The 114916-nt window shown below is 44.5% G+C and carries 110 protein-coding genes, 3 tRNA genes and 1 other RNA gene (2 of these 114 only partly in view); 38 read left to right on the top strand and 76 right to left on the bottom strand.

From position 1 onward, the window contains the following. A protein-coding gene (locus D0C36_RS02170; protein WP_117389946.1) for a hypothetical protein crosses the window boundary here: on the bottom strand, positions 1-724 show its 5' portion. It extends 1589 nt beyond the left edge of the window; 724 of the gene's 2313 nt are visible here — the first part of the coding sequence; it begins with the start codon at positions 722-724; its stop codon lies off the left edge, out of view. 208 nt (positions 725-932) lie between these two features. Between D0C36_RS02170 and D0C36_RS02175 the strand changes: the two genes are divergently transcribed. Beyond that, positions 933-2240, top strand: coding sequence for a PQQ-dependent sugar dehydrogenase (locus tag D0C36_RS02175; RefSeq protein ID WP_117389947.1), 1308 nt, complete (start codon positions 933-935; stop codon positions 2238-2240). 167 nt (positions 2241-2407) lie between these two features. Here the strand turns inward: D0C36_RS02175 and D0C36_RS02180 are convergent, their stop codons facing one another. The 4 genes from D0C36_RS02180 to D0C36_RS02195 are packed head-to-tail and all read right to left on the bottom strand — an operon-like array spanning position 2408 to position 5265. After that, positions 2408-2650 (bottom strand): hypothetical protein, encoded by a 243-nt coding sequence (locus D0C36_RS02180; RefSeq protein ID WP_117389948.1) that lies wholly within the window; start codon positions 2648-2650, stop codon positions 2408-2410. 34 nt (positions 2651-2684) lie between these two features. After that, positions 2685-3434, bottom strand: coding sequence for an ABC transporter ATP-binding protein (locus D0C36_RS02185; RefSeq protein WP_117389949.1), 750 nt, complete (start codon positions 3432-3434; stop codon positions 2685-2687). Then, on the bottom strand, positions 3431-4297 hold the full coding sequence (locus tag D0C36_RS02190; protein ID WP_117389950.1) for an ABC transporter permease: 867 nt from the start codon (positions 4295-4297) through the stop codon (positions 3431-3433). The genes D0C36_RS02185 and D0C36_RS02190 overlap by 4 nt, the downstream gene beginning before the upstream one ends. Further along, complete coding sequence (locus D0C36_RS02195; RefSeq protein ID WP_117389951.1) at positions 4297-5265, bottom strand: ABC transporter substrate-binding protein; 969 nt, start codon at positions 5263-5265, stop codon at positions 4297-4299. The genes D0C36_RS02190 and D0C36_RS02195 overlap by 1 nt, the downstream gene beginning before the upstream one ends. Positions 5266-5418: 153 nt before the next feature. Here D0C36_RS02195 and D0C36_RS02200 point away from each other — a divergent pair, with 153 nt between their 5' ends. From D0C36_RS02200 to D0C36_RS02210, 3 genes are all read left to right on the top strand, one after another. After that, complete coding sequence (locus D0C36_RS02200; RefSeq protein WP_117391331.1) at positions 5419-6090, top strand: MarC family protein; 672 nt, start codon at positions 5419-5421, stop codon at positions 6088-6090. Positions 6091-6185: 95 nt separating this feature from the next. Continuing rightward, positions 6186-6259, top strand: a tRNA-His gene (locus tag D0C36_RS02205). 94 nt (positions 6260-6353) lie between these two features. Further along, positions 6354-6605, top strand: coding sequence for a hypothetical protein (locus D0C36_RS02210; protein WP_117389952.1), 252 nt, complete (start codon positions 6354-6356; stop codon positions 6603-6605). A 70-nt stretch (positions 6606-6675) separates the two neighbouring features. Here the strand turns inward: D0C36_RS02210 and D0C36_RS02215 are convergent, their stop codons facing one another. Further along, entirely contained in the window at positions 6676-7449 is a 774-nt protein-coding gene (locus D0C36_RS02215; protein ID WP_199501952.1) for a DUF2185 domain-containing protein, read from the bottom strand. 120 nt (positions 7450-7569) lie between these two features. Here D0C36_RS02215 and rnhA point away from each other — a divergent pair, with 120 nt between their 5' ends. Further along, positions 7570-8037, top strand: coding sequence for a ribonuclease HI (gene rnhA / locus D0C36_RS02220; RefSeq protein ID WP_117389953.1), 468 nt, complete (start codon positions 7570-7572; stop codon positions 8035-8037). Positions 8038-8101: 64 nt separating this feature from the next. Here rnhA and D0C36_RS02225 read toward each other — a convergent pair whose 3' ends face one another. The 3 genes from D0C36_RS02225 to D0C36_RS02240 all read right to left on the bottom strand — a co-directional run bounded on the left by D0C36_RS02225 (position 8102) and on the right by D0C36_RS02240 (position 10310). Next, positions 8102-8596: a metallophosphoesterase family protein gene (locus D0C36_RS02225; protein WP_117389954.1), complete on the bottom strand. Its 495-nt coding sequence runs from the start codon at positions 8594-8596 to the stop codon at positions 8102-8104. 289 nt (positions 8597-8885) lie between these two features. Further along, positions 8886-9584, bottom strand: a complete 699-nt coding sequence (locus D0C36_RS02235) for a tRNA1(Val) (adenine(37)-N6)-methyltransferase (protein WP_117389956.1) — start codon at positions 9582-9584, stop codon at positions 8886-8888. Then, complete coding sequence (locus tag D0C36_RS02240; protein WP_117389957.1) at positions 9585-10310, bottom strand: glycosyltransferase family 2 protein; 726 nt, start codon at positions 10308-10310, stop codon at positions 9585-9587. Between the two features lie 27 nt (positions 10311-10337). Here D0C36_RS02240 and pbpC point away from each other — a divergent pair, with 27 nt between their 5' ends. Both pbpC and D0C36_RS02250 read left to right on the top strand, forming a co-directional pair. Next, the gene (gene pbpC, locus D0C36_RS02245) at positions 10338-12731 is read left to right on the top strand and encodes a penicillin-binding protein 1C (protein WP_117389958.1); all 2394 of its coding nucleotides are present in this window, start codon (positions 10338-10340) and stop codon (positions 12729-12731) included. Between the two features lie 9 nt (positions 12732-12740). Next, positions 12741-13454: a 3'-5' exonuclease gene (locus D0C36_RS02250; RefSeq protein WP_117389959.1), complete on the top strand. Its 714-nt coding sequence runs from the start codon at positions 12741-12743 to the stop codon at positions 13452-13454. Between the two features lie 34 nt (positions 13455-13488). On the opposite strand, the gene D0C36_RS02255 is transcribed toward D0C36_RS02250, so the two are convergent. From D0C36_RS02255 to D0C36_RS02275, 6 genes are all read right to left on the bottom strand, one after another. Next, a complete protein-coding gene (locus tag D0C36_RS02255) occupies positions 13489-13980 on the bottom strand; it encodes a nucleotidyltransferase (RefSeq protein ID WP_117389960.1) in 492 nt (163 codons plus the stop codon). Between the two features lie 5 nt (positions 13981-13985). Further along, on the bottom strand, positions 13986-14159 hold the full coding sequence (locus D0C36_RS24445; protein WP_158557057.1) for a hypothetical protein: 174 nt from the start codon (positions 14157-14159) through the stop codon (positions 13986-13988). A gap of 54 nt (positions 14160-14213) precedes the next feature. Next, positions 14214-14945, bottom strand: coding sequence for an AAA family ATPase (locus D0C36_RS02260; protein WP_117389961.1), 732 nt, complete (start codon positions 14943-14945; stop codon positions 14214-14216). 21 nt (positions 14946-14966) lie between these two features. Further along, entirely contained in the window at positions 14967-16817 is a 1851-nt protein-coding gene (locus D0C36_RS02265) for a CocE/NonD family hydrolase (RefSeq protein ID WP_117389962.1), read from the bottom strand. A 106-nt stretch (positions 16818-16923) separates the two neighbouring features. Further along, positions 16924-17005 (bottom strand) — tRNA-Leu (locus tag D0C36_RS02270). Between the two features lie 60 nt (positions 17006-17065). Then, entirely contained in the window at positions 17066-17875 is an 810-nt protein-coding gene (locus D0C36_RS02275) for an ABC transporter substrate-binding protein (protein ID WP_117389963.1), read from the bottom strand. A gap of 50 nt (positions 17876-17925) precedes the next feature. On the opposite strand from D0C36_RS02275, the gene hscB reads away from it, so the two are divergent. After that, positions 17926-18450: a Fe-S protein assembly co-chaperone HscB gene (gene hscB / locus D0C36_RS02280; protein ID WP_117389964.1), complete on the top strand. Its 525-nt coding sequence runs from the start codon at positions 17926-17928 to the stop codon at positions 18448-18450. Positions 18451-18469: 19 nt separating this feature from the next. Then, positions 18470-18549: transfer RNA gene (locus tag D0C36_RS02285), tRNA-Leu, on the top strand. Positions 18550-18590: 41 nt separating this feature from the next. Here the strand turns inward: D0C36_RS02285 and D0C36_RS02290 are convergent. The 4 genes from D0C36_RS02290 to D0C36_RS02305 form a co-directional block, all read right to left on the bottom strand. Continuing rightward, positions 18591-18893 carry a PAAR domain-containing protein gene (locus tag D0C36_RS02290; RefSeq protein WP_117389965.1) on the bottom strand — a complete coding sequence of 101 codons (303 nt, stop codon included), beginning with the start codon at positions 18891-18893 and terminating at the stop codon, positions 18591-18593. Positions 18894-18895: 2 nt separating this feature from the next. After that, positions 18896-19600, bottom strand: a complete 705-nt coding sequence (locus D0C36_RS02295; RefSeq protein ID WP_117389966.1) for a phage baseplate assembly protein V — start codon at positions 19598-19600, stop codon at positions 18896-18898. An 89-nt stretch (positions 19601-19689) separates the two neighbouring features. Next, positions 19690-20442 carry a hypothetical protein gene (locus D0C36_RS02300; protein ID WP_117389967.1) on the bottom strand — a complete coding sequence of 251 codons (753 nt, stop codon included), beginning with the start codon at positions 20440-20442 and terminating at the stop codon, positions 19690-19692. A 168-nt stretch (positions 20443-20610) separates the two neighbouring features. Further along, positions 20611-21363, bottom strand: a complete 753-nt coding sequence (locus D0C36_RS02305; RefSeq protein ID WP_117389968.1) for a DUF481 domain-containing protein — start codon at positions 21361-21363, stop codon at positions 20611-20613. A 155-nt stretch (positions 21364-21518) separates the two neighbouring features. Between D0C36_RS02305 and D0C36_RS02310 the strand changes: the two genes are divergently transcribed. Next, positions 21519-22103 carry a hypothetical protein gene (locus D0C36_RS02310; RefSeq protein WP_117389969.1) on the top strand — a complete coding sequence of 195 codons (585 nt, stop codon included), beginning with the start codon at positions 21519-21521 and terminating at the stop codon, positions 22101-22103. A 49-nt stretch (positions 22104-22152) separates the two neighbouring features. Here the strand turns inward: D0C36_RS02310 and dinB are convergent, their stop codons facing one another. Next, positions 22153-23337: a DNA polymerase IV gene (gene dinB / locus D0C36_RS02315; protein WP_117389970.1), complete on the bottom strand. Its 1185-nt coding sequence runs from the start codon at positions 23335-23337 to the stop codon at positions 22153-22155. Positions 23338-23406: 69 nt separating this feature from the next. Between dinB and D0C36_RS02320 the strand changes: the two genes are divergently transcribed. Both D0C36_RS02320 and D0C36_RS02325 read left to right on the top strand, forming a co-directional pair. Further along, a complete protein-coding gene (locus tag D0C36_RS02320; RefSeq protein ID WP_117389971.1) occupies positions 23407-24006 on the top strand; it encodes a 2'-5' RNA ligase family protein in 600 nt (199 codons plus the stop codon). Positions 24007-24034: 28 nt separating this feature from the next. Further along, on the top strand, positions 24035-24571 hold the full coding sequence (locus D0C36_RS02325) for a 2'-5' RNA ligase family protein (RefSeq protein ID WP_158557058.1): 537 nt from the start codon (positions 24035-24037) through the stop codon (positions 24569-24571). 115 nt (positions 24572-24686) lie between these two features. On the opposite strand, the gene D0C36_RS02330 is transcribed toward D0C36_RS02325, so the two are convergent. The 5 genes from D0C36_RS02330 to D0C36_RS02350 form a co-directional block, all read right to left on the bottom strand. Continuing rightward, positions 24687-25643 (bottom strand): YpdA family putative bacillithiol disulfide reductase, encoded by a 957-nt coding sequence (locus D0C36_RS02330; protein ID WP_117389973.1) that lies wholly within the window; start codon positions 25641-25643, stop codon positions 24687-24689. 110 nt (positions 25644-25753) lie between these two features. Next, positions 25754-25852: signal recognition particle sRNA small type (gene ffs / locus D0C36_RS02335), an RNA gene on the bottom strand. Between the two features lie 92 nt (positions 25853-25944). Then, complete coding sequence (locus D0C36_RS02340; RefSeq protein WP_117389974.1) at positions 25945-26451, bottom strand: 2'-5' RNA ligase family protein; 507 nt, start codon at positions 26449-26451, stop codon at positions 25945-25947. Continuing rightward, on the bottom strand, positions 26451-28052 hold the full coding sequence (locus tag D0C36_RS02345; RefSeq protein ID WP_117389975.1) for a beta-N-acetylhexosaminidase: 1602 nt from the start codon (positions 28050-28052) through the stop codon (positions 26451-26453). The genes D0C36_RS02340 and D0C36_RS02345 overlap by 1 nt, the downstream gene beginning before the upstream one ends. Positions 28053-28118: 66 nt before the next feature. Beyond that, positions 28119-28679, bottom strand: a complete 561-nt coding sequence (locus D0C36_RS02350; RefSeq protein ID WP_117389976.1) for a DinB family protein — start codon at positions 28677-28679, stop codon at positions 28119-28121. A gap of 520 nt (positions 28680-29199) precedes the next feature. On the opposite strand from D0C36_RS02350, the gene D0C36_RS02355 reads away from it, so the two are divergent. The 7 genes from D0C36_RS02355 to D0C36_RS02385 all read left to right on the top strand — a co-directional run bounded on the left by D0C36_RS02355 (position 29200) and on the right by D0C36_RS02385 (position 35535). Next, positions 29200-29853, top strand: a complete 654-nt coding sequence (locus D0C36_RS02355; RefSeq protein WP_117389977.1) for a GNAT family N-acetyltransferase — start codon at positions 29200-29202, stop codon at positions 29851-29853. A gap of 116 nt (positions 29854-29969) precedes the next feature. Continuing rightward, positions 29970-31166 carry an argininosuccinate synthase gene (gene argG, locus D0C36_RS02360; protein ID WP_117389978.1) on the top strand — a complete coding sequence of 399 codons (1197 nt, stop codon included), beginning with the start codon at positions 29970-29972 and terminating at the stop codon, positions 31164-31166. A gap of 2 nt (positions 31167-31168) precedes the next feature. Beyond that, the gene (locus D0C36_RS02365) at positions 31169-31519 is read left to right on the top strand and encodes a cupin domain-containing protein (protein ID WP_117389979.1); all 351 of its coding nucleotides are present in this window, start codon (positions 31169-31171) and stop codon (positions 31517-31519) included. A 39-nt stretch (positions 31520-31558) separates the two neighbouring features. Then, positions 31559-32611: an N-acetyl-gamma-glutamyl-phosphate reductase gene (argC, locus tag D0C36_RS02370; RefSeq protein WP_117389980.1), complete on the top strand. Its 1053-nt coding sequence runs from the start codon at positions 31559-31561 to the stop codon at positions 32609-32611. Between the two features lie 107 nt (positions 32612-32718). After that, positions 32719-33849, top strand: coding sequence for an aspartate aminotransferase family protein (locus tag D0C36_RS02375; RefSeq protein WP_117389981.1), 1131 nt, complete (start codon positions 32719-32721; stop codon positions 33847-33849). A 67-nt stretch (positions 33850-33916) separates the two neighbouring features. Continuing rightward, a complete protein-coding gene (locus D0C36_RS02380; RefSeq protein WP_117389982.1) occupies positions 33917-34867 on the top strand; it encodes a Rossmann-fold NAD(P)-binding domain-containing protein in 951 nt (316 codons plus the stop codon). A gap of 56 nt (positions 34868-34923) precedes the next feature. After that, on the top strand, positions 34924-35535 hold the full coding sequence (locus tag D0C36_RS02385; RefSeq protein ID WP_117389983.1) for an FMN-binding negative transcriptional regulator: 612 nt from the start codon (positions 34924-34926) through the stop codon (positions 35533-35535). Here the strand turns inward: D0C36_RS02385 and D0C36_RS02390 are convergent. Together D0C36_RS02390 and D0C36_RS02395 are read right to left on the bottom strand one after the other, a co-directional pair. After that, positions 35532-36791, bottom strand: coding sequence for a cation:proton antiporter (locus tag D0C36_RS02390; protein ID WP_117389984.1), 1260 nt, complete (start codon positions 36789-36791; stop codon positions 35532-35534). The two genes, D0C36_RS02385 and D0C36_RS02390, sit on opposite strands and share 4 nt — an antisense overlap. A gap of 37 nt (positions 36792-36828) precedes the next feature. Then, the gene (locus D0C36_RS02395; RefSeq protein WP_117389985.1) at positions 36829-38127 is read right to left on the bottom strand and encodes an NAD(P)/FAD-dependent oxidoreductase; all 1299 of its coding nucleotides are present in this window, start codon (positions 38125-38127) and stop codon (positions 36829-36831) included. 219 nt (positions 38128-38346) lie between these two features. On the opposite strand from D0C36_RS02395, the gene D0C36_RS02400 reads away from it, so the two are divergent. After that, positions 38347-38562: a hypothetical protein gene (locus D0C36_RS02400; protein WP_117389986.1), complete on the top strand. Its 216-nt coding sequence runs from the start codon at positions 38347-38349 to the stop codon at positions 38560-38562. 27 nt (positions 38563-38589) lie between these two features. Here D0C36_RS02400 and D0C36_RS02405 read toward each other — a convergent pair whose 3' ends face one another. Together D0C36_RS02405 and D0C36_RS02410 are read right to left on the bottom strand one after the other, a co-directional pair. Continuing rightward, positions 38590-40533, bottom strand: coding sequence for a M56 family metallopeptidase (locus D0C36_RS02405; protein ID WP_117389987.1), 1944 nt, complete (start codon positions 40531-40533; stop codon positions 38590-38592). Next, positions 40533-40898, bottom strand: coding sequence for a BlaI/MecI/CopY family transcriptional regulator (locus tag D0C36_RS02410; RefSeq protein ID WP_117389988.1), 366 nt, complete (start codon positions 40896-40898; stop codon positions 40533-40535). Before D0C36_RS02410 ends, D0C36_RS02405 begins: the two co-directional genes overlap by 1 nt. 211 nt (positions 40899-41109) lie before the next feature. Here D0C36_RS02410 and argB point away from each other — a divergent pair, with 211 nt between their 5' ends. Both argB and proC read left to right on the top strand, forming a co-directional pair. Beyond that, positions 41110-41901, top strand: a complete 792-nt coding sequence (argB, locus tag D0C36_RS02415) for an acetylglutamate kinase (RefSeq protein ID WP_199501953.1) — start codon at positions 41110-41112, stop codon at positions 41899-41901. A gap of 6 nt (positions 41902-41907) precedes the next feature. After that, positions 41908-42723, top strand: a complete 816-nt coding sequence (gene proC, locus D0C36_RS02420; protein WP_117389989.1) for a pyrroline-5-carboxylate reductase — start codon at positions 41908-41910, stop codon at positions 42721-42723. A gap of 3 nt (positions 42724-42726) precedes the next feature. Here the strand turns inward: proC and D0C36_RS02425 are convergent, their stop codons facing one another. Further along, the gene (locus tag D0C36_RS02425; protein ID WP_117389990.1) at positions 42727-43905 is read right to left on the bottom strand and encodes a threonine aldolase family protein; all 1179 of its coding nucleotides are present in this window, start codon (positions 43903-43905) and stop codon (positions 42727-42729) included. A gap of 71 nt (positions 43906-43976) precedes the next feature. On the opposite strand from D0C36_RS02425, the gene D0C36_RS02430 reads away from it, so the two are divergent. Beyond that, entirely contained in the window at positions 43977-44732 is a 756-nt protein-coding gene (locus D0C36_RS02430; RefSeq protein WP_199501954.1) for a GDSL-type esterase/lipase family protein, read from the top strand. Between the two features lie 2 nt (positions 44733-44734). On the opposite strand, the gene D0C36_RS02435 is transcribed toward D0C36_RS02430, so the two are convergent. Together D0C36_RS02435 and D0C36_RS02440 are read right to left on the bottom strand one after the other, a co-directional pair. Next, on the bottom strand, positions 44735-44938 hold the full coding sequence (locus tag D0C36_RS02435; protein ID WP_117389991.1) for a hypothetical protein: 204 nt from the start codon (positions 44936-44938) through the stop codon (positions 44735-44737). An 80-nt stretch (positions 44939-45018) separates the two neighbouring features. Beyond that, positions 45019-45213 carry a cold-shock protein gene (locus tag D0C36_RS02440; RefSeq protein ID WP_117389992.1) on the bottom strand — a complete coding sequence of 65 codons (195 nt, stop codon included), beginning with the start codon at positions 45211-45213 and terminating at the stop codon, positions 45019-45021. A 326-nt stretch (positions 45214-45539) separates the two neighbouring features. Here D0C36_RS02440 and D0C36_RS02445 point away from each other — a divergent pair, with 326 nt between their 5' ends. Beyond that, on the top strand, positions 45540-45863 hold the full coding sequence (locus D0C36_RS02445) for a hypothetical protein (RefSeq protein WP_117389993.1): 324 nt from the start codon (positions 45540-45542) through the stop codon (positions 45861-45863). On the opposite strand, the gene D0C36_RS02450 is transcribed toward D0C36_RS02445, so the two are convergent. From D0C36_RS02450 to D0C36_RS02460, 3 genes are all read right to left on the bottom strand, one after another. Beyond that, on the bottom strand, positions 45864-47213 hold the full coding sequence (locus D0C36_RS02450) for a PhoH family protein (RefSeq protein ID WP_117389994.1): 1350 nt from the start codon (positions 47211-47213) through the stop codon (positions 45864-45866). A 1022-nt stretch (positions 47214-48235) separates the two neighbouring features. Next, positions 48236-48994 carry a TIGR03915 family putative DNA repair protein gene (locus D0C36_RS02455; protein ID WP_117389995.1) on the bottom strand — a complete coding sequence of 253 codons (759 nt, stop codon included), beginning with the start codon at positions 48992-48994 and terminating at the stop codon, positions 48236-48238. A gap of 3 nt (positions 48995-48997) precedes the next feature. After that, positions 48998-50254, bottom strand: a complete 1257-nt coding sequence (locus tag D0C36_RS02460; RefSeq protein WP_117389996.1) for a putative DNA modification/repair radical SAM protein — start codon at positions 50252-50254, stop codon at positions 48998-49000. A 144-nt stretch (positions 50255-50398) separates the two neighbouring features. On the opposite strand from D0C36_RS02460, the gene D0C36_RS02465 reads away from it, so the two are divergent. After that, positions 50399-50677, top strand: a complete 279-nt coding sequence (locus D0C36_RS02465) for a UBP-type zinc finger domain-containing protein (RefSeq protein WP_117389997.1) — start codon at positions 50399-50401, stop codon at positions 50675-50677. Position 50678: 1 nt separating this feature from the next. Here the strand turns inward: D0C36_RS02465 and D0C36_RS02470 are convergent, their stop codons facing one another. From D0C36_RS02470 to ribD, 7 genes are all read right to left on the bottom strand, one after another. After that, on the bottom strand, positions 50679-50993 hold the full coding sequence (locus tag D0C36_RS02470; RefSeq protein ID WP_117389998.1) for a ferritin family protein: 315 nt from the start codon (positions 50991-50993) through the stop codon (positions 50679-50681). 49 nt (positions 50994-51042) lie between these two features. Then, positions 51043-51732 carry a DUF6624 domain-containing protein gene (locus D0C36_RS02475; protein WP_117389999.1) on the bottom strand — a complete coding sequence of 230 codons (690 nt, stop codon included), beginning with the start codon at positions 51730-51732 and terminating at the stop codon, positions 51043-51045. 42 nt (positions 51733-51774) lie between these two features. Further along, positions 51775-52791, bottom strand: coding sequence for a biotin synthase BioB (gene bioB, locus D0C36_RS02480; RefSeq protein WP_117390000.1), 1017 nt, complete (start codon positions 52789-52791; stop codon positions 51775-51777). 122 nt (positions 52792-52913) lie between these two features. Further along, positions 52914-54263 carry a magnesium transporter gene (mgtE, locus tag D0C36_RS02485; protein ID WP_117390001.1) on the bottom strand — a complete coding sequence of 450 codons (1350 nt, stop codon included), beginning with the start codon at positions 54261-54263 and terminating at the stop codon, positions 52914-52916. A 78-nt stretch (positions 54264-54341) separates the two neighbouring features. Further along, the gene (locus tag D0C36_RS02490) at positions 54342-54956 is read right to left on the bottom strand and encodes an IMPACT family protein (RefSeq protein WP_117390002.1); all 615 of its coding nucleotides are present in this window, start codon (positions 54954-54956) and stop codon (positions 54342-54344) included. Next, the gene (locus tag D0C36_RS02495) at positions 54957-55835 is read right to left on the bottom strand and encodes a DMT family transporter (protein WP_117390003.1); all 879 of its coding nucleotides are present in this window, start codon (positions 55833-55835) and stop codon (positions 54957-54959) included. It abuts the gene before it with no gap. Positions 55836-55846: 11 nt separating this feature from the next. Then, positions 55847-56896 carry a bifunctional diaminohydroxyphosphoribosylaminopyrimidine deaminase/5-amino-6-(5-phosphoribosylamino)uracil reductase RibD gene (ribD, locus tag D0C36_RS02500; protein WP_117390004.1) on the bottom strand — a complete coding sequence of 350 codons (1050 nt, stop codon included), beginning with the start codon at positions 56894-56896 and terminating at the stop codon, positions 55847-55849. Positions 56897-56929: 33 nt separating this feature from the next. Between ribD and prmC the strand changes: the two genes are divergently transcribed. Beyond that, a complete protein-coding gene (gene prmC, locus D0C36_RS02505) occupies positions 56930-57805 on the top strand; it encodes a peptide chain release factor N(5)-glutamine methyltransferase (protein WP_117390005.1) in 876 nt (291 codons plus the stop codon). A gap of 62 nt (positions 57806-57867) precedes the next feature. Here prmC and D0C36_RS02510 read toward each other — a convergent pair whose 3' ends face one another. Then, complete coding sequence (locus tag D0C36_RS02510) at positions 57868-58233, bottom strand: YtxH domain-containing protein (RefSeq protein WP_117390006.1); 366 nt, start codon at positions 58231-58233, stop codon at positions 57868-57870. A 147-nt stretch (positions 58234-58380) separates the two neighbouring features. On the opposite strand from D0C36_RS02510, the gene D0C36_RS02515 reads away from it, so the two are divergent. Beyond that, entirely contained in the window at positions 58381-58623 is a 243-nt protein-coding gene (locus tag D0C36_RS02515) for a hypothetical protein (protein WP_117390007.1), read from the top strand. 70 nt (positions 58624-58693) lie between these two features. Here the strand turns inward: D0C36_RS02515 and D0C36_RS02520 are convergent, their stop codons facing one another. Continuing rightward, positions 58694-58888, bottom strand: a complete 195-nt coding sequence (locus D0C36_RS02520; protein WP_117391335.1) for a cold-shock protein — start codon at positions 58886-58888, stop codon at positions 58694-58696. A gap of 93 nt (positions 58889-58981) precedes the next feature. Beyond that, on the bottom strand, positions 58982-60121 hold the full coding sequence (locus tag D0C36_RS02525; RefSeq protein ID WP_117390008.1) for a PAS domain S-box protein: 1140 nt from the start codon (positions 60119-60121) through the stop codon (positions 58982-58984). Between the two features lie 319 nt (positions 60122-60440). Here D0C36_RS02525 and D0C36_RS02530 point away from each other — a divergent pair, with 319 nt between their 5' ends. Further along, positions 60441-61091 (top strand): hypothetical protein, encoded by a 651-nt coding sequence (locus D0C36_RS02530; protein WP_117390009.1) that lies wholly within the window; start codon positions 60441-60443, stop codon positions 61089-61091. Here D0C36_RS02530 and lysA read toward each other — a convergent pair. Further along, positions 61074-62261, bottom strand: coding sequence for a diaminopimelate decarboxylase (gene lysA / locus D0C36_RS02535; protein ID WP_117390010.1), 1188 nt, complete (start codon positions 62259-62261; stop codon positions 61074-61076). The two genes, D0C36_RS02530 and lysA, sit on opposite strands and share 18 nt — an antisense overlap. Before the next feature lie 144 nt (positions 62262-62405). After that, positions 62406-63716 carry an aspartate kinase gene (locus tag D0C36_RS02540; protein ID WP_117390011.1) on the bottom strand — a complete coding sequence of 437 codons (1311 nt, stop codon included), beginning with the start codon at positions 63714-63716 and terminating at the stop codon, positions 62406-62408. 91 nt (positions 63717-63807) lie between these two features. On the opposite strand from D0C36_RS02540, the gene D0C36_RS02545 reads away from it, so the two are divergent. Next, the gene (locus tag D0C36_RS02545) at positions 63808-65220 is read left to right on the top strand and encodes a phosphohexomutase domain-containing protein (protein ID WP_117390012.1); all 1413 of its coding nucleotides are present in this window, start codon (positions 63808-63810) and stop codon (positions 65218-65220) included. Positions 65221-65432: 212 nt separating this feature from the next. Here D0C36_RS02545 and xerD read toward each other — a convergent pair whose 3' ends face one another. Beyond that, the gene (gene xerD / locus D0C36_RS02550; RefSeq protein ID WP_117390013.1) at positions 65433-66338 is read right to left on the bottom strand and encodes a site-specific tyrosine recombinase XerD; all 906 of its coding nucleotides are present in this window, start codon (positions 66336-66338) and stop codon (positions 65433-65435) included. Positions 66339-66378: 40 nt separating this feature from the next. On the opposite strand from xerD, the gene aroQ reads away from it, so the two are divergent. After that, positions 66379-66801, top strand: a complete 423-nt coding sequence (gene aroQ / locus D0C36_RS02555; protein WP_117390014.1) for a type II 3-dehydroquinate dehydratase — start codon at positions 66379-66381, stop codon at positions 66799-66801. 121 nt (positions 66802-66922) lie between these two features. Here the strand turns inward: aroQ and D0C36_RS02560 are convergent, their stop codons facing one another. Then, on the bottom strand, positions 66923-67972 hold the full coding sequence (locus D0C36_RS02560; RefSeq protein WP_117390015.1) for a glycosyltransferase family 2 protein: 1050 nt from the start codon (positions 67970-67972) through the stop codon (positions 66923-66925). Continuing rightward, positions 67969-68853 carry a lysophospholipid acyltransferase family protein gene (locus tag D0C36_RS02565; RefSeq protein WP_117391336.1) on the bottom strand — a complete coding sequence of 295 codons (885 nt, stop codon included), beginning with the start codon at positions 68851-68853 and terminating at the stop codon, positions 67969-67971. The genes D0C36_RS02560 and D0C36_RS02565 overlap by 4 nt, the downstream gene beginning before the upstream one ends. A gap of 35 nt (positions 68854-68888) precedes the next feature. On the opposite strand from D0C36_RS02565, the gene D0C36_RS02570 reads away from it, so the two are divergent. The 3 genes from D0C36_RS02570 to D0C36_RS02580 are packed head-to-tail and all read left to right on the top strand — an operon-like array spanning position 68889 to position 71089. Beyond that, positions 68889-69500, top strand: a complete 612-nt coding sequence (locus D0C36_RS02570) for a WbqC family protein (protein WP_117390016.1) — start codon at positions 68889-68891, stop codon at positions 69498-69500. A gap of 8 nt (positions 69501-69508) precedes the next feature. After that, complete coding sequence (corA, locus tag D0C36_RS02575; RefSeq protein WP_117390017.1) at positions 69509-70633, top strand: magnesium/cobalt transporter CorA; 1125 nt, start codon at positions 69509-69511, stop codon at positions 70631-70633. A 6-nt stretch (positions 70634-70639) separates the two neighbouring features. Further along, complete coding sequence (locus D0C36_RS02580; RefSeq protein WP_117390018.1) at positions 70640-71089, top strand: type II toxin-antitoxin system RatA family toxin; 450 nt, start codon at positions 70640-70642, stop codon at positions 71087-71089. A gap of 9 nt (positions 71090-71098) precedes the next feature. On the opposite strand, the gene D0C36_RS02585 is transcribed toward D0C36_RS02580, so the two are convergent. The 11 genes from D0C36_RS02585 to D0C36_RS02635 all read right to left on the bottom strand — a co-directional run bounded on the left by D0C36_RS02585 (position 71099) and on the right by D0C36_RS02635 (position 86694). Next, the gene (locus D0C36_RS02585) at positions 71099-71356 is read right to left on the bottom strand and encodes a helix-turn-helix domain-containing protein (protein WP_117390019.1); all 258 of its coding nucleotides are present in this window, start codon (positions 71354-71356) and stop codon (positions 71099-71101) included. A gap of 89 nt (positions 71357-71445) precedes the next feature. Next, the gene (locus tag D0C36_RS02590; RefSeq protein WP_117390020.1) at positions 71446-72507 is read right to left on the bottom strand and encodes an acyltransferase family protein; all 1062 of its coding nucleotides are present in this window, start codon (positions 72505-72507) and stop codon (positions 71446-71448) included. A 197-nt stretch (positions 72508-72704) separates the two neighbouring features. After that, a complete protein-coding gene (locus D0C36_RS02595; protein WP_117390021.1) occupies positions 72705-72950 on the bottom strand; it encodes a DUF3820 family protein in 246 nt (81 codons plus the stop codon). 24 nt (positions 72951-72974) lie between these two features. Next, positions 72975-73895 carry an MBL fold metallo-hydrolase gene (locus D0C36_RS02600; protein ID WP_117390022.1) on the bottom strand — a complete coding sequence of 307 codons (921 nt, stop codon included), beginning with the start codon at positions 73893-73895 and terminating at the stop codon, positions 72975-72977. Positions 73896-74055: 160 nt separating this feature from the next. Next, positions 74056-76527, bottom strand: coding sequence for a glutaminase family protein (locus tag D0C36_RS02605; protein WP_117390023.1), 2472 nt, complete (start codon positions 76525-76527; stop codon positions 74056-74058). A 58-nt stretch (positions 76528-76585) separates the two neighbouring features. After that, positions 76586-78004, bottom strand: coding sequence for a glycoside hydrolase family 125 protein (locus tag D0C36_RS02610; protein ID WP_117391337.1), 1419 nt, complete (start codon positions 78002-78004; stop codon positions 76586-76588). An 80-nt stretch (positions 78005-78084) separates the two neighbouring features. Further along, positions 78085-79245, bottom strand: coding sequence for a glycoside hydrolase family 76 protein (locus tag D0C36_RS02615; protein ID WP_158557059.1), 1161 nt, complete (start codon positions 79243-79245; stop codon positions 78085-78087). 55 nt (positions 79246-79300) lie between these two features. After that, the gene (locus D0C36_RS02620) at positions 79301-80443 is read right to left on the bottom strand and encodes a SusE domain-containing protein (protein ID WP_117390025.1); all 1143 of its coding nucleotides are present in this window, start codon (positions 80441-80443) and stop codon (positions 79301-79303) included. Positions 80444-80486: 43 nt separating this feature from the next. Further along, positions 80487-82130, bottom strand: a complete 1644-nt coding sequence (locus D0C36_RS02625; protein ID WP_117390026.1) for a RagB/SusD family nutrient uptake outer membrane protein — start codon at positions 82128-82130, stop codon at positions 80487-80489. Positions 82131-82142: 12 nt separating this feature from the next. Then, positions 82143-85478, bottom strand: coding sequence for a SusC/RagA family TonB-linked outer membrane protein (locus D0C36_RS02630; RefSeq protein WP_158557060.1), 3336 nt, complete (start codon positions 85476-85478; stop codon positions 82143-82145). A 268-nt stretch (positions 85479-85746) separates the two neighbouring features. Further along, complete coding sequence (locus tag D0C36_RS02635; RefSeq protein ID WP_117390028.1) at positions 85747-86694, bottom strand: FecR family protein; 948 nt, start codon at positions 86692-86694, stop codon at positions 85747-85749. Positions 86695-86833: 139 nt separating this feature from the next. Here D0C36_RS02635 and D0C36_RS02640 point away from each other — a divergent pair, with 139 nt between their 5' ends. Next, positions 86834-87190 (top strand): bleomycin resistance protein, encoded by a 357-nt coding sequence (locus D0C36_RS02640; RefSeq protein ID WP_147321919.1) that lies wholly within the window; start codon positions 86834-86836, stop codon positions 87188-87190. Here the strand turns inward: D0C36_RS02640 and D0C36_RS02645 are convergent. Then, complete coding sequence (locus tag D0C36_RS02645) at positions 87187-87774, bottom strand: RNA polymerase sigma-70 factor (RefSeq protein WP_117390030.1); 588 nt, start codon at positions 87772-87774, stop codon at positions 87187-87189. The genes D0C36_RS02640 and D0C36_RS02645 overlap by 4 nt on opposite strands. Before the next feature lie 149 nt (positions 87775-87923). Here D0C36_RS02645 and D0C36_RS02650 point away from each other — a divergent pair, with 149 nt between their 5' ends. Beyond that, positions 87924-89486, top strand: coding sequence for an MFS transporter (locus tag D0C36_RS02650; RefSeq protein WP_117390031.1), 1563 nt, complete (start codon positions 87924-87926; stop codon positions 89484-89486). Between the two features lie 76 nt (positions 89487-89562). Next, the gene (locus tag D0C36_RS02655; protein WP_117390032.1) at positions 89563-90507 is read left to right on the top strand and encodes a hydroxypyruvate isomerase family protein; all 945 of its coding nucleotides are present in this window, start codon (positions 89563-89565) and stop codon (positions 90505-90507) included. Here D0C36_RS02655 and D0C36_RS02660 read toward each other — a convergent pair. The 5 genes from D0C36_RS02660 to D0C36_RS02680 form a co-directional block, all read right to left on the bottom strand. Beyond that, positions 90497-92611: a T9SS type B sorting domain-containing protein gene (locus tag D0C36_RS02660; RefSeq protein ID WP_117390033.1), complete on the bottom strand. Its 2115-nt coding sequence runs from the start codon at positions 92609-92611 to the stop codon at positions 90497-90499. The genes D0C36_RS02655 and D0C36_RS02660 overlap by 11 nt on opposite strands. A gap of 66 nt (positions 92612-92677) precedes the next feature. After that, positions 92678-93868 (bottom strand): hypothetical protein, encoded by a 1191-nt coding sequence (locus tag D0C36_RS02665; protein ID WP_233524389.1) that lies wholly within the window; start codon positions 93866-93868, stop codon positions 92678-92680. 74 nt (positions 93869-93942) lie between these two features. Then, positions 93943-94740 carry a helix-turn-helix domain-containing protein gene (locus tag D0C36_RS02670; RefSeq protein ID WP_117390034.1) on the bottom strand — a complete coding sequence of 266 codons (798 nt, stop codon included), beginning with the start codon at positions 94738-94740 and terminating at the stop codon, positions 93943-93945. Positions 94741-94804: 64 nt separating this feature from the next. After that, positions 94805-95686 (bottom strand): oxidoreductase, encoded by an 882-nt coding sequence (locus D0C36_RS02675; RefSeq protein WP_117391339.1) that lies wholly within the window; start codon positions 95684-95686, stop codon positions 94805-94807. An 87-nt stretch (positions 95687-95773) separates the two neighbouring features. Continuing rightward, positions 95774-96640 carry an AraC family transcriptional regulator gene (locus D0C36_RS02680; protein WP_117390035.1) on the bottom strand — a complete coding sequence of 289 codons (867 nt, stop codon included), beginning with the start codon at positions 96638-96640 and terminating at the stop codon, positions 95774-95776. Between the two features lie 140 nt (positions 96641-96780). On the opposite strand from D0C36_RS02680, the gene D0C36_RS02685 reads away from it, so the two are divergent. Both D0C36_RS02685 and D0C36_RS02690 read left to right on the top strand, forming a co-directional pair. Beyond that, positions 96781-97992: a glycoside hydrolase family 172 protein gene (locus D0C36_RS02685; protein ID WP_117390036.1), complete on the top strand. Its 1212-nt coding sequence runs from the start codon at positions 96781-96783 to the stop codon at positions 97990-97992. A 1-nt stretch (position 97993) separates the two neighbouring features. Then, complete coding sequence (locus D0C36_RS02690) at positions 97994-100462, top strand: glycoside hydrolase family 95 protein (RefSeq protein WP_117390037.1); 2469 nt, start codon at positions 97994-97996, stop codon at positions 100460-100462. Positions 100463-100464: 2 nt separating this feature from the next. Here the strand turns inward: D0C36_RS02690 and D0C36_RS02695 are convergent, their stop codons facing one another. From D0C36_RS02695 to D0C36_RS02735, 9 genes are all read right to left on the bottom strand, one after another. Continuing rightward, complete coding sequence (locus D0C36_RS02695) at positions 100465-101499, bottom strand: polysaccharide deacetylase family protein (RefSeq protein ID WP_117390038.1); 1035 nt, start codon at positions 101497-101499, stop codon at positions 100465-100467. Further along, positions 101499-102848: a glycoside hydrolase family 140 protein gene (locus D0C36_RS02700; RefSeq protein WP_117391340.1), complete on the bottom strand. Its 1350-nt coding sequence runs from the start codon at positions 102846-102848 to the stop codon at positions 101499-101501. The genes D0C36_RS02695 and D0C36_RS02700 overlap by 1 nt, the downstream gene beginning before the upstream one ends. A gap of 15 nt (positions 102849-102863) precedes the next feature. Next, entirely contained in the window at positions 102864-105014 is a 2151-nt protein-coding gene (locus tag D0C36_RS02705; protein ID WP_117390039.1) for an outer membrane protein assembly factor BamB family protein, read from the bottom strand. Between the two features lie 20 nt (positions 105015-105034). Then, positions 105035-106210 (bottom strand): glycoside hydrolase family 27 protein, encoded by a 1176-nt coding sequence (locus D0C36_RS02710; protein WP_117390040.1) that lies wholly within the window; start codon positions 106208-106210, stop codon positions 105035-105037. A 161-nt stretch (positions 106211-106371) separates the two neighbouring features. Further along, positions 106372-107598 (bottom strand): glycoside hydrolase family 172 protein, encoded by a 1227-nt coding sequence (locus tag D0C36_RS02715; protein WP_117390041.1) that lies wholly within the window; start codon positions 107596-107598, stop codon positions 106372-106374. A 5-nt stretch (positions 107599-107603) separates the two neighbouring features. Then, the gene (locus tag D0C36_RS02720) at positions 107604-108032 is read right to left on the bottom strand and encodes a GNAT family N-acetyltransferase (protein WP_117391341.1); all 429 of its coding nucleotides are present in this window, start codon (positions 108030-108032) and stop codon (positions 107604-107606) included. 98 nt (positions 108033-108130) lie between these two features. Next, complete coding sequence (locus D0C36_RS02725; protein ID WP_117390042.1) at positions 108131-110707, bottom strand: GH116 family glycosyl-hydrolase; 2577 nt, start codon at positions 110705-110707, stop codon at positions 108131-108133. A gap of 107 nt (positions 110708-110814) precedes the next feature. Next, the gene (locus D0C36_RS02730; RefSeq protein WP_158557061.1) at positions 110815-112386 is read right to left on the bottom strand and encodes a SusD/RagB family nutrient-binding outer membrane lipoprotein; all 1572 of its coding nucleotides are present in this window, start codon (positions 112384-112386) and stop codon (positions 110815-110817) included. A 17-nt stretch (positions 112387-112403) separates the two neighbouring features. Continuing rightward, a protein-coding gene (locus tag D0C36_RS02735; protein ID WP_158557062.1) for a SusC/RagA family TonB-linked outer membrane protein crosses the window boundary here: on the bottom strand, positions 112404-114916 show its 3' portion. 847 nt of this gene lie beyond the right edge of the window; only the last 2513 of its 3360 coding nucleotides appear in the window; its start codon lies beyond the right edge, outside the window — the gene reads right to left on this strand; the stop codon is at positions 112404-112406.

Consider the following 114916-nt stretch of genomic DNA (forward strand, 5'->3'; position numbering starts at 1 on the left):
GGTAAATGTATTCCCTGTTATCATTAAAAGTAACCACAGCTTTATAACCAACGCCATTTTTAGCTTTGAACGTAAAACTCCCCATACCCAGGTGCGTAGAGTTTATTTCAGCAACTTGCTTACCGGCATCATCAACAATCCTTCCTTTTAGGTTTATGCCCTTGCCATTATATGCAAGCGCCTTAAAGGCGATCTTGGTGTCAATATCAGCAACAAGATATCCGCCCTCGGGGAAGAATTGCAGATCAGGCGCAGGTGTTTTTGATTGCGCTGAAAGCTTAACAGCCGGGGGCTGTGATAACGTTAACCTTTTATAAAAATAGTTACCCTCGTTCTTCATCCATGCTGTGTAACCCCTTATAGCATAGTCTTGCGGGTTAAGCGAATCGGGTAAGGTAAAATCGCCCCAGGCGGTTCCCTCTTTTATCCTTAACTTAACGTGATTGGTGCTTTTATTGGTGAGATTGATAAGATCAACATGCAAAACGTTACTGAGGGTTGATGGGAGGTGCTTATCGCCCAGTGTAACAAATGCCTTAAAGTAAATGGTATCACCTGTTTTATATACCGGCTTATCAAAGCTTAAGTAAACTTTTTCGGTGGCGTGGTTCTCAGCAATATCCTTAAGCTTGTTTATCAAGGCATCAACAGCCGGTGCTGATTGCTGGGCATAACCACCAATAGTTGCAAAAATAATGATGGCAAGCAAAAGAAGATTTTTCATAAAGGCTTAGCTGGTTAAAGCTAATTTAAGTAAAAGTTATTTAAACAAATAACCTTCAGTATTTTACTGAGCGATATAATCTCTCTTACGCTTGCACCCTACGCACCCGCGATGCATTTTATTCAAACAGATTTCGTAATGAACTGTATTATAAGTTAATTTGAGATAACAGGGACTACTTCCCTGATCTGCTTAAAACTCTCACAAAATGAAAAAAACATTTAAACTAACCTTACCTGCTTTGGCAGTTGCCGGTGCACTTTTTCTGAATGCCTGTAACAGCGATTCTAAAAAAGCTACCACTACCGACACACTTACCGCAGGAAGCGACACTACCCAAACCGAGGCCGGCATTGCCGTTCCTGAAGGGTTTACGGCAACAATTATTGCCAAAGACCTTGGCGGCACGCGCCACATCACGGTATCGCCTAAGGGTATTATTTACGTAAAATTGGGTAAACCAAATAAAGACGGCAAAGGCATATTGATGCTGGTTGAAAAAGATGGCAAAGCCGAGGTTAAAGCGGCCTTTGGTGGCTACGGCGGTACAGGTATCACTATTAAAAACGGCTACCTGTATGCTTCATCAAATACCGAGATCTTCCGTTATAAATTGAACGATGCTGACGAAGTGGCTGATACCGCTAAAGTTGAAAAGATTGTTACCGGTTTATTAGACCGCCATCAGCACGAATCAAAATCGATTGTTTTAGACGATGCAGGTAACCTGTACACCAATATTGGTGCATACTCAAACTCTTGCCAGATAAAAGACCGCGAGAAAGGTTCTTTGGGTAAGAAAGATTGCCCTATCCTTGACTCAGCGGGTGGTATATGGCAGTTTAAGGCCGATAAACCCAACCAAACCTATAAAGATGGCCAGCGCTATGCTACCGGTTTACGTAACGTGGTTGGCTTAGACTGGAACAAACAGGATAACCAACTTTTTGTAATGCAGCATGGCCGCGATGGCTTACATGATCTGTTCCCTGATCTATACACCGTACAACAACAAGCTGAATTGCCTGCAGAAACTATGTATGCTTTGAAAAAAGGCGACAATGCAGGCTGGCCATATATCTATTACGATCAACAACAACATAAAAAGATCGTAGCACCAGAGTATGGCGGCGACAGCAAAAAGGAAGGTGATGCTAAATTCATCGATCCGGTTGCTGCTTACCCAGGCCACCTTGCCCCTAACGCATTGTTGTTTTACACTGCAAGCCAGTTCCCTGCAGAATATAAAGACGGTGCTTTCATCGCATTCCATGGCTCATGGAACCGCGCACCAGAGCCGCAAGCAGGTTACTATGTGGTTTTCCAACCGTTTAAAGATGGCAAGCCAAACGGCGAAGGCAAAGTATTTGCCGACGGTTTCTCGGGCTCGCCGGAGAATACAGCCAAAGGTGCTGCTACCCACCGCCCATGTGGTTTAGCCCAGGGCCCGGATGGCTCGCTTTATGTAAGCGAAGACTCTAAAGGCTACATCTACAAGATATCATACAAAAAGTAAAAAGAAAGGGGCCTCAAAAAGGCCCCTTTCTTTTTTTATCCGCGTAAGCAAATAAAAAAGGCGTCATCACATCTAATGATCCTGCTTGCGGCAGATAAGGCATTGCATGCACCGTAAAGTGCAAACCGCAAAAAAAGATACTGTGTAATGACGCCGCTTGTAACTGCTTAAGCAGCCACGTTCACTTTAATTTTTTCTATCTGGTAGTTGTTCATCAACTCATTCTCTGAGATGATAACGCTGAAATCTTCAAACCTCATCCCGTTCTCGAAAGCGTATAGCGTGTAACCGCGTTTGTTGCCATCGTATGCACCAAGTTCAAATATTTCGTCCTGGTTTTTAGCTTTTATTTTTGCTCCGCTTACCAACTGGTAGGCATCAAATATATTTTCAAAAGTTGTGTTTTTCATAGTACAGATGGCAATACAATTTCTTTGCCAGTTATTAAGCAAACCACTCAAAAAGTTGATTTTGCTTAAGGGTGTCTTTTTCTGTACCCGATATGTCCTTTAAAACAGTTCCTTCGTGCATCTGGATGATGCGTGTACCATACGCGGCAGCATCGCGCAGGTTATGGGTAACTAATATGGCGGTAAGCTTAAATTTCTTGATCAGGTCATCGGCAATGCGCAAAACATTGTCTGCCGAGCGCGGGTCTAAGGCAGCTGTAGGCTCATCAAGTAGCAGAATTTGACAATCGTCCATCACGCTCATCAGCAAAGTGAGCGCCTGGCGTTGCCCGCCGGAAAGCGTACCTATAGGTTGCTCCAGTTTATTCTCCAAGCCCATATCGAGCGTAGCAATGCGTTCGCGAACCGTGTTCTTAAACTGTTCTGTTTTGCCTATGGTCAACCCTTTGCTTTTGGTGCGCAGGGCAGCCAAGCGGAAATTATCTATAATGCTCAAGTCGGCAGCAGTACCTAATAATGGGTTTTGGAATATACGTGCTATCCATTTGCTGCGGTCGTACTCGGCCAGTTTGGTCACATCGTTGCTATCGATACTGATAGTGCCTTTTGATGCCAGGATGCTACCTGCAATCAGGTTGAGTAAAGTTGATTTACCCGAGCCGTTTGAACCAACAATTACCACGTATTCCCCCGCCCCAATTTCGAGGTTGATATCGCTAAGGGCAATTACCTCGTTAGGTTTACCGGTATTAAATGTTTTTTGGAGTTGTTTTACCGATATCATGCCGCCCTCCTGCTTAAACGTGGCAAACCAACAATGATTAAAACAAACAAAGCCGTAACTCCGTACAACCAATTGGCATTAACACCAATACTCAGCGTAAACGCAAGTACTAATTGAAAAATGATTGCGCCTGTGAGCACAAATACCAGACTCAGCCAAACCGAGGTTACTTTTAGCAAGTTGATCACTGTTTCGCCAATAATGACCGAACCAAGTCCGGTTATCACAATACCAATACCCATACTGATGTCGGCAAAACCCTGCTGTTGCGCTACCAGATAACCGCTTAATGCAGTGAGTGCGTTAGCCACAGCCAATCCAATAATTTTCATTCTATCCGTGTTCACACCAAGGGCCCTTATCATAATCTCGCTGTTACCTGTGGCCCGCATTGCAATACCAAAATCGGTTTTAAGCAGATAGCCAATAATAATGGTGAGCACCAAAACAACTAACAAGGATATAATAAATGAATTCTGATTTGGATTGGCTAACAAATTGACGGATGAAAACAGACTTGATACACCTAATAAAGGCAGATTTGACCGTCCAAGTATAATCAGGTTTACTGAACGCAAAGCAGTCATCACCAGGATACCTGCGAGCAGCGCATTTATCTTTAACTTGGTATGGATGATGCCAGTTAAAGCACCGGCCACAGCACCCGAAGCTATAACCAAAACTACGATAACAAATCCCGATTGGTGATGGGTCATCAGCGAGCCTGTAACTACGCCGCCGAGGGTATAGCTACCATCGGTAGTAATATCAGGGATATTAAAGATCTTCATTGACAGGTAAATACCGAAGGCAATACCGGCAAAGCAAAGTCCTTGTATGAGTGCTGTGATGTAGAAATCCATTATTTTACAGCTTCAAAACCTGTTGGCACGGTCACATTGTATTTTTTAGCAGCTGTTGGGTTATACACATGCTTACGCACTTTAACCATCTCCAGCTTTAATCCATCAGTTTTATGCGTTTTTAAATACTGCGCGGCCTGCAAGCCCGATTGATATCCCCACTGATAAATATCGGCACCAAAGGCAGCTACAGCGCCGCGTTGTACGAGGCCAGCCTCGCTGGTAAAGATGGGTATGTTTTTATCGTTACAGCTTTTCAGGATAGTCTCGAAAGCGGCAAATACCGTATTATCCGGATTTGCGAAAAACGCATCAATGCCTTTGCTTAACAAACTTTGCGTAACCAATTGTGCATCCGCAGATGAATTAAGCGGCAGGGCCACTATCTTAATGTTCATTTTGGCAGCCAAACCCTGTATGCGCTGCAAGGCATCGGCAGATTGCGGTTCTGATTGATTATAGATCATCCCAACAGTCAATTGTCCGCTTTTGGGTTTGATGAATTTTGGGATCAGGGAGAATGATGTGTCGATATAATTCAGATCTTCCATGGTACCGAACAAATTTGCCGGGCCTTTACCCGATGCATCGGCCACTTTCATACGCTCGGGTGTTGGCGATACCATCTGGAAGATAGGAATGGTCTTGGTTTTCTGGATAGCCGAAACCGTAGATAATGTAGTTGATGTAGCCAACAGATCGACATTATTTGATACAAACTGATTTACTATCTGCGTTAAGGTTGGGATACTTCCCTGTGCATTGTTGTATTCGATTTTTACGGTGCCTTTCTCTTGGCTAAAGCCATTCTGTTTTAATGCATCAATAAAACCGTTTTTAGCCTGCGATATGGTTGCGTCTTCAAAAGCATCAATAAAACCTACTACCGGCACGTTGCTCTTTTTAGAATTACAGGCGGCAAGCGACACCATAACGGCAAACAGAAAGGTAAGACGTACAATTTTCATGTTACTAAAGTAGATAATCGGCTGCAAAGCAAAAACATTTAAAAGTAATGAAATATGATACAGATAACCATTTTACTGCGGCAAGGTTTTGCTTTTGTATAGTGCTCAAATCTGCTATATTTGGTTAGCGCGGGTAACCAACGCGGTATTTACATGCTATCTTTAGAATCGTTTATTCATTTGGTGTTCACTGCTTTTATAGCACTGTTCCCTGTGATCAATCCTATGGGGTCGGCATTTATAGTAAGCCCTTATTTTGAACACCTTTCGCGCGCAGAGAAACAAAAGGCTGTTACACGCATTACATTTTATGCATTTTGTGTTTGTACGGTAGCATTGTTTGGCGGGCATTGGATATTGGAACTGTTTGGTATATCTATCCCTGTAGTACAACTGGCTGGTGGTATCATGATCTGCAAGATTGGCTGGGAATTTTTATCATCAGACCAAGGCTCAGATACAGCTGATGATAAAGTAGAATTACATGCACCGGTATCTGCTTATGAGCACCTGGTAAAAAAGCTCTTCTACCCTATTACCTTCCCTGTAACAACGGGCGCGGGCACTATATCAGTATTATTTACGCTGAGCGCCCATGGCGAAAAGTTTGGTACACGCGATTATTACATCAACATTGCAGCTGTAATGGTGGCTATAATGGCCCTCTGTATACTCATCTATATATTTTATCTCAACACTAAAACACTTATCAATTACTTGGGCAGTAACGGCGAGAATATTGTTAACCGCATCTCGGCATTCCTGATATTTTGTGTGGGATTACAGATAGCTATATCGGGTTTGCGGGCCATATTTAAGTTTTAGGCCGATACAACATCCTCATTTTGAGCCGCGGAAGTATATTTTCAAAAATTTATTGCAAATAGTACGCAATTTTCTATTTTTGCAATCCCAACACGGTAGATGTAGCTCAGTTGGTTAGAGCATCGGTTTGTGGTACCGAGGGTCGTGGGTTCGAGCCCCATCATTTACCCTAAAGCCTCTCATGAAAATGAGAGGCTTTTTTTGTTTTAAGATGTGATGTATAGTTTGTAGCTTTAAGCAATAAACTTAAACTATTGACCACAATGAAGTACACTTACATTGCATTAGCTTTATTGCTTGCAACCACTGCATGCACATCCCACGAAAACAAGGAAAAAAACGACACCACAGCCGAAAAAGAGTTGAAGGATAGCGTAAAAGTCGCTGACTCTACAACTATAAAAAAAGACACTACCGGCGAGAAAAAGTTGAAAGATAGCGTAAAAGTCGCCGACTCTACAACCGCCGAGCCTGTTATGAGACCACTCGGACAATCGGGTAAAAGAGGTGGTTGATCTCTTTGCAAAAAAGCCAGACTTGTTTAGTCTGGCTTTTTTAATTCTTATAAAACTAAAACAGTTCGTATCATTTAGCCGGCGTTATACTTTTCCATGTTTTCAAGGCCCAGTCTTTGTCATTCTTATCATCAAAATAAAAAGCGGCCTGCACAACCTGATGATCTGTAAGAGAGAAGCCATAGATAACGCTATATTTTTTATCGCCATCCCCCTCTTCTATCAGGTAGCCAACACGTGCCGCTTCACCATCAGAAAGGTCAAATATTTCCAGCGTTTCAGACATGGACTGATCCCTGTTTTGTGCGTTTTTCAGGTGATCAGCATAAAGTTCTTCGCGTTTTCGGTTTTTATCATCCCAGATAACTATCCTTACCGTTTTATCGCCGGTGGTGTACATCAGGCTGCCGCTTTCTTCAACACTTCGCTCAAACAGGTTATTGATATCAATATTCCAGTTCTCCGTTAACCGGTGGGTAAGCATTTCATCATCCTGCATCTTAAAATCGGTAACCTTTACCCATGCACCTTTATCGCCGCTACGCTCATAAACCGAACCTACTCCTTTCAGCAAAATATCTTTTATAGACGGATCTATCTTTAAAATGGTGGACGGGTTGTAAATACCGGCATTATCAGGATTATCTGTATACTGCTGAGACTCGGCGCCAGAAAATATCCGCCAGCCGCTATCCTCAGGCCGTGTTCGCTTTTCACGATACATAAAACGCGGCTTTTTACCGCCGTTGGTGATCATCTTTGATACCATCAGACCACCAATAGGTGGAAAATCATCGAAATTATCAGTGCTTTGGTTTTGCTTTTTCTTGAATAAGTTGAACATAAGCTTTGTTTTTAATGTGATAGCGCGCAAATACACAAGTACTTAACTTTGGTATTTCAGCATGTTTAGCTACAGTTTTAACAGAGCAAGCCGGTTTTAAGTTTTTATTACCTTTACCGCATGATCGAGATCTTTACTGATGGTGCATCCAGCGGCAACCCGGGGCCGGGCGGATATGGTGTTATTTTACGTGCAGGGCAGCATTACAAAGAGCTGTCGGCAGGGTTCCGTAAAACTACCAATAACCGCATGGAGTTACTTGCCGTAATTACCGCGCTTGAGGCACTTAAATCTCCAAATCAGAATGTAACGATCTACTCCGACTCCAAATATGTTATCGATTCGATAGAAAAACGCTGGGTAAACGGCTGGGTAGCCAAAGGCTTTGCCGGTAAAAAGAACAAAGACCTGTGGATGCGTTACCTCAACATTGCCAAATTACACAAGGTAAAATTTGTATGGGTGCGCGGCCACAACGGCCACCCCGAAAACGAGCGCTGCGACCAATTGGCCGTAGCCGCAGGCAAACAGAAAGACCTGCTTATAGATTCAGTTTTTGAGATGGAATCAGCTAACGGATATCAGTAGTTAGTTCATAGTTAATAGACCATGGTTCATGGCAATAGAATTACTGCAAACTAATAACTGCAAACTACCTTCCGCCTAATTCAATCACTTCCAGATCGTGGATCTTATCGCCCGTAATGCTGAAACGCATTAGTGTGCGCACTTTATGCCAGCCGTGTTTACCGGCCGCGCCCGGGTTGAGGTGCAGGCAGCCTATTTTTTTATCATAAATGGCTTTAAGGATATGCGAGTGCCCGGTAATAAATAAAGTCGGCGGGTTGGTATAGATCTCCGGTTTAACGTTAGGGCTGTACCTATCGGGATAACCGCCGATATGCGTCATCCATACATCAACATCTTCACATTTAAAACGCAGGTGCTCGGGGTACACCCTGCGGATATCAGCACCATCAATATTGCCGTACACGCCACGGGTTGGCTTAAAGGCAGCCAGCTGGTCGGCCAGTTCAAGCATACCAAAATCGCCTGCATGCCAAATCTCATCGCATTTATCAAAATGCTTAAAAACGGCATCGTCGAGGTAACTATGGGTATCAGATATAAGGCCTATACGGGTCATGTTAGAATATATTTTATCATTATTTCCGTAACTACATATAATCCGATCATTGGAAATAAGATTCGTCCTTTAGCAAATTTTTTCCTTTTTACGGCTACAAAGAGAAAAGCGATAAAGTAAGAAAAATTCACTGCTACTGAGATTATCAACGAATGCCGAACCGATTCAACTATCGATTCAGGAATCAACGGACTTACCAATTCGTTTGGAACAGCAATGATATTGTAAACAGAGAAGCACATCAGTAAGAAAAACAGAACGGCTAAACAAACTGAGAAAATCTTCATCCTTAAAATATCGTCAAAAAATCTTTAAGTAGCGCGGCGTATTTTGCCGAGTAAACTTTTGGCGCATCATAAATAACCACTTCTGTTTCGTGTAATGGAACTTGCACTTTCCCAAAGGTAATTATTTCGCGGTGCGGGGTATCCTGTTTAAATGATTTGATGTGGATGATTGCCTGCAGGTGCAAAGCATTGGCCGTAAGCAACTGTTTAACCAGTTCGGTAGTAGCAAGCGGGAGTATCAACTGGCAATTCCCTTTATCGCTCAAATTATCTTTAGCAAAACTTACCAGTCGCTCAAAAAAGGAACCATCAGTATGCCGGGCGAGGGTTTTATTTTCTTGGGCCGATGTTAATGAATCGATAAAGAACGGCGGGTTAGAAACGATGAGATCATACTGCCCACCGTTGATATCGGCAAAATCACCTTCAATTAAATTAAGGCGGTTTGCAAACGACGAACTATTGAAATTTTTAGCCGATGTTTCGGCTGCTTGTTTATCTATCTCAACCGCATCTACAATAGCCTCAGGGAATCGCTGGGCAAGCATTAGTGCTATAACACCTGTACCGGCTCCAATGTCGAGTATGCGTTTGACGCTCTCACCCTCGGCTAACGCACCCAATAAAACACCATCGGTATTCACCTTCATGGCACAACCGGTTTGGTCTACCGCAAACTGTTTGAAACGAAAAACACTCATTTATTTACTGCTGAACAAACCATACTTCAGGATGCAATATATGGCGCGGAAGCCATCCTTCCACCCTATCTTTTTGCCATCCTCATAGGTACGCCCGTAATAAGATATGCCTACCTCGTAAATACGAATGCGTGGTATGCGGGCTACCTTAATAGTCACCTCGGGCTCAAAACCGAAACGCTTCTCCCTTAACTTTAATGATTGCAGTAATTTGGTATCAAACAGCTTGTAGCAGGTTTCCATATCGGTAAGGTTAAGGTTACTGAGCATATTGCTCAAAAAAGTTAACCAGCGGTTACCAATGGTATGCCAAAAGAACAAGATACGATGCGGGTTACTCCCCATAAAGCGCGAGCCATAAACCACATCGGCAAAACCGTTGCAGATGGGTTTCAGCAGGTCGTTATATTCGGTTGGATCGTACTCCAGGTCGGCATCTTGTATAATAGTGTAAGCACCGGTGGCCTGGGCTATGCCGGTATGTAGCGCAGCGCCTTTGCCCTTATTTTTAGCGTGCTTAAAATAGCGGATGTTAAGATCTGGGTTTGTGGCTTGATACTCTGCAACAGCCTGCTCGGTATTATCGCGCGAGCAATCATCAACAATAATGATCTCTTTTTGGATATCATCGATCAGCTCAACAGCTTTTATCTTGTTTAAAATGAGGTGAATGGTACCACCTTCGTTATAAGCAGGGATAATTATTGATAATTTATCTATTTTCATTCGTTGATATCTAAGCCAGCTTAATTAATGCAGATAAGCGCAAAAAGTTTAAAGCAATACCTAAAAAAGCCAAAAGTAATCATTATGCTGGCTATTTTGCTGGCTTTAAGCCTGTGGTTTGCTTTTTGCCTGCCAAGGCCATTGTTCAACAGCTCCACCTCTTATGTTATTGATGATGATAAAGGGCAATTGCTCGGCGCATCCATCGCATCAGACGGGCAATGGCGTTTTCCATACAACCCAAACGTTCCCGATAAATTCAGCAAATGTATCACTGCTTTTGAGGATAAAAGGTTTAACAGCCACTTTGGGTTTGATCCCTTAGCGTTTGGCCGTGCCATTAAGCAAAACCTGCGTAACAAACGCGTAACCAGCGGTGGTAGCACCATCACCATGCAGGTGATAAGATTGGCTACACACCATAACCGCACCGTCTGGAACAAAATAGGCGAAATATTTATGGCCATCCGGTTGGAATTTGGCTACAGTAAAAAGGAAATTATGGCCCTTTACGCCAGCAATGCTCCTTTTGGCAGTAACGTTATTGGCTTAGATGCCGCAGCATGGCGCTATTTTGGCCGCAGTGCCGATAAACTCTCCTGGGGCGAGATGGCTGCCTTGGCAGTATTGCCCAACTCGCCATCGCTGGTGCATCCCGGCAAAAACCGGCAGATACTGCTTAAAAAGCGAAACCTGTTACTCAAAAAGCTTTATGAGCAAGGCACTATTGACAGCACAACCGCAGCCTTAGCCCGCTTTGAGCCTGTGCCTGATAAACCTATGCCGCTCCCCCAACTGGCCCCTCACCTGCTGCAACGTTTTAAGGTTGACGCAAAAGCGGCAAAACTTACAGATACACGCATCACCACATCCATAAAAAGCAACCTGCAGCAGCAGGTTATCGACATTGTAGAGAAACATCACCAGGTATTAAAGGCCAACGACATCAATAACGTTGCCGCCGTTGTGTTAGATGTGGAAACCGGCGCTACACTTGCCTACGTTGGCAATGTATCGCACCGCGAAGACCCCGAAACAGAAAGCGATGTGGATGTGATAAGTGCGCCGCGCAGCCCCGGTAGTACACTCAAACCATTGCTGTACGCAAGTATGCTACATGATGGTTTGATATTGCCAAATAGTTTGATACCTGATGTGCCTACACAAATTGCGGGCTATCACCCTGAGAATTTCGATCTGGGATACGACGGTGCAGTACCTGCTTCTAATGCATTATCGCGATCATTGAATGTACCGGCTGTTAAAATGCTGCAGCAATATAAGTACGAGCGTTTTTACGATATGTTGAAACGTACCGGCATTACCACACTCAATCAACCTGCAGACCATTACGGATTGGCTCTTATCCTCGGCGGCGGCGAAAATACGCTATGGGAACTAACCGGAGCTTATGCCGATATGGCACGTGTATTGAACCACTATAATAAAAACGGCGGTAAGTACGACGCAAATGATTACCATCATCCGCGATATGCCTACACAGCCGCTAAAAAGCCTGAATTACAAAACAACGGCTTAATTGATGCAGGCTCTATCTACTACACCCTACAGGCTATGGAAGAAGTAATGCGCCCCGGCGAGGAAATGCTTTGGCAGCAATTCAGCTCCAGCCAGCGGGTGGCATGGAAAACAGGAACAAGCTTTGGCTTTAGGGACGGATGGGCAATTGGCGTTACGCCGAAATACGTTGTGGGCGTTTGGGTAGGCAATACCGATGGTGAAGGCCGACCAGGGTTAACCGGCATCAACACCGCAGCACCTGTGCTGTTCGAGATCTTTCGACTGCTGCCCGCCACACGCGACTGGTTTGATGTACCATCCGGCGAGTTGGTTAAGATCAACGTTTGTAAAGAAAGCGGTTACCGTGCCGGGCAATACTGCAATAATGCTGTTGAACAATATGTGCCAAAAACTTGCCTAAAAGCGGCTGTTTGCCCGTGGCATAAGCTTGTGCATTTATCTGCCGACAGGCATTACCAGGTGACAGCAAATTGTATATCGCTGGATAAAATGGTGAACCTGCCATGGTTTGTGCTACCACCATCAATGGAGTATTATTACAAGACCAAAAATTATCAGTATCATGTGCTACCGCCTTTTGCGCCTGGTTGCGAGCAGAACGATGCCAACCCGATGGAGATCATCTACCCTAAAGACGGTGCTAAGGTTTATGTACCTTTAGAAGCAGATGGCAAACGGGGCCGTATGATATGCAACGCCGCGCACCGACTGGCGGGCGCTAAGATATTCTGGCATCTTGATGACCAATACGTGGGCGAAAGCAGTGCATTTCAGCAGATGGCTTTAAACCCGACACCCGGCAAGCATAAATTAACACTGGTTGATGCCGAAGGCAATACCGTAAAAATAAACTTTGAGGTGCTGGATAAGAATAAATAATTTAGGACAATGCTTGAACAATACGACCTTAGCAACCTGATGGTGCTTGATATTGAGACCGTACCGCAATACTCGTTATACACCGATATGCCCGAAAACATGCAGGAACTTTGGGCACATAAAACACGCAACATGCGCGGCGAGGCCACGCCCGAAGAGTTTTATGAGCGTGCGGGTATCTGGGCCGAGTTTGGGAAGATCATCTGCATATCAGTAGGTATATTCATTAACAGCAGCGGCAAACGACCAGGCCTGCGTGTAAAATCATTTGCCGGGCACAATGAAAAACAACTGCTTGAAGATTTCGGCAAGATGCTGAAGGGACAACCGCTGAATATTATCCTTTGCGCGCATAATGGTAAAGAGTTTGATTTTCCGTACATCTGCCGCCGCATGCTTATTCACGGCATCCCATTTCCGCCGCATTTACAGATGCAGGGCAAAAAACCCTGGGAGATACAACACTTGGATACCATGGAGCTATGGAAATTCGGCGATTATAAAAGTTACACCTCACTTAACCTGCTCACCGCCATATTTGACATACCCACCCCAAAAGACGATATAGACGGCAGCCAGGTTGGCCACGTTTACTGGGTAGAAAATTCCTTAGAGCGCATCAGTACCTATTGCCAGAAAGATGTAGTAGCTACTGCACAACTCATCCGCCGCTATCGTGGAGAGAGTTTGATAGAGGACGAATGTGTGACGGTGGTGGAGTGAGGCTTTTTAAGAAAAAAATTGAATCCTAACTAATTTAATCGGCAGAATTATTTCCGTTTCTTAATTTTTGTATCTGCTCTAAAGCGATTACGTCATTTTGATCTTTAGGACGATTTATCACTTTTTTATTATCTATCAGTTGGTTTAGATGCAAAAATGGTACTTCTACGCCATCTATATCAGCAATTGAAGCCATTGTCAGACATTCATCAAATGAATAAGCCTCGAGTCCTTTCATTTCGGTCATTATATCCAATTCAAGGCCGTTGTTAAGATGAAACGCTGTCCATCCTACAATAAACTGCATTGTTTCTATCATAGCATAATCCGGCATTCCACAATCAATAAATGCCTGACGAAGTTTTTTTCGATTCTTAATATCGTCTTCAAGCCATATATCCATGTCGCCGGTAAAACGATGATAACCATGAAGATTAATAGCATACCCGCCAACCATAATATATTTAACTTCATGTTTTTGGAGTGCTGCCCAAAAAGCTAAAATCTCTTCATCGAAAATATCCATAACAGTTACTTAACAACAAATGGTTTGTGAGTGATCACCGCCTTTTGCATAGTTAGCTGAATTTTATAGAGACGAGTAGCCATCAAAAAACGCTCTTTATAAGTACGTTTCAAACCTTCTCTCAATTGCTCAATTTCTGCTTCAGTAAAATTCGATTCCTTATTTTCCGTCATTGCCATTAATCAAATTTAAGTAAAAGGGAACGCTAAACAAAACCTGTCATTACCTTCTGCTTATCCCATCAGATGCCTCAGGTACATATCCGGGTTATTTAAAAAAGACTTAGTTAGCGAGAAGTGTTCGGTATCCTCATAACTGGTTTCATGAACGCCGGTTTCATCAAATTGCAGAATGGTAGCTTCGGGGTAGCAGAGCAATATCGGCGAGTGCGTGGCGATAAGAAATTGGGCCCGTCCGCTTTTTTCGAGTTCACTTATTACAGACATAAATGCCAACACCCTGGCAGGCGACAACGCTGCCTCAGGCTCATCCAAAATATAGATCCCACTTTCAAACTGGTTATTGAAAAGCGACAGGAAAGATTCGCCATGCGATTGCTCATGCAGCGACCGCCCCCCATAAGCGCGGAGGATACGGCGGTCGTCTTTAGCCAGTTCATCTATGTACGATGCAAAATTAAAGAAACTCTCAGCCCGCATAAAAAAACCTTCGCTGATCCGCTTAGGCGACCAGCCAAGACTAAGGTAAGCGGCCAGGGCCGACTCATACCCTTCAAACCTGTAACCTGTATTAAAATTATGGTTACGGTTACCGCCCCTCAAGCTAAAGCCACACTGCTCGGCAATACCTTCTAACAACGTTGATTTACCGGAACCATTCTCGCCAACAAAAAAAGTAACGTTACTCTTCAGGCTCAGATCCAAACCCTTGCTCAGGCTTGGAATTTCCTGAAGGTAGCCACTACCGGCCAATGATGGAAATGATATTCTGCTTAGCGCGGGCATCACTTGTAATTTTAATCTGCATTACTTCAACACCGGCAACATCACCTTTGATTGATTTTGGTAGATATTGATGGTCTCTTTTACAAAATCGCTGTCTTTAGCCTGATAGATGTCTACAAACTGCTGCGGGTTGCGGTCGGCCAGCGGAAACCAGCTGCTTTGTATCTGCACCATTATTTTGTGGCCTTTTTTAAACGTGTGGGCAACATCGGGCATGGTGAATTTTACGTGAGCGGTTTGGCCCGGCGTAAATGCCTCGGGTTTTTCAAAGCTGTTGCGGTACCTGCCGCGCATAATATCGCCGCGTACCAGCATCTGGTAGCCGCCCATCGGGTATTTAGTTGCGGGATTAGTACCGGCATCCTCAGGGAAAACATCTATCAACTTCACCACAAAATCGGCATCTGTGCCACTTATGGCAACCAGCAGATCGGCAGTTACGGGGCCGCCAATGGTGATATCTTTATCTAACACTTCCATCTCGTAAACCAACACATCAGGGCGGCGGGCGGCAAAGCGCTGGTCGTCGGTCATGTATTCGCGGGTACGGCTAAAATGCACGTTTTCAGCATAAGGGACAGGTTTAGCCGGGTCGCTCACATAGCTGTCAAATGCCGGTGCAAAGGTTTGTACCTGTTGAAAGGATAGCTTTCCGCCTTCTCTTAAATAAACCGGTGTTTGCACGGCACTCTTAACCGGCCACTCATCAAACGTACGCCATTTGTTCTCTCCCGAGAAAAAAATGGTCGCTTGTTTTATACTGTCGATAGAGCCTTTGCCCAGCAGGTAGTAGTCAAAGAAAGGGATCTCAATATTCTGCGTGTACCAGGTTGCCGTATTGCTATCGAAATTGATATTACCTAAATGCGTGCCGTTACCACTCGCCCACTGGCCATGGTACCATGGGCCTACAACCAGTTTGCTGTTGGTTTTAGGACTCTGTTTAACCAGTGCCTGGTAGGTATTCCATGCGCCGAAGTTATCCTCGGCATCAAATAAACCGCCCACAACCAACATAGCTGGCTTTACATTTTTGATACCGCTGCGGGCATCCCGCGCTTTCCACCAGGCATCAAAGTTGGGATGCTTCATCATATTGTTCCAAAACTCCAGGCTATCACCCGCCACTCTAGTAAAGTTTGGCAAGGCGCCCATCTTCAGGTAGTAATCGTAGTTATCGCGGTTAGTGAACTCCAAGGTTTTAGCAGGCAGTTTGGTAGGCTGTGGCCTCGGCTGACTAAATCCATATCCTACATGGAAATCAAAGGCATCCATCAGAAACAGCACACCGTTATGGTGGTCGTCATCGCCAAAGAACCTGTCAGTAACCGGTGCCTGCGGACTAACAGCCACCAACGCAGGATGACCGCTTAAAGCTGCCATAGTTGCATAAAAACCCGGGAATGATATGCCCGAAACACCAACTTTACCGTTATTGCCTTTAATGTTTTTCACCAGCCAGTCTATACTGTCATAAGTATCGCTTGCTTCGTCAATATCGTTTTTGGTTTTTTTATTTGGATTAAAAGGTCTTACTACCTCAAACTTGCCCTCGCTCATCCAGCGGCCGCGGATATCCTGCGTAACCAGTATATAACCTTCTTTAAGGTATGCCATCATAAAGCTGCGCCAGTACGGGCGAAATGCCTCACCATACGGATAACATGAGTACGGTGTGCGGGTAATAAGTATCGGATGCTTCCCGTTACCATCCTTAGGCGCATAAATCGAGGTAAAAAGTTTTGCACCATCGCGCATGGGAATCATCACCTCTTTCTTCACGTAATTATTTACAAACCACGCCGAATCGGCATTTTGAGCAAAACTGATGAACGGAGATAACAGGAAGGCAAGCAGTAAAGATCTCTTCATTTTGTGAGGCATTAGTAACGGTAAAGATATTAATCAGAGAGAGTAAAACGGAAAAGTGAGTAAACAAAAAAGCCCCGATATTGCTATCAGGGCTTTAAAATTGCTGTGCGGAAGAAGGGACTCGAACCCCCACGCCTCGCGGCGCCAGATCCTAAGTCTGGTGCGGCTACCAATTACGCCACTTCCGCGTTTGGTTTTTAAGAGACCGCAAAGATAGCGTTTATACCCGAATTGTAAAATCAAAATTTTCAATTTTGTGTATCTTCCTCATTATTTGGCAGAAAGTTTTCAATTAAGCCCTTGAAGTAAGCCGGCGAGCGCAACAAACGGCTGCCATACCACGAAAACAGCTCGCCATTAACCAAAGTTATCTTAGCGTTTGGCAATAGCGCTTTAAACTCTTCTAAGTGCTTTTCAGAAAACGGATAGGGTTCTGAGGATAGCATTAACACTTCGGGGTTTAAAGCCTGCAAATCCTCGTCTGCCACAACCGGATATCGCTCGGCGGCAACAAGGTTACTGATACCGCACCTTTGCAGCATATCATTGATAAATGTGCCGGCACCGGCGGCCATGTAAGGCTTTCGCCAAATGAGGTAGGCACAGCTTAGCCTGTTTTCAGCAGCTTTCAACTCTCTAAAACCTGCTTTAATAGTCTTTACGATACTTATCGCTTTTTCCGTTGTGCCAGTTAACTCACCTATCCTGTTTATCATGTCCAGCGCGGAATCCAGATCATCAATATCGCTTATCCATACCGGATAATGCTGCATCAATTCCTCGATCTGCCCTTGTTCGTTCTCTTCTTTGTTGGCGATAATGAGATCGGGCTTTAGCGAGTAGATAACATCCATGTTCAATTGTTTGGTGCCGCCAACTTTAGTAACCTGCTGCACTTTATCTGCAGGATGGATACAGAATTTGGTTATACCAACAATGCGCTCATCAAGGCCTAAATCAAAAAGAAGCTCCGTTTGCGAGGGTACTATGGATATAATGCGCTGCGGCAAAGCAGGCAATTCAATAACACGGTTCATCTGATCGTAAAATAGCGGCATATTTTTTGGCCTGATAATTCAGCAGCAGTAAAATTAGTAGTTTTGTACCGATGAATTATTTTGAATTTTACGACATCCCCGAAAGCTTTCACCCGGATGCCGCCCATATAAAGAAACAGTTCTACGCTTTAAGCAAGCAGTACCACCCCGATTTTCATGCCAACGAAAGCGACGAAAAGCAACAGGAAATACTTGAACTTTCTACGCTAAATAACAAAGCTTACCAGACTTTAAGCGACCCAAATAAGGTGTTAGAGTACGTTTTAAAGCTTCATGACCTGGTTAGCGAGGGTGCAAAACCATCATTACCTGCAGATTTTTTAATGGAAATGATGGACATTAATGAACGCCTCATGGAAATTGAAAACGCCGAGCAATTTGGCGAGATAAGCGCAGAAGTTGCTGCTATAGAAGGCGATATGAACGAAGAATTAATCAGCCTAACCAAAGATTACCCTACTTTAAACGATACTGCAAAGCAAGACAGGCTAAACGAAATTGCAAATATTTATTACAGACAAAAATATCTGTTGCGAATTAAAGAGAGTTTAGATACATTTGCAGCCCGCTTATAAGCAAATATGCTTAGCGCATGCCCAGCTGGCGGAATTGGTAGACGCGCTGGTCTCAAACACCTGTGGGAAACCGTGCCGGTTCGACTCCGGCGCTGGGTACGTTAGAAGCCCCGATAGCAATATCGGGGCTTTTTTGTTTGCTACCCGCCTATAAGCACTGTTGGGCAACCTAATACAATTGTGCCGCCATGTGCAGTTGTATCTCCCATGCGGGCTGCGGGCATTCCACCTATCATGACCGACGATGAACCTTTTATTATTGAGTCTGGTGGCCCCACACAAACTGCCATATCTCCTTCTTTTGCTGCCGGCAAACCACCTATCAGCACCGTTGGTGCGCCGGGGCCTGTAATTGGGCCTCCTACGTGCGGAATTGGCGGTACACCCGGTGTTACCATCGGGCATGTATGCATATCTGTTAGTCTTGCTGCTGGTGCTCCCATAATTAGTTTATCATTACTATTGCGCCTTTTACTACTGTTTGCCCTGAGGCAGAAAGCTCGGCCTGAGCCTGGCCCGTGGCTTTAAAGCTTGCATTTGCCTGGTTTACAATATTCACTCCTTTTAACATGATATTGCCGGCATCAGCCTTAACCTTCACATTGGTATTGGCATTTATGTTAATACTCCCTTTGGCATCCAAATTTATATCTCCGTTACTTCGCAAACTAATTCCTGTTGAGGATAGCTGCACGCTGTTGGCATTCATATCTTCAATAACAATCCCGCCGTCGTTATCTGAGATAGTTATTTTATTGCCGTCAGGCGTTTTTATTTCTATCGATTTATTGTTGTCATCAAAATTTATCTGAAGCTGATTTTTTGTGGTAATGCTTTTTATCGCATTATTTTCTGTTGCCGCAACGAGGCATTTGTTTGTACGGCCAAATAACGAGCCCAGGATCACTGCCTGTTCTTCATCCCCGCCGATAAAGGATATCAGTACCTCATCGCCCACCTCTGGTAAAAATACCATACCGGCGTGATTAGTTGCATACAGGTTGGCTATACGCGCCCATACATCGGTAATTTCTTCAGATGCGGAAGTAAGCGTTACCAGCACGCGGAATAAATTATCAGGATCGCCGGTAAGTTGTTTAACCACGCCGGTTTGCAGGCCCTGGTTAAATGCGGGAGAATTGTTTGACATGAATTGTGATGGTTGTTGAGTGGGGTGAATATAGAGGATTTTGAAGGGTTGAGTAGAAACACCGAGGCTCCTTTTTATAGAAATATTTGCTATTTATAAAATAGTTCGATATTTAAAAAATCTGGCCTGACTACCCGAATCCATTTCTGACCATTTTCTGTTTTTACACTTATCGTCTTTTTGAAGCCCAGATAGTTGATTATCCTTCGGAGTTCTATTTGATTTGGTAAGAAGGCCTTCTCTAAGTCAGACATTGAAACCCAATCATCTCCAGCTTGTTTAATTCTATCAACAAAGTTTCGGAAATATTTTTCAGACAATATAGCAGGGTATGGATGTTCATTCAAAGAATGCCAAATGTTTTCTTCCGAGTCAATTAAGTATCCTGTTAATGACCTTCTTCCGTACCCGAAATTCCATTCATCTGTTTCAAACAAGTGCTGTTCTTCCAAATCTAATTGACTATCAAAATAGCGATGCTCCCGCTTCTCCCAAAACAAGTCAGCGTTTTCTGACGATTCAACTGATTGAATGTGAACAATAGCCTTGGCAAAATCTATATTCCGCAAAACGTGTTCCATCTTTAAGATAAACAAATCAAGATTGCCATCATCAAAAATCGCAGCACCAGTAGTACAAGCGTAGCTTATAATCATATTATTCCAGCTGTAATCGTACATTAAATTATTTTCATGGTAATACCTATTGTAATCTCCAAGGCCAAAATCCGAGGTACTTATCTCTGGAAACTTTAAATGATCTTCCAAAGATTTGATAAAGTCGATCGAGCGAATATAATCTCTATGCAAAGTTATCGCTCCATATATGACTACCATTTCCATATGATAAAATTGGGTTGAATAAAAAAAAGTTCTTAAAAACAATCAGGCATCTAAAGCAGATTGTTAAAAAAATGACTCTATTTATGAAAATAGGTAAGTTTTTTTGATTTGCAATTACTTTACTTGGTAGCAAAATTGCTTACTAAAGTAGGAAAACCTAAATCCCCCCTAAAACCACTTCTCCAAAGTCAAACCATAAGTAAACAACAAGTTTTCGCTCAGCGTGCGGTTTACGCGGTTGTAATTCAAAGATGTTGTTAGCGCCAGCCATTTTTGCACTTTAAAGGACAGGTTGGTGGTTGAGCGGATGTTGAAGTCGTTGCCGCGCTCAAAGGAGTTCTGTAGGAAGTTGGAGCCGTCTATCACGATCCTATCGTTGATATTGAACCTGAACTGCAAACGCAGCGAGTTGCGGAAGGTGGTATACTCATCGCGAATATTGTTGGCCAGCATCAGGTCGCTGCTGTCAAATAAAACGCCTTCGCTTAGGTTAAGGTAGGCGTTGGCGCTATCAAAAATACTGTAGGCAATCCCCGCCCCCGTCAGCAATTGGTTGTTGATCTTGAGCGAGTAACTGGTGTTGTAGTTGGCCAATCCCCAGTAATAAAAATGCGGGATGCTTTTGTAGAGGTTAAAATCCAGCGAGCTGGAAAAATCATTATTGGTAAGGTTTCGGTTCTGCTTGCCGTAGATCCAGCTGTTGTTAAAATTAAGCGACACATCTTTTCGCTTCACATTAAACTTAAGGCCATTATTGAGCAGGTAAGCGGTACCGTCGCGGGTTTTGTTGATAGAGCCGGTGGATTGGAACGCGGTATGATAAAAAGTAGAATCGTTAAACTGCGCACAGGCTTTGTTACCCACAGCCACGCAAACTGCACAAACCATCAGAAATATAAAACACCGTGTAAATTTTACCATAGGCTTTAAAGTCAACAAAAGTTTCAACCGGATGGTTTGCCAAAATCGGTCGCTCGGTAGATCCGGCTATTCGCTAAGTGGATAGCGGCATCCACTCATCGGCATAAAATATCAATCATAAAGCTTTCATATTGTGATAATTAAACACACAAGCTATGGAAACTATTAAAACATTTACAAAAAAACTACTGCTGCTATTTATTGCAGTGACAATGCTGGCGGCCTGCAAAAAAGGAGATGAAGGGCCGCAAGGCGAAAAGGGCGACAAAGGTGACGATGGCGCAAAGGGTGCAACTGGCGCTGCAGGTGCCAAAGGAGCTACAGGTGCAACGGGCACTGCTAATGTGCTATATTCAGATTGGGTGTACGCAAAAAATTTCAGGGATTCAATTATTGACAATTCAAATATGCACGTGGCTGATATCAACGCGCCGGCCTTAACAACCGAAGTATTGAGCAATGCATCTATCAACGTTTATTTTACCTACGGTGGTGGCGTATTTCCGTTACCGCATACCACTTATGCAGGTAATAAAACAAGTATGATCAATTTCGCGCCAAGGTTTAAACATTTTAACATTACGCGTTTTACGCTTGATAATTCAAACTCGGTAAATCTCTCAACTGTGTTGCAGTACCGTTATGTAATCATCCCCGGCGGAAAGAAATTGGCAGCTGCTAAAAAAGTAAACATGAACGATTACCAAGAAGTTAAACGCACTTACAACATTCCTAACTAAGCATGTGTTTGTGTATGGTCCGTTGCCTTTTACCGGGCAGCGGGCCTTTTTATTTGGCCATGAAAGGGTTAAACGTACGCGTACCTATCTCCATACCCGATGCCCGGCAAACTGTTTTATCCCCAAACCTGAAATTTATATTATCCATGGCCTGGTAAAGCCTTATACGTTCCTCGTTATCCTCAAAAAGGTTTATCTGGTAGCTGCCGGTACAAAGGTTGCTCAGCCTCACACCTATGAGCCTTATAGGCCTGTGACGGCTCCAGGCTTTATTGAGTAGGTTTTTTATACCTGGGATAAGAATATGTTCGGCAGCGGTAAAGGCTATTTTCTGTTGCTGCGTATGGGTTTCAAAATTGGCGTAACGTATTTTGATGGCCAGGCACGATGCCAGCTTATTCTCCCGGCGCAACTTACCCGATAGTTCCTCGGTCATGGCGATAAGAATGTTCTCCAGCGTACGAGGATCTTTAACATCACTTTCAAAAGTATGCTCCGTGGAAATGGATTTACGGTCGCCATGCGGGGCAACTTCGCTTTCATCAAAACCGTTGGCTTTGTTGTAGATATATAGCCCCATCTTCCCGAAAGTGGCTTCCAGAAATTTGAGGTTAACGCGTTGCAGGTCGCCGATTTTCTCCAGCCCGTACTGGTAAAGCTTCTGGCAGGTACTCTCGCCCAGGCCGGGTATCTTACGAATGTTTAGTGGTGCTAAAAACGTTTTCTCCTCTCCGTGCTTTATCCAAAGCTGTCCGTTAGGTTTAGCTTGATTGGTAGCCATCTTGGCAATGGTTTTGCCCGATGCCATCCCGAAGGATATGGGCAGCCCGGTTTCGCGGATCACTTTTTGCCGCAGATCAGTAGCCAGCTTATAAGGATCGTAAAAACGATCCATACCCGTAAGATCGATATAGAACTCATCTACCGACGATTTCTGGTACAACGGCACCATATCATGAATGATTTGCGTAACCTCGCGTGAGGCTTCTGAATAGCGCCCATGCGTGCCACGCACCACAATAGCATGCGGACAAAGCTTCAAAGCCTGCTTGGTTGGCATAGCCGAATGAATGCCGAAAGCCCTTGCCTCGTAACTGGCGGATGAAACCACTCCCCTGTCTTTTGAGCCACCGATAATGACCGGCTTGCCTATAAGCGTAGGATCAAACTTCCGCTCAACAGACACGAAGAATGAGTCGAGATCTATGTGTACGATATAGCGCTTTGCATCCATACACAAATATGAAAATTTATTTTTATTTGCTAAAATTATTAGCAAAATTTGTAGACCAATATTAATATTATGACCGGATACGCCGACTATCTTTTTCTGCTTTCGCCTCCTCAAACCGTTGTTAACGAGGTGGCACGATATAAAAAAGCATCGGTAAAATATATTGGCGATTTTCAGAGCATGAACTCGCCGGCGCATATTAGCCTGGCGCATATTGAGCGGCAAAAAACATTTTTCACAGAGCAAACCATCAGCCTTACGGAACAACGCGTAGCCATTATGCCGCCGGTGCTTTTGCATATTGATGGTTTTAAATATTTCAATCATCTGCACGATAAAAAGACCATCTATGCCGCCATACGTAATAGCACGGCGGTTGATGCCTGGTTTGAGTTGATGAAGAAGAACCTTGGCGTTAAAAAAGCCATCATACCGCACATAACGGTTTGCCGTAATATCACCGATGAACAGTTTAAAACGCTTTGGCCAAACTTCCGCCATAAGAAATGGACAGAGCCCTTTTGGGCCGCTGAGCTAACGGTCACCAGGCGTGAGACTTTCGAGCCCTATGCCAAATGGCAAACGGTGAAGAATATTCCGTTTAGAGGCAACAAAAGCCTGCAGTACCACACCGAAACAAACAGCGATAAACAAGTGAATTTATTCTGAGATGACTGAGAAAAGGCATATCTATTTCATGAACCGGATATCTCTGCCAAAAGAAAGTGATGCTCAAATCAAACTTTTTAAGCGAGCTTGTAAAAAGCATATTGGAGAGTTTGATAGCATGGATTCCAGAGCGCATATTTCATTCCCGTCCTACCCCTTTGATTTAGATAGTTCAAAAAAAGTATTTAATTACACCGATTATTATCAAATGGTGGAGAATCATTTAAAGATTATGCCACCGATAGAACTCACGATAACGGGCTTTGACTTCTTGAAACATGGAGACCTTCGTACAATTTGTGCAAAACTGAATTTGGATCCGATAACCATGGCGTGGTTCAATAGAATTACTCAAATTTTCAAACCAACTGAAAGAATTAATCCTCATATAACAATTGCTAAGACAATTTCATTGGAATCTTTCAATGTCCTTTGGCCACATTTCCAGAAGCTTGAATTTACAAACACATTTCATGTCCGGAACATCACCGTTTTGCATAAATGCAGTGATGAGACCGGGCCATTTAGATTTTACAGAGAAATATCGTTAAGGAAGGGTAATTAGAGTCCAAAAATTATGTCATTGCGAGAAGCCGAAGGCGACGCGGCAATCTCGTCGCGTTTATACCAACATGCGAGGAGATTGCCACGCTATCGCTCGCAATGACATATTTTATAACCTACTTCTTCGCCAGAATATCATTCACGATCATGTCCGCATGGATGCGCGAGTTCTCGATAAACCATAGGTGGGTATCCAGTCCGCCGCAAACTACGCCGGCAAGGTATAGGCCTGGCTGGTTGGTTTCCATGGTTTGCGGGTTGTATTCGGGGATAAATTTATCTTCTGTAAGGTTAATGCCCAATTTAGCCAGAAAATCAAAATTGGGTTTATAGCCTGTCATGGCCATTACAAAATCGTTAGGAATAGTAACGCGGCCTTCGGGGGTATCAATATCCACTTCATCTTCTCTTATAGCGGCAAGGTTACTGTTGAAATAGGCTTTAACGCTCCCCTCTTTAATGCGGTTAATGATATCTGGCCTCACCCAGTATTTAACACGGTTGCTCACCTCATCGCCACGGATCACTAACGTAACATTAGCACCCTTGCGGTAGGTCTCTAAAGCCACATCAATAGCCGAGTTGCTGCTGCCTACCACCACTACATTCTGCATGGCATAATAGTGCGGGTCTTTGTAATAGTGCTTTACTTTCGGCAAGTCTTCGCCGGGGATATCCAAGTTAACAGCTATATCATAGAAACCTGTTGACAGGATAACTTTTTTAGCCTGATAAGTTGCCTTAGCAGATTCGATCTCGTATCCACCATAAATAGGCTTAACGCTTGTTATCTCCTCAAATAAACGGATAGGCAACTGGTTTGATACCGCTACTCGGCGGTAATACTCCAACGCCTCGGCACGCGTTGGTTTATTGCTGATGGTAACGAACGGGATGCCGCCTATCTCCAGCTTTTCTGAAGTAGAAAAGAAGGTCATGGTTGAGGGATAGTTGTACAGCGAGTTCACCAGGCAACCTTTCTCAACAATAACAAAACTTAATCCGGCTTTTTGTGCGGCTAAGCCGCAGGCAATACCAATGGGGCCGCCGCCAATTATCAATACATCAAGCATAGCGGCTAAGATAAGCGCTTACAGCTATAATACCGAACCGATGAACACTGAATTTGGAATTATGAAGTTGAGGAGACTTTTCAGGAGAGACCGAAATTTTGGGCACAAAAAATGGGTAAGCTACTTTTATCGCGCCGCTCAACTCTCTACCCTTGCTGCGTTCCCACCCTGGGGGAGTTCAAGAGGAGCTGGCCGTAAAAGACTTACCCGCCGCAAAGATAGAAAAAGATGCGTTTTCGATTAACAAAATGTTAAAAAAGGCTTTAAATAACGTTATGAAGCTGATTGTGAGCCAATTTATTTACGCAGGGAATCGCCATTCGCCCATAAATTTCCATGGCCCGCCCTGGTATTCCCACAACATTAAGCCCTGCGCGGTGACTAAAAACGGTTGAAAGCCGGTAGAAACTTTTTTTAAAGTTTCCTGCGCAACCGCCGGTTCAACTTTATTTTGGATGGTGATGTGAGGCCAAAGCTTATGCTGGTCTTGCGGAATAAGCCATTGTTGCCATAGCTGCTGCATCTGCTTATGCATAATTCGTAATTCTGCCGATTCAATTTTATAAGCTACCCCCCTGCCTATGGTAGCAGGCCCGCTTACTTGCATATTAAAGACCTTTATGGAAGATACGATATCTGCTATATCGCTATCAATTTTTTGCTCATCAGCAGGCAATTGATGAAACAACATCAGGTGTGCATCCAGAAAATTTCGTTCCGGCGGGAAATATTGCTTACGCAGCGCGTTAAAATACTGCTGCGAAACATCATCAATCTTCAGCGTGATCAAAAGCGGATTTGCATCCATCAGTCCTTCACCTTTTCCTTTGGCGCAAAATCTACCGGCTCGGGGTGTGCTGTAGGATTAAAAGCATCGTAATAGTAGATACCTGCTTTATCATAGCGCTTCAATTCCCCCAACATTTTCTTGGCGAAAGCATCTGTATTCTTGTTAGCCTTGATAGTCCAGCCGGCCTCTGCTAATGCGGCCATGCGTGGGAAAAGCATATAATCGAGGCGTTTGTGTGAGCCTACCGTTTCTGTCCAGATGTTGGCTTGTACGCCCAGTATTGCGGTCGATTTAAGCTGCTCTTCGTTCATAAACGCATCCGGGAAATTATATACATTCTCTACCCGATTGTATTTGCTAAGCAAGTGATAGCCCTCAACTTCAGAGTCATCCCATCTGCGGCCGGATATATGCGTGCTATCCTGCACAAAATCAAGATACATGGGCATACGCGGACAAAGCACCACTTGATACTTCTTGTCCAGCGCCATCTGCAGGCTTTTTGGCTTATTTTGTCGCCACCAGAAAACGATGGTCTTGCTTGGCGGCAGATCGGCTTCTACAGCCTCATCCCAACATAAAACTTTATTGCCGAGTTTGAAGACAGTATCACCCATCCTTCTAAAAAAATAATGCTCCAACTCGGTCGGGTTTTTATAACCCTTTTTCTTCATCAACGACAGTACTAAGGGCTTCTTCCACCAGGCCTGTATCCCCAGGAAAACCTCATCACCGCCCAGGTGTATCATTTTTGCAGGAAAAAGGCTGTTTGTTTCTCTAAGGATATTGCCAAGGTAAGCGTAGGTCTTCTCCTGCGACGGGTCGAAGGTAAAGTTAGCATAACTGGCGCCATCGCTACCACCACTAAATTGCGGGTAAGCGCGATTGGCTGCCGTAGCATGGCCAGGCATATCAATCTCGGGCACCACAGTAATAAAGCGAGCTTTTGCGTAAGCAACAATTTCTTTAATATCTGCCTGTGTATAATATTTTGCCTCGGCTGTGCTATCGGTAAAGTTGCCTTTACCACCTATTGAAGCAAGCTTTGGATATTTTTTGATCTGCAAGCGCCAGCCATGGCTATCGGTTAAATGCCAGTGAAAATGGTTCAGTTTATATCGCGCCATCCAATCCAGCAGCATTTTCACTTTGGCCTTGCCAAAGAAGTGTCGCGACTCATCCAACATAAATCCTCGCCATTGGTAACGCGGCGCATCGTTTATGGTTATGCTCGGGATAGTATCACTTTGCTCTGCCAGTTGCAGCAAGGATTGGATGCCGTTAAAAACTCCCTCCTTGCCTGATGCAGCAATGTCTATCCCTCTGGGATTAACCGTTAACGAATAACTACCTGCCGCAGGATCGCCTTTAACCAATCGTAATGTGATATGTGCATTGCCTTTCTTATTAGTTACCTTCTTGCCTGTACCTTTAGACAGAGAGCTTTGCAGATAACTATACATTGGCAGCAACGTTTTGCTGTTATAAGCCACACCCGTACCATTTTTCAAGATGAAATGCCCTTCAGTAGGTGTCATAGACGCAGGCTGAGGAATAATGGACTGGCTAAAGCCAAAAAACGGAGCGGTTAAAAGGATCAGCGCAAATAGTTTTTTCATTATCGGATGCGTTTACGGCTAAACAGGCCTGTTAAAAACGTTCATTTTGCCGTAAAACCGCAATCCCTATGCCGAAACCAACAACTTAAGGTTGTTTGCTATCTGTATAAAGTGCCTTTGCTGGTGCGCTATCAGGAACCTGTAAACATCGCCAAGGCGCAGTTTTATCGCCGGTGCAATACTTACCGGAATTTTATTATCCACAAGGTCTATATTGGCCGAACGTTGCAGTAAATCTAATAATATTTTTTGGTCTAATATGTATTTGTTAACGTTAACGGTATTATTTTGAGAGATGGGTTTATGTTTGGCAGCAGCCTTATATTTCTTTGAAATATTACCATCTACCGGTTCCATCATCTTCACAAAATAATCGCCCAGCCAGCTGCTTTTATAAATAAGATCATTACTGCGCTTTCCTTTATTAATGGCAACTTTTATAGCAGGTAAATAATGATTGTTATAAGTGTTGAGATGTGTTATAATTTCAATAACATTCCAGGCACCGTATCGCGGGCGGGCAGTTAGCACATCAAGCGGTTCGGTTAATAGGTGCTGGGTGTCTGTAATGTTTTGTTCAACCCTTGCAATAAGTTGGTTTAGGAGTTGTGTTTTGTCTGTTTTCATACTGAAGAAATTAAAGCACCGTGTTATCACGATGCCATATTTACGTTGCCGGTACAGACGATATTTTACCAGCCACTGTGACACCCGCCTCTATATATTTTTGTAAAGTTTACAAGGAGCAGTAAACTCATCTAATTTGCAGCATCATTACCCTAATATTTCCCAATTGTAATGTTTTGTTTTATGGGGTAAATAATCGAAGTTTTTTCTTGCATAAATAAAATTTAATGCAATAATTTGCACAAATTTTAAAAGCAACCCATCTTTTAAGAAAAAATGAAAAAACAAAACATAAACAAGATAGATATCAGGGCAGTATTTGCACCTGTTATTGCTGGTTTAGTGTCTGTTGTTTTGACCTTTCTCCCTAACCGACGACGATTGTTTATACCAAGGGTTTGAATTGATCTTATCTGATCAAAAACCTGAACAAAGAAGTATTTAAACTTCTTTAAACAACGTTCTTCTAATTATAAGGCCTTAGTAAAGCCAATAATTTAACGGTATTTTTTCTATAATAATGACCATACAAGATTTTGATATAATTGTAGCTTCTGCCCAACATGCAGACTATGCTGCTATGATATGTGAGGAAATGGCCGAGTCTGCAAAGGCCCGTGGTACCGGTATTGCCCAACGCTCGCCGGAGTATGTGGCCAACAAGATGCTGGAAGGTAAAGCTGTGATAGCATTGCATAAAGACGGCACCTGGGCTGGTTTCTGCTACATTGAGACCTGGAGCCACGGCGATTTCGTAGCCAACTCGGGCCTTATTGTTAACCCTATTTTCCGTAAGGTAGGTTTGGCTAAAGCTATCAAAGAAGAAGTATTTAAACTTTCGCGTAAGAAATATCCTCATGCCAAAATATTTGGTTTAACCACCGGTTTGGCCGTAATGAAGATAAACTCTGACCTGGGTTACGAACCGGTTACCTACTCTGAGCTTACCCAGGACGAGGATTTCTGGAAAGGATGCAAAAGCTGCGTTAACTACGATATCCTGATGAGCAAAAATCGTAAGAATTGCATGTGCACCGCCATGCTTTTTGACCCGGAAGAAGCGCAAAAGCAATACGAGGAAAAGATGAAGAAGATTACCCATAAAGCAACGCTTTTGGAGCGTATTGAAGCTGCGATAAAAAAGAGAATGGAAAAGATCGTTGCATTGCATTAATATGTAGAGACGCGATATCTCGCGTCTCCCCCGGATAAGAATACAACACGCGGTGATCGCGTTTTAATACAAATATCAGGTGCTGAATATTGCATCTGTACCATGACAAAACAACAATGGACAAGAAAAAAGTAGTACTTGCATACAGCGGCGGATTGGATACATCTTTTTGCTGTATTTATTTAACACGCGACCTTGGTTACGAGGTGCACTCAGTTATTGTTAACACCGGCGGTTTCAGCGATGAAGAGTTGAAAAACGTGGAAGAACGCGCTTACCAGATGGGCGTAACCTCTCACCATGTAGTTGATGAGACCGAAAACTTCTACAATACCTGCGTACGCTACCTTATTTACGGTAACGTGTTAAAGAATAATACTTACCCGCTATCGGTTAGTGCCGAGCGTGTAAGCCAGGCTACTGCCATTGCAAACTATGCAAAAGAAATTGGTGCCGTGGCGGTTGCCCATGGCAGCACCGGTGCCGGTAACGACCAGGTAAGGTTTGATATGATCTTCAATATCCTTGTTCCTGAGGTGGAGATCATCACCCCTATCCGCGACCTAAAACTAAGCCGCGAGGAAGAGATAGAATACCTGAAGAAACACGGCGTTGAAATGAACTTTGAAAAAGCGAAGTACTCTATCAACAAAGGTATCTGGGGCACATCAGTGGGCGGTAAAGAAACCCTTACATCTCACTTAGGTTTGCCTGAGGATGCATGGCCTACACAAGTTACCAGCTCTGAGCCAAAAACGCTTGAGTTAGTATTTGAGCAAGGCGAACTAAAGGCTATAGACGGTACGCAATACGATCATCCTACTAAAGCTATACAAGCATTGCAAGCTATTGCTCAGCCTTATGGTATTGGCCGCGATATCCACGTGGGTGATACCATTATCGGTATTAAAGGCCGCGTTGGTTTTGAGGCAGCCGCCCCAATGGTGATCATCAAAGCACACCATACTTTAGAGAAACATGTGTTAACCAAATGGCAGTTATCATGGAAAGACCAGTTATCTTCTTTCTACGGCAACTGGCTGCACGAAGGCCAATTCCATGACCCTATCATGCGCAACATTGAAGCTTTCCTTACTGATACCCAGAAACAGGTTAGCGGCAAGGTGTTTGTTGAGTTAAACGCATACCGTTTCCAGGTGATAGGCATCGAATCGGATCACGACCTGATGAGCAACAAGTTTGGCAGCTACGGCGAAATGAACAATGCCTGGAGCGGCGAAGACGTAAAAGGCTTCAGCAAGATATTTGGTAACCAGGTGATGATCTATCACAAGGTAAACGGACAAGATTAATTATGGAGAACCCCATCTTTTCGAGAAGTGAATGCTTAAGCACCTACAAATGGGGCGATGACTGCTACGGCTGGAATTATGTTGATACCGATGCATTATCCATTAAACAGGAGTTAATGCCGCCTGATACATCAGAACAACTTCACTACCACGAAAAGGCTTCTCAGTTTTTCTTTATTCTTAAAGGCCGTGCAACTTTTACAATTGACGGCGAGATATGCGTTTTAAAACCAGAGCAGGGTATTGAGATAAAACCAGGTCAGCAGCATTTTATCAGCAATAAAGAAAGCAGCGACCTCGAGTTTATCCTTTACTCCTCACCATCTACAAAAAATGATCGGGTTAACTTATAGCCCTCTAACCCCCTAAAGGGGGAATTTAAGTTTAATGTTATGAGCGATACTAAAAATATAAAAGCAACTTCTACTCCCCCTTCAGGGGGCGGGGGGGCTGTTCGCGTCGGCATTGTTGGCGGTGCCGGTTATACCGGTGGCGAAATGCTGCGTATTTTGATTAATCACCCTAATGTTGAGATTGTGTTTGTGCACAGCAACAGCAATGCGGGTAATCACGTGTATGATGTTCATAAGGATTTATTCGGTGATACCGACCTGACCTTTTCTTCTGAGCTATCAAACAGTATTGATGTATTGTTCCTTTGTGTTGGCCATGGCGATGCGCGTAAGTTTTTAGAGGCGAACGCGATTGCAGATCATATTAAAGTGATAGACTTAAGCCAGGACTTCCGTTTAAGTCAAAATTCAAAAATCAAAAGTAAAAACTTTACGTATGGCTTGCCTGAGTTGAATAGAGAAGCTATTAAGTCTGCCAACAATATTGCTAACCCGGGTTGCTTTGCTACCTGTTTGCAATTGGGTTTGCTGCCGCTTGCTTCAAAGGGTTTGCTAAATAACGAGGTGCATATAACCGCCACCACAGGTTCAACCGGTGCGGGACAAAGCTTATCGCCTACTTCGCACTTTACCTGGAGAAATGATAACCTGTCTGTTTACAAAGCTTTTAACCATCAGCATTTAAACGAGATTAACCAGTCGCTTAACCAGGCTGCAAGTGCTTTTACTCCCCCTTCAGGGGGCTGGGGGGCGCTGAATTTTATTCCTTACCGTGGCGACTTTACCCGCGGCATCATCGCGTCGATGTACACCGAAAGTAGCCTTAGCGAAGCTGAAGCATTAAAGCTTTACCAGGAATATTATGCGGGCCATCCGTTTACGCATGTAACCAATAAAGATATAGACCTGAAGCAGATAGTGAACACTAACAAATGCTTTATACAGGTTAAGATATACGATAATAAAGTATTTATTATCAGCATTATGGACAATTTACTTAAAGGCGCATCCGGACAGGCTGTACAAAACATGAACCTCATGTTTGGGCTTGACGAGAGCGCCGGATTACGATTGAAAGGGGTGGCGTTTTAATAAGATGAAAGGATAAAGGTCAAAGGCGAAAGGTGACCTCAGTCCAATCATCAACAAGGAAGATAAAAAGCTTTATCCTTTCGCCTTTAACCTTTTACCTCTGTGTAATGAAATTATTCGACGTATATCCTATCAATCCAATCAATATAGTTAAAGGCCAGGGCAGCCTGGTATTTGACGACAAAGGCACCGAATACCTTGACCTTTACGGCGGTCATGCGGTGATATCTATCGGTCACACCCATCCGCATTATGTAAAGCGTTTGGAAGACCAGTTGCATCAGATCGGTTTTTACTCAAACTCTATCGAGATCCCGTTGCAAACAGAACTGGCAGAGAAATTAGGCCATGTATCAGGTAAAGAAGACTACCAACTATTTCTATGTAATTCTGGTGCCGAGGCAAATGAGAACGCGCTGAAACTGGCATCGTTCTACAACGGTAAAAAGAAGATCATCGCTTTTACTAAAGCATTTCATGGCCGTACCTCGCTGGCAGTTGCTGCTACAGATAACCCAAAGATAGTTGCTCCGGTTAATGAGACCGACAATGTAGTTTTCCTTCCATGGAATGATGAAGCTGCGCTTGAGCAGGCTTTTAAAGACCATGAGGTATCATCTGTCATCATCGAGAGCATCCAGGGTGTAGGCGGTATCCAGGTAGCTGAGGTAAGTTTCCTGCAAAAGATCCGTTCGCTTTGTGATGCAAACAATGCAGTATTTATTGCTGATGAGGTACAATGTGGTTATGCACGTACCGGTAAATTTTACGCGGCTGATCATGCAGGTGTAGACGCAGATATCTATACCATGGCAAAAGGTATGGGTAACGGCTTCCCTATCGGCGCAATCAGCATCGCACCAAAAATGAAGCCTGCTTATGGCATGCTGGGTACCACTTTTGGTGGTAACCATTTGGCTTGTGCCGCAGGTTTAGCGGTACTGGAAGTTATCGACCAGGACAACCTGTTACAGAATGCGGCCGAAATAGGCGCTTACCTGATTGACGAGGTGAAGAAATTTGACAAAGTAAAAGAAGTGCGCGGCAAAGGCCTGATGATAGGTATTGAATTGCCTGAGGAGCTATCAAACGTAAAGAAAGACCTGCTATTTAAGCACAACATTTTTACCGGCGAAGCCAAGCCAAACGTGATAAGGTTATTGCCAGCCCTTAACCTGACCAAATCACACGCCGACAGGTTCCTGCAGGCATTTGCAACAACATTAAACAACGCTTAACAAAATACACTTGCCGTCAAGTCCCTCTCCCTTGGAGAGGGATTTTGGGTGAGGCTAAACAAGGCCCATGAAACTATTTTCTTCCGTAAACGATGTTACCGATGTAAAGGCACTTGTTGCCCAGGCATTAGCAGAAAAGAATGATCCGTTTGCTCACCAGCATTTGGGCAAAAATAAAACCATTAGTCTGGTTTTCTTAAACCCAAGCTTGCGTACACGCATGAGCACCCAAAAAGCTGCCATGAATTTGGGTATGAACGTGATCGTTTTGAACATTGATAAGGAAGGATGGGCTTTGGAACTGCGCGATAACGTGATCATGAACGGCACCACCGTTGAGCATATCCGCGAGGCTGCTGCCGTTATGGGCGAATATTCTGATATTATCGGCGTGCGCTCGTTCCCCGGCCTTACAGACCGCGAAGAGGATTATAGCGAAAGTATCTTTAATAAGTTTGTTGAGTTTTGTAAAGTGCCTGTAATAAGCCTTGAATCGGCCACGCGCCACCCGTTGCAAAGCCTGGCCGATCTGGTGACTATTGAAGAATTAAAAACCAAAGCACGACCTAAGGTGGTATTGACCTGGGCGCCGCACATAAAAGCATTACCACAGGCTGTACCAAACTCTTTTGTGGAGTGGATGTGCCAGGCCGATGTTGACTTTGTGATTACCCATCCAGAAGGTTATGCCTTGTCAGAGCAATTCACCAACGGTGCAACCATTACACATAATCAGGATGAAGCTTTGAAAGATGCAGACTTCATCTACGTAAAGAATTGGTCGGCCTATGAGCCCTACGGCGCTGTAACCGGCGGTAATGAGGATTGGATGCTAACTAATACCAAACTGGATGTGTTGGCACCTGAAGCAAAGGTAATGCACTGCCTGCCCGTACGCCGTGATCTGGAGCTTTCATCTGAGATACTGGATGGCCCGCGTTCTATCGTAGTACACGAAGCTGGTAATCGTGTTTGGGCGGCGCAAGCGGTATTGAAACAAATGCTGGAAGCTTTGTAATAAAGTTTTACAACTGTCTTGATTCCTGACTCTTGATTTCCTGATTCTCCAACAAAATGTATACACCAAAACATTTTCAGGTAACTGAACAACAGCAAACTATCAGCTTTATGCAGAAGTATAGCTTTGCGGCCATTGTTACTATGATGAATGGTGTACCGGAGGCTACCCACCTGCCTTTTGTGGTTGAGCAGCGTGGTGATGAGGTGGTATTACTTTCGCACTTTGCCAAAGCCAATCCACAGGTTAACGTGGTTGAGAATGAGACCTCGCTGGTGGTATTTACTGAGCCCCATGCTTACGTATCTCCAAAACACTACGAGAAAGAACTGAACGTTCCTACCTGGAATTATATAGCCGTACATGCTTACGGCAAAGCCACGCTTATAAAAGATGAAACCGCTGTTGCCGGTTTATTAGCCAAAACCATCGGCACGTTTGAAGAGGAATATCTGAGCCAGTGGAATAAGCTCCCAGAAGACTACAAACGCAAGATGATGAATGGAATTGTAGCGTTTGAACTGGCGGTTACCGATCTGCAGGCCAAATACAAACTCAGTCAAAACCGCAGCGAAACCGAGCAGCAAAACATGATCAACAGTTTCAGCAACTCAACCAGCGCAAACGAAACGGATATAGCGCGTTACATGCGAGATCTGAAACATTAACTCCCTGTACTCTCCGGCTGATTCTTGTATGTTGCGTTGATCACCCGGTTCAATGTCAGCCCTTGCACAATGATGGAGAAGATGACGATGAAGTAAGTGCCCGAGAGGATAAAATGCCGGTAATCTGATGCCGGTAATGATAGTGCTAACGCAATAGAGATCCCGCCCCGCAAACCTGCCCATGTAAGGATATTAATACTCCCATAATTCACATTCAAACTTCGGCGAAGGAAAGTAAGCGGTAGCATGATGCTTGCCCAGCGGGCAGCCAGTATCAATACAATGCCTACCATGCCAGATAGCCAGTAGTGTTGCAGGAATGGAAAGTTCACCATCTGTAAACCTATCATCACGAAGAGCATGGTGTTCAACAATTCATCTATCAATGTCCAGAATTTTTCCAATGCCTGGTGAGAGTGGTCTTTATCGTCTACATTAATAGAACGGCCACCGGCAAATAACCCCGCAGTTACAACCGCTAAAGGAATGGAAAGATGAAGGTATGTCGCCACTAATGAATCGAGCATTACCAACCCGAATGAGACCAGTACAATTGTCTGGAAATCGTTGATAGATTTCATTAACCGGTGCGCTAACAAGCCTGTTACAGCGCCTAAAGCAATGCCACCAAATACTTCCTGTACAAACAGTATCACCGCTTTGCCAAAATCGATATTATTTACGCCAGATTGTGTGATTTCCAGCAGGGTAATAAAAAGCACCAGCCCTATCCCATCGTTAAATAATGATTCGCCTGAGATGATGGTAGAAAGATTGGTTGGTAGCTTGGATCGGGTGATAATAGCACCAACCGCCACCGGATCCGTAGGTGATACCAAAGCTCCGAATAGCAGGCAATAGATATAAGGGATCTTAATATCAAGCAAGCCGATCACATAATACAGCAGCGTTCCAAATATGGCCGAGGAAATAATAACGCCGATAGTGCTTAGCACAAAAACCGGCCACATCTCTTTCTTTAACCTTTTGGTGTTCAGGTTAAAAGCACTGGCAAACAGCAGGAAACCCAGCATAATATTGAGCACTGTGGTAGAGAAATTAATATTCTTAGCCAGTATGGTGAGGTATTTGGCACTATTGGGATCTACTTTGTCTATCACAATAGTGATCAGCGAGCCAATAATAGCCAGCGACATAATGCCGATAGTACCCGGCAATTTTAGCCAGCGTGCATTAACATAAGAGTACAGGGCGCTTACAATTACCAGCAGCGCTATGATCAGGAACAGGTGCATTTATAAGGTATTAGTGATACCGCCCGGGTGCCATCTGTTAATGAGGAATGGTATCCACGGTCATGGTATCAGTTTTAAAGTATCGGATAATTAAACGGTTATCACTGTTACGGGTAAGATAATTAATAGCCCAGTTTAAAAATACAATGGCTTTGTTACTAAAACCCGCTAACGATAACAAGTGCACAAACATCCACAACAACCATGCAAAAAAGCCCTGGAACTTAAATTTCTTTATATCGGCTACCGCTTTGTTGCGGCCAATAGTAGCCATAGTGCCCAGATCATGATAAACAAATGGTGTCGTGGCCTTACCCGAAATGATAGCTTGCAGATTTTTCGCCAGGTGCCTGCCCTGCTGCAAAGCCACCTGAGCCACGCCTGGAAATCCACCCGGATTGGCCTCGCTTTGCACCGCAGAAACATCGCCTATGGCAAACACGTTGTTATAGCCCTTAACGCGGTTGATCTCATCTGTTATTAGGCGACCACCTTTTGCTACGGTCTGCTCGGGCATACCAGTTGGCACCTCTCCTTTTACACCTGCTGCCCAAAGCACATTTTTGGTGTTGATGATGGTACCGTTATCTATCTTCAATATCGAGCCATTGTAACTGGATACGTGTACACCATTGTAGATAGTGACATCCATTTTCTGCAAAAACTCTTTTGCTTTAACAGACGCCGGGGTTGACATTGCTGCTAAAAGCTCGTCTTTACCCTCAACTAGATAAACTTTCATATCGGCGTTGCACAAGGCAGGATAATCTTTACACAGCACGTACTCGCGCAACTCAGAGATGGCGCCGGCAAGCTCTACCCCTGTTGGGCCACCACCTACTATCACAAATGTAAGCAGAGCATCACGTTCAGCTTTATCCGCAGTAACTAATGCTTTCTCAAGATTCTGCAATATCAGGCTACGGATATTAAGGGCCTCGGCAATATTTTTCATGGGCATGGTGTAATGCTCCAGTTCCTGGTTGCCAAAAAAGTTGGTATTGGCACCGGTTGCAATCACCAGGTAATCGTAATTATAGTTACCCGCGGTAGTTTCCACTACGCTATTAACTGTATCTATATTATCAACATTGGCCAAATGGAAAGTAAAATTCTTTTGCCTGCCAAATATCCTACGGATAGGAAAACCGATAGAATCGGCCTCAATAGCCCCCGTTGCTACCTGGTATAGCAGAGGCTGAAATGTATGGTAATTGTGTTTATCTAAAAGCAACACCTCAATCGGTGCATTCTTTAATTTTTTTGCTAACTGTACACCGCCAAATCCCCCGCCAATAATAACTACCCTTGGTTTTTTGTTTTCCTGTTTATCCATAGTAACAACGGTATTGTGCACCTAAGCTACAAACCTTAATGTAAACTGCTAACATGACAAGTTGTTATGTGTTTTAAATGAGATGATTTTTACAATAACAGGTAAATGGCTATAAGTCTGCAAAGCAAAAAGAGCAACGGATGCCGATGCTCTTTGATAAAGTTTAGGTTTTAGGTTGATATTTTGTAGATTGCAGAAACTTAGATCTTTAATCTCACAATGTTCGCTGAAATCGGTACTTTTCTCATCGCTGCACTTCTGTTATTTGGCATTTATAAGATAATGAATGCTTTGTATACTGCACTGCCAGAGTCACCTTTTCGTACGTTTATCCTTTCTCCTTACGGCAACGTGTTAAACGGCGTGCTTTCTCTTATTATCCTCTATGGCCTGTTTGTATTTGTTGCAGTAGCTATATTAGATATCCGTTGCTGACGAGACAAGATACAAACCGAAGGTCATTTACAATTTCTCGTAAAATTTGTAGAAGAAATCGGGGTTTTTAACGCCGTAGTCTTTAATTTGGTTTGATAGCGCTACCCAATCGTTAACCGTATATTCTTTTTCTCCCGTTTTAACTTCGTGTACAAAACGGAAGGTTACCTCATCTCCTGGCTGGATGTAGGCAAAAGAAGGAGCATTAGGTTTAATATTAAATTTGATGTTATAATCGTCAACCTTTACAATTGCACTTTTCCATTTACCATTGGCGTATTTTTCTATATCTGTTACCTTGCCATAAGCGTACCTAACCTTGTTTGCCTCGTACAGAAACGCGACTTTTTGCAACGGCGCACTTTTGTAAATTAAATTGCCAGCTTTCTTTACTTCTGTTGGAGTTATTGTTATCGGTATACCTTTATTCCACATTGTTCCTAAAGTTGTTATTTCCAATTCATCCCCATTACTAAATTGCCCCTTTGAAAATTTTGCATTTGCAAAATTATACGGCAATAAAAATTCATCCCTACCTTGTTGAAGTTTGTAGCCGCTTAATTTTGAAGAATGAATGGTTGTATCTATTAAACCAATCACTGTATAAGTGAGCTTTTTGCCATTAACGCGTTCAGCAGTTTCATATTTTTGCTTCCCCTCTGCAGACGATATGTACGCTGAAAACTCCGCGTTTCTCTTTTGAAAATCCTTACGCTGTTTAGGTGTTAGGTTACTTTTTTGGCGATATTTATTTTTTACAGTATCCAAAAGAGTTGATAAACGATTGGTGTTGCCTTTAAATTCAAAAAACAGATCATATTTGGCCACTTCGTCCTTTTTTGAACCTTTATAGTATTCGGTTGAGCCCGATCTCCAGCTATCAGCTTTCATTGCTTTAACAGCCGTTTCAACAGCAGCCACTTCACTTTCTTTATAAAGCTTGTCGTTCACAATAAAAACTACCGAAGCCCCTTTCCTGTCCTCTATACCCATTGCGCCTTTTGAACCGGGTATATGTACTTCGCGTTTTACCAGCTCAACGCCGTTCTTATCTTTAAATTCTGTTTTGGTGTAAAAGGCATTTCCCTGTTTGCCGTTGGTGGTTTTCAGATTGGCAAATGCCAGTGAGCTAAGTGCCACAACAGGCAGCATAAGCGTGTAGATGATCTTTTTCATATTTGGTGTAGGTTTGTTAAATAACATGGCTATGCGGTTCTTCAACGGTACTTTGCTAAAGCTGTGCATCAGGTAATCATTACCGGCTACCGATAGCTTGAACAGCAACGCGGCGTATTCGCTTTTATCAGCACCGCCGGTGGCAATACGATCAACCTCAAACTCGTGGTTCTCTTCCATCGAACGGATATAGAAATACGCGAAAGGATTAAACCAGAGCATGGCGAGGGTAATACGGGCTATAATACGGTCGGCAGAGTGCCACAGCCGGATGTGCAACAGTTCGTGGGCTACTATCTGCTTTAATTCTGCTGGTGAAAGTTCATTATCATTAACAAATACCACGTTAAAAAGCGAACTGTTAGAACCAGCTTTTACTACTCGTACATTATCGATACAAAAAAGCTGCTCGCCTTTTGAACGTTTAATGAACATTAATAAAGTAAACGCAAGCTTTATAAGGGACAGGGCAGCAATAGCGCTGTACAGGTATTTCAGCATTACGGGAATGTCTATAGTATCCCTTACGGGGATGTTTTGCACGTCAGCAGATACAGGATTAGCCGTAAAATACTGTAGCTGGTTAAAATCAACCACGGGTTGCAGAACGGCAGGATGTTGCTCTGCAGTTACCGGTAAATGCATGGTTGGAATAATAAAACTCAGCAGCAACGTGCCCAGCAGATACCAGCGGTTAATGGTAAAAAAGGTTAACCTGCGCAGCAGCAGAAAATAAAAGAGATAGAAAATGGCGCTGCAGGCTGATACCTGTAACAGGTAAATAATTAGTTTCATTACTTTTTATTTTTGTTGATCAACTCCTGTACTTTCTCAATATCATCGGCGCTCAGTTTTTGCTCCTTCACCATAAACGATAAAAGATTATCAACCGAGCCATCAAAATAACCTGTAAACATTTTTTTGAAAGAGGCCTTACGATACTCCCCTTTGCTGATAGCCGGATAATACTCATAAGTTTTGCCATAAGCTTTATAAGCTACATAGCCCTTTTTCTCCAGCAACCGCACTACCGATGATATGGTATTGTAAGGTGGCTTAGGGTCATCAGGCATAGCCTCAATAATGTCTTTTACAAAAGCCGTTTTTAGCTTCCATAATATCTGCATTACGCGCTCTTCCGTTTTTGTTAATTCTTCCATACTCAAATCTATAACTTACTTTTCAGTTTTACAACTAAAAATTAAGTTACATAACTTATATATACGTTATTGACTATAAAACACTGACTATCAGATTATTTATTTTGATACAAGATAACTAATAGGCTGCTCATGAATAGCTTATTCAATTAAACCGCAGCTGCAAGCCAAAAAATAGCTATTATTGCTACCGGACTTATATACTATACTCATGCAAGCACTGCACGTAATAAAAATTGGCGGCAACGTAATTGATAACTCTGAAAACCTGCACCGTTTTTTAAAGGATTTTACAGCACTTGAAGGACATAAGATATTGGTGCATGGCGGTGGTAAAGTAGCTACCCAAATCTCAGAAAGTATGGGTATTGAGGCCAAAATGATAGACGGCCGCCGCATTACAGATATTGATACCTTGCGTGTTGTTACCATGGTGTATGCCGGCCTCATTAACAAAAACGTAGTGGCACAACTGCAGCGTTATGGCGCCAACGCCATTGGCTTAACCGGTGCGGATGGTAACATGATACATGCCCGCAAACGCCCCGTAAAAACTATCGACTATGGTTTTGTGGGTGATATTGTAGAAAATTCTATCAACCCCGAAAATATTGCCAAACTGCTGGATGCAGGCTTCACCCCTGTTTTTTGTGCTTTAACGCATGATGGCGAGGGCCAGCTACTGAACACCAACGCCGATACCATTGCATCAGCCGTGGCAGTGGCGTTGTCTGAGCATTACGAAACCACCCTTGTGTACTGCTTTGAGAAGAAAGGCGTGTTACACGACATTAATGATGATGACTCCCTCATAAGAGAAATAAACCCCGAGCATTATCTCAAACTAAAAGAAGAACAGATTATCCACAGTGGTATGATTCCGAAACTTGACAATGCCTTCGCGGCAATATCATGCGGCGTTAAGGCGGTTATTATTGGCCACTCTGATGATCTGGGGCAATTAAAAGGTAATACAGCTTTTGGCACACGTTTAAGTAACTAAGATAATATGGAAACAAAACAGCATATAGCCATTTTAGGCAGCGGAAACATTGGTTTGGCATTGGCCAAAGGTTTAGTTAAGGCAGGCATTTTTGCACCCGCGCAGATAACACTTACCCGCCGTAATACGGCAGCTTTGGATTACATTGCTACTGAGGGTTATAACGTTACCGCCAACAACGCCGAAGCCGTTGCAAAGGCAGATATTGTTGTATTAGCCATCCTTCCGCAACAATTAAATAAGTTGTTAGATGAGATTAAACCGGCTGTGGTGCATACTAAACACCTGCTGATTTCTGTGGTATCTGGCGTTAGCTGTCAGGATATCCGTACGCAATTAGGCTTAGATGTTGAGGTGATCCGTGCTATGCCTAATACGGCCATCGCCATAGGCCACAGCATGACCTGTATTGCTACAGATAACGCATCAGCCGAAAATGTAAGCCTGGTAACATCTCTCTTTGATACTGTTGGTGTAAGCATCCAGATAAACGAAGAACTGATGACATCGGCCACGGCGCTTTGTGCTTGCGGTATCGCCTTTTTCCTACGCTCTATCCGCGCAGCAACTCAAGGTGGCACCGAGATTGGCTTCCACGCACATGATGCCTTAAAAATGGCAGCACAAACAGCTAAAGGTGCGGCAGACCTGCTGCTGCAGTTGTCATCGCATCCCGAGCAGGAAATTGACAAAGTAACTTCACCCAAAGGCTGTACCATTGCCGGCCTTAACGAGATGGAACACAACGGCTTTAGCTCGGCACTTATAAAAGGTATCAAAACATCTGCCGAGAAAGCAGGTGCCCTTTATAAAAGCGAATAATTGCTAAGCCTTAGCAGTTTTAAGAGCATCAGCAAAAGCTTTTTCTATAACGCTGTTACTTTGCCGTAACAGCGTTTCGTTTACACGTATCTGGAATACGCCATTACGTGCGTGCGTTACTATTTGATATTTATCTTGTAGTACCTTATTGAAAATTTTGGTATGTGTGCCGGTAATTTCTATGTTAAAAATATTGGAACCGCCGGGTATAGCGCTAATCTTGATACCCGGCATTTTGTTGAGATTTTTAAATAGCTCATCAGCCTTAGTATTAGCTTGCTTCAGTCGTTCCTCTAACCCATCAAGGGTATGAAGTGCCATCGCTGCGTTACTCCAATTGCTGAAGGTGGTGCCACCATGTATCTTTATCAGATGTTCCATGTGGCCAATGGTTTCTTTATCTCCGCACAATACCGCACCACCGGCTGCGCCTAAGTATTTGTATAATGAGATATAAACCGTATCAAAATAAGAAGCATACTCTTTTAATGACACCCCGTTAACTGCCATCGCCAGGAATACACGCGCACCATCCATGTGCAATTTATAACCATTCTCCCGGCACCATGCCGATATCTTTTTTATCTCCTCAAGCGGAACATATTTACCATCGCATCGCCTCACCGGGTTTTCGATAGCTACTGTGCCTATCCCACTTTTAAATACCTCGCCTTTGTTATGGTAGTCGATAGCTTCTTTTAGCTGGTCTAAAGTGAAGTACGCCTCGCCGGTTGCAACCGGTATTAGTCTTTTGTTAAAAACAGATTGTGCAGCGTCGCCTTCATCGCGATAAATGTGGCTGGTTTCCTGCACAAAAATTTTGGTATTTTCTCCGGCAAGTACCGAAATAGCCAGTTGGTTGGCCATTGTGCCGGTAGGCATATAGATACTGGCTGGTTTGCCTGTAAGATCAGCAAATTTCTCGCATAGCTTGGCTACGGCACCACCGCCACCATAAAAGTCCATCTCTATTGGTGAAGAAGCGTTTATCTCCTGCAATTTGCTTAGGTATTCGGCCGGTTCATAAAATACACCATCATCTGTAAATGAAACCGTTTGGTTTTTTATATTAGCTAATGGTTTTAAGGATGTTGCCGCCTTAGCTGCCGATAATGGCAAAACGGCAGGGAGCATGCTTAGGCCTGATAGTTTCAGGAAATTTCTTCTTTTTAGGAAACTCATCGTGATCACTGGTTTACCCAAAGCTAATAAAGCTTTTATATATTATGGTGTCTTTTAACTCAATAACCAAAATGAAACTTATTTTAAGATCATCAATTTTTACAGCAGTTTTGCTATCGTTGGCTTTTACCATTACAGCACCTTCCAAAGTTAACATCGTTTTTATCGGCGATAGCATTACTTACGGACAAAATTCACCTGATTTTCAGCCATCTGTATACGCGCTGGACGTTTTAAAGGAAAAGTTTAAGAACACGGAATTTACCCAGGCCAATCGTGGCGTTAACGGGCATACAACAAAGAGCTTTATGCCCGGCGAACCAGACTTTGCCAAGGTTGTAAAAGATGCCGATGGTTTTTACACTGATGCATCCGCACAACTGATATTCTCTGTTATGCTGGGCACTAATGACAGTGCGATAAAAGGCCCATACGGTGCACCTGCCAGTCCGGAAAAATATACCGAAAATTTAAAAACTATTGCCGATAGTTTGCTTAAGCGTTACCCTAACAGCAAAATAGTATTCAACTATCCTATCTATTACAGCCCCAACACCTACAATGGTGCTATGTACCTGCAAGAAGGTTTAAATCGTTTGCAAACTTATTTCCCGCAGATTGATGCATTAGTAAAAAGTTATAGCAACAGCCAACCAAAGCATGTTTTTTTGGGATACACCACAGGGTTTGCCGATTTTAAAAAAGATTATCTGCGCTTATTCATACCTGAGCCAGGTAATCAAGGTACATTTTACCTACACCCCAATAAAGATGGTGCTAAGTTATTAGGTAAAAACTGGGCTAAAGCTTTGGCTAAGGTGCTCTAAAGCTAATTTTCTTTACTATCGTCTGTGTATTTTTTAGGGGCAGGCGGTGTTGAGGTCAGGTTACCAAATTCATCAACGTAAGCTATCTCATCTGCATTACTGCCGTTTTCTTTACGCTCTTGTTTACGTTGAGCTTTTTCATCCTTTTTTTTCTGGCGATTCTTTTCCAATTGTTTTTTCATGAAAGTTGCCTGCGATTTAGCCATAGTTATATATCAGATTTAAGTGAAATAAAAAGCACCTGCTTGTTAAGGCAGGTGCTTACGATTAAATTTTATAGTGATAATTAAATTACTTTTACATTTACCGCTGTAAGGCCTTTTTTGCCTTCTTCTACATCAAACGTTACTTTGTCGTTTTCACGAATCTCGTCGATGAGGCCAGTTGAGTGCACAAAAACATCGCCTCTGCTATCACTCTGTGAAATAAATCCAAAACCTTTAGTGGTGTTGAAAAACTTTACTGTTCCTTCTTTTTGCATTGATTTTTTTAATTAAGCACACAATGTAGTCATTATAAACCGACTTTTACTTAAAATAAAAATTTTTAATATTATTTTAAATAAAATAAATCTCCCATATACCTCATTAAAAGGCTTTTAGATACAAGAAGAGTATTCAAAAATAAAACTTATTGATTTTCAATAATTAAACCCTATGTTTAAAGTTCGCCACATTTTAAAATATGTAACTATTCGGTGTCATTCGAGGTACCCTATTTTAACCTATAGTAAAATAGCAATTAACGGATCAGCGGAGACAAAGGTTGATATCAAAAGTATTAAAACACAAAAAATTAAGGTATAATATGGGTAAGAAGGAAGTAGATTATCAAACCAATTTGTATTTATATGAGCTGAGGAATTTAGCTAAAGAACATGGTTTTAAACCCGAAGAGCAATGGGAGTTAAGTATGGAAACAGTAGCCGGAAAAGCAGATGTACAGCATAACTTTTTCCCGACAAATATTGCCAAAATAACACCCGACATACTTCTACAGGTACTTCATTCAGTTAAGGCACAACTAAACCTATCCCTTACCGAGGACGAGCAATCAACTAACAGCAAACGTATAGCGCTCGACGAGCTGAGTTATCTTGTGGCTCACAACCCAAAACGCCCGCGTAAATAATTACAACAACTCGTTTGCCAGGTTCGCCAGTTCGCTGCGCTCGCCTTTTTGCAGGGTAATATGCGCATAAAGCGGATGGCCTTTTGCTTTATCTATCAGGTACGATAAACCATTGCTCTCTGCATCGAGGTAAGGCGTATCTATCTGGTAAATATCGCCGGTGAACACAAACTTACTGTTCTCCCCTGCCCTTGATATGATGGTTTTCACTTCATGTGGCGTAAGATTTTGGGCCTCATCAACTATAAAAAATATCTTGCTCAGCGTACGCCCGCGTATGAACGCCAGCGGTGTAATGGAAATTTTATCGTTGGTTACCAGTTCATCCAGCTTGGCCTGCATTTTGGTATCCTCGGCAAACTGGTCTTTTATAAATTTAAGGTTATCCCAAATAGGCGCCATATACGGGTCTATCTTTGAGGATACATCCCCCGGCAGGAAACCGATATCGCGGTTGCTTAACGGTATAGTTGGGCGGGTAACAAATATCTGCCTGTAATTTTTACGCTGTTCTAAAGCACTGGCCAGCGCCAGCAAGGTTTTACCAGTGCCCGCATTGCCTTGTATGGTCACCAGTTTAATATCCTCGTGCAGCAAGGCGTGGATGGCAAAAGCCTGCTCTAAATTGCGTGGCTCTATATTCAAAACCGGCTGCTCGGTAACTTTCTCCAGCGCTTTGCTTTGCGAGTTGTAGAAAGCAGCGGTTGTACTATTTTTTCCGTTGAGGATAACAAAATGGTTGCCGGCATTATCCGGTATGCTTACCGTATCGGCCGCGATAGCTTCCGACTTATTTAGCTTGCCTAAAACCTTTTCCGTTATCTTATTCAGTGTGGTTTTACCGCTGTAGAGTTCTTCGAGGTTTTTTACTTTGCCGGTCTCGTAATCTTCGGCAAACAGGTTAAGGGCTTTGGCTTTTAAGCGGAGGCAAATATCTTTTGATACCAGGATCACTTTCCTGTCGGGATGTTCAAATTGAACGCCAAGGGCAGCGTTGAGGATGCGGTGATCTGTTTTATCTGAGCCAAACACCAACTCGGCATCAGCGCTGGTATTTTTGGTATCGAGGATAACTTTAAACTGGCCGCGACTTTTGCCGTTAAGCGGCAGCCATTGATTAATAAGGCGGTTCTTTGCCAGATCATCCATGATGCGGATAAAGCTGCGCGCTTCAAAATTGCGCGTATCATTACCGCTTTTCATGTTGTCCAGCTCTTCCAACACTTGTATTGGGATGGCAACATCGTGCTCCTGGAAGTTCTCGAAGGCGTTGTGGTCGTACAGGATAACCGAGGTATCCAGCACAAATATTTTCTTTTTTCCGTCTGCTTTTCCTGTAGATTCCTTCATAATGGCAAAATAGGGAATACAAGCGATAAAACCTGAAACGTAAAGAAAACTTAATATTGTAAAGTCTCCCCTATTGGGGAAGATTTAGAGGGGCTGCTATAAAATGGAAAACGGAAGCCTCTCTTGCGAATGACTTCCGTTGTTCCTTTCCTCATTTTGGCCGTAGCCGCCACGAAGCATCAAGTTTTGTGTGATCTTTAACCGACCTGACCTCTTCTTTGTTATAATGCGAACATTGATCAATCTTTCATTCCCTGCGAATGCTGATACATCTTTGTTGGTGCGTAATAGCCTACTTTGTCTGTTACCTTGCGGAGACCGCTCCTGCAATTCCTGCCAAACCTGCGCTGTTTCCCTTGCTTTTGCAAGCCCGGGCAGCTTTATGTTTGCGGATACTGCTCTTGCATCTTCTCCCGAGGGGAAGTCGACTCAGTTTTATTCCGTGCAACGCCGACCATCTTATTCAATAGTGAATACCGATCTTCTCTTTGTTACGCTAACGCCGATTGCTTCAAGGTCATTATCTAAGCCCTGTCCTTCCGTAGAATTTTTTGGCCATGCTGATAATACCCCGCTAATTACTTTCCGGGTAAAATACCGTGGTATTTGCTCCCTTCAATTGCAATTCAGGTACTTCACTGATCTTTAGTTCTCCCTGAGGTTCACCCGATTCAGTTTCTGTAATCCTGTGAGGCTGTCAAAGTACGTCGTTCTTGATATTTACAATATCGGGAGTTTATGCTATCTGTGTCAAGTGTTTTGTTTAAACATGTTATTAACATAAAGTCGATGGTTATTAACACGCTGTTTAAGGTAAAAAAGCTGATTTTAGAGGGTTATAAACATTTACAATTATTAACATTCTTCATCAAAATTGTCATTTCGAACGAGCAATTAAATACCGCGTCATTGCGAGGAACGAAGCAATCTCCCAACTATATCCTAAAGGGAGATTGCTTCGTTCCTCGCAATTACGCGCGGGAGAGCATCTTCTTTATGCTCGCTTGTCAAACGATTCTTTATTATATCTTCTCCGTCAGATGCTTCCAATATCTTTTAGGGATATGACGCACATGTAGTTTTGTATTTTTGCGCGAGGCGATATTTACACTATTGAAATAATTTTTCCAGAGGTGCTGATACATGCCTTCATCTTCGGTATAAGCGGCAATCACATCTGCCTGCCGACCGCCGCCGGAAAAATCAAGATTGATAAATTGCGTATCGTGCAGATCGTAGTAGATGCCATACTTACGCCTAAGATCATAGATCATCCATTTCTGATCGGCATACCGGCTTTTAAAATGGCGGATCAATAAAGGCAATACATTAAAATCAGGCTCTATGCCGGCATAGAAACAGCCATCCTGTAGTTTTTGGAAACGAATAAAAGCCTCCATCCTGTGCTTCTCACGGCGCATCATTCGCACCACCTGCGATACACGCATTACGTATTTGTTGCCGTAATCTTCTTCGATATTCTGATCTGAATCAATGGCGTAGCGGATAAAACCGAGCAGATTATTATCCTCGCCAGGAATTTCGCCGAGGTGGGCTGCATACAAACGTTGCACCCCTATTGATGATATTTTTAACTTCAGCGCTTTCAGTACGCGGTTAGCACGGGCCTCGTCGGTTACAACTTGCAGCTTCTCGTCAAACAGGGCACCGTTTATCACCTCTCCCTGATGTAGTTTAACAGCACCAAGTTTATGGGCATATATCTCAAATACAGCCGTTAGCAAACCTTCAAAAGTGCCATCGTATATCAGAGTGGTCATCAGTTAAAAAAGATTAAGCTGCGTGTGTACATTCTTAATATACTTACTGTGCGATGTGGCGAGGATAAATTGCTTAATAGCATTGCCAGTCAAATCGCGGCGTTCAAACTCCATACTGTTGCAGGTTATGAAATATTTGGCGCGGTTAACGCTCACGCCTATTTTCTTCAGTTGCTCCCAATTAAGCCTACCGAATTTACGGGCGCTCACTATCTTTTGCGCAGATAGCACGCCAATGCCCGGCACCCGCAGTATCATCTTCAGATCAGCTTTATTCACATCAACCGGAAACTCCTGCATATTGCGGATGGCCCAGCTCAGCTTTGGGTCGATATCCAGATCTAAATGCGGCTGACTGGTATTTACAATTTCGCTTACATGGAAACCATAGTTACGCATCAGCCAGTCGGCCTGGTAAAGGCGGTTCTCGCGCACCATAGGCACGCTGGTATTCAACGCAGGCAATCTGCTATCTTCCAACACCGGCACATAACCTGAGTAGTAAACCCGCCTAAGCTTAAAATTTTTATAAAAGTAGTTGGCAGAGTGAAGGATCTGGTTATCATCCTCGGGTGTGGCGCCAATAATTACCTGGGTACTTTGCCCGGCAGGTGCAAACATGGGCGCTTTTTTAAACAGTTTCTTTTCTTCGGCATGTTGGATGATAGCATTTTTGAGATAGCCCATGGGCTTGATCATATCCTGATGGCTTTTATCGGGCGCTAATAACTTTAAACCAGCTTCCGTAGGCATTTCCAGATTAACGCTTAAACGATCGGCGTACAAACCCGCTTCGTTCATCAGTTCATCGCTGGCGCCTGGGATAGATTTAAGGTGGATATAGCCATGAAAATTATGCTCTAAACGAAGTTTCTTTGCCACGCGAACCAATCGCTCCATAGTAAAATCAGCATCTTTAAAAATGCCCGAGCTAAGAAACAACCCTTCTATATAATTACGGCGATAGAAATTGATGGTAAGGTCAACTACTTCCTGCACAGTAAAAGCCGCGCGCTGGATATCATTGCTCTTGCGCGACACACAATAAGCACAATCGAAAATACAATGGTTGGTAAGCAAGATCTTCAATAACGACACACATCGCCCATCCTCGGTATAGGAATGACAAATACCATTACTGGCATTACCCAAACCCTTGTTTTCGTTTTTGCGCTTACTGCCACTGCTGGCGCATGATACATCATATTTAGCTGCATCGGCCAAAATATTGAATTTCTCGGTTATCCTTTCTGCATCCATACCAAATCAAAAATACTAATAATTTTAGCATTTTTAAATTAATAAGAAAATTTATTTAGATGCTTTTGGAATGAAGGATATGCTATAAAACAAAAAAGTAAAGCCAGGCTTTACTATATTTATTTTATTAAATCCTTTACACGTATGCCAGATTTAGACCCAAGCTTTTGCCAGCACCTGCAAGCCATAACCGAAGTTAAACTTAGCGACGAGCACGTTTGCGAAGAATGCATTAAACAAGGCACAACCTGGTTCCATTTGCGTACGTGCCAAACCTGTGGTGTTACGCTTTGCTGCGACCAGTCGCCGGAGCAACACATGACCAAGCATTACCATGCCACACAGCACCCTGTTATCGCATCTGCGCAGCCGGGCGAGCGTTGGCTATGGTGCTACCCGGATGAGCAGTTTGCTGAGTATTAATTTATTCTGAAGCCTCTTCGCCTTTTTCGCCCAACTCTACTATATCTCCTTTTTTGAACAGGATGGCCTCAAGTGTTTTGCGCCAAACGGGTTTCTTGCGCAGCAAAAATTCAAGGTCCATACCGAAGTGCTTAAATTCCTCGTGCTGGGCATTTTGCATTATGGCTTTGGCTTGTTTGTCGGTTTCAACGGAGATACGTTGTTCGTACCAGTTAATGGCTTCGGCCTCTTCCCCTAATGATACGATCATGCGGGCAAAGGTGCGGGTTTCTGCAGAAAGTTCTTCTGGCGGTTCGTGGTATTGGTCAAATCCCATGGCGTTTATATTTTTATTATAAAAGCAACGCCACAGGATTTTTGTTTTGCTAATCTACCTGGCCCTTGAGTGCTTGTTGAAGGGTGTACACTTTATAGTCTACACCTAATCGTTTTGCATTTTCTTCTGCAGTTTGCTCAAAGCCGGCTTGTTTGCGACGTTTGTTCACATTTTTAGGATCGGAAATGGGCCAAACAAAGAATTTAAACTGCGGCTTTTTAGTTTCAGGATTTATAACAGTCATGCCTTTTAGTTGGGTGCCCCAGATCTGCTCTTTTTTATTGTACATCAATGAGCGGTCTTTCATCATGGCGTATAAACGAAACGGCAATTCTTTGTCTTTTGCAGCTTTTTCAATAACCGGCAAATATTTATCAATTACCGTTGAGTGTTGCAATACAAAAAAAGCGGCCTGGTTAGTTGGCGTATCAACGAGAGAAGAACCGGGATAGCCATATTGAGCGATGATCTCTTCTACCCTCTTTACATTAGATGAATCAGTTTTATTCGCTATTTTATTTATCTGAGAGAAAAAATCGCCTTCGTTAAGATTTAAAGATTTCTTGATCGAATCGATCTTAGCACTATCCAATTTAACAGACATCATGGCCCGGTATTTTTGGTCGAGGATATAAAGACTATCCAACTCGTGCTTTAACGGTATATTGATCTTACGCTGTGCTTTAACTTGTGCAAAACACAGCGTAAGAATTATGAGGGTAAGGATATTGCGGTTCATATCGGTTTACGATTTAAGTAAATCTACGAACCTTTAGCGAATTTAGAATACCTCGTTGATGCTCATTTCGCGCAATTCTTTTGGCTCGTTAGGGCGGCCGTTCTTGAATGCCTGGCGGGGTTTTAAGCCCAACAGATCAAACATGAACATATCTTCATCAAATGTCGGGTTTGGTGTGGTCAATAATTTCTCGCCCGCGAAGATAGAGTTAGCACCTGCCATGAAGCATAAAGCCTGCTCTACAGTACTCATTTCGGTACGGCCGGCTGATAACCTTACCACTGTTTTTGGCATAATGATACGTGTAGTAGCGATCATCCTTACCATATCCCAAACAGATACGCGCGGTTGGTCTGCCAATGGCGTACCTTTTACCGGTACCAATGCGTTAATTGGTACTGACTCCGGGTGTTTAGGCAGGTTTGATAATGTTTTAAGCATTGAGATCCTATCGGCAGTGGTTTCGCCTAAACCGATGATACCGCCGCTGCAAACAGAGATCTTTGCTTTACGAACGTGCTCTAATGTTGTTAAACGCTCGTCATAAGTACGGGTAGTAATGATACGTTTGTAATCATCTTCAGAAGTATCCAGATTATGGTTGTAAGCGTACAAACCTGCATCAGCCAAACGTTGTGCCTGGCTTTCGGTAAGCATACCCAGGGTACAGCAAACTTCCATATCCAGTTCGTTTACGGCTGTCACCATGTCCAACACTTTGTCAAAGTCGCGGTTATCACGAACCTCGCGCCATGCGGCGCCCATACAAAGCCTTGATGCACCACCTTCTTTTGCACGCTTTGCGGCGGCTACAACCTCTTCTTTAGGCATCAGCGCATGTACATCAACGCCTGTGCTGTAACGTGCAGCTTGCGGGCAATATGCGCAATCCTCGGGGCAACCGCCTGTTTTAATAGAGATCAGTGAGCTGATCTGTACTTCAGAATAGTCTTTATTCTCGCGGTGAATAGTTGCCGCACGATAAATAAGGTCTAATAAAGGTGAGTGGTATATTTTTGAGATTTCTTCCTGTGTCCAGTCGTATCTTACTTCAGTCATAGCGTTTGGTTTACGTTAATATGTAATAAAAGCGTAGTGTTTAAGAATGCAAATATTCAAAGATTATTTTCTATTTCAATAAATACAATACTCTTTTGAAGCCAAGCTCCTCAAAATCAAATTTATAATAATAGTTTACTTGCCAGCCATAGCGGCAATAAAAAGCCTATGCAATCTGTAAAAGTAGTAATGATGATGGATGATGCCACTGCGGGGTCTATCCCCAGTCTTTTTAATACCAGCGGGATACCCGCGCCTGTTAAGCCGGCTACTACTAAATTCCCCGTCATGGCAAGGAACAATACAAGGCCAAGCATCGGGTTTTTATCATACAGCAAAGCAAACAATAGCACAATTAGCCCGTTGGCTGCGCCGTTGATCAACCCCACCGAGATCTCTTTTAGAACGGTGCGGTACGTTTGTCTGTCAGTCAGATCACTCAGCGAGATACGCCTTACCGTTACCGCCAGCGCCTGAGTAGCAGCGTTGCCCCCCATCCCACCAATAATGGTTACGTAAGCCACGATGATAGGCAGTTCCTCTTCTACATGCGTAAACTGCCTGATAACCGATGCCGCCAAAAACGCTGTACCCAGGTTGATCACCAGCCAGGGTAAACGGCTTTTCACCGCATCTTTCCAGTTACCGCTCAGTTCCTCATCTTCAGATACACCGGAGATCTTCAAGATATCCTCGGTATTCTCTTCTTCCATTACGTCGATGATGTCATCAACCATGATGCGGCCCAGCAGTTTCATGTGGTCGTCAACCACGGGGATACTGGTGAGGTTATATTGAGAGATAAGCTTAGCAACTTCTTCCTGGTCGAGGTCAGCTTTTACAAACACGGGGTCGTGCTGATAAATGTCGCGGATCTTTACCTCGCTACGGGCTTTAATAATGTCTTTTATAGATACAATACCCTGCAATATCTTATCATCGTTAACCACGTAGATGGTGTAAAATTCTTCCATCTCTTCCGACTGGCGAATGATCTCGTCCAGGGCATCCTTCTTATCGGAGTTGATATTTACGCAGATCACCTGCGAGTTCATCAAACCACCGGCAGTATCCTCATCGTAGTTTAACAGGGCTCGGATGCTGCTGGCATCTTCCTGGTCAATGTCCTGAAGAATCTCCTGCTGATCTTCCTCATCCATCTGACTGATGATATCTGTTGCAACGTGATAATCCAGCTCTTCTACAATCTCGGTACGTTTCTCAGGGTCGAGGCTTACCAACAGGTCTTCCGGGTGACTTTCCTCAGTCATCTCGGTAATTACCTCTGATGCTTCCTCGGTTGGCAGGATGTTGATGATACGTTCGCGGGCCTCTTGCGGCAGGCGCTCAAATAAAATAGCTATTTCTGAGGCGTGATACTCCTTCAGAACCAACTCTAATTCAGCATCATCGCCTTCAAGGGCAGTTTTGATGCGAAGCAGATCGGATTTATCTATCTCAAATGATTGCATAAGCAGGCAATTTAGGCATTTTTACGCAAAAACGGTGCCTGTAGAAGTGTGCAGTTTTAAGTTTGCTATTTGCAGATCTTAGCCGCTGTAATCGTATTTGATCTTTGCTCCGGTGAGTTTGTTCAGTTTACTCATTACTCCCTCTACCTGCGTTTTACGAACCGAAAATTGAATATCGCAATTGAGCTCAGAACGTTGCTCCAATATCTGCAATTGCTCTTCCTTGATGATACGCATCACGTCATTCATTTGCGGATAATCAAATGTAATGGTGTAAATATCATTGATGGTCTTTTCGATGATCTTAGCTTCGGCCAGTGCCATTTCGGTAGCGGTTTTATAAGCATTGATAAGGCCCGGTACACCTAACAGCGTTCCGCCGAAATAGCGTACAACCACCACTAAAGTATTGGTGATATCTTTTGATAATAAAGTATTAAGGATGGGCCTGCCCGCTGTGCCGGATGGCTCGCCATCATCGTTTACGCGGAAAACGGACCGGTCTATACCCAGCCTGATGGCCCAGCAGTGATGGTTGGCTTTAGGATGCTCGGCCTTCAATTTGGCTACAATGGGTTTGATATCAGCATCGCTGTTGATAGGATAAGCATAAGCGAGAAACTTGCTGCCACGGTCGCGAAATATGGCCTCTACGGGTGCCGAAATAGTTTTGTAAGTGTCGTCGAACAGCATTTACCAGTGCAGGATATTGACCATAGTGATCATGATGATAGAAATAATAGCCAAGCCCAGGCCAATTTTGTTGAGTTTGCTCAATCGCTCGTTAAATACAATGAGACCAACAATGGCGCCCAGTGTAATAACGCCAATATTCATGGCCGAGAATACCAGCGACGGGCTTGATGACAGCGCTTTATGAGCCTTTAAATAGAACAGGATATTACCGAAGTTAGCCACCCCCAGCACCAATCCGAATGTTACATGCGGCCAGCGGATGCGCGACTGTTTTGTAAAAACTTTTACCAGCAAACTCACAAAAGCAATTGTGAAAGAAATGGCATAAATAAAGAAAAGCGACGTAGTATAAGGCACAGCGGTAAACGCTGCTACTTTTTTAAACAGGATATCTATAGCCCCAAAACCAATAAATACGCAGATTAGATAAACCCAGGCATTGCTTAATACTGTACGATTAGCAGTACGTTTTTGCCATGGGATAGAACATAGTATGGCTGCAAAACCAACCACAAAGCACCCGAGTCTTGCCAGGCTAAAATTATCACCAAACAAAAGAAATGCTGCAAATAGGGAAATAAATAACGATAAGCGCTGCGCTACATCAGTACGCACTATACCCGCTACCCTTACCGATGCCGCCATTATCCAGAATATCAGTGGCAGCAAAATACCTACACCAACATACACCCCAACAGGTGCTTGCTGTATATCAAAAGCCTTTACATCGGGTTTAAAGAAAAACCAGGTAAGTAGTATGGCCATGGCGTAATTCCATGTAATGGCCTGGAAAACATCAATACCATAGCGGCGTGCAACTTTTAGCAAAACAGATACAATTACGCTGCAGCAAACGCTAAGGAATACAAATAGCATCAGATGGGGATTTATAGGTGATTGGTAAATATCTGTAAATTATCATTGCCAATTGTTTGGCTACTTTCATTTTTGCCGCTAATGAATGGCGCCCTTATGCCCTTACCAAGGGTTGATGGCCCTGTAAATATCCTTGCCTCATCCCACAAGCCTGCATCAATAAAAGCTTGTAAAGTTTTAGCTCCGCCTTCTATTATAACAGACTGAATATCTTGAAGATACAACTGAAACATAATGTATTGCGGCACGTAATTATCAAAATCTTCCAGCTGTATATGTTTGATATTGTCATCAACATCAAACTTTTCTGCATTGAAAACAAATGTCTCTACTGTCTTATCAAATACGTGAGAATTTTTGTCCAGCTCCAGGTGCCTGTCTATCACTACACGCTTAGGCGAACTACCTTCGGCGTAACGAACATTCAGCTGCGGGTTATCTGCCAGCACGGTGTTCTTACCTACCAAAATGGCATCTTCTTCGGCGCGCCACTGGTGTACCAGTTTGCGGCTTTCGGGGCCGGTTATCCAGTGTTGCGTGCCATCGTCGGGGGCAAAAAAACCATCGGCGGTTTGAGCCCATTTTAAAATAATATACGGGCGATGTTTTTGTACCCTTGTAAAAAAGCGGCGGTTGTGATGCAGGCTTTCTGCCTCTAACACACCAACAGTAACTTCTACACCTGCTGCCTGCAATTTTTCAATCCCTTTACCATCCACTTCAGGGAATGGATCGCGGCAGCCTACTATTACACTGGGTATCTGGTGTTTGATGATCAGATCGGCACATGGTGGTGTTTTGCCATAGTGCGCACAAGGCTCAAGCGATACATAGATAGTTGAGCTTTTCAGCAACTCATCTACGTTAGTGTACCTGTCTGTCACCATTTTAACGGCATTCACCTCGGCATGGGCTTCGCCATATTTTTGATGATAGCCCTCGCCTATTATCTTGCCATCATGAACAATAACGGCACCCACCATAGGGTTCGGACTAACAGAACCGGCGCCCAAAGAGGCCAGTTGCAAACAACGCTGCATGTATATTTGAGGTGATGCCATTGTGCAAAAGTAGCTTTTATGTTACTTTGTTGCATGAAAACTATTAAGGATGTGTTTTTATCCTTTAAGGATGGCCTGCAGAACCTTTATGACCCGCGCGAAGCCGAGGCTATTGCCATGCTGGTGTTAGAAGAACTAACCGGTTTGTCGCGTGCCAGTATCAAAGCTTTTGATAACGATGACATAACTGCCGAAGCTTTAGAAAAACTCTACCCTATTCTTGAAGAATTAAAAACCGGCAAACCTGTACAGTATATTTTAGGCACGGCAGAATTTTACGGCCTTAGCTTTTTAGTGACCCCTGCAACGCTTATCCCCCGCCCGGAAACCGAAGAACTGGTATCATGGATCCTTGAGACAAGTCAAAATTCAAAATTCAAAATTCAAAAAGCTTTGCGGATATTGGATATCGGCACAGGGACGGGATGTATTCCTATTACTCTGAAAAAGAATTTGCGCGATGCTGATGTTAGCGCTATTGACATTTCTGCGGATGCTTTGAAAACAGCCAAAGAGAACGCTTTGATAAACGACGTTGATGTTAGTTTCTTTGAAGTGGATATACTGAGTCAGGATACTTATCAACCTATAAATAGCCGATATGATATTATTGTAAGCAACCCGCCCTATGTAACACCGTCTGATAAATTGCAGATGCATACCAATGTTACCGATTTTGAGCCGCACACGGCTTTATTTGTAACCCAGGAAGATCCATTAATATTCTATCGCACTATTGCCGATTTTGCTGTACAAAACCTTGTACAAAAGGGGCATTTATACTTCGAGATAAATGAAGCTTACGGGCAGCACACCATTGATATGTTGGCCTCAAAAGGCTTTACCGATATAGAACTGCGGCAAGACATGAGCAGTCGCGATCGGATGATTAAAGCGACTCTGCAATAAAAACCGTAAAACAAAAAAGCCCGGCGTTATGGCCGGGCTTTTTCTTCTCTTCAGTTATACCTTCAGGCGTTTTGCACTGAATTATTCCAATCGTTAGCTGTGCCTTTTACTTTTGATTTAGCATCATCATAACCGTTTTCGGCATAGCTTTGAGCCTTATCTTTAACGTTTTCGTAAGCGTCTTTTGCATCGCTTACAGCGCCATTAAACTTTTGCTTTACATTATCAACAACGTTGTTGCTGTAACTTTTAACGCTGTCGGCAGTGTTTTGCGCTTTGTCTTTCGCTTTGTTTACAAGGTCGTTTACGTAATCAGCAATGTCGCCGCGTAAATCTTCACCTTTTTCCGGAGCCAATAATAAACCTAATGCGGCGCCCGCTGCAGCACCAACTAATAATGCTGCTATTACTTTTGCTTGATCTTTCATAAATGTTACTTTTTAGTAGACGAATTTGTATCTAAGTAACAAATACCATACCGCTGTGTTTAAATAATTTTTAAATAGTTAAGTTCACAACCTGCATTTGTATTTAAATTTCACACAAAACAAAAGTTATAGTTGTTGGGGTATACAATGAGCTGGAATGATTTTGTTTATAAAATGCAGGATCTGCATTTAAGAAAAGTATTCTTTTTAGTAGCCTTAATTGTGGCCGTTGTACTGTTTATCTTAAAATACTGGCTATTTCCGCAGATAAACCGCCGCGAAGATATAGTACACCGCACCATACGCCGTACAATTGATATATCAATCATGATCGTTTTTGCAATAATAGCCGTTGGCGCGGCAGCCTTTTGGCTTAGTGGTAACGATTAGGCATAAAACAAGAACATCCGCCTTTAAGGGGCGGATGTTCTGTTTTGTAATCTTTTTATATGATATATAATTAAACTACTTTTACGTTTACGGCATTTAAGCCTTTACGGCCGTTTTCAACCTCGTACTCAACTTTATCGTTCTCACGAACTTCGTCTATAAGGCCTGTTGAATGAACAAAAATGTCCTGGCCACCATCTTCTGGTACAATAAAACCAAAACCTTTTGTTTCATTGAAAAATTTAACTGTTCCTTGTTTTTGCATTATAATAATTATTAAAGCGCGCAAGGTATGCATAATAGTTGGCATTATTAGCAAATGCTTAAAACGCACATACAAGGTTACATCAAATTAACATCAGGCTACTACAGACAGGTGGCGGCCGCCAAGGGTATTCTCAGAGTCTTTTACAATACCGCGTATCTTCTCATCCAGCTCATTAACGGTCACTTCCATCAGATCAAAATAGTTGAAAGTAATGTTCTCCATTTTTATCAGATCCATAATACCCAGTAACGATGCCACCGGGCGGCGCAACTCATGCGACTGGATCAGTGCTATCCTGCGAAGCGCCTCATTTTGTACATTGATATAGGCTTCCTGCTTTTTGTGGCGGGTAATATCTGCAGAGCTTAGCGCCACGCCTATAATTTCATCGGCGTTGTTCTTTACGGGGATAAAAGTGGTAATTTTCCAGCAAGCGTTAGGTGTGCCGGCCATCATCATCCACTCGCGTTTAATAGCCCGGCCTGCAAGTGCCATTTTAAAACACTTTTTAAACTGGCTCAAAATGTCAGGATCGGTATAATCCAATATATTATCGCGGTGCATCAACGAATGGTGATAATTCTGCATCACAAAGGCTTCTGCCGAACGATTAAAGGCTATCACCTCAAAGTTGTTATCAACTAACAAGTGCATATCGTTTGAGCTATCAAAAATAGCCTTCAGCTTCAGTTCAGATTCGGTTATGGCTACACTCTGCTCCTGCTCTATCCGATGTTTCTCTTCAAGCGTGCTAAGGCTCCAGTTAAGTTCCATCAGGTGTACTACCTGTTTGGCCATCACCTTTAAAGTTTTTTGCTGATGAGCATTCAACTCACGCGGCTTTGTATCAACCACGCAAAGGCTGCCTATGGCAAAACCGTCTTTAGTAACCAGAGTTGCACCAGCATAAAAACGTACATGGGGCGCACCGGTAACCAGTGGGTTGTTCTTAAAATTGATATCGTTTAAAGTATCTGGAATAATGTAGAGCCCGTTTGCGGTGATGGTAGTATTACAAAAAGCAATTTGCCTGTCGGTACAATCAATCTCGGTACCTACAGCGGCTTTAAACCACTGGGTACTTTCATCAAGCAAAGTTACCAGGGCAACAGGTGCTTCGCAAATTTCGGCGACCAGATTAACCAGTTCGTTCAGATCGGCAGTAATATTGGCGTCAAGCTCTCTAAATCTGTCAACAGCCGTAAGCCTTTGTTGCTCCGTATAATTCATGCGGTGTAGGTGATGCTGTTTACGTTTGTGCAATTACGTTTATTATACATCATATCGCTTAAAATGTTTGCTGCACATTTATCAAATACTGCAATAGCTTAGTATACGTAAATAGGTTATACTCCGGTTTGTTTTAAAGCAGAGCTTTAAGGAATAAAACACAATTTAACTTAACTTGAATTATTTACCTATCTTTCTCTCAATAAAACCAAGCCTTGTGAAATTTTGCATTCCCGTCCTGTTATTCGTTGCGTTTGCAGTCAGTTCATGCTCAACGCGATATTATGCCCCTGCTTTGTATCAGAATGATATACAATATATGGTTAAGCCACATTCAAAAGACAGTGTGCGCAACCGTTTCTATGCCTCGGGCACTTATCTTAACCAGGGCGGCGCAAACGGCCAGGGCGATTTAAAGAGTGGATTACTGAATGTTTACCGCTCAAATACCCTAAATCATTTTAACTTTAGTTATGGTGCTTTGGTATATACCGGCAGCTATAAAAGAGGTATGTACGATTCTTTGATGAACACCCCATCCAAAACCTTTGGCGGATATGGCTTCAACGGTTCTGCGTCAGTTTACACAGCTACAAGAATAACCGACTGGCGTTTCGGTGTAGACCTGTCATACATCCGCGAAAGCGGGCAATATCTGGATTTTCGCAGATCAGTTTACGGCATGCCGGGCGTTAACGCATCAAACCAAAGCCATTTAATAGGATTGGGTGTATTTACAGAGTTTGTTACACGCATATCGCCATCATTTAATATCGGTGTTAAAGCATTTGTAAATAACACCTTGAGCAGTCCATTAAAACGCGACCTCTCAGACGAGACCGGAAGTGGTCACACAGTAGGCTCCAACATTTCTTTGGGATATAAACAGTATACGGTAAGATTAAGCGGCGCTTTCAGCGGAAATTTCGTTAACAGCGCCTCTCAGTTAGGCTTAACCTATGGTTTCTGAGTAAACACTCTCCACCTTATCGCGCAGGTTGTAGTTTGATGCCATTACCTCGCCATAGGCACCTGCAGTGCGGATAGCGATCAAATCGCCACGGAATGATTGCGGCAGGTCAACATCTTTCCTGAAACAATCTGTACTCTCACAGATCGGGCCTACAACATCGTATTTGATAGCCTCACCAGAATTGGAGATTTCTTGATTCTTGATACTTGATTCTTGTGTCAGGTTCTGAATCGAATGATATGCCTGGTAAAGCATCGGGCGCATCAGTTCCGTCATGCCGGCATCCAGTATCAGGAAGTTTTTCTTCTGGCCATTCTTTACATAAAGCACCCTCGCAATCAATGATGAAGATTGAGCTACCAAAGCACGACCTAATTCAAAATGTACTTCCTGGCCTGGTTTAACATTCAGGAACTTGCTGAACACCTCGAAGTAACTTTTAAAATCAGGGATATTGGTATCGGGATTGTAGTAATCAACACCTAAGCCGCCGCCAGCGTTTAATACTTTTATGGCAAAGCCGCGATCCTCAAACCACTCGCCTATTTCGTTGATGCGGGTGCACAAGTTACGGTAAACTTCCATATCGGTTATCTGCGAACCTACGTGGAAGTGGATACCCAGGAATTTAATATTTTTAAGACTGCGTAGCGCCTCAGCAACCTCATTCAACTGCCAGGTGTTGATACCGAATTTATTTTCATCCAGTCCAGTAGTAATAAAATGGTGCGTATGCGCATCAACATTTGGGTTGATACGGATAGCCACACCGGCAACTTTGCTTTTAGCAGCGGCAAGCTCGTTGATGATCTCCAGTTCCTGCACCGATTCTACATTGAAGCAGAAGATATCTGCATCTAAAGCAGCGTTGATCTCTTTATCAGATTTGCCAACGCCGGCAAATACCACTTTACCTTTATCAAAACCATGTTCAATAGCCGCTTTCACCTCGTTACCGCTCACGCAATCGGCACCAAAACCATAAGATTGCACCATATCAACCACCTTAGGATTAAAGTTAGCCTTCATGGCGTAATGCACATGGAAATTGTATTTTGATGATGCATCGCGGCACGCATCAAGCGTGTTTTTTAATACGTTAAGATCGTAGTAGTAAAAAGGTGTTTCAATATCCTTGAAACGCTGTATGGTATTGTTATTGAACATGATTGTAAGTCAAAAATTGCCATCACGTCATTGCGAGCGTTAGCGTGGCAATCCTCAGTGTACAGAGCGGCTCTGTATATCGGGGATTGCCACGTTGCTTTCGCTCCTCGCAATGACGCTTTATATAGTTCGCTGTAAGGCTCCTTAAAACAACCTGCTGTGCAAGCTTCTTAAAACCTCTGTTTTTTCTTCTGTTTTAACCAGTAACGATAGGTTATGATCGCTGCCGCCATAAGATATCATGCGGACAGGTACGTGTTTTATAGCATCCAGCACTCTGGCCGCGTAACCGTTCTTCTCGGCAGCAAAATCGCCAACCACGCAGATGATGGTATGGTTTACATCCACCTCTACAGTACCGAAGCTGCCCAATTCTTTGGTGATCTCGCCAAGGTAAGTGGTATCATCAATAGTCACCGATACCGCCACCTCAGATGTGGTGATCATATCAATAGAGGTGCGGTAACGCTCAAATACCTCAAACACGCGGCGCAAAAAACCATGCGCCAATAGCATACGACTGCTTTGTATTTTGATAGCGGTGATGCCATCTTTAGCCGCGATAGATTTTATCTTATCCTTTTCGCTGGTGTTTGTAATTAAAGTACCTGCAGCCTGCGGATCCATGGTATTCAGCAAACGGACAGGGATCTTGTATTTCTGCGCAGGGAATACACTCTGCGGGTGCAATATCTTGGCACCGAAGTAAGCCAGTTCAGCCGCTTCATCAAATGATAACTGGGCAATTGGTTTGGTATTGTTTACGATACGTGGATCGTTGTTATGCATACCGTCGATATCCGTCCATATCTGTACCTCTTCGGCGCGGATGCCCGCTCCTATCAGCGACGCAGTATAATCGCTACCGCCACGGCGCAGGTTATCTATTTCGCCGAACGAATTACGGCAGATAAAGCCCTGGGTAATGAACAGGTTAACCTCAGGATGTTTGTCCAGCAATGGTGTTAACTGCGATGTGATATAATCTACAACCGGCTCGTTATCCTCATCAATCTTCATAAAATCGAGCGCCGGTAATAATACCGATTGCACGCCGATCTCTTTCAGATAGATATGGTATAAAGTGGTAGATAATAACTCTCCTTGCGCAAGGATGATCTTATCTTCTATAGGCGTAAACAGATCGTTAGCAAAACCGCTTAACAAACCAAAATGGTGGTCGATAACTTCTTTCGCTTGTCCTGCAAATTCGGGCTTGCTGAAAAGTTCTTTTATCACGGCCTCGTATTTATCTTTTAAAGCATTGATCAGGTAAGCAGCTTTAGCCTTGTCGCTGGTAAGGTAAGCCTGGCCTATCTCAACCAGGCTATTGGTAGTGCCAGACATAGCCGAAAGCACCACAATCTGCCTTTCGGCGGGGTTTATAATATCCAGCAGTTTTTGCATGCGGGCAGCACTCCCCACAGATGTTCCGCCAAATTTTAAAACTTTCATTATTTGTTTTCGTTTACGATAAATGATTGATATTCTTGTATCAATATTTGAGGCGCTAAAAATAGGATTTTAAACCACTTATCTACTTAAAATGATTAAAATAAAATTCGGAACGGATGGCTGGAGAGCTATCATTGCTGACGACTTTACCCTTGAAAACGTTAAACGCGTAGCTTATGCTACCGCACTGTGGCTTAAAGACAATTTTGAAAACCCGTCTGCCCTGGTTGGCTGCGATCCACGCTTTGCCGGCCCTATGTTTGCAGATGCTACAACCTGCGTACTGGCATCGCAGGGCATAAAAGTTCATCGTGCCGAAAACCTGTTTGTTTCTACCCCGATGATCTCATTGGGTACCGTGCGTACAGGCTCATCGGCTGGTATAATTATCACGGCCAGCCATAACCCGCCTGCGTACAACGGCTACAAAATCAAAGCTTTCTACGGCGGCCCGGCCACACCTGATGATATTGAAAAAGTAGAGAATCAGATACCGGACACTTTAGACCTGAAACTGAAAACTGTTGCAGACTACGTAACCGACGGCCTTGTTGAGTACATTAACCTTGAGGATATGTACGTTGAACATGCCGAGAAAAACTTCGATATACCTGCCATTCGCGATAGCGGACTGCAATGGGCTTACGATGCTATGTACGGTGCCGGCCAAAATGTAATGCGCCGTCTGTTCCCTGATATTACTTTCCTGCATGCCGATTATAACCCGGGCTTTGATGGACAGGCACCTGAGCCTATCCAGCGTAACCTGCAGGAGTTTGAGCAACTCATCAAGCTATCTGAAGGTGAAATTGCATCCGGCTTAGTTACCGATGGCGATGCAGACCGTATTGGTTTGTATGATGGCGATGGCAACTTTGTTGATTCGCACCACATTTTGCTGTTGCTGATCCACTACATGCACAAAGTTAAAGGCGAGAACGGCGAGGTTTATTCTACCTTCTCTTGTACCAGCAAGATCCAAAAACTATGTGATGCTTACGGGCTGAACAACACCGTAACCAAAATAGGTTTCAAATACATTTGCGACCTGATCGTAAACTCGGGTAAACAGTTTATGGTGGGAGGCGAAGAATCAGGCGGTATTGCTGTTAACGGTCACATCCCTGAGCGTGATGGCGTTTGGATAGGTTTGATGATATGGGAGTTTATGGCCAAAACCGGCCGCTCGTTGAAAGATCTTGTACAGGAAATTTACGACGTGGTTGGTAAATTCGCTGTTGAGCGCTATGACCTGCACGTTACCGAAGAGAAGAAACAAGAAATCATCAGCAATTCTAAAAACGGTAAATACGAAACGTTCGGCAGCCTTAAAGTTGTGCGTACCGAAGACCTGGATGGCTTTAAATTCTTCTTTGAGAATGAGACTTGGGTAATGATCCGCCCGTCGGGTACCGAGCCTGTATTGCGCGTTTACGCTGAGGCTCCTACTACTGCAGAATCGTTTAAGATTTTGGATACAGTAAAGGCTGAGCTGCTTAAATAGAACCACGATTCTTAGGATTGAGGGATTACCTTGATACCTACCAATATGAAAAGGCTTGCTTCGGCAGGCCTTTTTTTGTGACCGCTGATTGATGTGATTACGTTGATTAACTTCTTGGGTAATTGTCGCTCCCGCAAGCGTTCCGCTTGTGGATTTGAGATAGGTTATACACAACGCACCACAAGCGGGACGCTTGCGGGAGCATATGTTGATCAACTCCTTGGGTGATACTCGGTGATAACACTTTTCAAGTATTGCCTGTCTAAGTGGGCGTAGATCTCGGTAGTGGTAATACTTTCGTGGCCCAGCATTTCCTGTACGGCACGCAGGTCGGCACCGCCTTCAACCAGATGTGTGGCAAAGGAATGCCTGAAGGTATGCGGACTAATCTTTTTCTTCAGCCCTATCCTTTCGGCTAATTCTTTTATTAGCAGGAAAACATACACGCGGGTTAGCCTTTTGCCGCGGCGGTTAAGGAATACCAGGTCTTCCTCTCCTTTTTGGACATCGACATGTACTCGAATCTGTTCTATCCAGATCTGTAGGGCTTTTATGGCCTGGCGTGCTATGGGCACCAGCCGCTCTTTGCTGCCTTTGCCTTTTACTTTAATAAACTCATCGTCGGGGTCGAGCGAGAGATTAGATAAGCGGAGTTCCGTTAACTCAGATACACGCAGCCCGCAGGCATACAAAACTTCCAGCATGGCTTTGTTGCGGCCGCCTTCGGGTTTGGATAGGTCTATGGCGCCTATTAAATTCTGGATATCCTCATAACTCAGCGTATCCGGCAACTTACGGGCAATGCGGGGCATTTCCAGCAGCTCTGACGGGTCGGCTTGTATCACATCATCCATCAGCAGGAATTTATAGAAAGCTTTGATACCCGAGAGGATCCGCGCTTGTGAGGTGGCCGTCATGCCCAGTTCACTTATCCAGTTGATAAATCCGCGCAGATCAGAAAGAGCAAATTTATCGGGTTGCAGGTCGTAGCGCTCAGCTTCGGCAAACTGGTGCAGCTTTTCAATATCGCGGGTATAGGCCTCAATGGAGTTGCCGGCAAGCGATCTTTCGAGCTTCAGGTAGGTTTTAAATCCTTTTATTGCCGATGGCCAATCCAAATTATTTTAGTTTTGAAGCTTTATAGCTAAGTTTGAGCAAATGAATATACAAATTATCAACGGGCCAAATTTAAACCTGCTTGGCGTACGCGAGAAATCTATATATGGTAGTTCTGATTTTGAAAGCTACCTGGCTGAGCTGAAAACGAACTTCCCCGACGTTACCATCAGCTACTTTCAAAGCAACGTTGAGGGCGAAATTATAAATATATTGCACGAAGTTGGCTTTAGTTACGATGGTATTGTTTTGAATGCCGGTGCCTACACCCATACATCCATTGCCATTGCCGATGCCATTGCCGCCATTAACACGCCCGTGATAGAGGTGCATATCTCAAACGTTTACAAACGCGAGGAGTTCCGCCATCACTCTATGCTGGCTGCAAGCTGCAAAGGCGTAATTGCAGGTTTCGGCATGCATTCTTACCGGTTGGGGATAGAAAGCCTGCTTTTGAATTATTGAATTAGTGATTTATAGAATTATTGAGTTGGTAAATTCTAAAATACTAAGAGTGTTCACGTTCAACACCGTAAATGCTCGTGGACATCTGATGACATATTGATTGCGCTGAGCTTTTGAATTTTTAATTTTGACTTTTTACTTCCTTAATACCGAGCTCAGTAAACTTGTGTTTCTTCTTGAAAAAGAAATCCCAAACAATGCTTCTGTAGTACATCCCCGTAAGCGGCTTGTTTAATTCTATTTTTTTTGAATTTTTAATTTTGACTTTTGACTTAAATAACCGCCTTACAAAGTTTTGATGCGCACGGCTTACCGCCCAGGCGTCTTTACGCTTACCTTCCATCAGGAAACGCACCAGCGCCAGCAGGTCCATCCAAAAACGCAGGTTAATGATCCAGAAGGCACGCCATGCAGGCAGGTTATTCTTAAGCAGTAACAGGTTGTTACGGAAGTTAAGATATGTTTTAAAAGGATTTTCGGAGTTAAGCGTACCGCCGCCAACATGGTAAACGATCGATTCGGCACAGTACATTACCTTGTAACCCATGTTCTTTAAGCGCCAGCAAAGGTCAATTTCTTCCATGTGGGCAAAAAAGCTTTCGTCGAAACCACCGGCTTCGTCCCAGTATTTCTTTTTCACAAACATGGCGGCACCTGTGGCCCAGAAAACCTCGCCGGTTTTATCGTACTGGCCTTTATCCTCTTCTATCTCGTAAAAAATCCGTCCACGGCAAAACGGATAGCCAAACTTATCAATAAACCCACCGGCGGCACCGGCGTGTTCAAAATGTGTTTTTTGATTGTAGGCAAGGATCTTTGGCGCAGCAGCGGCAATTTTGTCGTCGCTTTCCATCAAAGCAATAACCGGTTCAATCCAGCCGGGTTGCACTTCTACATCAGAGTTCAGCAGGATATAGTAGTCGGCTTCTACCTGCGCTAAAACGCGGTTGTAGCCACCGGTAAAGCCATAATTCTCATTATTCTCAATAATACGGATCTGCGGATATTTACCCTGCAAAAAAGCAACCGATTCATCAGTTGAGGCATTATCTCCTACAATAATATCCAGATTGGGCCAGGTAGACGCAAGCACATAAGGCAAAAAGTCGCGAAGGTATTTGATGCCGTTCCAGTTCAATATTACTACGGCAACTTTAGGTGTGTTTGTCATAAGTTCAGATCTTCCGGCCTGTATTTCCACCGGCGATGGCTCCACAGCCAGTACTGCGGCTTTTCCTGTATCAGTTTATCTAAATATTGTACGTGTGCCTCGGTTATTTCGTGGCCCTCAGTTTTTTTTGGTTCCTCTATCAAAGGCACCAGTGTATAAGTATAATAACCACGTTTAACACGATCTATACGGTAAAACAGCACCACGGCGTCTATCATCTTCGCCAGCTTTTCAATCCCCAAAAAAACTGCCGTTGGCTGATTAAGGAAAGTGGTAAAATAGTTTATCTCGTGCATATTAGGTGTCTGATCACTCACCAAAACACTAAAGCTCAGTTCGTTTTTGATAGAGATCATGGTGCGCAGTGTTTGCTTCATGGATACCAGTATGGCACCAAAACGGGCGCGCACCTTGTTGAACAAATTATCAAACTGTTGGTTTTTTAGCGGCTTGTAAACTATCACACGCTTCTCATCCGTAAGCATCCCGAAAGCCAGCGCAGCCATCTCCCAGTTACAGTAATGACCGGCAGCCGCAATAATGCTCCTACCCTTGCTAAAGTAATGTTCAACCATTTCGGGATTGGTTGGCTTCATGCGTTTACGCAGTTGCGCTTCGCTAACCGTTATCATTTTAATGGTTTCTACCATTAAGTCGGCAAGGTAATGGTAATATTGCTTCTCAATTTTAAGGCGTTCGGCCTCGCTCCTGTTGGGGAAAGCGTTTTGCAGGTTTTGGCGTACCACCTTAACACGGTAGCCAACTAAGCGGTATAAAATAAGGTAAAGCACGTCGGCAATGCCATAAAGCAGCCAAAAAGGCAATAGCGAGATAAGGTATAAAAAAAATATACCCGCACACGAAGCCGCTTTTCTTAACATTTTTCCCAATTTTGCCACAAACATAAAAAATATATATGATTGCTAACGGTGCTGTTTTGCCTATGTTCTACCTTCCACCGGTTGAGTATTTTACCCGGCTTAATACTTTTAAGCCCGATGTTGTGTTTGATGTGGAAGAACATTTCCCAAAACAAACCTATCGTAACAGGGCAAATATCTACTCGCCCGATGGTTTGCTGAGCCTGGTGGTACCGGTGGTAAAAGGTTCAAAAAATCACACCAAAACTAAGGACGTTAAGATAAGCTACGATTTTAGATGGCAGCGCTTACATTGGATGAGCCTGCAGGCCTGTTACCGCCGCTCGGCTTATTTTGAATACTATGAGGCCGATTTTGCACCTTTCTACGAGAAACGTTACGATTACCTGTTAGATTATAACCGCGAACTGTTTGAACTGCTGCTTCGCCTTACGAAGAACAAGCTGGAGATCAGTTTTACCGATACTTACGAGGCCGGATACCCCGGCTTAACCGATCTGCGTAGTGCCTTTAATGCTAAAGCTGAGCCACCGAAAGAACAAAAGCCCTATTTTCAGGTTTTTGAAGAGCGGAACGGCTTTTTGCCCAACCTCAGCATTGTTGACCTGCTGTTTAACCAGGGGCCGCAAGCTGCAAATTATCTGTAAGCAGAAACATGAAATCATACTCAGGCAGGGTACACTATAAACACAAACGCAGAAAGTACGAGGTTGGCTCGCAGCCCGGTACTATCGATATACCAGAGGATGCACTGAAACCTAAGATAGAGGTTTTCTCTTTCAACGAGAGCGAACTGCAAACCAGCAAGGGCACGGATATGAAAACCATCACCAAACAGATGGCCAAGTGTACCGACCATACCCACTGGATAAAAATAAACGGCCTGGGCGATGTGCAACTGATGGAAGATATCGGCACATTCCTTAACATCAACCATTTGGTGTTGGAAGATATCGTAAACACCCACCAACGCCCTAAATTTGATGAGTATGAAGGCTACGTTTTTGCCACCAGTCGTATACTATATCTTGATAAAAATAACGAGCTGGCCAACTGCCAGTTTAGCGGTATTGTAAAAGATAATATCTTCATCAGCTTTGAGGAAGACTACAGCGATTATTTTGAAGCCGTTAAAACGCGCCTTAAGGCCGGCAAGGGTTTGATACGTACCGGTGGGCCGGGCTTTATCCTGTACTCGCTTACCGATACCATCCTTGATAATTATTTTGTGCTGCTTGCCCAACTGGGTGATCGTATTGATGATACCGAAGACCGCCTGTACGACCATGCCGATAAAAGTATCATGTTTGATGCCCAGCAACTGAAACGTACGCTCATCATCATCCGCCGTGCCTGCTGGCCCGAGCGCGACAAGATAAACGACATGATACGCAGCGAAAACCCTGAAATAAACAAAGAAACCAAGATATACCTGCGCGATGCATACGACCATTGCATACAGGCCATGGATATGGTAGAGAGTTACAAAGAGGTTACCAGCAGCATCATTGACCTTTACCTGAGCATGGTAAGCAACCGCATGAACGAGATCATGAAGGTGTTGACCATCATCTCGGTGATCTTTATCCCCCTTACGTTCATTGCCGGTATTTATGGGATGAATTTCAGCAGGCAGGACGAGCACGGACATACCATCCCCGATAACATGCCCGAGCTTTATGCCCACCACGGCTATGTTTTAGCGTTGGCCGGGATGCTGGCACTGGCACTGATACAATTATTTGTTTTTTGGAAAAAGGGTTGGTTTAATAAGCTGTAAGCCGGTATGGATGCCATTAAGTTTTCAGAAAAGATAATCATCAACCAGCCTGCGCAACTGATATTCGATTACACACAAGACTATGGCAACCGCCTTAAATGGGATACATTTCTGAAACAAGCCGACTTGATAAATGGCGCTACCGAAGCCGGCAAAGGTGCACGCGCCTGGTGTGTAGCCCACAATGGCCTGGGCATGGGAACCGAATACGTAACCTTTAACCCACCAAAAGTTACTGCTGTTAAAATGACCAGGGGGCCATATATGTTCAGCTCTTTTTTAGGCTCATGGAATTTTAAAGAATTAGCACCTGCACAAACCGAGGTGATGTTCATTTATTCTTTTCAATTGCGTTTTCCTTTTAACCTGTTGAAAGGTTACGTTACCCGCAACCTGCAAAAAAACGTAAGGCAACGCCTCGCCGATCTAAAAAACTGCGTTGAGGCATTGCCTTAAACGATAATTTTAATTTCTATCTATTAAACTATAAGAGGTATTCTTTTGCGGATTAACTAAATCGCCCACGCTAACTTCCAATACATCAGCAACCTGCATCAGTTTCTCTACCGTTAGTTTAGAATAGCCCAATTCCAGTTTTGAATAGGCATTTTGCGAGCATTGCATCTTCATAGCCATGTATTCCTGAGTATAATTACGCCGCTCGCGCAGCATTCTTATATTGATAATAATACTTTCAATTTTCTTCTCAAACTCCGACTTCATAGATCTTATTTGGTATACAAACAGACTTACGAGGCGATTTAATTTTTGGTTTTAGTAATTTATTTAAAAGTTAAACATGGATGGAGTAATTAATTTGCTTTATTTAACACCCGCTTCTTCAGCCAAGCCCTTACCGGCTCGTCATAAAACTTAAGCGCTATGTAAGCCAGCACAATAAAGAAAACAAACAGCCCTAAGGCAACCGGCAAGATCTGATGCATAGGATCGGGCTTTTTTGTGGCTACCCAAGCTGTGTAGATATAGATGAACGGATAGTGCGTAATATAAATAGGATAAGATATATCACCCGAGAATTTGCAGAGCTTTGCCCATCGGCCTTTGATCTGCCCGCTTGCGCCTGCTGCCACTACAACGGGGAATGCAATGATGATACAAGCTGCCTCAAACACGCCATTGAACCTGCTGAAAGTAGGCATAAAGAATAGCACTACCAGTATCAGCGAACAAACCACATAAGCGTTAGGGATACGAATGAGTTTACCGCAGCGGTACAATAACAAGCCTGCAAAGAACGGGAACATCATCCTCACAAAAGCTATCCAGAAGGTATCATATCCCCAGCCGGTGCCTACGTCGCCATGCCACTCTGCAGTAAAGATCAGAGCGATGGCAGCGATGACAACAATTGCCCAAAGACCGGTCTTTGATAATTTACGGGCGAAGGTTGCATAGAAAATGTTGGCAATATATTCCTGCAGTAAACTCCAGCAGGGTCCGTCAAGCGGGTGTGTTTCGCCCCATCCGCGCACATCCGGCGAAGGGATCAGTGTAAAACCTATCAGTGTGATACCGATAAGTTTCCAGATACCTAAGCCATGCGCCATGTTGGTGTATGGGTCAAACCAATAAGCTATTGCCCCTATCAGCACGCCCAATATCACCAGCGGATGCAAACGCACCAGGCGGATCTTGAAAAACTGTTTAATCGTCATGCCCTGTGCCCATCGGTCGTCATAGGCATAGGCCACCACAAAGCCCGAGAGCAAATAGAAAAAATCCACAGCGAGATAGCCATGGTGCATCGGGTGATTCACCGGAATGCCAAAATAGGCTTCCATAAGGTGATAGATAACTACTAAAATAGCGGCAGTGCCACGCAATCCATCCAGAATGGGGTAATGAGGTTTCATCAATAAGGGCTTATAATCAGGTTATAAGCTAAAGATATACTTTTATTGTTTTACAGTTTAATATCGAACACCGAATATTAAATTTTGAATAACGAAGTAATACATTGGATACCCTCAAATCGAAATTCAGAGTTCGATATTAAAAATCAGAAGCTACAACTTCATCATTCTACATTCGAAATTCAGTGTTTGATATTTCAGCTTACCCGACTGTATCTCGCTTTTATCTCGCGCAGTATTTTATCCACCCCGTTGGTTTTAATCTCGAAAACGGTACTCAGCATCATCCCCAGCTTACCCGGCGGAAAACCGCCACGGCTGTGCATCCACTCGAGATAATACACCGGAAGATCGCAGAGCAATTGGTTTTGATACTTACCGAAAGGCATGCGGGTGTTTACAATATCTATCAGTATCTGCGGGTTTGGTGTTAGATCTTCCACGCGGTAAAAGTAAGCTAATATTACTTACCAAAACCTGCGCACCAGCAAAAATGCTGCAACTGATGCTGCAAAAGCAACGCCTGCGGTCAATTTCGGGTCGCCGTTTGATGGTGGAATGTAGCGCACACCATTCTCATCGGCCACAGCACTATGGCCAACATAGCGGCCATCCTTAGGTACGGCCAGTTCCTCAAAACGGTTGGCAAGGAAACTTAGCGCGGTCAGTAACTCGCGCCCGCGCATTACCGGCCCATGCCCCGTAGCCACAATACGCGGCTGCAACGAAGCCAGTTTACGTACAGAACGCGCGGCGGCATACCAGTCGGTTGTTAAGTACTTTGGCGGTCCGCTGAGCTTTTTCATGTAACTGAGCGTGTACACTGCAGATTCGGTGCGGGTGGTGGTGAACGCATCACCGGCAATCAAGGTAGTATTGAGCGGGAAGAATAGTGAAATATGCCCCGGCGTATGGCCGGGTGTATGGATCACTTTCCATTCCGGCAATTCCGGTATGCCATCATAAGGGTCTATTTCGCGCAGGTTACGGCTTACGTTGATAGGGCTCGTGCGCCACATCCACGAGATAAGAGTCATCAAACCACCACCTGCAGTAGCATCAGCCGGCGGGTATGATGAGCGTCCGGTTAAATACGGCACTTCTAAAGGGTGCACATAAACCGGCACGTCCCAATACCGTAAAAGTTCTTTAAGCGAACCGGAGTGATCTGAATGGCCGTGTGTAAGTACAATTGCTGTAGGCTTGGTACCCAAGCCAAACAAGCTCTCAGCCATATCGATGATCTTGTTTGCAGAACCTTTTACACCGGTATCAACCAGTACCCAACCTTTGCCGTTGCCACGGCGGTTAGCTATCATGTATATGTTTACGAAGTACAGGCGCATGCCCCACACGCCCTGCCCTACCTGGAAATATTTAGAACCCATTACGTTAAGTTAATTTCAATTGGTTATTAATTTAACACAAGCATGCTGCCAAAGTTTGTCGCAGCACTAATATTGTTAGTAAGAAAGGCTGTGCAGGAAAAAATGGGTAACAAAAAAGGCGATAGTCTCCTATCGCCTTTCCTTTTGTATTTGGGAAGAATTACTTCTTTTTATCCCATTTCTTCTCCAGCACTTTCATCCAGTATCCGCCAACAACGCTGCGGGCCTGGAAGCCTACCTGCCTGCCGTTAGTAGTTTCGTGCCAGTCGCTAAGTGGTACGCGGGTTGGCGTTTCTATAGCGTATTTGTAGATTGGGTCTACTAAAGCCTTAAACTCATTAGTATTGCTGGTTAACGAGCCTGTCCACATGATCCAATCAGATTTTGTGTAGGTTTTACGGCTATCCAGCGGTAAACCATATTTCTCTTGTTTGGTGAGATAGTATTTGATCTCCCTATCATAAACGCTTTGCGGGAAAAGGTTCAGCTTAAGCATTTTGTCCCAAACCAGGTTATATTTCTGGCTCCAGGTATCAGGTTTCTCAAATACCAATGAATAATGATCGCCTGCATCAGCCATTTTCATCCATTTGCTTACGTATTCTTTAGCAATTGCGCGATACTTTGCTGCAGTAGCTTTATCGCCCAGCGTTTCGGCCATTTGGGCATAAGCGCCAATACCGTTGATAGCTTTAAGCGACAAGTTTGCATTACGGGCCAGGTGACCGGCAAAGTCATCGGTACATAACTGGTTGGCAGGGTCTAAACCGTCTTTCACCAGGAAGTTAACCCAGGTGGTTAAAGTTTTCCAGTGCTTTTTGGCGTACAACGCGTTGCCTTCTGCTTTTGCAACAGCTGCAGTTGCCAGTATCATGTTGCCCGATTCTTCAACCGGCATATCCTCACCGTAGGTTTGGCCGTTGGCCTGAGGGTACGTACCTAAGTCGTGCGCTGCCCATGGTTTGGCAAATTTACCACTCTCGCTGTAGTAGAAAATACCATTCATCATGCCTTTCAGCAACTCAGGGTTGTAAACCAGGAACAATGGTGCCGACGGGTAAGTAATATCTACCGTATTAATTGAACCGTTGCTAAAGTTCTCTTTTGACAGAAACAACAACTCGCCCTGCGGACTGCGTTCTAACGAATGCGCAGCAATAGCCTGGCGATATGCAATGGCACAAAGCTTAGCATATTCGGTACCACCTGCAGCGGCAGCTTCGTTGTAAATTTTGGTATCAAAAGCACGGCATTTAGCTATAGTAGTTTTGTAATCAGCAGCGGCCTGCTGTAACTGGCCAACCATGGTTTTGTTACCGCTAAGGTTCCACCAAGGGCGCAGGTTTTTACCGAAGTATTGTACAGAATACAACTCATCATAACCAAGCTCAACAAATTTCTCAACCGGCGCAGCACCCACTTTACCAAAAGGGATAATCGTATTGAGGAACACGCTTGTGCCCTGGGTAATAGGGCCCGTTTTTACATTGCCTGCAAAAGAGCCTACTGCCTGGTTATCGGTAGTAACATACTGCGTTGCTTTCTCAGCAACCGGAGCGGCTACGTAGAAGTACCCCCAATCAATACGCACATCGTCACCACGCTTTTTAAGCAGTGGTTGTTCTTTGGTGCCCGTTTTAAGGATGCTTAAACCATTGCTGATGCTTTTTGAGGCCACAACTTCCTGTGTAGGTTTGTTACGGGCCAGATCAGCAGATGCACCTAAATAAACCTGTACGTTATGGGTTTTGCCATCATTAGCTTTTACCTTATAGGTAATATAACTCACCGGCCGCGACATCAGGCTCAAATTGTCCATTAGCAGCGGCGATGTAAAGGTTAATTCCAGATCTGTTTTACCAGCCGTGAACTTGTAGATGGTACGGGTTGCCGTAACCACAACAGATGTTTGCTTAGCATCCTTCAGCCCTTCGTAATCAACCGGTTTAACCTCTTCGGCAAAGCCGGCATCAAGCCAGGCACCGCCGCCGGTGTTAACGCAATGCATGGCCAAAACGTTCTCGCCGTCTTTCAGCTTATCGATATCGCTTTTGCTTAACACAATAGGCTGCAGATCGCCGTTAGCACCGTCGCTATGGTTTATCTTTTCACCGTTCAAATAAACGTCGGCTTCATCATCATGGCGAAGGCGCAGGATCAGTTTGTTAATATTCGTTTTGGTAAACGTAAAGGTACGGCGGATCCAAAGATCATGGCCGTTCCAAACGGTTTTAGCCTGCTGAGGATCGTCACCAAATGGTGCCGTACCGGTTTTCCAGGCCTTATCATTAAAGTTGGTCTCTTCCCAGCCCTTACCCGGATCGCTCTCGGTGTATTTAACCGAATGAGGATGCTCCTCGCCCGATGGTACCAGCGTGCGGTAGCTTACCGGCTGCTGGCCCATGAAACGGTAGGTTTCGCCGTCAACTTTTATCAAACCCAGCATAGACTGGTGTTTACCCGTCCAGTGGTTGGTGGTCGATTCGTTGAGCTCATCGGTGTTTGACCATATACTGAAATACGGCGTATGCGTAATAAGCGGATAAGCCGGTGCTTTGGTTGCCTGTGCACCTGCAAGTTTACCTGCAAGCAGCCCGGCCGCCAAAAAGGCGTACTTTAATGTGCTTTTCATGAATATATGTTATTTTAACAGTTATAATTGAGACTGCTAATATAAACAAAAAAACGGTTTAGCCTAAAAGTTGTGGTTTCTGTGTGTAGGTTTCCCAAAGCAATTCGCCAAACAGCGTATTTGCCCATGCAAACCAGCTACGGGTAAACTTAGTTGGGTCGTTCTTATGGAACGATTCGTGCATAAAACCGGTGCCGCCATGCGTTTTGCGCAGCATCTCAATACACTCTTTTATCTCGTTATCATCATTGCTGGTTAGCGCGCGGATAATGATGCTGATAGGCCATATCATATCCTTACCAATGTGCGGGCCGCCTATACCCTCGCCTGCCGTACCTTTAAAGAAGAACGGATTGTTTAACGACAACAGCATTTTACGGGTGTTCTGATAAACCGGATCCGTGTTTTTAATGGCATCCAGGTATGGCAAACCTAACAGGCTTGGCACATTGGCATCGTCCATAAGGTTAAAGCTGCCAAAACCGTTTACTTCGTAGGCATAAACTTTACCATAATCAGGGTGATCTATCACCGCATGTTTTTGCAGGGCAGCTTCTACCTCTGTTGCAAGGGCAGTTAATTCGCCGGCAAGTGCGGTATCTTTTAATACAGTGCTTACTATCTCGGCAGCTTGTTTTAAGCTCACCACTGCAAAGAAGTTTGACGGGATCAAGAACGAATAAATAGTAGCATCATCACTTGGGCGGAAAGATGAGCAAATTAAACCAACAGGTTTAACCGGGTAACCGAAACCGTTCATCGGCACACCATCGGTAGCCCATGCAGTTTTACGCTGGAACGAGTACGGGCCATCATTCTCTTTGCGCTGCTGCTCTTTAAAGGTTTTCAATACGCTTTGGATGGCCGATTTCCAGCGTGCATCAAACGGTGTGTTATCACCTGTAAGTTTCCAGTATTTGTAACCTAAGCGGATAGGATAACATAATGAGTCTATCTCCCATTTACGCTCATGCAGGCCGGGTTTCATATCCGTAACATCATCTTTCCACTCGCCTACTTTGGCAGGATCATCATAAAAAGCGTTGGCGTAAGGATCGCGCAGGATATTGGTTACCTGGCGATTGATCACACCTGCTACCAGGTTCTTCAGTTCTTTATCTTTATTGATAAAAGCAAGATACGGCCAAACCTGTGCACTGCTGTCGCGCAGCCACATGGCATCAATATCACCGGTAATTACATAAGTGTCCGGTTTGCCGTCAACCAGTTTGTAAGTTACTGTGGTATCAAGGGTATTGGGGAAACAATTCTCAAAAAGCCAGCCCAGTTCAGGGTTCTTCACTTTTGATTTAAATTCGGTGATAGCTTTCTCAACCGAGGTACTTTTAAAATGGCGTTTAGCCGCAGGTACCCTTACAACAGGAAAAGCAGCCCCGGGTGCTGCCAACGAAAACTTGTTCATTAAAACGCCCGCACCCAATAAGGTGGTGCTGCCTATAAATTGCCTTCTCTTCATTTCTCTTTTTTGGTAGTGAAAATATGGTGGTAAAAGTAAAAAATCTTCCGGCTTTGCAACCGGAAGATCCATCTCAATGTTTAAAATTTGCCCGCTGCCTTCAACGTGGCAGCAGCTTCTATTGTAGTAAGGCCACTTATTTGTGTGGTTAAATCTGTGGTGCCCGATGGCTTGGTTTTCCAATCGGGGCTTACCATGAAGTCCGGTCGGCCTATGCCTTTGGCAAATAATGTCTCTGCATTGTATTTCAAGAACGCAGCATAGTTATCGCGCGTAGCAGACGGTACATCCTCTTTAAGCGTAAGCAGTGTTAAGTACCTTACCAGGATACCTTTGAACAAACCGCCATCGCCCTGGCCTTCGTTCTTCAGCAAACCACCCGGAGAAATATCCAGATCTTTGATGGTAGCGGTTGCATTGTTGGTGGCATCCGTTAAGTACGCTGCATCGCCGGTGGCGTTGTACAACTCTAATGCGGCCCCCATGTACACGCCCTGGTTATAGGTAAACTTATTTTTATCGATGGTACCATCGCCGTTTGAATTGATACCGTCGAAAATAATACCGCTGCCATCAAGCAGGGTTTTCTTTAACCATGTATATAATTCTTTAGCCAGATCAAGATCGGCCTGGTTTTTCTCTAACTGGTACAAACGCGCAGCAAATATGATAGCCGGTGCATTGGCCGGTGTATTTTTATAACCCGGTTTTGATTTGTTCCAGGCTATACCACCACCTTGCTGGTCATTCTTACCTTTTTTAATGTCTGTCCAAAGGGTTTTGGCCGCGGTAAGGTAGTCAGCATCCTTAGTTACTTCATAAGCGCGAAGGCTTGCCAACGCCAGCCATTCCATATCGTCATAAAAATCATTCTCGTACCTGTTGCCGTTGGCTTTGTAGGTACCGGTTAGTAACGATTTCATGCGTTGCTTGTACACATCATTTTTGGTACGCAGGTAAGCATCTGTAAAGGCATCAAGCGTGTGTGCTTGTGGCCAGTAGTTGTACTGGGTATTGCCCTGGTTGTTTTGTATGAAGTAGTTTCCGTTTGACGACAGGAACGTAGTGTACGTTTTTTCCTGAAGTGTATCGGCTGTTTTATCGTACGTATAATCGAATTTTGGTGAGGTAGCCTGTTTGCCGTAAAGCGGGAAAGGTTTATCCTTTAAGCAAGATGTTAGCGCCAGTGTAGCGGTGCAGAGTAACGCAAACCTCTTTATATTTTTGATATTGATAGTCATAAAACCTTGATGTTTAATGTAAGGCAGGCGCATTGCCTGCCTTACGGTTAATAACTTATTTAGGCGTTGTTACCGTGTGCGTGTAAGCAGCAACATCAGCATTGAAAAACACTTTGATATCTGCTGATTTATTATCAAAATCATGGTTGAATTTGAAAGCAAAATCATAAACAGAGTTATTCACCGGTACCATGTAGTAATACGATGGTGCAGTTGCTGCAGTGGCCGCGCTGTTATCAGAGTTTACACTGCCGAAGTATTGCTCGGTTGTAGAGCCATCAGTGTTTTTGAACGTGAACCTGAATTTGTAACGCTCATCACGGCCCCATGATTCCTGGTGGAACACGATCGACTTGTTAAGTGCCTGCCATGTACCGTTACCTGCGTAATCAAGGTCAAACCAGATCTTGCTATCGGCAGAGAACCACAGGCCAACTTTTGTTACCTCGGTTGATTTGTAAAGCGCATCGTTAAAGCTTACTTCAATTTTAACAATTTTAGTAGCGCCTGTAACGGTAGTTTCGCCGTCTTCAACCAAACGTGTACCATCAAAAGAGTATTTTTTGATGATGCCTGTTTTAGCATCAACAAACTGGTAGCTACCGGCTTTTAACGAAGTATAAACCTCAAATTTACCTTCACCTACTTTTTTCATTTTGATGGCATTAGCAACGTCAGTACCACCTTCGGTTGCCGAACCTGTTAAGTATACTGCATCAGGGCTCTCAAAGCCAACAGGGCGTTGAACAGAGATGGCACGTTTAGCAGAAACCGGTGCCAGGTTAATACCTCTTGATGAACGTACAGTCCAGATCAGTTTTGCGATCTCTTCTGGTTTTGCACCTGCAAGAGAAGCAACCTTGTTAAGGTCGCTGTATGATAAGGTTAGTTTGTTGTACAAACCGTTGCCATCTGATGGCGCCGAATAAAGGGGCTTTGAGAAATCGCCGCCCTCTTTATCGAATGCCACTTCATATAAAACCAAACCATTATCTGATGCGCGAGACTGCTCCCACTCAAATGACACTGAGCCTGACGCGCCTGAAGGGATCTTGATAGCTTTTGCTTCTTCTGGCGCAAACAAGGTGCTTACCGGCGTTACGGTAGCTTTATCTAACGTTTTATCATCTTTTTTGCAACCCGCTACAAACAGCAGCGTTGCTAAACCTGCAACTAAGCAGTAAAAAATATTTTTCATGATCTTAATTGATTATAAAGTCTTTTTTAACAATTGATTTTAATTACCAGCCAGGGTTTTGAGTTAGATTGGCGTTAATAGCCCTTTCATCTCTCGGTATTGGCCACAGGTAATTTTTGTTCTTATCAAATGTGCGCAGGTTAGCACGGATGTAACCGTTATCAACCCCGGCAGCACCAAATTTGGCACCATGTGCCCAGCCGTTCAATACGGTTTCGGCAATTTTCCAGCGGCGGATATCGAATACCCTTAAACCTTCCATGGCAAACTCAACGCGGCGCTCGTTACGGATGATCTCGCGCAGGTCTGCCTGGCCTACCCCAGGGTAGTTTATTGCACCCGATTGGGTTAAGCCCGCACGTGAGCGGATAGCGCCAACGGTTTGTGTCCATACACTGGCATTCATTTGGCCTAACTCGTTTTTAGCCTCAGCGTACATCATCAGTACATCTGCGTAACGGATAAGGATAAGGTTTAAGCCCGAGCCAAAATCTGATGCGTTTGATGTAGGATCATAGTACTTACGGGTGTAGTAACCTGTAGGCGATTTGATAGAACCCGGTGCGTACTCGTCAAAAGCGTTCACCTGATCTGGGTCTGAGCCGGGTTTGGTGTAAATAACGCGGATGGTATTGTCCGGCTTTTTCCATTGATAGCCGTGATAAACCACAGTGTAGGTTAAACGCGGGTCGCGGTTTACGTATGGGTCGTTCTCGTTATAGGTTGAACCAGTTTCGTTGATGCGTTTACCATTGGTCATCAGGTAGCTGTCAACCAGTTCCTGTGTTGGTGCAACGGCATTTAAACGGCCACCAACTGATAGCGGCGCAAGATCCCTAAACTCAGTATAATACCTTGAACCTATTGATGGTGGCAGATACTCCAGGTCAAACATCACCTCGCTGTTATACTCGTTCTGCGGAAGGAACAAACCCTCGTACGACGGGAACAAAGAATAGGTACCGTAATCGGTTTTGCCTATCAGTTTTTCACACTCGGTAACTACATCGGCCCAACGGTTCTCATATAATAATACGCGGGCTTTAAGCGCTACGGCTGTGCCTTTGGTAACACGGCCATGGTCTGCAGCTGCCTGGGCGGTATTTACCGGCAGGTCTGTAGCGGCAGCGTCAAGCTCCTGCAAAACAAAATCAACTACTTGTGCTTTTGGTGTTTTGGTTACCACTTTGGCTTCTTCTATGGTAAGGTCTTTCTCTACCAACGGAACATCGCCCCACCAGGTCTCCAGCAGGAAATAATGCCAGGCACGTATAAGCCTTGCCTCTGCCTTCATGCGGGCCTTCAGCGTAGCATCCATTGAAGTCACCTTATCAACGTTCTCCAGGAAGATGTTACAGGTTTTAATACCTGCATAGTGGTCGTACCACTCGCTTTTTAAACGGCCCAATGATGGGTCATAGGTGCCGGCAGCCAATGATGCCGCACCAAAGGCATCGCCACGGCCCATATAGGCATTATCAGACATGGCTTCTTGCGCAAAGAAATATCCGCTGCTTGATATTTGCTGGTAAGCCCTGTTCAGTACGGTATTTGCCTTTTCGGTTGTTGTCCAGTATGTGTCATTGGTGAATGCATTGGTTGGCGTAAGATCCAACTTTTTACATGCCGATACCGATAGTAACAGCAGTAATGCAAACCCCATCTTATTTATCATATTCTTTTTCATTTCTGTTGCAGATTAAAGTGTTACATCCAAACCAAAACCATAGTAAACCGGCAGCGGGTATGAACGGGCACTATTAGCACCACCGGCAGTAACGTTACCGTTTAACTCGCTCGATTCCGGATCAATAAATTTCATTGGCGAGAAGGTTAGTACGTTTTGGCCTGTAGCGTAAACCCTAACTTTTCTCATGCCGATCTTTTTGGCTATGCCCATTGGCAATGTGTAACCAACCTGCACGTTTTTAACCCTCAGGTATTTACCATCAAACAGGTACATATCAGACCCTCTGCGGAAGTTATTCTCGTTTGATTGGCTGCCGCTTGCTGCAAGTCGGGGGTAACGTGCATCAGGGTTTTGAGGAGTCCAGTAATCTAACTGATGTTGGTAAATAACCTGCGAGTAATTTACGTGGAACGGCTCAACCTGTTCGCCGCGTACAAACATGTTACGTTTGCCAACACCTTGCAAAAACAGGTTAAAGTCGAAGTTTTTAACGTTAAGGTTGTAAGTAAAACCAAAGGTTAAACGCGGAAAACCACTGCCAAAAACAAACTTATCGTTATCATCGATTACACCGTCACCGTTTACATCAACATAGCGATTATCGCCGGGGCCTACAGTTAAACCTGCAGGTTTAGGGCCGTTGTTCACCTCATCAAGATTTTGGAAATAGCCATCGCGCTTTAACGCCACGTATGAACCAATTGGTAAGCCAACTTTATTTAAAAGCTGCATCTCATCATACGTCCTTAACTGGTCGCCGCCTTCCAGTTTTAACACTTTGTTTTTGGTATCGCCTACGTTAAATGCAAAACTGTGATTAAACGCGCCGGTTTTAACGCGGTAGTTAACGTTGATCTCCCAACCCCGGTTTTGTACCTCGCCAGCGTTGTAATCTCTTGCCGGTGCGCCCCAAACACCCGGTACAACGGGTGGCAACAAAATATCGCGGGTAATTTTATTAAAGTAGTCTATACCAACCGTAAGGCTATTTTTAAAGAAGGTTAAATCGGCACCGATGTTTAATGTTGACGCGCGTTCCCATCTGATATCAGGATTGGCAAATTTTATATCGATGATGCTAACCGGTTGCCCGTTAAACGAGTAATAATCGCCTGATGTGAGGTAGTTATCAAGAAACTGATACTCGGGCACGCTTTGGTTACCCAAAATACCATAAGATGCACGCAGCTTTACATCACCAAATTTTTCACGGTAGTTTTCCATGAAGCTTTCCTCAGTTAAACGGTAACCCGCGGTTACTGATGGGAAGAATGCATCGCGGTTTTGCTTCGCGAATTTTGACGAAGCATCTACCCTGAAATCGCCCTCTACATAATACCTGTTTTTGTAATTGTATGATGCACGACCAAATACCGAGTTCAAACTATTCTCGGTAGTGTTGCTATTTGTACCGTTTGATGATGTTTCTATCACCGTACCGGTAGTTGGTGTACCTAACTCAGGATCAGTGAATTTCATTCTCAGGTAGTTAGCTTCCCTGGTGTACGATTCATTGGCAACACCCACTAACACATCAATGTTATGATCTTTTGCAATGGTTTTGGTGTATTGCGCCAGAAATTGCGAGTTGATGAAAAGTATCTTTTCGTTTTCGTCTGCCGTGTTGCGGTCTGCACCGTAAACGCCTTTAGGAAGAAAGTTTACCTGCATTACCCTATTAAACATGTGGTTATTAGTGAAGTTTCCACCAAAGACACCTTTCAGTTTAAAGTCTTTGGTAACGTTAAGTTCTGCAGTTAGGTTACCCAAAACGTTATCGTTATCGCGTTTGCGGTAACCGCCTTTTTCAAGGATACCAAGCGGGTTAAACTCAGCCAATACATCATTGGTTAAATAATTACCGTTTGCATCTTTAATTGGGTAATAAGTAGGTGTACGACCGGCATCTACGATCAACGTACCGGTTTGAGACGAATGTTCTTTAATCTCGGTACGCGCATAACTTAAAGTACTGGTCACTTTTAATTTACCAAACTCAGAGTTAAGGTTCATACGGTAGTTATATCTGCGAAGGCCATAATTTGGGCCAACCAGGTTGCTACGCTGATCCATTACACCGGCTGATACAAGGTACGATGATGTGGCATTACCGCCTGTTAAACTAAGGTTGTGGTTCTGCTGTACTGCGTTTTGCAATATCTCGTCCAAAAACCATTTGTGATCGCCTTCTTGTTGAAACTGGCGAATCTGCTCCGGACTGTAAATAGGTGTTAAGCCGGCATTTACCACAGCCTCGTTACGCAGCATGGCGTTTTCCCATGAATGTACCGGTTTGTAACCTACTTTTGGCACCTGCACACCTGCCTGTCCGTTATAGGTAAGTGTTGCTGCGCTGTTTTTGCTACCTTTTTTAGTGGTTATCAAAATAACACCATTTGAAGACCGTGATCCATAAATTGCGGCGCTACCTGCATCTTTCAGGATAGAAACCGTTTCAATATCGTTAGGGTTCAGCAGGTTAATGTCACCACCGGTTATACCGTCGATAACAACTAAGGGGTCTGTGTTACCGAAGGTGCCTACACCCCTTATGTTAAGCGTTTGGCCGGCACCCGGTTCATTGCTTTTTTGCTGAATAATTAAGTTTGGCGATGTACCCTGTAAAGCCTGCGTTAAGTTAACCGACGGCTTGCCTTCTATAGCCTTAGCTGTTATCTGATCAACCGCGCCGATAAGGTTTACCCTTTTTTGGGTGCCATAACCTACTACTACAACCTCGTTCAATGAGTTTTGAGCCCCCCTAAGTTGTATTTTAAAGTTGGTTTGGTTGCCAACAGATATCTCCTGGCTCTCGAAACCAATAAAGCTGAATACCAAAACAGCATCAGGACCAGGTGCATCAAGCGCAAACCTACCATTAACATCAGTTACGGTACCCGTACCAGTTCCTTTTATTTTAACGCTTACCCCCGGTAAAGCAAGGCCGGTATCATCAACTACTGTACCTTGCACGCGTATCGCGTTTTGAGCGCCTACGGTAGTCCCGTTATAGGTTGTAGCTTCGCTCTTGTCTGAGATAACAACTACGTCATCAATTATTTTATAACCCAGGTTAAACGGAGTTAAAACCTGATCGAGCACTTCTTTAACGCTCTTGTTATTTACGTTTACATTTACCTTGTAACTCTGCTTTAACAAGTTATCTGCGTAAGCAAATTTAACTTGGTTGTTAGATGCAATTTTATCAAGCACATCCGCAAGCTTTTGGTTTTTAACCTGTAGCGTTACGTTTTGCTCCAAAAATCTCTGTCCGTATGATGTATCGGCAATAGCAGTTAAACACATCAAACAAACTACAAAGCAGGCAAGCGAGGTATATTTCATTAATATTAATACATAACGAACTACTCCATTTGATAATAGAGATATATTCATAGATTTGAATAAATTAAAGTGTTTGAAATTCAAGTGATACGCTAAAGAATTCGACCCTCTTGGCGCGTACACTTAATAATAACCCGGCATTTTAATCACCCTGTTCAAATGCCCATTTGATCAGGGTTTTTTTATGTATTTATGTCCTCATTCAATATTTAATTTAGGTTAATGGATTTTGGTTATCTATTAATTACAATTGGTTTTTCTTCTTTAATCAGCAGCCTTTGCCTGTTAGTTTATAGCTATTTCCGTCAGTACTCTGTACTGCCTTTCCCTTCACCAGTTTGGCTACTATTTTCATCACATTTTGTAATGATACATTGGTAAAATTGGCCGTTATTGAACATTGCGCCAGGTTGCTATCAGCCTTAACCTGTACACCAAAGCGGCGCTGTATAACGCTCAGTACTTCGGCCAAAGGCATATTCTTCACAATAAAGTTGCCTTCTTTCCAACCAGCCAAAGCTGTTATATCTACATTTTCGGCAATGGTGGCTACGCGTGTTTTCTTATCAAAAAGCACTTCCTGCCTGGGTGTAAGGAAAACGGTTTTATTGGCAGGCGCTATCACACCTACCTTACCGGTAGCAACATCAACCTTTACAAAGCTTTCTTCGGGATAAGCCTTTACGTTGAAACTTGTACCCAATACCTGTGTACGTACATCGCCGGTACGTACAATAAACGGCATCTTATCATCATGAGCAACCTCTAAAAAGGCCTCTCCTGTTATTATTATCTCTCTTTTATCGCCACGGAAAGTTTCGGGATAACTCATTTTGCTATCCCCGTTAAGCCAAACTTTGGTACCGTCTGATAGCGTAAAACTGGCCACCTGCTTACCACCGGTAGTTAGCTCCTTCTGCGCAATTGGCGATACCACATCCATCACCTGGTTCTTATTCTGATATAATAAACCAGCGGTTACAATCACTGCAATAACCGAAGCGGCGGCTATCCATCTTTTCTTAACATTATTTTTGTACGCCGGCATAGCGTCAATCTGATCGGTAATGCGGCTGTATACAGCATTACGGTCAAAATCAGAAGCGTCCGCTTCCTTGCCCAGTTCCAACTCGTCAAAATATTTTTGAACAAGGTTTTCCTGCAAAGCGCGGTCTTTGGCCTCTATTTTTTTTCTCAGAAAAGTGAACTTTCTCATTCGGTTTATAGTTGTAAGATGCTGCACATTGGGCTACCCCCCAAGGCAATTGAAAATATTTTTAAGATTTTTAAAACAATTTGTTTTTTGCTTATTTAAGCAATTTATATTGCAACGTTTCTTTGCCTGTTATTACACCATGTTCAAGCGTTCCACTCCCATATTAGCTTCTTTAGATAAAGCCGCAACAATATCATTCTATACCCAAAAACTCGGCTTTAACCTCAAAGAAGAAAACAACGGCTACCTGGTATTTGAGCGCGATGATATCCATGTGCATTTATTCCCCTGCAGCAATCCTGATGAATGCCGCAACATGGGCTGTTATATTTATGTAACCGATATTGAATCGCTATACACAATGTATCAAAATGCAGAGATCATACACCCTAATGGGCCACTTCAATTAATGCCATGGGGATTACGACAATTCGCCGTGACAGATAATAATGGCAACATCATATACTTTGCTGATGATAAGCCTGTAGCTTCTTAGAACAATTGCAACAACAAAGCAGCTATAACAACAGGCAGATAATCTGTTAAACCGGTGCGCAGGTGGCGAAGGGCGATGGTCATTTGGTTCTCTACGGTTTTTACAGAAATATTTAAACGCAGGGCAATCTCCTTGTTGGTCAAATACTCTTTACGGCTTAGTGTAAATATCTCGCGGCAACGATCAGGCAGGCGCCCAACGTTTTCTTCCAGTATGGCAGCAATATCGCTTTGTAATACTTTACTATCGGTGCTGTAACGCTCTGTTAACATGGCAATGGCCGAAAGATCTAATGTGGCTTTCTTGGCACGGATATACATCAGCACCCTGTTCTTGATAGCCACTTTAAGGTACCATTCTAAAGATGAGATATTGAGCGACGAACGTTTGGCCCACAGATCAACAAACAACTCCTGTACAAGGTCTTCGCAAACATCCTTATCGCGGAACAAATTGTAGGCAACGGCGTAAACTTTTGAGGAATACTTATTGTATATCACCTCAAAGGCCATACGGTCGTCGTCCCGCAGCAAACTAAGCAAGTCTGCATCGGGCCACATCTGATATTCCTTCAGTGGGTACATAGCGAAAACGAAACGGTTTGTTGATTAAAATTGGTAAGGCATAATTACAAAGTTTATTTGAAATTTAAAATACCTTAGTGTAAATCGTTGTGAGATTTTATGGATAGCTTTACGATGCTTGTAAAACCTTACAAACAATATTGTTAACTATGGCAACGGTAGCGTTAAACAGCAAGGCCGGTAAATGGGTAATGGTGTCATGCATAATGGCATCGGCAATGGCATTTATTGATGGCACTGCCTTAAATGTTGTATTACCCGCCCTGCAGAAAAGCCTTAACGCCGGCGCCACTGATCTTTTCTGGCTTCTTAATGCTTACTTACTTATACTTGCTTCGCTTATTCTTATAGGTGGTTCGCTGGGCGATAAGTTTGGCCGTAAGAAGGTATTTATGGCAGGCATATTTGTGTTCATCTGTGGGTCGGCGGCGTGTGGCTTTGCAAAAGATATTACCTGGCTTATTGTTTTTAGGGTACTGCAGGGATTAGGCGGAGCTTTTATGATACCCGGCAGTTTATCGCTCATCTCCTCTTCTATCAACGCAAAAGAACGCGGCAAAGCCATTGGCACATGGTCGGCATTTACTACGGTGGTTACCATGGGCGGGCCAATTTTAGGTGGCGCTTTCGCAGATGCAGGTTTATGGCGATATATTTTCTTTATTAATGTACCAATAGGTGTAGCAGCACTTACCATCCTTTGGAAACAAGTTGCCGAAAGCCGCGAAACTGATGAGAACCCGTCTATAGACATTTGGGGCGCTGTGGCCATTGCGCTTGGGCTGGCAACACTTACATTCGGCTTTCTGCAGATGCCTGCACTTGGTTTGCAACATTGGCAGGTTTATGGATCAATAGCTACGGGGGTGTTATTGCTCATCATCTTCATTATCATTGAAAAGAAAAGCAACCACCCGATGATGCCCTTGCAGCTTTTCAAAAACCTCACTTTTAGCGGGGCTAATCTGCTAACGCTGTTTTTGTATGCAGGACTTGGTGCAGGCATGCTATTCATGGGTTTAAACATGGTACAAGTGCAAGGTTATAGTCAGCTACAATCGGGATTAACCTTTTTGCCTTTTACTTTGCTGATGATAGGCATTGCCCGCTTTGCCGGTGCGCTGGCCGATAAGCATGGCCCAAGGTTATTTTTAATTGGTGGGCCCGCCCTTGCGGGCGTTGGCTTACTTGTGCTGTCATTCATTAAACAAACCGCCGGGCCGTCTGATTATTGGACCACTTTCTTCCCCGGTATCATCCTATTTGGCTTGGGCATGTCGTTCACGGTATCGCCGTTAACCGCTGCGGTAATGGGTTCGGTGAGTGAGCATTTCTCAGGCGTAGCATCGGGCGTAAACAATGCCATTACACGAGTTGCCAATGTTTTTGCTAACGCGATATTGGGCGCACTGGCTGTTGTATTTTTCTTTGGCGCGCTGCAAAATCAGTTAAAGGATATACAACTTAGCAATAATACAAAGCAAGAAGTTATGCAACAAAGCAGTAACCTCGGCAATGCTAAACCGCCTAACAATATCCCGGGAAACGAAAAACAAACTATAGAAAAGGCCTACAAACAAAGCTTTATTTCGGCCTACGGCAACGTGATGCGCATATCTGCGCTGCTTGCTTTTACCGGCGCTTTAATGGGCGTTCTTTTTATCAGAAACAGTGCTGTAAAACAACAAACTAACAAAGCACCATCAGAATAAATCACAGTACGGCATAGTAATAAGCCTAAAAAATGTGATATTACGGGCGCTTATTAACCTATTTTAAACCATACCAATGAACAGAGGGAGCTTTTTAAAGAATAGCGCGCTTGCCGCGGGTGCAGTATTAACGGGCAATGCCGTTTTAGGCAGCACAGCCACAAGTTGTAATAATGATAACAACTTAGCCACAGCGGCTGCAGGCAAAACTTTTAACCTTAACTACGCCCCGCACGATGGCATGTTTAAAAACTCGGCCGGTGCTGATTTTCTTGATCAGATCAAATTTATGTACGATCAAGGGTTTCGTTCTATAGAGGATAATGGTATGGCCGGCCGTACTGCTGCCGAGCAGGAAAAAATAGGCAGCCTGCTTTCAAAGTTAGGGATGCAAATGGGCGTATTTGTTGTTGACAAAGGCGGCAATGGCGCCAACACTTTAGCCGCCGGCAAGCAAGAATATATCGACATCTTTTTAAAAGGCTGCCGCCAGGCGGTTGAGGTATCAAAACGCTGCGGCGGCAAACTTGCAACTGTAGTGCCAGGCGATTTCCAACGCAACCTGCCTCTGGATATACAGAATGCAAACGTAATTACTGCGCTACGCAAAGGTGCCGAAATATTAGAACCACATGGCATTGTGATGGTGCTGGAACCTTTAAGCGATACGCCCGACCTTTACCTGCGTACATCAGCACAAACGTATATGATATGTAAGGGCGTTAACAGCCCATCGTGCAAAATATTGTATGATATGTACCACATGGCCAAAAACGAAGGCAACCTCATCAATAACATTAAATTAACCTGGGACGAGATAGGCTATTTCCAGATAGGCGACAATCCGGGCCGTAACGAACCTACCACCGGCGAGGTAAACTATAAGAACATCTTCAAATTTTTGCATGAGAAGGGCTACAAAGGTGTGTTAGGTATGGAGCACGGCAACTCGCGCCCGGGTAAAGAAGGCGAACAACGTGTGATACAGGCCTACCGCGAAAGCGATAACTTCATCGGATAATACTCAAGCTGCCGGACTTAACTGCATTGTTCGGCAGCTTTATCATATAATAATAAACGCCCGTGGGCAGGGCTTTGCCGTTAAGGGTACCATCCCAATTGTTTTTATAGTTCCTGGCGGCATACACCACGCTGCCATTACGGTCAAATATTTCGGTATAGTTTTCTAAATATTCGATATTTTTTATCACCCAGTAATCATTAACGCCATCAGCGTTAGGGCTAAAAGCATTAGGTACCGTTATTTCCGATTTTACAATAATGTTCACCGTAGCCTCCTGCGTGCAATCATTGGTGTTAGTGGTAGTCAGTTTATAAGTTACATTACTCAATGGCGTACTTGTAACTGTTCTGGTATCTGTGTTATCAAGATAGGTTGCCGGCGACCATGAATATGCCGAAGCATTGTTTGCGGTAAGGGTTACAGATTCGCCAAGGTTAATGATGGTATTACTTGCAGTTATTTCGGCAATGGCCGGGGCATAGAGAATATCCACCTTCTGCTTTTCGCCCTCACAATTCCCATTACTTATCGAAACAAAATAAGATGTATTGGCCGATAATACCGGGGTTTCATACGCTCCGGCTGTTTGTATGATGAATGCTCCACCTTGATCGTACCAGTTATATTTTTCGGAACCGGTTGCGCCTTCTGCGCTAAGGTTTACCTTTCCTGGTTCACAAAGTATGGGTTTATCGGCAACAACATCATGCAATGCACCATCCGGCGACCTCAAAATACTTACCTGGGCAGTTTTTGTAAGCAATGTGCCGCCTACTACTGCTTTTAATGTTACGGTATACGTGCCTTCGGCAGTAAAAAGATGCGAAGGCTTTGCCACATTTGAACTATTTGCCGCGCCCGAGGCCGGGTTACCAAAATCCCAGCTTATGCCGGTTACATTGGCTGAGTTAGTTATCATTTCAAACTGAACGGGGGTGGCTGAGCAATTGCCGTTACTTGCAAAAGTTAAGCCCGAGAAATTACTGAGGTTTTGAGGTGGCAGACCCAGCCTCGCTTTCTTTGCTGCTAAGGATACTGTATTAAGCTGAAAGTCTGCAGCGGCACCGGCGTTATCCGGGAAGTTAATACTGTGTAATGAAGTTTTATCGCCCTGTGTTACATATATCTTGCCATCGGGCGCCATTTGTAAAGCACCTAAGGCTGGCATACTTACAATTACTATCCCTTTATCGGCGATATCGCCTGAGGTTAACGGCAACTTTATCTGATACAGGTTGCCCGGTTGATTAAGTATGTACTCACCAACATATAACATTTTACTGTTTGCAGAAAACTCAAGGCCGTATACGGTAGCAGTACCTGCTTTTAGCCCCGAAATAAGTTTATTATTGGTGATATAGCCGGTTGCATTGTCAAAATCAAATATATCAACAAAGCCTTCTGCAAAGCTGGTGCCGGTAGCGGCAAGTGTTGTACCATCAGGCGATACACGCATATAACCGGCCATGCTTTTGTTGTGCACCTGGCCAATATTCACTGTTTGTACCGGTGTAGCCGAAACACCGGATGAAGTAACCCTCCACTCCACAAAAGCATCACTCCCAGCCTTGTGGCCAATAACCCAAATATCTTTACCATTAGCATGCCTGGTAGCCACTATCTTCTCGGTGACCTCATTCAGCATATATTGATTCTTTTGCACAACAGCACCGCGACCGCTATCGCCCGTCATATCTACTGTTGAGTAGTACAGATCGCCACCAAAGGCTTCCATGTGAAAGATGAAGAAACGGTTATCATTATCGGGCTGCGGAACAATGATCACCTGCGTTGAGGATGGGCTTGGCCCACCTGCTAAACCGGTACCGTTAAGCATGGTGTTATGATCTTTATTCCAAACGCTAACACCATCTGTGTAAAACAACAGGTTACCGGCTGCATCGGCAATACTTGCGCATGCTTCGCCTGCATTTAATTTACCGTCTGTAAGTGCCACAACTGGCGTTTGGTTGAAGTTTAAACCCGCATTTATCCCAAAATACCAGATGTTATTTTGGCGCTGCGCAATGGCAAACGTGGAGAATAACAGTAGTGTACTTAATAAGAAAAACTTCTTAAACAGTTTACGTGCAGCCGGCATCAAGATCAGTTAAAGATGCTAAAGTAAGCATATAGCAACAGAAATAAAACCCGTTGCAAAAGCTGTTTATGGCTCATAGGCGTACACCACCTTAAACGGCACGCTCTTTAACTTTGCAGATAGTTGGCCAATGCTCAGATCTTCGGCTTGGGGGGTTGGCTCACACACGGAGTATATCTTGCCATTATACACAATTGGCTCGCCTACAGGTTTATCAAAACCAACGGCCATGGTAATGTGCGTTGGATAAAGCAATGCAATCATGGGCAAGTTATAGACCTCTTTTACAAGGTAAAAGAACAGCGCAGCACGATCATCACAATCGCTGTAGTTTGAAGCGAGAGTTTCACCCGGCGAAAGGCGTTTCTCGCGGCCATAGTTCTGCTCGTCGTCTTCGTAAAGGAAAGCGTAGCGGGTAAATCGCATCAGGTAATCTACACCTTTCTTTTCATCCATACCTTTCACATTCTTTTTTAGGATAGGGATAAGCGAACCATAAGTTTCCTTATTTAAAGGAATATTGAAATAGGTTTCAAAATCTACTCCGGGATAATTGATAAAAGCCTTCTGCTGATCGGCATTTACTTTTATTTTAAAGTGATAGGTTTTGTGCGCATATTGAAATGACAGATCTTTCTCCACATCCCTATCCGGCCTAAAATCGGGCATCATGGTAACCTTGTAAGAGAACGGTTTTACCGCCTTAGGCACAGGTAATGCTACAGGCACAGGCGGATCATCATTCAGGTTGGCATTATTATAATCGTGGATGTTTAGGCAAACGTATTGCTTACCATCAACCATAAAATATGGGATATCTCTTATCTCTTCATCGTTGTAAACATAAAAGATAACCTTGTTATGCGACAGCGCCAGCCTTGCATCATAGCCAGAGCGGTTAAGCATAAACCATTTGTAGAACGTATAGCGGGCGTAATTATCTTCTTTAGGTGCTATCTGCTGCGCTACACGGCGTACCAATTGGTAATATAACCAGTCGTTTAAGTGATGCTCAGCTTTGTAGGCTGCAAGCGAGTCTATCAGTGGTTGATATTTTGAATCTTCAATTTTCTTTTGAGCCGATTGCAAATCTTTTGCAGTAAGCGATTGGGGGATAACAATATTTGTCGACTGATCAAGGTTGGCTATGAATGGATCTTTGTAAAAATCAACGCGTATCTGTCCCTCTTGCCCATAAACAAAAGTTGCGGGTAGCACAAAGCTGATAACCAGGAAGAAGCAAAAAAGCGGTCGCATTGGCTTAACAATCAGATAACATTAAATGTACGATTAATTAACGTTTATTTAATGCAATTGATTGTAAAAATTTCTCAGATTTTTGACGGCGACAACCCAAATTTGTTTTTGAATGCAAATGAGAAATGCGACAGGTCTTCAAAACCCACATCCATGTAAACCTCTGATGCCGAGCGGCCTTTTTCTTTTATCTGGTAAAATGCCTCCTGCAGGCGGCGATGCAATAGCCATTGCCCCGGAGATGTATTAAAGATCTTCTCGAAATCGCGCTTAAACGTAGCCAGGCTACGGCCGGTTAAGTAAGCAAAGCGTTTCATCTGCACGTTGAAATGAAAATTCTTCTCCATAAAACTTTCCAGATCTATCTTACCTGGGTCACTAAAGTCGAATAGAATATCAGCTAACTGAGGCTGGGTTTGTAATAGTATCAAAATAGCCTCGTTAACCTTCAATTGTTGTAATTGGGGGTTATTCTCTGCTCCTTCTCCCTGGTACGGTGCCAGCGAATCCATAAAGCTTTTATAGAGAACGTGCGGTTTCAGCTTCACAATAGCGTCTGTTTGCCGATGCGCAGATGGCTTATACCCCTGCTGCATACTGAAATTACGCAAGGTTTCCTGATCAAGATAAACCGATACAGATTTAAACTCTCCGCCGCCGACAGGTGGTTCTTTAATATACTTGATAAGGTTATTGCGCCTGAAAAACCTGAAATCGCCCTCGTTAAAAACATTGATGCGTTCGCCATCGCTCACTGTGAACTTGCCCGATATCTGATAACTAAACACATGCTCGGGTACAAATTGTTCACCTTCCCTGCTACGGCTATAGTAGCAGGAGTATGATATCATCGGTCTTTCGTTTGAGGCCATGGTTCAAAATAACAGCATTAACAAATAAGCGGCAAGGCCACATGGCCCCGCCGTTATAAAATATTTATTTCTTTAAGCTAAGGAAACGTTTACCTGCTTCGCTCTCAAAGAAATTCTCCGCATCATCAGCATCGGTTGATAGACTGGTTTGCTCCCATTTCTCCAGCTCGCGCAGTTTGGCGGCTTCAGAATGTTTTACAATACCTACGGCCTCACTGCCCAAAAGCAAGTGCAGGGGTGGCTCTGGCATATTAACTACATCTATCATTACTTTGGCTGCTTTATCAGGGTCGCCTATTGGTTTAAAGTTACCGCTTTTGAAAGTCTCGATGCGTTTGTTCACCGTGGTGTAGGCTTCAATTTCGGGCGCATAGGTCATGGAGTCGCCGGCCCAATCAGTACGGAAACCGCCCGGTTCAATACAAGTAACCTTTATGCCCAGATCAGCAACCTCGATTGCCAAACCCTCGCTAAAACCACTCAATCCAAATTTCGCCGCCTGGTAAATAGATACGCCACCGCTGCCCACACGGCCGCCAATTGAACTGATCTGCAGTATATGCCCCGCGCGTTGTTTACGCATGTGAGGCAACACGGCACGGGTGATCTCAACAGGCGCGTATAAATTGGTCTCCAGTTGACTGCGAACCTGCTCATCACTGTAAGCCTCAACCGCACCGGTAATGCCGAAACCGGCATTGTTCACCAGTACATCAATCCGCCCCAAATGAGCAACCGTATCTGCAATTACTTTATGTACCTGTCCGTAATCGGTAACATCCAGTTGGATGGGGTAAATAGCATCGGGATATTTGTCTGCCAGATCTTTCAGACTATCAATATTACGGGCAGTTGCGGCTACTTTATCGCCGTTTGCTAAAACCGCCTCAGTAAGGCTGCGTCCCAATCCGCGGGAGCTGCCTGTTATAAACCATACTTTTGCCATAATTTTTTTGTTTTTTGTTAAAGCAAAATTAGGCAACCATCAAAAGCGGAGTTTTGTTGCATGGCTCAAATTACTTTGTTCAAAAGCTCAAGATGTTTTAAGCTTCTCTTGCTGATATTTCTTCGGCGACATATTCATTACCTCTGTAAATTGCCTATTGAAATATGAAAGGCTGTTAAAACCCGATTCAAAGCATACATCCGTAACCGAGTAGTTCTTTTTATGCAGCAGCTTGCAAGCATAGGCCACACGTACCTCGTTTAAAAAACGGGTAAAATGTTTACGGGTGCGGCTTTTAAAGTAACGGCAAAAAGCGGTTTCGGTAAGGCTGGCCACGCGGGCAACATCAGCAATAGTAATCTTTTCTCTAAAATAGCGGTAAACAAACTCGTTCACCTTGCGCATGCGTTCCTCGTCTTGGCTGTGGTCAAAAAAGTAATCCTGTGTGGTAATATATTCGTAGCCATCACCTGCTGAGAGATTGTGCAGCACCGATAACAGGTTAAGCACTTTTTCCGTATCGCCCTGCGCCGGCATTTTTGTTAAGGCCGATGCAAGGCTCGTATTCATAGCGGCGCGGATATGTACGCCCCTTTTGGCTTTATTCAAAAATTGCCCGATGGCCTGAAACTCGGGCCGCTCCATGAAGCCATCGCCCAAAAAATTAGGTGTAAACTGCAGCACAATCCCCACCGGCGACGCGGTGGGGTTATCTTTTTTAAATTCTTTATTCTCCTGCAAAACATGCGGGCAGTTTGCGCCTAATATCAGCACATCGCCCTGGTTAAACTCACGGAAGATATCACCTATAAGTGCCGTTATTTTTCCTTCGGTAAAGTATAGCAGTTCCACCTCGGGGTGATAGTGCCAGCGCATAGTAAGGTCAAGCGGCTCGTACTTAAAAATAAACGAGCGGTTAGCCTGCGGGTTAATAAGCCGGAATGAGGGTTCCATATAATTAGCGAATACTATTCTATCATAAAATTATGATATTCTTTAACATGCAGGTAGTATCCGTCAAAAAAAAGCTAACAGCACGGTACAGTATGGGTGTAATGCTTAGCTTTAATAGTTTGGCTTACCAATTATAAATTATGCGTTGCATTTACACCCTTTTGCTTGTTGCCTGCACGCTTTCAGGCTTTGCTCAGGTAAATACAAAACCCTTGTTTGAGTTTGACGGAAACAGCACTACCCGCTGGAGCAGCCCCGAGAACCTTAACGGTAAAAAAGGCGCAGGTGCCATGGAAAACTATGGCGCCAAAGGACGGCCCTATCTCAACCTGCCCGCCGGTAAAAGTGTAGATCTGCTCAACATAAAAGGCCTGGGCATTATCAACCGTATCTGGATCACGATAAACGACCGCTCGCCCGAAATGCTGCGGACTTTAGTGGTAGAAATGTTTTGGGATAACCAGACAAAACCCGCGGTATCCGTCCCGCTGGCCGATTTTTTTGGGATGGGATTAGGAAAGATGTCATCGTTTCAGAATGCATTGTTCGCCAGTCCTGAAGGGCGCTCTTTCAATTGCTATATCCCCATGCCGTTTAAAACCGGTGCACATATCCGCATCCACAACGAGGGTGCGCGCGAGCTGAGTAACCTTTTCTTTGATGTAAATTATCAGCTCACTAAAACGTGGAACCCGGCTAACCTTTATTTCCACGCTTACTGGCACCGCGATACGGCTACTACTTTGGGGCAGGATTATGAACTGCTGCCCCGTATTAAAGGCAAAGGCCGCCTGTTAGGTATTAACGCAGGCATAAACACCAACCCCCAGTATGGCAGCACCTGGTGGGGCGAAGGCGAGGTAAAAGTTTATATGGATGGCGACAGGCAATACCCTACCCTTGCCGGCACCGGTACCGAGGATTATATAGGCGATGCCTGGTCGCAGAATGCATTTATTACGCAGTACACCGGTTGTTTAGTATCCGACGAGAAGAACCGCCAATGGAGCTTTTACCGCTACCACATCCCCGACCCTATTTATTTTACTACCGATTGCCGCATGGCCATCCAAACCATGGGCTCATCATTCAGGAAAGAGGTGATGGAGCTACAAAAGAAAGGTGCAAAAATGATCCCTACGTCTGTTGATAGCGGCCGGGGGAAAACACGCAACCTATACAAAACGGGGATCGGATTTGACGACAAAAGCGTAACGGAGAACTTTGCGCTGTTTTATCGTTCTGACGATTGGTCGTCGACCGCTTATTTCTATCTGGATAAGCCGATAAACGATCTGCCCGCACTGCAACCTTTAGCCATCCGTACCTACAATCTTAAAGCCTCAAAATAACATGAAGAAGCTTTACTTCCTTATCTTATTCATATTATCAGCCGGCACCCTGCAAGCGCAAAAGGCCATCAACCACAAATACGGCACACTGATGTGGTACAAACAGCCCGCCATTAACTGGAACGAGGCTTTACCAATCGGTAACGGCCGCATGGGTGCCATGATTTACGGGCGGGTAAAGGAAGAACACATCCAACTGAACGAGCAAACACTATGGTCGGGCGCACCACGTGATTGGAACAACCCCGAGGCTAAAAAGTACTTCCCGCAGGTGCGTGAAGCCGCCCTCAACAGACAGTACAAACAAGCCGACAGCCTTGCCCGTAAAATGCAGGGGCCGTACACAGAGTCGTACCTGCCAATGGCCGATCTGTTTATCCGCTACCGCGATGTAAAAGACTCGGTTAATTACCGCCGCAGCCTCGATCTGGATAGTGCGCTGAGCAAAGTGCAATACCAAAGTAATGGCATAACCTATAACCGCACCGCTTTTGCCAGTTTCCCGGGCAGGGTTATTGTGATGAGGCATACGGCAGATAAGCGAGGCGGGATTTCTTTCGCGGCCAATCTGAGCAGCAAATTACACTTTAAGGTTACCAGCGAGGGCAGCAATCACCTTGTACTTACCGGCAAAGCCCCGAAGCACGTTGACCCGGTTTATCTGTGGAAAATAAAAGACAAAGACGCTATACAATATGATGATAACGGCGAAGGCATGACCTTCAGGCTCGATCTGCTGATCAAAAATGAAGGCGGCACGGTTAAGGCTGATAAAAATGGCATTGTTGTGAGTAAGGCTGATGCAGTCACCTTCATCTTATCCGCAGTTACCAGCTATAACGGGTTCGACAGATCGCCTGGCTTGCAGGGTAAAGACCCTGCGGTTGATGCAAAAAAGCATCTGGATGCAGCGTCAAAACTAAGCTATGCGCGATTGAAAGCAGATCACCTTAAAGATTACCAGCCGATATTTCGTCGCGTGCAATATTACCTCGGCGAAAGCCGGAATAAAACCCTGCCTACTGATGAGCGCCTTAAGCTGATGAAGACCTATACCGATCCCGAGATGGTGGCGTCCATCGTACAATTTGGGCGTTATGTACTGATAGCAGGCTCCAGGCCGGGTGGATTGCCCGTTAACCTTAAAGGATTGTGGAATGACCGTTTACGGCCAGAATACAGCTCAAACTGGTGTATTGACCACGATGCACAAATGTTTTATTACGCTGCCGAAACCACCGGCTTAAGCGAAATGCACCAACCTTTCTTAGATTTCATCCGCGATCTGAGCATAAATGGGCGCAAAACCGCGGCTGTAAATTACGGATTGCCCGGCTGGTGCGCGCACCACAATACCGATATATGGCGGCAAACCGGCCCTGTTGGCAATTACGGCGGCGGCAACCCGCACTGGGCCAACTGGAATATGGCCGGGCCGTGGCTTAGCGCACATTTATTTGACCATTACCAGTTTACCGGCGACAAACAGTTTCTTAAAAACGAAGCATGGCCGGTAATGAAAGGTGCGGCAGAGTTTTGCCTTGCATGGCTGGTAAAGGATAAAAACGGCAAACTGGTATCTGCCCCTTCGGCCTCGCCCGAGAATACTTTTATTACCGCCAAAGGCGATACAGCCGAACTGAGCGCCAACAGCACCGGCGACATTGCCCTGATGCGCGAATTGTTTATCAATTGCATTAAAACAGCAGAGTTACTGCACACAGATAACACCTTTGCCCAAAAGCTGCGCAAAGCATTGGCCCTTATGCCAGAGTACAAAATTGGCTCAAAAGGCCAGTTGCTGGAGTGGGAACAGGAATGGCAACCGGTTGATCCGTCGCACAGGCACTTAACGCATCTGTATCCCGTTTTTCCGGGTAATGAGATATCGCCCTACACCAATCCCCTGTTAAACGCAGCGGCCATAAAAGCTTTGGAACTGCGTAAAAAAACCAACTGTACCTGGGGATTTGCATTAAAGGCCGCCTGCTGGGCACGTACCGGCCAGGCAGACAGCGCTTGGGCTACCTGGCAGGAGCAATTACGGTATGTAAGTCCGCTGAGTACCTCGCCGATAAATAATTACGGGCTGTTTCCCAATTTCTTTAATTCGGATGGAAAGGATGTGATCATGAATGGCAACGGCTGCGCTACTGCGGTTTTAACCGAGATGATCCTACAATCGCGCGAAGATGAGATAGACCTGTTGCCCGCCCTGCCCGAAGTATTTGCTACCGGCAACGCGCATGGTCTGCGTGCCCGCGGCGGTTTCACGCTCAACCTGACCTGGAGCAAAGGCAAACTACAAAACAGCCGATTAATATCTGTTTTGGGTAACAAGTGCAATCTGCGTTCTGCAACAGCCATTAAGGTCACCAGCAAGGGCAAACCAGTACAGGCGAAGCGTAACGGCAACGTTTATACCTTCAATACCACCAAGGGCACGGTTTATCAGATTGTGCCTTTATAACGCTATCGTTTAAACGAAATGTTAATCGGTACAGCTGATGGAACGGCGTTAAAAGTAATACCATCAGCATTAGTTTGGTAACTGATGGTTTTACCCTTACGGCTGATTGCCTTAACCATTTTTCCTTTGGGGATACGCAAGTTTACAGTAAGCGGATGATCATAAACTTTATTATCCAGTGTGTCCTTCAATACCAATTTCCATACAGAAGCACTTTTGTTTAAAAGCTTCAGCGAAGCACTATTCCGCTCCCTGTGATATTTGATAACATCCTTAAAAGTGGCTATCCACAATTGCGGGCGCCGGCTTTCTATCTCGTCCAGATGTTTTCTAAATACCGCTTCGGGGGTAATTATCCAGCCGTCGGCAACGCCATGGTAAGTAGGGCAAAACCAGCCGCCTGCTGCAATGGTCTGGTCTATGTATTTACCAAAATCGGTCATACTGGCCGAGTCAGCTATCATGGCGCTGTTTACATTATAGTAATCGTCATTAGTTTTGGCAAAATCGTACCTGTTAAAAGCGTAAGGCCTATTCTGCGTGGCGCGTGCGCCGATAAAATACTTGGCAGCCACTTTTCGTATCGCGCTGTCTTTCGCTGTAATGCCGCCCCCGTCCCCAAATGGATAGGCTTGTGTGATTACTTTTTGCGATGGTACATAGCAATCGATAAGGTGGTTTGATGACGCATTCTCAATCGCCACGCTATCGATCGGAATTTTTAGAAAATGCGGGTGCGTAACACAATGATTAGCGATCTCGTTACCTGCCATTGCGGCCCTGTTTACCAGGTCCCAATTCTTCAGTTGCTTATTGATGGTATTCACCGTAACAAAATATGTGGCATTGATATGGTGCTGTATTAGCAAAGGCAAAGCCACGGTAAACTGCCCGGCAGGGCCATCATCCAGCGTAAGCGTAACGGCGGCTTTCTTATTATTAAACCATGGTGCAATGGTATATAGGGGCTTTTGCGCAAAGCACCAAAGGTTGCCAAAAAGCAGCCCTATTGTTAATGAATATTTTCTTTTCAGCATTATGGTGTTTTATAACCTTTGGCGGCATCATCCAATACCAGCACCCAATCCTGCCCGTAGCCGTTTGTTGGCGGTGTAAATTTATTTTTTTGTTTGTTTGATACCTGCCCGGCCTCTTTTACTTTACCATCGCGCGGATTGTACCAGTATGCCGTTAGTTTATCGCCGCTTACTTTGTTAGCCAGCACGGTGAAAGGCTTCCCCTCTGCCGAATATACAAAAGCATAGTCCTTTCCCCTCGCCGCCTGTATTCGTTCAGGCGCGGGCCTGTCGCCTTCCTGTATCAGCGTCTGATCGGGTACCCTGTCCAGCATCGGGCGGGCCTCTATCAACCGGCGAACATAACGCATTTGGTTAGCGCCTGGCAAATCAAGAGCCTCGTACCAGAACATGTGCGGGCCGTTCAACGGTTCATGTTTGGGGGAATACATCTGCCAAATATCATGGCAGCCATACGTATGCCCGAATGCTCCCGAGAGCAGATCAAGATAAGCTGATTTGCGCACATCATAAGCACTTGAGGTGCCAAGGTCTTTTACATTGAAACACACGGGGTGATCTTCATAAATAGGTTCGCCATCAATGGTGGGTTTTGTTGGCGTGGCATTGTATGATGCGTTTATCCTGTCGTAAACCGGCGTATCTCGGCAATGCCCGGTCTGGAACATGTTAAAAGCAAACCAATCCTCATTCCTGAACCACTCTGCCGAACCCAGCTGATTAGGTTGGCAGTGATAAGTGATGATGGCTTTGTTATTGGTAACCTTCATTATAGCTTTACCCATTGCACGCCAAACGGCAATATCCTGTTCCCCTCGCGGCTGACGGTCGCCGCCTAAGATCCAGATAATGTTCTTCTTGTTTTTGTAGCGTTTGGCAAGCCAGGTTGCGTAGGTTGCGCCGTCCTGCACATTTAGTATCTCGGGGCCCTTGCCCCAGGTGCCTGCATCCAGTTTATCAGCCCAGGTTGGCAAAAAGCCTATAGTAATGCCATATTCAGCCGCTTTGTTTATTATCCAGTCTACATGCTCAAAATATTTCTCGTTGGGTTTGGTGAGTTTCTCATCTATCAAAGGTTTCTCGCCGTAAGCATTCGGGGCGCGGATGCCGTCCAGTTCTGCAAGGGCAACGGCCTGCACAACCGTAAAGCCCTGTTCGGCACGTTTCTTAAGATAGCGGTCGGCGTCCTCGCGGTTAAGGCGATGGAAAAGTTCCCAGGCGGTATCACCTATCCAGGTAAACGGTTTACCATCGCGCAGCAAATAATGTTTATCGGCACTTACACTGAATTGTGCATGGGCGTTGAAAAAGCTTATCAAAAAAACAAATAGCAGTATATATTTTCTCATGATCATTTCAGTTTATCAGGGCAAAGCGAAAGCCACATAACTATCGCCCGACTTGGTATTCATTTTGCCGCCGCCACAGGCTATAACGATGTATTGTTTGCCATTAAGTTCATAAATAGAGGGCGTAGCATATCCTGGTGCGGGCAGGGTAACCTCCCACAGCAATTTACCGGTTTTCTTATTAAACGCACGAAACTTGCCATCTTTAGTGGCTGCAATAAACAGCAAACCGCCTTTGCTGATAACAGATGCGCCATAATTCTCGGTACCCGAATCTTCCTTACCATGAGGAAATTCCGGGTCGTTACCTAAAGCTTTATGCCAAACAAATTTGCCGGTATTGAGGTCGATAGCACTCAAAGTGCCCCAAGGCGGGCGTATGCCCGGATAGCCCTCTTTGCTAAGGAATTTATTATACCCGGCCATGGCATAGGGCAGGCGGTAATACTCGTCATCGGCCTTTACTTCATCTACAAATGGTTTAGGTTGTTCTTGCTTGATATCGAGCACAAATGATGCGATAGCTTTGCGTTCATTTGGCTTCAATTGGCGGAAGGCGGGCATCATGCGGCGGCCGGATTGTATCAGCGTATCAAACTGCAACGGTTTGTATTTCCTGTTGATATTGATGAGCGACGGAAACGTACCGCTGCCTTTACGATCGGCACCGTGGCAGGTCATGCAATAAGATTTGAACAAACGCTGACCAGCCAGCAAATTCGTCTCGCCTGCTGCTCCTTTAGTCTCTACCTTCATGGCGCGGATGGCCCAGGCCATTTGGTTGGCATTGATGTACAGGTAACCACTCTCCGGGTCATAAGACGGGCCGCCCCACTCTGCACCGCCATCAAGGCCCGGAAACTCGATGATACCGCCCAGCGTCGGCGCGTTAAACATGTGATCGCTACGCAGGCTTTTGTAGGCAGCCAGTACTGCTTTTTTTGAGCTATCGGGCAGATAAGGGTTCAACTCCTGCTCCGTAACCAACTGGCGCATAAACGGTGCCGGGGCAACGGGATATGGCTGCGTAGGTGACAGCTTCTCTCCTTTCAGATCAGTAAAGGTGGGTACAGGTTTCTCTACAATATCGTAAACCGGTTTGCCTGTTTCCCTGTTGAACGTGAACACAAAACCTGTTTTGGTGGTGAGCGCCAATGCATCAATGCTTTTGCCATCTTTTTTAATGGTGACGAGTGCCGGTGCCGCCGGGATATCCCTGTCCCAAACATCGTGGTGGATATCCTGAAAATGCCATTTCAGTTTGCCGGTTTTGGCGTCGAGCGCTAACAGGCAATCGGCATAAAGATGGTTACCCAGGCGCTTGCCGCCATACCAGTCGTACGAGGCCGAGCCCGTACAACCGTACACAATGCCCCGCTTAGCATCCAGGCTAAAGCCTCCCCATGCGTTAGCCCCGCCAATGTATTTCCACGCATTCTTATCTTCCCATGACTCATACCCGGGCTCACCGGGCTGCGGTATGGTGTGGAATATCCAAAGTTGCTTGCCGGTACGTACATTAAATGCGCGGATATGGCCGGGTACGGCATGCGCCCCTTCGTCCACGCGGCTGCCCATTATCATAATATCGCCGTACATTATAGGCGGCGATGTAGCGGTAACAAAAAGCTCTTTTACATCGCGGTTGAGGCCGTTATGCAGATCCAGCTTTCCATTATCAGCAAAGCTGCTTATCGTTTTACCGGTAATAGCATTGATGGCATACAGGTACGGACCAGCAGTGTAGTAGATGCGTTTATCGTTACCATTGGCCCAATAAGCCACACCGCGGCAGTTGTTAAGGATAAAGAACATCCGCTTGTCTTTAGCCAACGAATCGAAAGGATTAAACTGCCATTTCTCTTTACCTGTTGCAGCATCAATGGCAAACAGTTTCATTTTTGGCGATGTACCGTAGAGCACACCGTCGATAATGATGGGGTTGCATTGTATCTGCGAGTGGTTAGCGGTATCGGCGTCGCGGGTGTGATACTCCCAGGCCACCTGCAGTTTGGTAACGTTGGTGGTATCAACCTGCGTAAGCGATGAGTAATGGATATTCTCGTTCCCGCCTTTGTACTGCGTCCAACCAGTATAATCTTGCTTATGGCTGCAGCCCGATAATAAGGCCGCAACAATGGGTAAAGCAGCAAATATTTTTCTCATGTATTGGTTTATATTGGCGTTTATTTCTTACTCAGGCGCAGCATTTTAACATCATGGCGCGCAATGGTAGCTTTAAAATTCGCGGCGGTTGAACCGGCGCTTTTATGCGCCCACAGATCGGTAATTTTAAAGTCGTTACCTATTTTGTATTTGGCCCAATCCACATTAACTTTCAAAGGTTTTTCGGTACGATTGAAAAGACATATCGCGGTATCGCCGCCGGCTAATGGTTTCATGTAGATCTCAAAATCAAAACCATCCAATATCTTGTAACCTTGTTTACCCAGCTTATCCTGGTCTATGGCAATAACATCTTTATTGGTGAGTACCGCAGCACTTTGTTTGCTCATTTTACTGAGATCGTTACCAGCAATGAGCGGTGCGGCTATCATACACCAAAGGCTGAAATGTGCGCGCTCTTCTTCCACCGTTAAACCGCCATTGCCTACTTCCAGCATATCAGGATCATTCCAATGACCGGGGCCGGCAAACTTATCCAGGCCTGCCTGCATATCCAGTATGGCCACAACGCTACCACCCCAAACTTTACCCTCAACGGCCTTCACCTTGCCCCATTGGTTCTCAATATCGCCGGTGGTGCGCCACAGGTGGCCAACATCCTGCGCCCAGTACCAGGGCTTGCTGTTGCCCCACTCGCAAATGCTGAACACAATTGGCCTGCCCGCTTTGTACAACGCATCACGCATTAGTGTATAGGCTTCTTTGGTAGTTTGGCCGTCGCTGTTGCACCAGTCCAGCTTAAGGTAGTCTACACCCCATTTAGCATAGGTGCGCGCATCCTGAAACTCATAACCACGGCTGCCCGGCCTGCCTGCACAGGTAAGCTTACCTGCACATGAGTAGATACCGAATTTAAGCCCCTTACTGTGGATATAATCGGCAAGGGCTTTAATGCCCGATGGGAATTTCTTTTCGTCGGCAATGATGTTGCCGATACTGTCTCGGCCAACCTGCCAGCAATCGTCAATTACGATGTACTGGTAGCCGGCATCTTTCATGCCCGATGTTACCATGGCATCAGCCACATCGCGGATAGCCTTTTCACTGATACCATCACAGGCAAATTTGTTCCAGCTGTTCCAGCCCATGGGCGGCGTGAGTGCAAGATCATTAAACTTTTGTGCCGTGGCGGCACCGCAAAACAGCACAAAGATCAGGGTAAAAATTCTTCTCATGGGTTTCTTGGTAAATGCCTGCAAGCAACAAATTAGCCCCGCAACAACTGTACTGTTGTATGATGTTAAGATAAAGCTATTTATGCAACTTCATTTAAGGCAATATTTTAAAAACAGAAAAGCCGCACAGGGCGGCTTTTGAAAATATATTTTGAATGGGATTATTGCTTCACTCTTAGATTCGCCACGCGATACGCAACCGGCTGCAGTGCCGGCAGGTTATCGGTAGGTTTATCGAGGTAAAAGAAGGCCGTAGAGGCAAAATCATCGCGGCGGTAATAGTTTGTCCACCCTTTTGGCGAACCGGGCTTAGAGGGCTCAAATTTAGACGAACCGTCATAGAAGCGGTACATCTTACCATTGTAGGTGGTTACGGGAATAAGCGGCGCGCCTTGTTTTTGGAAAACGGCGATGCTGTCTGTATCATAACCGCCTATTTGCTGTATGGTAACCTTCAGGTTGTTTTTGAAGTAAACCGGGTCTTTTACGTGATAGCGATAGAAAGCCCATTGCAGCAAGGTATCATTAGCGATGGTGCAACCCGTATAACGAGTGGTATACTTGCCTTGCCCCCAGCCGGTACCGATGTAATCTTCAGTACCCGTACCGTTAAGCGTTGGGTAGTCACCATCATTATCCATATACATTTTTACCTCACCCTCGCCAAACCACGATTTGCGGTAAACCGGATTGGCATTTACACCCACGTTAACACCAAGGAAACGGCCATTACCCTCAACCTTTGGCAGCAATTCAAAGTCTTTACCGAGAGTGGTCAGTGTATCGCGGTGCCAGTAAGCATGCAAGTACAGGCTGTTCGAGGGGATCTGTTTCAACGTATAATCTACATCGAAATAGATATCATTAAGTACTTTACCTGATTCATTGGTCACTACGATCTTAGCTGCCTTTTTGAACGGCATCGGGATTAAGCAGGTAAAAGAACGCGCTTCGGGATTTACGAAAAATTCATTCTCGAAGGCGGATGTCTTACCCAAACCTGCGCCAAAGAAATCGCCGAAAGGTGCAGTAACCGCGGGCTTTTTCTCGCCGTCCCAAAATATCTCGATCTTTAAAGAGCGCAACATTTCAGGCGAACGGTCATTAACGGTGGCCCAGATACGGTTGATAACACCCTGTCCTTTGATGTCAAGCAATGCCTTTGAACCGCCTGCCGGGATAGGATCGCTGGGGTGGCCTTTGGCTGTTTTGTTTTCCTTGCCGCCTTCGGCCTTGTTACCGTTCAGGTTCTCGGGACTGCTCCACCGTGTGTCGGCATTTTCATCAAATTGATAGATATCGCCGCCGGTTGAACCTGTGTTGCAGGCGCTTGCAAACAGCAAAAACAACCCTGCATAAACAGTTGAAGTAAAATACTTTAATTTCATGTATATTAATCTTTTATCTTCATATCGTTAATGTTATCCAGTAAGAAACAATGGCTAAAACCTGTCATACCTGTTTTAGGGTAATAGTTAACCGCCTTTGGTGCAGCCAGCAGTATTAACTTTGCTTTTATCGAGTGTTTCTTGGTCTCGTAAATAAGCTTTGCACCGATGCCCTGCTTCTGGTAATCTTCATCAACCGCAAGGTCTGATAGATAGGTACAAAAGGCAAAATCTGTAAGCGCGCGTGATACGCCTACCAGCTTACCATCTACCCGCGCGGTGATAATGAGGTTGGCATTTTGCAGCATGGCTTCAATGCGCTCGGGGTCATCAACCGGCCTGCGCTCGGCAAGGGTACTGCGCTGCAATACATCAACAAATTCTTCGGAACTAAGGGTTAATTCGCGCTGATAAACTACGGGAGAAGTGGCCATTGTTTTAGGTTTTATGTTTACGATGGTCAAATATCATCAGCAGGCTCAGGCTGGTGATAGTCCAATAAATATAAATCAATTAGTCCAGAGACCGTGTATCAGTTGAACAAAATACGTTGCTGCGTACCCTCATCTAACTGTGCTTTTACTTTCTGCATTTTACCACCGGCTAAAGCAACCGTGTTTAATTTGAGGCTACCATGGTGCACACTGATGATTACTGATGGCTTTGAACCTTTATCATCAACCACCACATCGCCCCATGCATAACCGTTTGACCAGAAATAGGTGCCCGGTTTTGAAGTGATGGTAAAGCTGCCATCAACCGCCGAATAATGAAATTTACTGATAGCCACCAAAGCCGACCAACTTGCCATTGCCCTTACGTAGTGGTTGCCGCATTCTTCCTCGTTAAACGGATTACGTTTATAACCGTCATAACGGCTGCGCACGTTGGTAATGATATCCAAAGCCTCTTTATCCATCCCTTCGTAATACATACCGGTAGCGGCGGTGTATTCCAGACCTGTCCAAACCTCATCGCCATAAGACAGTGGGATAGCAGGCCGCTTTGATGGATCGGGATAGGCAGTGATCAGCAGGCCCGGCTCGTTGCCCAGCGCATACGAACGCATGTTATTGAACCTGTCTCCAAATGTTTTAACCGAGTTATATTCAACAATACTTTTAAGTGCCGATCTGATATGCGCCTCATCAGCTAAATAACCCAGTCCGCAAACAAAGGCCATGTTCTGCCCCACCAACTGGTCCACCAGGCAGCCCTCGCCTATCTGAAAATCAGGGTTCCTGATATCTTTGCCGCCCATACCCTGCCTCAGACCGGGGGCAATATCTTCAGCACTTTTAGCAGGTTGCACCTTTTGGATATAGAATTTACCGTTAAACAGATTTGCATCCGTCCATTTGCTGCCGTTTGTGTAGAGCCTGGTGCATGTCTGCTCAAATTCAGTATCTTTTAAATATTTGGCCATTGCGGCTGATGCTTTAAGTGCGCCAAGGTACCAGAACTCTATCTCGGGGTTCGGGCCATAATATTCAATATCCATGGTATTATGCTGGCAGCCTTCCATTACGCCGTCCTTATCGGCATCCCAGCCACCCTTTATCCAGGCGAAGGCTAATGCTTTTTTAACGCCGGGCCATGTTGCTTTCAGAAAAGCGTCATCGCCGCTCAGCTGCCACTCGCGGTACACGCGCATAATGCTGCCCATTTGCCCGTCGGCAGCGGCACCTTTCATACCGCTTTCTTTTTTCAGGGGCAGGCTTACCCTGAAATTCATCAGTCCGCTGTTCCAAAGCGCGTAATTGTATTCGGTATTGCGCATATTTTTGGCCAGAGCGCCAAACAGGAACGGCGACGCAAATTCATAGTTCCACACATGCGTACAGTTACCAAAGCAAGAACCTACGTTGTTGAACACACCTTCCCAGCCAAAATAGTTGCCCTGCTTATCCCTGAAAGTGGTTTGCGAGCGCAGTGTGGATGCATTGAACAGGGCCGCCTCTTTCACTTCCAAAGGATAGCTGCTGTTGATAAGCGTATTTACAAAATCAAGTGTTTTCTTTTCAAGCGATGACAGTTGGGGCGTTACCTTTTCGGCTACATCCCAGGCATCGGTGTATTTGGTTGAGTAATAATTGCCGATAGTTACGTGGTCTTCCCAGTCCTTACGGTTGGGAAAATTCCAGGTGAGCAAAAATTGAACCTCGCGGGTTTCATGCGGCTTAAGTTTCAGTTTAACTGCCAGGGCCGCACGCGGGTCATTCACCTTTTCGGGGAATGTTTTATCCTGATAGATACCATCATCCGTAAAATCATTCCACATATCGGCCATGTTTGAGCCCCATCCGCGGGTATCAAATTCGGTACGGTATGATATCTGCCTTTGTTTATCGGTATTGTTTGTAGTGAGCGCAATGGTTCCATAAGTTGAGGCATCTTTGTCTACACTATCAGAGGTCATGTAAATGCCAGATAACTTTTGGGTGCTTTTGAAAGTGTTACGGTTGTTTTTAGTACCTAACGGCACGATAGAGCGATTAAACAGACTGAATTCTGCCTTGTAACCATCCATCCCGATAAAATTATCCAGCGAACCCGCTACTGCCACATCCAGCTCGCCATCAGTAGTATTTTTCACCTCATAACGAATTACTGCCACGGGTATTCCGCTGGCATCGGCATTGCCGGGAATGAACGGGTTAAACGTTTTCAGTTTCACCGAAACAGGCATATCATCATCCTGCAGGTTTACGATAGCGAACGGGTAAGCTGCATCAAAGCTTGAGTTTTTAAACCTCGGCAAACCATGGCTTGGTGTGTTACTGCCTTCAGCGCCGGCAAACTCGTTTGGCGGGATGGGCCCCAACAAAGCCTTTGAACGCTTAACACCTTTTGCATCCTGCGTAAAAATCAAAAAACAGGGGGCCTGCTTAGGAGATACAGCGCCGAAGAAACCAACGCCGGGTTTGTTCATTATCTCCACATCACGCCACTGGCCATTGCCGCCTACCGAAATATTACCCGTACCAATACCACCAACAGGCATGGCTATTTTGTAGGTCTGTTGCCCTTCGTAGTGTTTTAAAACAGGCCAATCCTGCGCATTTACGGTGGCAGCAGCCAACAATAATAGTGAACAGATAAGACGCATAATATTGGTTTTATATAAATATACTGCTTAGTGCAAGCTGATGCGGTTGGGTGTGTGCTGTAAAAAAGCAGCCCGCACAAAGCACGGGCTGCCTAAACAAAATAACACTATTGTTTATCCCACCAAACGCGGGATGTCAGTTTATCGCCGCCGGCAATTTTACCCGCGGCTGCGCTATAATTAGCAGGGTTTACACTTGCTTCATCCAACGGGTAAACAAAACGGCGGGGTATGGTACCGTTTGTTGAGTTACCCTGATAGTTAACCGGCGTTAGTACCGGAAAACCGCTTCTGCGCCAGTTGCTCCACGTTTCCAGCCAATCTGAAAAGGTAGCCACCCAGTATTGCTCGTTTATCTGTTGCAAAGCGGTATTAGCTACCAGCGGATGCGCTGTTGCATAGGCTGAGGCTGTTCCGTCGCTTATATTGGCTCCGGTTTGGTTAAGCTGTAGTATGGCCGCCATTACACCTTGATTGTAAAAGGTAGATGCTGTGCCGGTTACCCAGCCGCGCTGAGCGGCTTCGGCCAAAAGCAATTGTGTTTCGGCATACGTAAGAATGAACGACGGCGCATTCTCACGCGCAAAAGTGTGGCGGTTAACTACCGAATACTTGTTCTGGTCGCCGGGATAGCCGGGCGCGGTTGATATATCCTTAGGACCGCCGGTTTTATCGTAGCCGTTTGGCTGGCCCATCTGCACGGCTGGGTTCTCATTACCGAAATCGGCAGTATTTGTAGGGTCTGTAATAACGGCACCAAAGTAACCCAAACGCGGGTCGTTATTGGCTTTCAGAAAATCGACAAAGGTTTTGCTGAGACGATAGCTATTCGGTTCGCGCGAGTGCAGTATCAGCCCTACAGGATTACTTGGCGGGCGGGTGTTCTGGTCTTCGTGCGGCACAAGAGCATTATCATCATTGCTTTGCATCAGCCCGCCTGCTACAGCTTTTTTGGCCCAGTTACTGCCTGTTGGGGCATCAACCTTGCTTAAGCGTAAAGCCAGGCGCAACATTTCAGAATAGGCAAATTTTTTCCATTTGGCCACATCACCCTGGTAAAACAGATCGGCGCTTTTGAGGGTGTTGGCTGCAGGATCGGCATTTAGTTTTGAGGCAGCATCTTCCAGCTCGGCCAATAGGCCGTTATAGATAGATTGCTGATCGTCATACTTAGGGTTGGTTTTGCCCTGCGTGAAACCTAAACCTGCTTCAGAATATGGCACATCGCCGTAAATATCCGTCATTTGCTGAAAGTACCAGGCCCGCAGGATACGTGCCGTGTTGTACAGGTTGTTCTTCTCCGGCTTATCCTTTGAATTTTCAACCACATCTACAACCGCCTTGATACCCGAACCATAGAACATTGTCCAGTATGAGCCATTGTAATTGGCATTGTAAATATATTTATCACCATACCATACGGGGTTGGTTGCCGAGAGGTGCTGCATCATGGTTGATGCGTACGACATACTGCTTTGAAACATACCGTTGGCATAACCATCGGGGTTACCGTTGGCGTAAAGCTGGGCAGTGGTAAACAGATACTCATACTTGAACGTACCCTGGCTTAACTGCGTTGGGTCGGTGTTTATTTGTTCAAAATCTTTACTGCAGCCTGTAAATAAGGATAGGAATAATGTGCTGCATACTATATATAAAGTGGTTGTTTGTTTTTTCATGATCAGTTTCATACCGTTTAGAATTTAGCGTTTAGGTTAAAACCAATGTTACGTACCGATGGGTAACCGAACAGCTCCAAGCCTTGCGCGTTGGTGTTGTTCAGGTTTGATTCGGGGTCGATGTTAGGTGTGTGTTTCATCAGGATAGCCAGATTGCGGCCCACTACAGAAATATTCAGTCCCTTGATGAAAGTCCCCTGTAGCATTTTTTGCGGAAAGGCAAAACCCAGCGATACCGAACGCAACTTAATAAAGCTGGCATCATACAGAAACTCTTCTGAGATCTGGTGGTCGCCGGTTGCTATCTGGTGGAAATAATCCTGCGCACGCACAGATACCGTGTTAGGCTGTCCTGCCTCATTCACACCCGGACCAACATAGCCACCTTCGCGGCCCTGTAAGGTTTTGGTTTGCTCACCGTTATCATAATAAAGCACATTGGAGCCGGAATAGATCTTGGCACCAAACTTAAAATCGAACAGGAACGACAGGCTGAGGCTTTTGTAACGGAAATCGTTATTGAAACCGCCTGTGGTTTTGTAAATGGCAGATCCCAGCGGCACAGGCGTATCGCTGCTGGTTAGCGGGTAACCATCGGCACCGTAAACAATATTGCCTTTGCCGTCGCGCTTGTAGGCTGTACCCATTATCTGGGCATAAGGCATGCCCACAATATGCTGTATGCTTACAGCATCGCCCCAGCGGGCATAATTATCATCATTAACCGCCACCGGGTTATTATCAGGCGGGGTTAAGGCCAGCACTTTGTTGTTGTTAATGGCGATGTTGAATGAGGTATTCCACGCAAAATCTTTAGTACGGATGGGCGAGCCTGTCAGCAATACCTCAAAACCGCGGTTGCGCAGTTTACCAACGTTAACCACATTGCTTAAATAACCACTCGATGAGCTTACCGCCACATCAAGGATATCATTGGTGGTTTGTTTATCATAGTAAGCCACATCAAAACCTAAGCGATTATCAAAGAACTGCATGTTCAGGCCTATCTCCTTTTCACTTATCTCTATCGGGCGAAGATCTTTATTAGGAATCTTGGTTTGGTTGATATTACCTATAGGCTGGCCATTAATGCTGTAACCTTCCAGGCGATAGGTTAACAGGTTTTGGTAAGGATCAGTTCCGTTTGATGAGTTGGCGTAGCTGGCACGCAACTTACCAAAGCTTACCCACGCCGGCATCTTAAATGCATCTGAGAACACAAAGCTGCCGCTTACCGATGGATAGAAGTAACGATTTGATTTAGGGCTTAAGGTTGAGAACCAGTCGTTACGGCCGGTGACGGTTAGATACAGCCAGCTTTTGTAGCCCAGATCTGCACTGCCAAAAAACGAGTTGACCTTGTACCTGTAATAAGCATAGTTAAACGGCTTATCAACAATATTGCTCGGGCTGTAAAAGAACGGCACCTGAAACGGACCAGCGCCATAAATTCCACCTGTGCTGTTCACGTTTTCCTGCGAGTTACCACCCACGTTGGCATGCACTTTAAAATCGCCGTAGGTTTTGTTAAAACCAAGCAAGAAGTTGTAGTTCAGCTCGTGGTAGTCGGTTTTTATCTGGGTAAGGAAACCGTTATCGCCATACATAAAGGCGGTACCGGTAGGCGTTATCTCGGTACGGTCTAACACGTAGCCGTCGCGGGTAACCTGCCCTTGCAGCGAGAGGTAATCAGTAAATTTATAACGTAAAGTTACACCGCCGGTTAAGCGGTTACGGGCGGTCTTGTTTTGGAAATAGCCTGTAACAAAGTATGGGTTATTGGTGTATGGGTTATCCTGATTCGGCACTATCTCGTTGCCGTTTGCATCAACGGCATCTTTAAGCCAGCGGATATCAAATGTTGAACCCAGCGTATTCACCGTAGCTATGGCATTGCCCGGCGAATCCGAGAACGACGGCCTGTTTTTTACGTTCTCAAAAACGTAATTGGCATTTAGGTTTACAGTCAGCTTAGGTGTGATGTTGTACTCAGCATTATAATTAATACCCTGTTGTTTCATGCTGGAGTTGGGCAGCACCTGCGTTAAATACAGGTTTGATAAGCCCAAACGGAAATGGCCTTTATCATTAGCGCCGCTCAGCGCAACTGATGTTTGATTGGTAACGCCGGTTTTAAAGAAGTTCTTGTAGTTATCGCGCTGAGCCGAATAAGTACGGGCATTCCCCGCGAAATCCACAAAGGGCGAGCCATCTATTTTAGCGCCCCAGCTGGCCAGCGAACCACTTGATGATGCGGCGGCAGTAGCTGGCTTTACGCCGTTGAAACCCTGGCCGTAGGTGTACTGAATATCATCGCGCAGATCAACAACCTGATTAAAGGTTAAGTTATTGTTCAGCTCGATACCGATTCCCGCATTCTTCTGGCCCGATTTGGTGGTGATCAAAATAGCACCATTCCCACCTCGGTAACCATAAAGTGCCGAAGCCGCCACACCTTTAAGCACCTGTATACTGGCAATATCATCAGGATTAATGGTTGATAATCCGTCACCAAAATCAGACCCGCCAT

Origin of the sequence: Mucilaginibacter conchicola (assembly GCF_003432115.1) — a bacterium.
GTDB classification, from domain to species: domain Bacteria; phylum Bacteroidota; class Bacteroidia; order Sphingobacteriales; family Sphingobacteriaceae; genus Mucilaginibacter; species Mucilaginibacter conchicola.

What these genes read in the sequence shown, in the direction of transcription:
- D0C36_RS02175 (WP_117389947.1), top strand. Translation starts at nt 933, where the DNA reads ATGAAAAAAACATTTAAACTAACCTTACCTGCTTTGGCAGTTGCCGGT.
- D0C36_RS02180 (WP_117389948.1), bottom strand. Translation starts at nt 2,650, where the DNA reads ATGAAAAACACAACTTTTGAAAATATATTTGATGCCTACCAGTTGGTA.
- D0C36_RS02185 (WP_117389949.1), bottom strand. Translation starts at nt 3,434, where the DNA reads ATGATATCGGTAAAACAACTCCAAAAAACATTTAATACCGGTAAACCT.
- D0C36_RS02190 (WP_117389950.1), bottom strand. Translation starts at nt 4,297, where the DNA reads ATGGATTTCTACATCACAGCACTCATACAAGGACTTTGCTTTGCCGGT.
- D0C36_RS02195 (WP_117389951.1), bottom strand. Translation starts at nt 5,265, where the DNA reads ATGAAAATTGTACGTCTTACCTTTCTGTTTGCCGTTATGGTGTCGCTT.
- D0C36_RS02200 (WP_117391331.1), top strand. Translation starts at nt 5,419, where the DNA reads ATGCTATCTTTAGAATCGTTTATTCATTTGGTGTTCACTGCTTTTATA.
- D0C36_RS02210 (WP_117389952.1), top strand. Translation starts at nt 6,354, where the DNA reads ATGAAGTACACTTACATTGCATTAGCTTTATTGCTTGCAACCACTGCA.
- D0C36_RS02215 (WP_199501952.1), bottom strand. Translation starts at nt 7,449, where the DNA reads ATGTTCAACTTATTCAAGAAAAAGCAAAACCAAAGCACTGATAATTTC.
- rnhA (WP_117389953.1), top strand. Translation starts at nt 7,570, where the DNA reads ATGATCGAGATCTTTACTGATGGTGCATCCAGCGGCAACCCGGGGCCG.
- D0C36_RS02225 (WP_117389954.1), bottom strand. Translation starts at nt 8,596, where the DNA reads ATGACCCGTATAGGCCTTATATCTGATACCCATAGTTACCTCGACGAT.
- D0C36_RS02235 (WP_117389956.1), bottom strand. Translation starts at nt 9,584, where the DNA reads ATGAGTGTTTTTCGTTTCAAACAGTTTGCGGTAGACCAAACCGGTTGT.
- D0C36_RS02240 (WP_117389957.1), bottom strand. Translation starts at nt 10,310, where the DNA reads ATGAAAATAGATAAATTATCAATAATTATCCCTGCTTATAACGAAGGT.
- pbpC (WP_117389958.1), top strand. Translation starts at nt 10,338, where the DNA reads ATGCAGATAAGCGCAAAAAGTTTAAAGCAATACCTAAAAAAGCCAAAA.
- D0C36_RS02250 (WP_117389959.1), top strand. Translation starts at nt 12,741, where the DNA reads ATGCTTGAACAATACGACCTTAGCAACCTGATGGTGCTTGATATTGAG.
- D0C36_RS02255 (WP_117389960.1), bottom strand. Translation starts at nt 13,980, where the DNA reads ATGGATATTTTCGATGAAGAGATTTTAGCTTTTTGGGCAGCACTCCAA.
- D0C36_RS24445 (WP_158557057.1), bottom strand. Translation starts at nt 14,159, where the DNA reads ATGGCAATGACGGAAAATAAGGAATCGAATTTTACTGAAGCAGAAATT.
- D0C36_RS02260 (WP_117389961.1), bottom strand. Translation starts at nt 14,945, where the DNA reads ATGCCCGCGCTAAGCAGAATATCATTTCCATCATTGGCCGGTAGTGGC.
- D0C36_RS02265 (WP_117389962.1), bottom strand. Translation starts at nt 16,817, where the DNA reads ATGAAGAGATCTTTACTGCTTGCCTTCCTGTTATCTCCGTTCATCAGT.
- D0C36_RS02275 (WP_117389963.1), bottom strand. Translation starts at nt 17,875, where the DNA reads ATGCCGCTATTTTACGATCAGATGAACCGTGTTATTGAATTGCCTGCT.
- hscB (WP_117389964.1), top strand. Translation starts at nt 17,926, where the DNA reads ATGAATTATTTTGAATTTTACGACATCCCCGAAAGCTTTCACCCGGAT.
- D0C36_RS02290 (WP_117389965.1), bottom strand. Translation starts at nt 18,893, where the DNA reads ATGGGAGCACCAGCAGCAAGACTAACAGATATGCATACATGCCCGATG.
- D0C36_RS02295 (WP_117389966.1), bottom strand. Translation starts at nt 19,600, where the DNA reads ATGTCAAACAATTCTCCCGCATTTAACCAGGGCCTGCAAACCGGCGTG.
- D0C36_RS02300 (WP_117389967.1), bottom strand. Translation starts at nt 20,442, where the DNA reads ATGGAAATGGTAGTCATATATGGAGCGATAACTTTGCATAGAGATTAT.
- D0C36_RS02305 (WP_117389968.1), bottom strand. Translation starts at nt 21,363, where the DNA reads ATGGTAAAATTTACACGGTGTTTTATATTTCTGATGGTTTGTGCAGTT.
- D0C36_RS02310 (WP_117389969.1), top strand. Translation starts at nt 21,519, where the DNA reads ATGGAAACTATTAAAACATTTACAAAAAAACTACTGCTGCTATTTATT.
- dinB (WP_117389970.1), bottom strand. Translation starts at nt 23,337, where the DNA reads ATGGATGCAAAGCGCTATATCGTACACATAGATCTCGACTCATTCTTC.
- D0C36_RS02320 (WP_117389971.1), top strand. Translation starts at nt 23,407, where the DNA reads ATGACCGGATACGCCGACTATCTTTTTCTGCTTTCGCCTCCTCAAACC.
- D0C36_RS02325 (WP_158557058.1), top strand. Translation starts at nt 24,035, where the DNA reads ATGAACCGGATATCTCTGCCAAAAGAAAGTGATGCTCAAATCAAACTT.
- D0C36_RS02330 (WP_117389973.1), bottom strand. Translation starts at nt 25,643, where the DNA reads ATGCTTGATGTATTGATAATTGGCGGCGGCCCCATTGGTATTGCCTGC.
- D0C36_RS02340 (WP_117389974.1), bottom strand. Translation starts at nt 26,451, where the DNA reads ATGGATGCAAATCCGCTTTTGATCACGCTGAAGATTGATGATGTTTCG.
- D0C36_RS02345 (WP_117389975.1), bottom strand. Translation starts at nt 28,052, where the DNA reads ATGAAAAAACTATTTGCGCTGATCCTTTTAACCGCTCCGTTTTTTGGC.
- D0C36_RS02350 (WP_117389976.1), bottom strand. Translation starts at nt 28,679, where the DNA reads ATGAAAACAGACAAAACACAACTCCTAAACCAACTTATTGCAAGGGTT.
- D0C36_RS02355 (WP_117389977.1), top strand. Translation starts at nt 29,200, where the DNA reads ATGACCATACAAGATTTTGATATAATTGTAGCTTCTGCCCAACATGCA.
- argG (WP_117389978.1), top strand. Translation starts at nt 29,970, where the DNA reads ATGGACAAGAAAAAAGTAGTACTTGCATACAGCGGCGGATTGGATACA.
- D0C36_RS02365 (WP_117389979.1), top strand. Translation starts at nt 31,169, where the DNA reads ATGGAGAACCCCATCTTTTCGAGAAGTGAATGCTTAAGCACCTACAAA.
- argC (WP_117389980.1), top strand. Translation starts at nt 31,559, where the DNA reads ATGAGCGATACTAAAAATATAAAAGCAACTTCTACTCCCCCTTCAGGG.
- D0C36_RS02375 (WP_117389981.1), top strand. Translation starts at nt 32,719, where the DNA reads ATGAAATTATTCGACGTATATCCTATCAATCCAATCAATATAGTTAAA.
- D0C36_RS02380 (WP_117389982.1), top strand. Translation starts at nt 33,917, where the DNA reads ATGAAACTATTTTCTTCCGTAAACGATGTTACCGATGTAAAGGCACTT.
- D0C36_RS02385 (WP_117389983.1), top strand. Translation starts at nt 34,924, where the DNA reads ATGTATACACCAAAACATTTTCAGGTAACTGAACAACAGCAAACTATC.
- D0C36_RS02390 (WP_117389984.1), bottom strand. Translation starts at nt 36,791, where the DNA reads ATGCACCTGTTCCTGATCATAGCGCTGCTGGTAATTGTAAGCGCCCTG.
- D0C36_RS02395 (WP_117389985.1), bottom strand. Translation starts at nt 38,127, where the DNA reads ATGGATAAACAGGAAAACAAAAAACCAAGGGTAGTTATTATTGGCGGG.
- D0C36_RS02400 (WP_117389986.1), top strand. Translation starts at nt 38,347, where the DNA reads ATGTTCGCTGAAATCGGTACTTTTCTCATCGCTGCACTTCTGTTATTT.
- D0C36_RS02405 (WP_117389987.1), bottom strand. Translation starts at nt 40,533, where the DNA reads ATGAAACTAATTATTTACCTGTTACAGGTATCAGCCTGCAGCGCCATT.
- D0C36_RS02410 (WP_117389988.1), bottom strand. Translation starts at nt 40,898, where the DNA reads ATGGAAGAATTAACAAAAACGGAAGAGCGCGTAATGCAGATATTATGG.
- argB (WP_199501953.1), top strand. Translation starts at nt 41,110, where the DNA reads ATGCAAGCACTGCACGTAATAAAAATTGGCGGCAACGTAATTGATAAC.
- proC (WP_117389989.1), top strand. Translation starts at nt 41,908, where the DNA reads ATGGAAACAAAACAGCATATAGCCATTTTAGGCAGCGGAAACATTGGT.
- D0C36_RS02425 (WP_117389990.1), bottom strand. Translation starts at nt 43,905, where the DNA reads ATGAGTTTCCTAAAAAGAAGAAATTTCCTGAAACTATCAGGCCTAAGC.
- D0C36_RS02430 (WP_199501954.1), top strand. Translation starts at nt 43,977, where the DNA reads ATGAAACTTATTTTAAGATCATCAATTTTTACAGCAGTTTTGCTATCG.
- D0C36_RS02435 (WP_117389991.1), bottom strand. Translation starts at nt 44,938, where the DNA reads ATGGCTAAATCGCAGGCAACTTTCATGAAAAAACAATTGGAAAAGAAT.
- D0C36_RS02440 (WP_117389992.1), bottom strand. Translation starts at nt 45,213, where the DNA reads ATGCAAAAAGAAGGAACAGTAAAGTTTTTCAACACCACTAAAGGTTTT.
- D0C36_RS02445 (WP_117389993.1), top strand. Translation starts at nt 45,540, where the DNA reads ATGGGTAAGAAGGAAGTAGATTATCAAACCAATTTGTATTTATATGAG.
- D0C36_RS02450 (WP_117389994.1), bottom strand. Translation starts at nt 47,213, where the DNA reads ATGAAGGAATCTACAGGAAAAGCAGACGGAAAAAAGAAAATATTTGTG.
- D0C36_RS02455 (WP_117389995.1), bottom strand. Translation starts at nt 48,994, where the DNA reads ATGACCACTCTGATATACGATGGCACTTTTGAAGGTTTGCTAACGGCT.
- D0C36_RS02460 (WP_117389996.1), bottom strand. Translation starts at nt 50,254, where the DNA reads ATGGATGCAGAAAGGATAACCGAGAAATTCAATATTTTGGCCGATGCA.
- D0C36_RS02465 (WP_117389997.1), top strand. Translation starts at nt 50,399, where the DNA reads ATGCCAGATTTAGACCCAAGCTTTTGCCAGCACCTGCAAGCCATAACC.
- D0C36_RS02470 (WP_117389998.1), bottom strand. Translation starts at nt 50,993, where the DNA reads ATGGGATTTGACCAATACCACGAACCGCCAGAAGAACTTTCTGCAGAA.
- D0C36_RS02475 (WP_117389999.1), bottom strand. Translation starts at nt 51,732, where the DNA reads ATGAACCGCAATATCCTTACCCTCATAATTCTTACGCTGTGTTTTGCA.
- bioB (WP_117390000.1), bottom strand. Translation starts at nt 52,791, where the DNA reads ATGACTGAAGTAAGATACGACTGGACACAGGAAGAAATCTCAAAAATA.
- mgtE (WP_117390001.1), bottom strand. Translation starts at nt 54,263, where the DNA reads ATGCAATCATTTGAGATAGATAAATCCGATCTGCTTCGCATCAAAACT.
- D0C36_RS02490 (WP_117390002.1), bottom strand. Translation starts at nt 54,956, where the DNA reads ATGCTGTTCGACGACACTTACAAAACTATTTCGGCACCCGTAGAGGCC.
- D0C36_RS02495 (WP_117390003.1), bottom strand. Translation starts at nt 55,835, where the DNA reads ATGCTATTTGTATTCCTTAGCGTTTGCTGCAGCGTAATTGTATCTGTT.
- ribD (WP_117390004.1), bottom strand. Translation starts at nt 56,896, where the DNA reads ATGGCATCACCTCAAATATACATGCAGCGTTGTTTGCAACTGGCCTCT.
- prmC (WP_117390005.1), top strand. Translation starts at nt 56,930, where the DNA reads ATGAAAACTATTAAGGATGTGTTTTTATCCTTTAAGGATGGCCTGCAG.
- D0C36_RS02510 (WP_117390006.1), bottom strand. Translation starts at nt 58,233, where the DNA reads ATGAAAGATCAAGCAAAAGTAATAGCAGCATTATTAGTTGGTGCTGCA.
- D0C36_RS02515 (WP_117390007.1), top strand. Translation starts at nt 58,381, where the DNA reads ATGAGCTGGAATGATTTTGTTTATAAAATGCAGGATCTGCATTTAAGA.
- D0C36_RS02520 (WP_117391335.1), bottom strand. Translation starts at nt 58,888, where the DNA reads ATGCAAAAACAAGGAACAGTTAAATTTTTCAATGAAACAAAAGGTTTT.
- D0C36_RS02525 (WP_117390008.1), bottom strand. Translation starts at nt 60,121, where the DNA reads ATGAATTATACGGAGCAACAAAGGCTTACGGCTGTTGACAGATTTAGA.
- D0C36_RS02530 (WP_117390009.1), top strand. Translation starts at nt 60,441, where the DNA reads ATGGTTAAGCCACATTCAAAAGACAGTGTGCGCAACCGTTTCTATGCC.
- lysA (WP_117390010.1), bottom strand. Translation starts at nt 62,261, where the DNA reads ATGTTCAATAACAATACCATACAGCGTTTCAAGGATATTGAAACACCT.
- D0C36_RS02540 (WP_117390011.1), bottom strand. Translation starts at nt 63,716, where the DNA reads ATGAAAGTTTTAAAATTTGGCGGAACATCTGTGGGGAGTGCTGCCCGC.
- D0C36_RS02545 (WP_117390012.1), top strand. Translation starts at nt 63,808, where the DNA reads ATGATTAAAATAAAATTCGGAACGGATGGCTGGAGAGCTATCATTGCT.
- aroQ (WP_117390014.1), top strand. Translation starts at nt 66,379, where the DNA reads ATGAATATACAAATTATCAACGGGCCAAATTTAAACCTGCTTGGCGTA.
- D0C36_RS02560 (WP_117390015.1), bottom strand. Translation starts at nt 67,972, where the DNA reads ATGACAAACACACCTAAAGTTGCCGTAGTAATATTGAACTGGAACGGC.
- D0C36_RS02565 (WP_117391336.1), bottom strand. Translation starts at nt 68,853, where the DNA reads ATGTTAAGAAAAGCGGCTTCGTGTGCGGGTATATTTTTTTTATACCTT.
- D0C36_RS02570 (WP_117390016.1), top strand. Translation starts at nt 68,889, where the DNA reads ATGATTGCTAACGGTGCTGTTTTGCCTATGTTCTACCTTCCACCGGTT.
- corA (WP_117390017.1), top strand. Translation starts at nt 69,509, where the DNA reads ATGAAATCATACTCAGGCAGGGTACACTATAAACACAAACGCAGAAAG.
- D0C36_RS02580 (WP_117390018.1), top strand. Translation starts at nt 70,640, where the DNA reads ATGGATGCCATTAAGTTTTCAGAAAAGATAATCATCAACCAGCCTGCG.
- D0C36_RS02585 (WP_117390019.1), bottom strand. Translation starts at nt 71,356, where the DNA reads ATGAAGTCGGAGTTTGAGAAGAAAATTGAAAGTATTATTATCAATATA.
- D0C36_RS02590 (WP_117390020.1), bottom strand. Translation starts at nt 72,507, where the DNA reads ATGAAACCTCATTACCCCATTCTGGATGGATTGCGTGGCACTGCCGCT.
- D0C36_RS02600 (WP_117390022.1), bottom strand. Translation starts at nt 73,895, where the DNA reads ATGGGTTCTAAATATTTCCAGGTAGGGCAGGGCGTGTGGGGCATGCGC.
- D0C36_RS02605 (WP_117390023.1), bottom strand. Translation starts at nt 76,527, where the DNA reads ATGAAAAGCACATTAAAGTACGCCTTTTTGGCGGCCGGGCTGCTTGCA.
- D0C36_RS02610 (WP_117391337.1), bottom strand. Translation starts at nt 78,004, where the DNA reads ATGAAGAGAAGGCAATTTATAGGCAGCACCACCTTATTGGGTGCGGGC.
- D0C36_RS02615 (WP_158557059.1), bottom strand. Translation starts at nt 79,245, where the DNA reads ATGACTATCAATATCAAAAATATAAAGAGGTTTGCGTTACTCTGCACC.
- D0C36_RS02620 (WP_117390025.1), bottom strand. Translation starts at nt 80,443, where the DNA reads ATGAAAAATATTTTTTACTGCTTAGTTGCAGGTTTAGCAACGCTGCTG.
- D0C36_RS02625 (WP_117390026.1), bottom strand. Translation starts at nt 82,130, where the DNA reads ATGAAAAAGAATATGATAAATAAGATGGGGTTTGCATTACTGCTGTTA.
- D0C36_RS02630 (WP_158557060.1), bottom strand. Translation starts at nt 85,478, where the DNA reads ATGAAATATACCTCGCTTGCCTGCTTTGTAGTTTGTTTGATGTGTTTA.
- D0C36_RS02635 (WP_117390028.1), bottom strand. Translation starts at nt 86,694, where the DNA reads ATGAGAAAGTTCACTTTTCTGAGAAAAAAAATAGAGGCCAAAGACCGC.
- D0C36_RS02640 (WP_147321919.1), top strand. Translation starts at nt 86,834, where the DNA reads ATGTTCAAGCGTTCCACTCCCATATTAGCTTCTTTAGATAAAGCCGCA.
- D0C36_RS02645 (WP_117390030.1), bottom strand. Translation starts at nt 87,774, where the DNA reads ATGTACCCACTGAAGGAATATCAGATGTGGCCCGATGCAGACTTGCTT.
- D0C36_RS02650 (WP_117390031.1), top strand. Translation starts at nt 87,924, where the DNA reads ATGGCAACGGTAGCGTTAAACAGCAAGGCCGGTAAATGGGTAATGGTG.
- D0C36_RS02655 (WP_117390032.1), top strand. Translation starts at nt 89,563, where the DNA reads ATGAACAGAGGGAGCTTTTTAAAGAATAGCGCGCTTGCCGCGGGTGCA.
- D0C36_RS02660 (WP_117390033.1), bottom strand. Translation starts at nt 92,611, where the DNA reads ATGCCGGCTGCACGTAAACTGTTTAAGAAGTTTTTCTTATTAAGTACA.
- D0C36_RS02665 (WP_233524389.1), bottom strand. Translation starts at nt 93,868, where the DNA reads ATGCGACCGCTTTTTTGCTTCTTCCTGGTTATCAGCTTTGTGCTACCC.
- D0C36_RS02670 (WP_117390034.1), bottom strand. Translation starts at nt 94,740, where the DNA reads ATGGCCTCAAACGAAAGACCGATGATATCATACTCCTGCTACTATAGC.
- D0C36_RS02675 (WP_117391339.1), bottom strand. Translation starts at nt 95,686, where the DNA reads ATGGCAAAAGTATGGTTTATAACAGGCAGCTCCCGCGGATTGGGACGC.
- D0C36_RS02680 (WP_117390035.1), bottom strand. Translation starts at nt 96,640, where the DNA reads ATGGAACCCTCATTCCGGCTTATTAACCCGCAGGCTAACCGCTCGTTT.
- D0C36_RS02685 (WP_117390036.1), top strand. Translation starts at nt 96,781, where the DNA reads ATGCGTTGCATTTACACCCTTTTGCTTGTTGCCTGCACGCTTTCAGGC.
- D0C36_RS02690 (WP_117390037.1), top strand. Translation starts at nt 97,994, where the DNA reads ATGAAGAAGCTTTACTTCCTTATCTTATTCATATTATCAGCCGGCACC.
- D0C36_RS02695 (WP_117390038.1), bottom strand. Translation starts at nt 101,499, where the DNA reads ATGCTGAAAAGAAAATATTCATTAACAATAGGGCTGCTTTTTGGCAAC.
- D0C36_RS02700 (WP_117391340.1), bottom strand. Translation starts at nt 102,848, where the DNA reads ATGAGAAAATATATACTGCTATTTGTTTTTTTGATAAGCTTTTTCAAC.
- D0C36_RS02705 (WP_117390039.1), bottom strand. Translation starts at nt 105,014, where the DNA reads ATGAGAAAAATATTTGCTGCTTTACCCATTGTTGCGGCCTTATTATCG.
- D0C36_RS02710 (WP_117390040.1), bottom strand. Translation starts at nt 106,210, where the DNA reads ATGAGAAGAATTTTTACCCTGATCTTTGTGCTGTTTTGCGGTGCCGCC.
- D0C36_RS02715 (WP_117390041.1), bottom strand. Translation starts at nt 107,598, where the DNA reads ATGAAATTAAAGTATTTTACTTCAACTGTTTATGCAGGGTTGTTTTTG.
- D0C36_RS02720 (WP_117391341.1), bottom strand. Translation starts at nt 108,032, where the DNA reads ATGGCCACTTCTCCCGTAGTTTATCAGCGCGAATTAACCCTTAGTTCC.
- D0C36_RS02725 (WP_117390042.1), bottom strand. Translation starts at nt 110,707, where the DNA reads ATGCGTCTTATCTGTTCACTATTATTGTTGGCTGCTGCCACCGTAAAT.
- D0C36_RS02730 (WP_158557061.1), bottom strand. Translation starts at nt 112,386, where the DNA reads ATGAAAAAACAAACAACCACTTTATATATAGTATGCAGCACATTATTC.